Here is a 113,740-nt window from a genome sequence, read left to right on the forward strand (position 1 = left end):
CGCGAAACCCTTGCCCTGCTCGCCCGCGCGGGCCGCCTCGACGGCGGCGTTCAAGGCCAGGATGTTGGTCTGAAAGGCGATGCTATCCACCACGCCCACAATTTCACCGATGCGGCGCGCGCTGTCGGCAATGCCCTGCATGCTTTGCACGACCTCGTCCACCGCTCGCCCGCCGCGCTGGGCCAGTTGCGTGGCGCTTTCCGCCTGGCGGCTGGCCAGGTCGGCGTTGCCCGCCGTGAGCTGGACGGTGTGGGCCAACTGCGTCATGTTGGCGGCGGCTTCCTGCAAGGACCCGGCCTGGCGCGCGGTGCGGTCGGACATATCCGCCCCGCCTGCCGCGATCTCACCCGAGCCGGTGTGGATTTCCTCGACACCATGGCGCACCGACGCCACCGCCGCCGACAGCCCCGTTTGCATGCGGCGCATGGCCGAATACAGCACGCCGATTTCGTTATCGCCGCGCATGGCGATGGCGCCGGTCAGGTCGCCATCGGCAATGCGGTCGAAGTGCGCGCCGGCCTCGTTCAGCGGGCGCAGAATGCCGCGCCGAAACGCCAGCCGGATCAGCACGGCCAGCAACAGCACCACCGCCAGCACCACGCCGGCCACCATGATGACGCGCTCCAGGGTTTGGCTGGCGCTGGCAACGGCGGCCTGGCCCTGCTCGCGTGCGTAGGTCTGATAGGCGTCCGCCTGCTTAACATAGGCCGCGCCGCTGGCGGGCAGCACCTTGTCCACCAGCCGGTTCACTTCGATGCCGTTCCATCCTTGCGTCGCCTGCAGCATGGGGGCCAGGGTCTGGTCCGCGAAGGCGGTGTACGCGGCCAGCAACTGTTCAAACAACGGACCGCCTTGCGCGCTGGTATCCGGATTGCCGCGCAGCCGCGCAAGGCTCTCGCCCGCCTGCTTGAGCAGCGCCTCAGCCTGCGCCAGGGATTGGTTGCGCGCCTCTTCCAGCCCGCCTTCCATACTGGTCTTGGCGTCGGCCAGCGCGGCGCGCGCCTGGAACAACCGGCTGGTCATGTTGGCCAGGTCGCTGGCGCGTTCGATGCTGCCCCGGCCCAGGGCTTCGATGTCGGCGCGGTTGTCGCGCAATACCGCGATGCCCGCCGCCGCCGCTATCGCAAACAGCAACACGAACAACGCCAGAATGGCCGATACCGCCGTGGTGACCCTAAGATTTTTCCGCATATCCATCCGTTTAAAACCGGGCGCCGTGGGGCGCAGTGCCATGGATTATGGACAGGCAGTTTGGCAATTTCTTGACACAACTGCCGTGACGACTGACTAACGCCCGTCATGAAAGTGCGCTTTTGCGAACAGGAACCCCGTATTAAGGAATTGTGAATTGGCACGGCCGCGCCCATGCGGCACATTCGATGCTGTACCGATCCATTCTTTTGCCTTTCACAAGACCCACTACACCCCTATGCCCCACGCCTCACACGACTATCAGGACATCCGCGAAGCCGTGCGCGATCTTTGCGCGCAATTTCCTGGCGAGTATTTCCGCAAGGTTGATGAAGAACGCGGCTACCCCGAAGACTTCGTCCGCGCACTGACCGAGGCCGGCTGGCTGGCCGCGCTGATTCCCCAGGAATACGGCGGTTCAGGCCTGGGGCTGACCGAAGCGTCGGTCATCATGGAAGAGATCAACCGCAGCGGCGGCAATTCCGGCGCCTGCCACGGCCAGATGTACAACATGGGCACCTTGCTGCGCCACGGGTCAGAAGCGCAGAAGCGCGAGTATCTGCCGCGCATCGCCGCGGGCGAACTGCGGCTGCAGTCGATGGGCGTGACCGAGCCCACTACCGGCACCGACACCACCAAGATCAAGACCACCGCCGTGCGCCGTGGCGACCGCTACGTCATCAATGGCCAGAAGGTCTGGATTTCGCGCGTGCAGCATTCGGACTTGATGATCTTGCTGGCGCGCACCACGCCGCTGGACCAGGTCACGCGCAAGTCGGAAGGCATGTCGATCTTCCTGGTGGACCTGCACCACGCCGTCAAACACGGCATGACGATCCGCCCCATTCCCAACATGGTCAATCACGAGACCAATGAACTGTTTTTCGACAACCTGGAAATTCCCGTCGAAAACTTGATCGGTGAAGAAGGCAAAGGCTTCAAGTACATCCTGGATGGCCTGAACGCCGAACGCACGCTGATTGCCGCCGAGTGCATCGGCGACGGCTACTGGTTCGTGGACAAGGTCACCGCCTACGCAAAGGAACGCATGGTGTTCGGCCGCCCGATCGGCCAGAACCAGGGCGTGCAATTCCCGATCGCCCGCGCCCACATCAACGTGGAAGCCGCCAGCCTGATGCGCTATGAAGCCTGCCGGCTGTTCGACGCGCACCAACCCTGCGGCGCGCAGGCCAACATGGCCAAGCTGCTGGCCGCGGATGCGTCGTGGGAAGCCGCCAACGCCTGCCTGCAGTTCCACGGCGGGTTCGGCTTTGCCACCGAATACGACGTGGAACGCAAGTTCCGCGAGACGCGGCTGTATCAGGTGGCGCCCATCTCGACCAACCTGATTCTGTCTTACGTCGCCGAACACATCCTGGGCTTGCCCCGTTCCTTCTGACCCGACGCCAATGCCCATGACCGTGACCAAAGACACCCCCCACCTAAGCGCCGAACTGGCCGCCTTTGCCGCCAACCTGCGCTATGAAGACATCCCGGCGCCCGTATTGCGCCGCGCCGAAGATCTGTTGCTGGATTGCCTGGCGTCGATACTCGCCGGCGCGTCGGCGCGCGCTGTGTTGGCCATAGACCGCTATGCCGCTGCGATGGGGCCGACCGATGGCCCCAGCGAAGTGCTGATCAACCGCCGCCGCACCACGCCGCTGTTTGCCGCCATGGTGAACGCGGCGGCGGCCCACGTGGTGGAGCAGGACGACGTCCACAATGGCTCGGTGTTCCATCCAGCCGCCGTGGTGTTCCCGCCCGCGCTGGCGGTTGCGCAGGCGCTGGGCAGTTCGGGGCGTGACCTGTTGGTGGCGTCGGTTGCGGGCTATGAAGTGGGCATCCGGGTGGGTGAATTCCTGGGGCGCTCGCACTACAAGATTTTCCACACGACGGGCACGGCCGGCACCTTGGCCGCCGCCGTCACCACCGGTCGCCTGCTCAAGCTCACGCCCGAGCAGATGCTGCACGCCTTGGGTTCGGCCGGCACACAGGCGGCCGGTCTGTGGGAGTTTCTGCGTGATGCGGCCGACTCCAAGCAACTGCATACGGCCAAGGCCGCAGCCGATGGCATGACCGCCGCGTACCTGGCGCGCGAGGGCTTCACCGGCGCGCGCCACATCCTGGAAGGCCCGCAGGGCATGGCGGCGGGCATGTCCACGGATGCGGACCCTTCCAAGCTTTGCGACCGTCTGGGCGAACGCTGGGCCTTGGCCGAGACGTCATTCAAGTTCCATGCTTCGTGCCGTCACACGCACCCGGCGGCGGACGCCTTGCAACAGGCGCTGCGGGAAAACAAGCTGACGGAGACGGATGTGGAACGCGTGGTGGCGCATGTGCACCAGGGCGCGATCGATGTGCTGGGCCCGGTGGTCAACCCGCAAACGGTGCACCAGTCCAAGTTTTCAATGGGCACGGTGCTGGCGCTGATCGCCCGGCAAGGGCGTGCGGGGCTGGCGGAATTTGATGCGGGGCTGGATGACCCGGCGGTGGCGGCGTTCCGGGGGAAAGTGGAGATGGTGCTGGACGCCGAGGTCGACAATGCCTATCCGCAACGTTGGATCGGAAAAGTCACCGTCACCACACGCGACGGCCGCACGCTGCACGGCCGCGTCGACGAACCCAAGGGCGACCCCGGCAACACCCTGAGCCGCCCGGAAATCGAAGACAAGACGCTAAGCCTGGGCCGCTACGCCAACGCGGCGACGGAACAGGAGTTACGTAGCCTGATCGACAAAATCTGGGGTTTGGAAAAGGCAGCCAAGGTAGGCGCCCTATTACCCAAGTAGGATGGGTGCAGCGCGAGATTCCGATTCAATAGAAAACTGAATCCAAACGCACGAAACCCATCAAGCAGCGGTGAAGCAAAGGCCAATTCCCGCAAAAAAACAGCGGAGCCAGATATCACCGCCGAACGATGGGTTACGCGCGTTTCCCAGCCGAATTCTTGCCATCCGCCTCCCGCGCTTCACCCATCCTACGTTGCAAGCAGCCAAGCATTGCCCCGTAGGATGGGTGCAGCGCGAGATTCCGATTCAATAGAAAACTGAATTCAAACGCGCGAAGCCCATCAAGCAGCGGCGAAGCACAAGCCAATTCCGCAAAAAAACAGCGGAGCCAGATATCACCGCCGAACGATGGGTTACGCGCGTTCCCCAGCCGAATTCTTGCCATCCGCCTCCCGCGCTTCACCCATCCTACGTTGCAAGCAGCCAAGCATTGCCCCGTAGGATGGGTGCAGCGCGAGATTCCGATTCAATAGAAAACTGAATTCAAACGCGCGAAGCCCATCAAGCAGCGGCGAAGCACAAGCCAATTCCGCAAAAAAACAGCGGAGCCAGATATCACCGCCGAACGATGGGTTACGCGCGTTCCCCAGCCGAATTCTTGCCATCCGCCTCCCGCGCTGCACCCATCCTACGTTGCAAGCAGCCAAGCATTGCCCCGTAGGATGGGTGCAGCGCGAGATTCCGATTCAATAGAAAACTGAATCCAAACGCACGAAACCCATCAAGCAGCGGTGAAGCAAAGGCCAATTCCCGCAAAAAAACAGCGGAGCCAGATATCACCGCCGAACGATGGGTTACGCGCGTTTCCCAGCCGAATTCTTGCCATCCGCCTCCCGCGCTGCACCCATCCTACAAAGGTCGCGGCAGCGCAGCGCATAGGTCATACCAGCGCAGCCCGCTGCGCCCGGACCAGGCTCGCGATTCCGCCTTCCGCCAACACCAGCATGGTGTCCAACTCAGCGCGGGTGAAGGTTGCGCCTTCGCCGGTGCCTTGCACTTCCACGAACGCCCCGCTGCCCGTCATGATGACGTTGACGTCGGCGTCGCAGGCGGAATCTTCCTGGTAGTCCAGGTCCAGCACCGAACGCCCTTGCACCAAGCCCACGGACACGGCGGCGACGGCGTCGCGGATCGGGTTTACCGCCAGGTCGCCGCGCTTCATCAGCAAGGCCACAGCGTCGGCTGCCGCTACCCAGGCGCCGGTGATGCTGGCGCAGCGGGTGCCGCCGTCAGCCTGCAGCACATCGCAATCCAGATGCAAGGTGCGTTCGCCCAGTGCGCGCATGTCGAACACGGCGCGCAGGCTGCGGCCGATCAGGCGTTGGATTTCCTGCGTGCGGCCGCTTTGCTTGCCGCGCGCGGCTTCGCGGTCACCGCGCGTATGCGTCGCGCGCGGCAGCATGCCGTATTCTGCCGTGACCCAGCCTTCACCCTTGCCCTTCAAAAACGGCGGCACCTTTTCCAGCACGCTTGCCGTACACAGGACATGCGTGTCGCCCGCCTTCACCAGTACCGAGCCTTCGGCGTAGCGCGTGAAGCCGCGCTCCAGGCTGAACGGCCGCAATTCGTCGACGGCGCGGCCAGACGGACGGGCGATGGTGGGCGTAGTGGTCACAGGCAGACTCCAGACAGAAATAGGGTTCGCGGCATTGTACGGGCAGCCGCCGCAGGAAATCCCGGCTTGGAGTATCCTGCCGCGATATATCCGGTTCAATAAACAGACTCGCCCCCTTTACCAGGATGCCGCGGGTCCCGGCGCAACCGGCTCTTACCCCAAGCTTCACCAGGACACGCCCATGATTCGCAGCATGACCGCCTTCGGCAACGCCCGAGCAGACCTAGAACAAGGCACGCTTGCCATTGAACTGCGCAGCGTCAACAGTCGCTTCCTTGATTTGTATTTCCGTTTGCCCGACGAACTGCGGCACGTTGAAACGCCGCTGCGCGAGCTGTTGACGGCCAACCTGGCGCGCGGCAAGGTCGAGATCCGTGTGTCGTTCACCCGCAATGCCAGCACCGACCTGTCCAATCTCGATCCGGCCTGGCTGGAAAGCCTGGCCGAGCAGCTCCAGGCGGCCCGCCGCATTGTTCCCGATATCTCTCCCCCCCGGCTGGTGGAACTGTTCAACTGGCCCGGCCAACGCGGCAACGACGCGCTCGACCCGCAGATCTGGGGCGCCGCTTGTTTGCAAGCCGCGCAACAGGCCCTGACGCAATTGCAGGAAGGCCGCGCGCGCGAAGGCGAACGCCTGGCGGGCATGATGCGCGAGTGCGCCGATGGGGTCGCCCGTGTAGTCGACATCGTTCAGGCGCATCTGCCGCAGTTGCTGTCCGACCATCGCGACAAGCTGGCTGCCAAGCTGCGCGAAAGCGTGGAGTCGGCGTTTCCGGGCGGTTTCACGCACATCTCGGGCACGGAATTGTCCGAGCGCCTGTCGCAGGAAGCCAACCTGTTTGCGCTGCGTATTGATGTCGCGGAAGAACTGTCGCGGCTGCGTTCGCACCTTGAGGAATTGCGTCACCTGTTGACCGATGGCGGCGGCAAGGCGGCATCGGGCAAGAAGCACGCCGGCAGCGCCGGCAAGCGCCTGGATTTCCTGTTCCAGGAAATGAACCGCGAAGCCAACACCCTGGGTTCCAAGGCAGGCAGCATGGACGTGACGCGCGCCGCCATGGATCTGAAACTGCTGATCGAGCAAATGCGCGAACAGGCGCAAAACATCGAGTAACGCGACGCGCGTTGCCAATGCTTCAAGGCCGCGATAGCGCGGCCTTTTTGCATTTCAGACTTTTCCTATTCGGGCGCCCACGCGGGCATGTTGTCATGGCGGGTTTACTTTCAGGACGTACCGATTAGGAATCGCCATGTTCCGCAAGACCTTTCTGCCGCCCGTCGCCAACCTGCTGGCCTTCGAAGCAGTCGCCCGGCGCAACAGCGTGTCGCGCGCGGCGGATGAGCTCCACCTGACGCAAAGCGCGGTATCGCGCCAGATCCACCAGCTTGAAACGCAGTTGGGCGTCACGCTGTTCCATCGCGTGCGCCAACGGGTGGTGTTAAGCGATGCCGGCCGCGCCTATGCCTCGGAAGTGCGCATCCTGCTGCACCAATTGTCCGATGCCACGCGGCGCACCATGGCTTGCACCCGGCGCGACCAGCTCAACCTGGCGGTGCTACCCACGCTGGGCACGCGCTGGCTCATTCCCCGCCTGGGGGACTTCATGGCGCGCAAGCCCGAGGTCACCATCAACTTCACCTCGCGCACCCTGCCCTTCGAGTTTTCGCAAGAGCCGTTTGACGCAGCCATCCACTTTGGTGCGCCTTACTGGGCCGGCGCCGTGTGCGAATACCTGATGCCCGAAGAAGTGATTGCCGTGTGCAGCCCCGGCTATCAACGGCGCCATGGCATCCGGCATATCGCGGACCTGGACCAGGTGGTGTTGCTGCACCAGACCTCACGCCCCGCGCAGTGGGCCACGTGGTTCGACCAGCACGGCGCCAGTTCGGCGCGCGCCATGCAAGGCCCGCATTTCGAACAGGCGGCAATGCTGGCGCAAGCCGCCGCCTCAAGTCTGGGCACGGCGCTGCTTCCCCGCTTCCTGGTTGAACGCGAGATCGACTCGGGCGAACTGATCCAACTGTTCCCGCAAGTGCTAAGCAGCACCGACGCCTACTATTTCGTCTATCCCCAGGCGCAGGCGGACACGCCGCTGGTGCGCGAATTTGGCGCATGGATGCTTGAGCAGTGCCGGCCCATGGCCTGAACGCGGCCTGGCGCTGGCGGTGTGTCGCCCTTGGGGCGCGCGCCGGCGCCTGTTACGCCTAGCGCGCCTCACCCTTTGCGGGCTCTCCGCGCAAGGCTGAATCCAGATATTCACTACGCGCGCGCGGTTCCGGGAAGCGCATGTTCCGATAACTGATGAAACGCGACCCCCGCGCCAGGCGGTAGCCCAGCCAAATCAGCAGGAACAGCGGAATGCCGATATAGGTGGCCACCACGCCGCCCCAATCGATGCGGTCTTGCAGAAACGCCTGGTAGTTCTGGCCCAGCGTGATCACCAGGCACAGCACGAAGGCGAAGATCGGGCCGAAGGGAAAGAACGGCGACACATAAGGCAGGTCAGCCAGGCTATGGCCTTGCTTCACATACCCGCGTCGGAATCGATAGTGGCTGATGGCGATGCCCAGCCACGCGATAAAGCCGGTCATGCCAGACGTGTTCAGCAGCCAGATGTACACGGCGTTCGGGCTGAAGATAAAGGTGAAGAAGCACAAGGCTGCCACCACCGTCGTGGCCAGCAGCGCCCACAGCGGCACGCCATGGCGCGAAATTCGGCCAAAAATGCGCGGCGCCTTGCCTTCCCGCGCCAGGCTGTACAGCATGCGAGTGGCGGCGTACATGCCCGAATTGCCCGCCGACAACACCGACGTCAGCACCACGGCGTTCATCACGGAGGCCGCCCCCAACAGCCCGGCGCGTTCGAAGATCAGCGCAAACGGGCTGACGCTGATGTCTTCGACGTCGTTACGCAGCAGATGCGGGTCGGTGTACGGGATCAGCAGGCCGATCACCAGAATCGCCATGACGTAGAACAGCAGAATGCGCCAGAACACCTGGCGAACCGCGCGCGGCAGGTTGCGCGCCGGGTCCTTGGATTCGCCCGCGGCGATGCCGATAAGCTCGGTGCCCTGGAAAGAAAACCCCACTACCATCGCCACGCCGATCAAGGCGGCGAACCCGCCGGCGAAGGGCGCATCGCCCACCGTCCAGTTGGCCACGCCGCCGGTTTCGCCGCCCCGGATAATGCCCAACAGCATCATCACGCCCATGGCCACAAAGCCCAGCACGGCCACGACCTTGATCAGCGCAAACCAGAATTCCGCTTCACCGAAGCCGCGCGCCGACATCGCGTTCAGCCCGAAGGTAATCGCCAGGAACAAGGCGCTCCAGTAGAAGCCCGGCACGTCGGGAAACCAATAGGCCATGACGAGCTGCGCGGCCACCAGGTCCACCGCCACGGTTACCGCCCAGTTGTACCAATAGTTCCAACCCAGCGCGAAGCCGAAACCGTCTTCGACGTAGCGCGCGCCGTAAGTGGAAAACGAACCCGACACGGGCATGGCGGCAGCCAGTTCGCCCAGGCTGGTCATCAGGAAATAGACCATCACGCCGATCAGCACGTAGCCCAGCAACGCACCGCCCGGGCCCGCGGTGGCGATGGTCGCGCCCGAGGCCACGAACAGCCCCGTGCCAATGGAGCCACCTACCGCGATCATTGTCAGGTGGCGCGCGGACAAGGTGCGCCGCAGCTCCGAAGGCGCACTCGCCTTCGCCGCGCGCGTGCCGCCGGAGCGGCGTTCATCATGTTCCGAGGGGGCCAAAATGCATTCCTTCACGTCTTGAAAGCGTCCGCGCATTTGCCGCGCGAAAGCCTGGGGTTACCGAGCAACGCGCGAGAATAGCGCAAACCCGCCCGCCGCAAAAACGGCGAGCGGTTTGGGGACGGATCAGACCTACTGGAAGGCCGTTTCCATGAAGGTACGCAGCTTGCGCGAATGCAGGCGTTCAGGCGGCATGTCGCGCAGGCGCTCCAGCGCGCGGATGCCAATTTCCAGATGCTGGTTGACCTGCCGTCGATAGAACACGCTGGCCATGCCGGGCAGTTTCAATTCACCGTGCAGGGGCTTGTCGGATACACATAGCAACGTGCCATAAGGCACCCGAAAGCGAAAGCCGTTCGCGGCGATGGTGGCCGATTCCATGTCCAATGCAATGGCTCTGGACTGCGCAAAGCGCTCGACCAGTTCAACGTGGTCGCGCAGCTCCCAGTTGCGGTTGTCGATGGTGGCCACGGTGCCCGTGCGCATGATGCGTTTCAGGTCCCACCCCGACAGCCCGGCAACCTCTTCCACCGCCTGTTCCAAGGCCACCTGCACCTCGGCCAGGGCGGGCACCGGCACCCAGGTGGGCAGGTCATCGTCCAGGACGTGGTCTTCGCGCACATAGCCGTGCGCCAGCACGTAGTCGCCCAGGCGTTGGGAATCACGCAGGCCGGCGCAATGGCCCAGCATCAACCAGGCGTGCGGACGCAGCACGGCGATGTGGTCGGTAATGGTCTTGGCGTTGGACGGGCCCACGCCAATATTTACCAGCGTGATGCCGGAGTGGTCACTGCGCACCAGGTGATAGGCGGGCATTTGCGGCAGGCGCACGCCCTGGCCTTCGTCGCCCGGGCCGTTTTCGCCACGCCGCGTGATGCGGTTGCCCGGCTCGACCAGCATCTCGTAGTCTTCGTTGCCGCTGGCCATCAGTGCGCGAGCGCGCGCGCAGAATTCATCGACATAGAACTGGTAATTGGTGAACAGCACAAAATTCTGAAAATGCGCCGGCGCGGTGGACGTGTAGTGCTGCAAACGGTGCAGAGAATAGTCGACGCGTTGTGCAGTAAACGGCGCCAGCGGCTTGGGCTCACCCTCTTTGCCGCGCCAGGAACCGTTCACGATGGCGTCGTCGGTGACAGCCAGGTCAGGCACATCGAACAGGTCACGAAGCGGGCGCTTCAGCGCTTCCAGGTGTTCACCTTCGACATAGGCGCCTTCCGGAAAGGCGAAATGCAGCGGGATGGGGGAATCGGATTCGCCCACTTCCACCGCCACGCGGTGGTTCTGCAACAGTTGACCCACTTGTTCGATCAGGTAGTCGCGGAACAATTCGGGTTGGGTGATGGTGGTTTGGTAAATGCCGGGTTCGGCCACATGGCCGTAGGACAGCCGCGTGTCGATCGGGTCGTAGGTTTCAACCACGATACGGATTGCCGGGTAATACGCGCGGGCACGCTCGGGGCCGTTGCCGGGGCCTTTGAGCACTTCGCGGAAAGCGGCGCGCAGGAAAGCCGTGTTGCGCGCGTAGATTTCGGACAAGCGGTCGACGGCGGCCCGCGCATCCTGGAAAGGTTCGAAGGGCAAGGCGTCGGGCCGGTTCATGGAAGACAAAGGGTGTACTGCGTTCATCATTGAGCTCTACTCCGCTTCTTTTCTGTCTTATCGCTGTCTTATCGGGTATGTCGACGATTATGCCCGAGCCCTACGCGCCTGAAGTGACACATTCAGCCCTTTGGCGACTAGGCAGGCATCGCGCGCACGGACGAAACGATATATCATTCCGTACTTTATTTTTGCCCTAGACGGATGCGTTTTCAGCTTCCCCCACCCCGCAACACCCCACTGCGATTCACGCGGTGGGTGGTGCTCGGCTGGGTGTGCGCCTGCCTGCTGCTGGCGCCTGTCGGCAACCTTCGCCACGCGCTTACCCACCTGGGCGAGCCGCCCGCCGCAAGCCAAGACGACACCCATCCACAAGACAAGCCGGGCCATTGCGACCTGTGCGATCTCTGGGACCTGCTGGATGCGCCGCTGCCGTCGTCGTTTCATTGGAATGCGGCCCCTACCGCCACCTCCACGCCCGCGTTCGCAGCGCCAACCAGCGCCATCGCCATCAGCGGCACCTGGTTCCAATCCCGCGCCCCGCCCGTCCAGGGCTGAAATCCGCAAGCCTCCCCTTTTCTGATTTCATCCGCCGGCCCTTGCGCCGGCTCCTGGATTGCCACCATGAGTTTCCCGACCTATTCCGCCGGGGCGCGTGCCGCGCTGCGCGCTGTTGCCATGCGCCCGTTGACGCTTGCCTGCCTGGCTGCCTTGCCCTACGCCCTACCCGCCGCCGCGCAGGCGCAAACCCCGTCCGACGCCGCCACGCTGGCACCCGTCGTCATTACCGCCAATCCGCTGGGCAGCGACGCGCTGACCACGCCCGCCAGCGTGCTGGAAGGCCAAGGCCTGGCGTTGCGCCGCGCCTCGAATCTGGGTGAAACACTGAACGGGCTGCCCGGTGTGTCCACCACCAGTTACGGCCCCATGGTGGGCCGGCCGATCATCCGCGGGCTGGACGGCGACCGGATCCGCCTGTTGAACAACGGCGTCGGCATGCTGGATGCGTCGTCGCTGTCGTTCGACCACGCCGTGCCGCAGGACCCGTTGTCGATGAACCGGGTGGAGGTGCTGCGCGGCCCCGCCGCCCTGCTCTACGGCGGCAACGCCATCGGCGGCGTCGTCAACACCGTGGACAACCGCATTCCCACCGAAGCCATCGACGGCATCCATGGCGAGGTGGGCGGCAGCTACGGCGGCGCCAACAATGACCGCAACGGCGCCGTGCAACTGGAAGGCGGCGACGGCACCTTTGCCATCCACGCCGATGTGTTCGGGCGCAAGACCGACACGCTGCGCATTCCGGGCTATGCGCGCACGGCGCAGCAACGCGCGGCCGACGGGCCAGATACCGATCAACCCCGCGGCCGCCTGCCCAACAGCGACGGCGAGGCCAGCGGCGGCGCGTTGGGCATGTCATGGACAAGCGATCACGGTTACGCAGGCTTGTCCTACAGCGGTTACGACGCCAACTATGGTTCCGTCGCCGAAGAAGACGTGCGCATCAAGATGCACCAGGAACGCTTCGGCGCGGCCGGCGAGCTGCGTGACCTTGACGGGCCGTTCAAAAGCATCAAGCTCAACTTCGCCTACACGGACTACCAGCACAAGGAAGTGGAAGACGGCGAAACCGGCACGGTGTTCAAGAACCGGGGCTATGAGGCGCGAATCGAGGCGCGCCACGCCGACATCGGTCCGCTGCACGGCGTGCTGGGCCTGCAGTTCGGGCAGACTCGCTTTTCAGCGCTGGGCGACGAAGCGCTGGTGCCCACCACCGACACCGATTCCGCCGCGCTCTTTGCGCTGGAGGAATGGGACCTGACCGACCGCTTTACGCTGTCGGCCGGCGCTCGTATCGATCACACGCAGTTGACGCCGACGGCGGGCGGCAACGACCGTTTCGACGGATCCTCGCGCCGCGACTTCAACGCGGGCAGCTTTTCGGTGGGCGGCATCTACAAGCTGGACAGCCGCTGGTCGGTCGCCGCCAACGGCGCCTATACCGAGCGCGCGCCCACCTTCTACGAGCTCTACGCCAACGGCCCCCACGCCGCCACGGGCCAATACCTGGTCGGTGACCAGAACCTGGGCAAGGAACGCGCGTGGTCGGGCGACCTGTCGTTGCGCTACAAAAATGACACCGACCACGGCAGCATCGGGGTGTTCTACAGCAGCTTCTCCAACTATCTGGCGGAAACGAACACCGGACGCTATCGCAACGACGACGGCGACGTGGTCGCGGTGGGCGACGACGACGCATTGCCCGAGGCGCGCTACCAAGGCGTGCCCGCCCGCCTGTACGGCCTGGAAGCCGAAAACGTGACGCGGGTCTTGCAGCGTGATGGCCATACCCTGGACCTGGGCTTGTCTGGCGACTACACCCTCTCGCGCAACCGGGATACGGGCCGTTCGCTGCCGCGCATTCCGCCGCTGCGCCTGCGCGTGGCGCTGGACTACGGCTACGGGCCTTACAGCGCGGGGGTGAGCGTGTCCAAAGCCTTTGCCCAACACGACCACCCGGCCAACGACACCTCCACCGCCGGGTACTACAGCCTGGACGCCAACGCCGGCTACCGCTTCAAGACCATCGGCGTGCAGTGGGAGGCCTACGTGCGCGGCTTGAACCTGACCAATCAGGACATCCGCTACGCCACCTCGGTACTGCGCGACGTGGCGCCGGAAGGCGGACGCGCCGTCATGGTGGGCTTGCGCGGCAGCTTCTGAGGCGCGGCTTGTTGAACTGTGGGTGGCTGAACGGTGGCTGGCTGAAGGGCCGCTTATCAAAACCCAACTTTTCAAGCCACGAATGCTGCAACCGTTACGTCGTTTCCCTTGGCGAAGGTAACGGTTGCACCCAAATTTTGCTGCATTGCACTACAAATGTAATGAAACTTTATTCCACTATAATTCAACAGCTTCCGAGGCCTTTTGCGTCCCGAAGCCACCCCTTTCCGCCGGCTTGCCCCCTCTGGGCGAAGCCATGCCGCCTACTCCGATTTCTGAAGTGACGTAATGACGCCGCCTACGCGAAAAGTCCGAATTGCCAATTTCCGCATTCCCGTTTTTCTATCTGCCCCCCTTCTTGCTCTGACCCTCTCGTGGATACCAGGCGCTGCTCAGGCCTCCCTGCCCACCGAGCAAGCCCGCCCCACGCTCAGCGGCCTGCGCCTGGCGCAAGAGCCCACCGTGCCGACCTTGCGTGAACGTGTCGTGCAAGCGGGCCTGGACGCCATCGGCACTCCCTACAGTTGGGGTGGCGACGACGCCGAAGGCTTCGACTGCAGCGGCTTGGTGCTGTATGTCTTCCGCGAGATCGCAGGACTTGAACTTCCCCGTACCGCCCGCGCCCAGCGCAGCGAAGGGAAGTCCGTACCTAACAAGCAAGAACTGCGTCCGGGCGACCTGGTCTTCTTCGCCACCCGTGGCCGCGGCGTAACGTCGCACGTGGGCATCTACATCGGCCAGAACAAATTCGTCCATGCGCCTCGGCGCGGCACCAAGGTGCGCGTCGACGAAATGAAGAACCCCTACTGGACCAAGCGCTACGTTGGCGCGCGGCGCTATCTGGACACCACGCAGGGCCAGATGCTGGCGCAAGCCTCGCGCTAAGGAATCGCGTTCAGGCATTGGGGACGGCGAACCAGCGCAAAAAAAGGCGCCCGTTGGGCGCCTGGCATGTCAGGGATATCGAAGCCTGCCAGGCAATAGCCGGCAGGCTTCGTGCATTCAGCCCCGGCCCACGAAGGGCATGTTCGTAGCCATGATGGTCATGAACTGCACATTGGCATCCAGGGGCAGGCGCGCCATCGCGGCGACGGCTTGCGCCACGTGCGCCACATCCATGCGCGGCTCGACCTTGGTGCTGCCGTCGGCCTGCAGGATGCCGGCTGCCATGCGCTCGGTCATGTCAGTCGCGGCGTTGCCGATGTCGATCTGCCCGCAGGCAATGCCATAGGGGCGGCAATCCAGCGAGATGGATTTGGTCAAGCCGGTCACGGCGTGCTTGGTAGCCGTATAGGCAATGGAAAACGGGCGCGGCGCGTGGGCGGAAATAGACCCGTTATTGATGATCCGGCCGCCCTGCGGGGACTGCGCCTTCATCACACGGATGGCGGCTTGCGCGCACAGGAACATGCCGGTCAGGTTGGTGTCGACGACTTCGCGCCACACCGACACGGGCAGTTCTTCAATGGGCATGGCGGGCGCGCCACGGCCCGCGTTATTGAACAGCACGTCCAGGCGGCCATATTCACGCTGCGCCGTGTCGAATAGATCACGCACGGCGTGTTCGTCCGAGACATCGGTAGGCACCACCAGGGCGCGCACACCATCTTCGCCCGCTGCCGTGCGGGTGGCCTCGAGCGGATCGCGCCGACGGCCCGCCAGCACTACCCGATAGCCTTGGGCCAGAAATTCCAGCGCTACCGCACGTCCAATTCCTGTCCCTGCGCCGGTTACCAGGGCTACGCGCGGCGGTTCGATCTCGTTCGTATGCATCGAATTCTCCTTGTTATCAATCGGCGAGATGCTACCGCAATCATTCTTGCGAAGCTGCAAGCAAAGTTTCCAACGCGGACACAATGCGGCGCGACCGCTTGCAAGCAGAAGAAACGCGGGCGGCCGACATCAAGCTGCAAAAGGCGCGCGATCGGTCACAAGTCTTTATATAATTTGCGGGAATTAGCTTATTACCCAAAATCCAATAACGAGTTACGGAGCAGGCAACCATGACCCCACGGTCCCTACGCGCCACGCTGCTGGCAGGTCTGCTATGCGCGACGGTTGCGCATGCGCAGGGCGCGCCTGACGGCAAACAGATCAGCATGCAAGGCGCCAACGGCGCTCCCGCCTGTATTACCTGTCACGGCGCACGGGGCGAAGGCAACCCGGCCGCGGGCTTTCCGCAACTGGCGGGTATCGGCGCCAAGTATCTGGCGGAACAACTGGAAGCCATGGCCAACGGTTCGCGCGTGAGCCCCATCATGGCTGCGACCGCCAAGGCTCTGAACCCCGCGCAGCAAGAGGCCGTGGCCCGCTATTACGCAGGCTTGCCCTCCCCGCTCAATACCGACCGCCTGGCCGCGACGGCCATGCACCCGGTCAAGCCGGCCGACACCGGCGCGTGGCTGGCCACACGCGGCGCCTGGGACAAGAACGTGCCCGCCTGTAATCAGTGCCACGGGCCAGGAGGAATCGGCGTTGGCGAAAACTTCCCTAGCCTGGCGGGACAACCGGCCGCCTATATCGCCGGCCAGTTGCGCGCGTGGCAGCAAGGCCAGCGCCCGCCCGGCCCCTTGGGCTTGATGCCCGCCGTGGCCACCCGCCTGAGCGACGCGGAAATCGACGCCGTGTCGGCCTATTACGCCGGCCTGCCCGCCGCCGCGGATCAACTTGCCACGCAATCGCCCGCCAACCAAGGGAAGACGCAATGAAGCCCTGTTCGATCTTCCGCGCGGTGCGCAGGGCCGGGTTCACCGGCGCGCTGCTCGCCTCGCTGTCCACTCTATTTTTTGCGCCGTCCACCACGTTCGCGGCCGACACCCGCCCAACCTTCACGCCGCCTTCCGCGGCCTCGTTGCCGGACACCGACTTCGGCAAGATCGTGCGTCAAGGCGAACAGATCTTCCTGCATACCCCGCAAATGGCGGGCAAGTTCGTGGGCAATAACCTGAACTGCGTCAGTTGCCATCTGGATGCCGGACGCAGGCCCGATTCCGCGCCGATGTGGGCAGCCTACGTGCTCTACCCGGCCTACCGCGTGAAGAACGAACACGTCAACACGCTGGCCGAACGCCTGCAAGGCTGTTTTCGTTTCAGCATGAACGGCAAGGCCCCGGCGGCGGATGACCCGGTGCTGACCGCGTTGCAAAGCTATATGTTCTGGCTGGCCAGCAAGGCGCCCACGGGCGTAGTGTTGGAGGGCCAGGGCTACCGCAAACTGCCCGCGCCCGCGCAGAAGGCGGACTACGTGCGCGGCAGCGAGGTCTATGCGCAGTACTGCGCGGTATGCCACGGGGCCCAAGGACAGGGTCAGAAGAATGGCAAGCACTGGGTGTTTCCGGCGCTGTGGGGCGCCGACTCGTTCAATTGGGGCGCCGGCATGCACCAGATCGGCAACGCCGCCGGCTTCATCAAGGCCAACATGCCCTTGGGCCAGGCCGGCATGCTGAGCGATCAGGAAGCCTGGGACGTGGCCTACTTCATGAATGCGCACGAACGCCCGCAAGACCCGCGCTACAAAGAATCGGTTGCGGCAACGCGAGCCAAATACCATGACTCGGACGATTCCCTCTACGGCATCGAAGTCAATGGCCATCTGCTGGGTAGCGATGCCCCACCGCCGGGCGGCACGCTGATCCAGGCGAATGCCAAACCGGCGAGTTGAGTCGCGTCCACCCAAAGGACATGAAAAAACACGCGGCGCGGCATCGGGTTTTCCCCTGCCGCACCGCGTGATTTGCTAGACTTCCGGTCTTAGCATCACACGCCGGTCATATTCATGCACGCCAATCCCGGAAACGTCTTCATGGTCGTCGCGCCCAGCGGCGCGGGCAAGTCCAGCCTGGTCAAGGCATTGCTCCAGCAAGACCCTTCCATCGAACTTTCCATTTCCTGCACCACGCGCGCGCCTCGGCCCGGCGAAGAAGATGGCCGTGAATACCGCTTCGTGTCCGCGGAAGACTTCAGGCAGATGCGCGACGGGCAAAATTTGCTGGAATGGGCCGAAGTGCATGGCAATTTCTACGGCACCCCACGCGACCGCATCGACACCGCCACGCGCGAAGGGCGCGACGTCCTGCTTGAAATCGATTGGCAAGGCGCGCGCCAGGTAAAACAGCGTTTTCCGGGGGCAATCGGCATTTTCGTGCTGCCGCCGTCGATCGATGAACTGGAAAACCGCTTGAAGGCGCGCGGCCAGGACGCGCCGCAAGTGATCGCGCGCCGGCTGATGGCCGCGGGCGGTGAAATCGCCCACGCGCCAGAATGCGAATATGTTATTATTAATCAAGAATTTAGCGTAGCCTTGTCGGAACTGATACAAATAGTCAGCGCCGCGCGGCTGCGTTTTTCGTCTCAGGCCGCCCGGCACGCTCAGTTGTTCTCACAACTTGGCATTCCCGCCGAGCACTGAGCCGACTGCATTCTCCCCAATAATCCATCAGCACCAGGTGTCCTAATGGCTCGCATTACCGTCGAAGACTGTCTGAATCAAATCCCCAACCGTTTCAAGCTCACGCTGGCCGCGACGTACCGCGCCCGCGAGTTGGCGCAAGGCCATGCCCCGCGCCTGGACAGCAAAGACAAGCCCACGGTCACTGCACTGCGCGAAATCGCGGGCGGCCTAACCGGCGTGGAAATGCTGCGTAAAGTTCCCACCTGATACTCTCCGGGGGGCGGCAAGTATGGCTTTTCCCGGGCTGAAGTACGCTTCATCTGGTCTGCTTGCCGCGCTACGTGCCGGCTCCCGTCTTGGGCGCCGCACGGGTAAGAAAAGCAAGAACCTCGCTACGCCACCGTCTGTCGCTGCGCAAGAAGCGGCGGACGCAACCGCTTCGCCGGTTGCTTCGCTGGCACCGCTGACCGAAATCATCGGCAGCTATCTCGATCCCAAAGATGTAGAACGTGTGCGCGAAGCCTATCGCTTCGCAGATCAGGCGCACCTGGGCCAATTCCGCGCCAGCGGGTCGCCCTACATTTCGCACCCGATCGCCGTCACTGAAATCTGCGCAGGCTGGAAGCTCGACGTCAACGCGTTGTCGGCCGCCCTGCTGCATGACGTGATGGAAGACCAGGGCATCGCCAAGCACGAGCTTGCCGAACGCTTTGGCCCTGAAGTCGCCGAGCTGGTTGATGGCCTGTCCAAACTGGACCGCCTGGACTTCGCCACGAAGGCCGAACAACAAGCCGAAAGTTTCCGCAAGATGCTGCTAGCGATGGCGCGCGACGTGCGCGTCATTCTCATCAAGCTGGCCGACCGCTTGCACAACATGCGCACGCTGGACGCGGTCAACCCCGAGAAGCGCCGACGCATCGCCCGCGAGACGCTGGATATCTATGCGCCCATTGCGCATCGCCTGGGCCTGAACCTGCTGTTTCGCGAACTGCAGGACCTATGCTTCGCGGCCATGTACCCGAACCGCTATCAGGTGCTGTACAAGGCGGTGCTGGCCGCGCGCGGCAATCGCCGCGAAGTCATTACGAAGATTGCCGATTCAGTGCGGGCCTCGCTGCCCGCCGCCGGTATCGAAGCCGAAGTCACGGGCCGCGAGAAAACGCTTTATGGCATCTACCGCAAGATGGTGGACCAGAAGAAATCGTTTTCCGACGTACTCGACATCTATGGCTTTCGCGTCATCGTGCACACCCTGCCCGAGTGCTATCTGGCGCTGGGCACGCTGCACCAGCTCTATCGACCCGTTCCCGGCAAGTTCAAGGACTACATCGCCATCCCGAAGGTGAACGGCTATCAGTCCTTGCACACGACGCTGGTCGGCCCCTACGGCACGCCGGTGGAATTCCAGTTCCGCACGCGCGACATGCATCACGTGGCCGAAGAAGGCGTGGCGTCGCACTGGCTGTACAAGGGCGCCGACCTGACGCTGAACGACCTGCAAAAGCGCACCCATCAATGGCTGCAATCGCTGCTGGATATTCAAAGCCAGACGGGTGATTCCGGCGAATTCCTTGAACACGTCAAGGTGGATCTGTTCCCGGATGCGGTCTACGTGTTCACGCCGCGCGGCAAGATCATTTCGCTGCCACGCGGCGCTACGCCCGTGGACTTCGCCTACGCCATCCATACCGACATCGGCAACCAGGCCGTGGCGGCCAAGGTCAACGGCGAGTTCGTTCCGCTGCGCACCGAGCTCAACAGCGGCGACACGGTGGAAATCGTCACGTCACCCGCCTCGCGCCCCAATGCGCAGTGGCTCAATTACGTACGCACCGGCCGCGCTCGCTCTGAAATCCGGCACTACCTGCGCACCGTCAAGTACGAAGAATCGGTGGCGTTCGGCGAACGCTTGCTGAGCCAGGCCTTGCAAGAATTGCACATGCCGATGCCGGCCACCGATGACCCCGCGTGGCAGAAGTTGGCGCGCAGCACCGGCGCCAGTTCGCGCGAGGAAATCCTTGCCGATATCGGCCTGGGTAAGCGTCTGGCCGCCGTTGTCGCACGCCGGTTTGCGCCCGAACACCAATTGGTCGCCACCACTGCGGCGGCGGTGGACGAGCTGACTTCCGCGCGTAGCGCCCCCATCCTGATCCAAGGCAACGAAGGCCAGGCCGTGCAGTTGGCGCCGTGTTGCGGTCCGCTGCCGGGCGACCCGATTGTGGCGGGCATGCGCATGGGTCATGGGCTGGTGGTACACACCGCCGACTGCCCGGTGGCCATGCGCCAGCGCCTGCGCGAACCCGAACGTTGGATCAACGTCGCCTGGGACGCCCACACCGCGAAGCACCTGGCCACGCGCCTGGACATCATCACCCGCAACGAGCGCGGCGTATTGGGCCGGCTGGCGGCGGAAGTTACCGCGGCCGACGCCAACATCATGCACGTGACGATGCACGACGATGCGGTCTCCACGGTGTCGTTGCACCTGACCATTCAGGTCGACAGCCGCAAGCACCTGGCCCAGGTCATCCGCGCCATTCGGCACGTGCCGCAGGTGCAGAAGATCGTTCGGGTGAAAGGCTGACGCCATTTCGTCACGCCCCATCGCGGGGCACAAAAAAAACCAGCAGCATGCTGGTTTTTTTACGCCATGAGTGAATCGCGCCTCACTTCACGTGCTGCAGGAAATCCTTCAAACGCTGGCTGGGCGGGTTGCTCAGTAGTTCAGCCGGTGGCCCATCGTGCGCGATTTTTCCCGCGTCGATGAAGATAAGCCGGCTGCCGACCTTGCGCGCGAATTCCATTTCGTGGGTCACGACCACCATCGTCATGCCCTCCTCCGCCAGGTCCCGCATCACCTTCAGCACTTCGTGACGCAGTTCCGGGTCGAGCGCCGAGGTGGGCTCGTCGAACAACATCAGCTTGGGCTTGATGGCCAGGGCGCGGGCAATGGCCACGCGCTGTTGCTGACCACCGGACAGCTCCGCCGGGTAGTGATGCATGCGCTCAGCAAGGCCCACCTTGTCCAGCAATGCCTCGGCCAGCTCGCGTGCTTCGCCGCGCGGCTGGCCCCGCGTATGCACGGGGCCGAACATGACGTTTTCCAGCGCGGTCATCTGTGGGAACAGGTTGAACTGCTGGAACACCATGCCGGCCTCGCGGCGAATCTCGCGCACCTGCGCCGTATCGCCCTTGACGCTCAGGCCATCCACCAGCAAGTCACCGCCGTTGATGGTTTCCAGCACATTGATGCATCGCAGGAAAGTGGACTTGCCGGAACCCGACGGACCCACCACCACTACAACCTCACCCGCGTCGATGTTCAGCGATATGTCGTCCAGCACCATGGATTCGCCGAAGTGCTTGGTGACGTTATGGAATTCGACCATGCTCATAATATGCGCATCCTTCTTTCCACCAGGTGCAGGCTCAGCGCCATCAGCCCGGTCAGGATCAGGTAGACGATCGCGACAGCGGACCAGATTTCAACGGCGCGGAAGTTACTGGCCATGATCTCTTGGCCCTGGCGTGTCAGTTCGGCCACGCCGATCACGATGAACAGCGATGAATCCTTCAAGCTGATGATGCACTGGTTGCCCAGCGGCGGGATCATGCGGCGAAACGCCACGGGCCCGATGATGTGGAACAAGATCTTGTGGAACGGCAAGCCCATTGCCTGCCCGGCTTCCTTCAGCCCCTTGTGCACGGACAGCAGCGCACCCCGCACAATTTCAGAGATGTAGGCGCCCGAGTTGATGATCAGGGTGACGATGGCCGCCCATTCGGCATCTACCCGGATATCAGCCAACAGCGGCAAGGCGAAGTAGATGAACATCACCTGCACAACGATCGGCGTGCCGCGGATGACGGCCACATAGACCTGTGCGATCGCCGACAGGACCGGGTGGCCGTAAGCACGGGTCACGCCAGACAACGCCCCCAGCAGGAAACCGCCAACCAAGCCCCAGAACGTGATCTTGATGGTCATCAGCGTACCCTCAAGCAGATTGGGTATCGCGTCTTGAATTACTGCCCAGTCAAATTCCACGGTAGTCCCCCCAAGGCGCCGTCGCGCGCCGCATCATCGAAGCGCCGCCCGCAGACTTCATTGCGGACGGCGCCCAAAGCAATGCCATGCCCAGCGCTTACGGCTTCTTGCCGAACCACTTTTCATAGATGGCGTCGTACTGGCCGTTGGCTTTCAACGTGGCCAAGGCCTTGTTCACCTGCGGGACCAGATCGCTGCCCTTGGGGAAGGCGATGCCGTAGAAGTCACCGCTCTTGACGGAACCGATCACCTTCACGCGGCCCTTGCCTGCCGTGTTGGCGTAGTACTGAACATTCGGCGTGTCATGCACGGCGGCGTCCACGCGGCCCGTGGCCAGTTCAAGATAGGCGTTGTCGATGTTGGGGAACAGCTTGAGCTTGGCGTCCGGCACCTGGGCTTTCAGGAAGTCCACGGTGGCGGTGCCGGTCTTGACGGCAACGGTCTTGCCGGCGAGGGACTTGGCGTCCTTGATATCGGTGTTCTTGTCGCTGACCAGAATGGCCAGGCCGCTTTCATAGTAGGGATCCGAGAAGTCGATGACCTTCTTGCGGTCGTCTCGAATCGTGATGCCCGCGAGCGCGGCGTCGATGTTCTTCGTTTGCAGGCCCGGAATGATGCCGTTGAAATCCATCGGCTGAAGCTTGTACTTCAGGTTGAGTTCCTTGGCGATGGCGGCCCAGAGATCCACATCAAAGCCCACATAGGTATTACCCTGCTTGAACTCGAACGGCACGAAAGCGGTATCGGTGGCCACCACCAATTCCTTGCCCTGGGCTTGCGCGCCGGACACGGCGCCGAACATGGCCACGGACAGGCCGACCAAGGCGGCGGCGACTTTACGTTTGATCATGAAACTCTCCTCTTGGGGACCGTCGGCTCCCCGGGTTGTTGTAGGGGCATGATTCCTGGCTGCGCCGGGATCTCCGGCGCTGCTTATCGGCGATCTTAACGCATCCGTCCCCACCCGGCAGAGCTTAGAAAAATTACAATCCGCATGTCACCCCGGAGAATCCCCATGCCCTACAAGTATGTACGCATAGCCGGAAACCGGCGCGAAGTTGGCCAGGCGCTGGGCAAGTTGGCACGCCCGATGATGTCGGCGTACCTGAATCAAAGCAGCACTTGGGAAGCCCTGCGGCGCTGGCGTGACCACCCCTATGTGGATGAACTGGGCCAGCAGGCCCGGGCAGCGTTGCCGCAGATATGGGAAGAGATTGAAGGGCTGGCCGACGGCCTGCGCATGCCTGTGAAAGACGTGCTGCTATGGAATTGCCGTGGCGACTTGCTGCACAGCACCACCGACGGCTGCACGTCCGTCGCGCTGAAAGGCGCAGACGGCACCCGCTGGATCGGGCATAACGAAGACGGCGACCCCTACTTGTATGGGCGCTGCCCCCTGGTTGATGTGGCCCTGGACGACGCGCCCGGCTATGTCAGCTTCTACTACCCGGGTTCGTTGCCGGGGCATACCTTCGGCGCCAATCGGGCAGGCCTGGTGCAAACCATCAATAACCTGCGCACCCGATTGCGCCAACCGGGCGTGCCACGCATGTTTCTGGCCCGCGCGGTGCTGGACTGTTCCACGCTGGATGAGGCCGTCGCCCTGCTTCAAGACCTGCCGCATTCCGGCGGCTTTCACCATCTGCTGGGTAGCGCAACGGACCCCCGGCTGATCAGCGCCGAGGCGGCGCCGGGTCTGGTGTCCACCATGGATATCGGCACGCGCTACGGCCATGCCAACCATATGGTCCATGCCAAAGCGCGCGACCAGCCGCAAGTGATTACGGAATCATCGCGCGACCGGCAAAACCGGATCGAGGGGATCGTGGATGGCTGGTCACCTGAAACCGGCAGCGCGGACATGCTGGCCGCACTGCACGAGACGCTGGGCGCCCTGCCTATCTTGCGGACCGACGCGGCCGATCCGGATGGTGAAAATACCTTGGCAACCGCGATGTTTGAAATCCGCGACGACGAGGTCACGTTGCGAGTCTATGACCGCAGAAAGATGGCGGACATTGCGCTGGATGTAATGTCGGAACCGGACTAGCCGGGGGTGATGGGTAGGATGGGTAAAGCGCGCACCGTCCTGGAACAGGGAATGGATATTGAATGCGCGCAACCCATCAAGCGGTGGTGGGCTTGGGGCCAACTCAGCCACAGAGCCACCGTTGCACGATGGGTTGCGCGCGTTGTACGTCGGGTTCTTGCCCCCGGAGTTCGCGCGCTTCACCCATCCTACGACCTGCCTATTTTGTGCACCGAGGCGATACCATCACGCCTTCCCGTAACCCCCACCCCCCGGGGTTTCAACCACGAACACGTCGCCCGGCTGCAATTGGGCGCTGTCTTGCGGGCCGAGTTCCTCGATGGAGCCATCGACGCGCTCGATCGAGTTTCGGCCCATCGCGCCGGGCTGCCCGCCCGCCAGACCGAAGGGCGCGTAGCGGCGGTTGTTGGACAGGATGGCCGCCGTCATGTCTTCCAGGAACCGAATGCGGCGTACGCCACCCTCGCCGCCGGGATAGCGGCCCGCGCCGCCGGAACCCTTGCGGATTTCGTAGGACTCCAGGCGCACGGGGAAGCGGAACTCCAGCACCTCGGGGTCCGTCAAGCGCGAATTCGTCATGTGCGCCTGCACCACCGACGTGCCGGCGAAGCCCTCGTCGTGCGGACCCGCCGCGTCGATGCGTACCGGGCCTGCGCCCGTGCCGCCCGAGATGGTCTCGTAATACTGATGGCGTGCGTTGCCGAAGGTGAAGTTGTTCATCGTGCCCTGGCTGGCCGCCAATACACCCAGCGCGCCGTACAGCGCGTTGACGATGCACATGGACGTTTCCACGTTGCCCGCCACCACCGACGCCGGCGAATTTGGCCGCAGCATCGAGCCTTCCGGCAGAATGATGGACAGCGGCGCCAGGCAGCCGTCGTTCAGCGGGATATCGTCGTTGACCATGGTGCGGAACACATACAGCACCGCCGCCACGGCAATGGCCCCGGGCGCGTTGAAGTTGTTGTCCAACTGCGGTGACGTGCCGGTGAAATCGACCACCGCGCTACGCGCCTGCGTATCCACCGTCACCGCCACGCGTATCACCGCGCCGTTGTCCAACGGGTATTCGTAGCTGCCGTCCTTCAGCACCGAGATCACGCGGCGCACCGCTTCTTCGGCGTTGTCCTGCACGTGGCCCATGTAGGCGCGCACAACGTCCAGGCCGAAGTGGTCGCACATGCGCAGCAGCTCTTGTACGCCCTTCTCGTTGGCGGCGATCTGCGCGTGCATGTCGGCGATGTTCTGATCCGGATTGCGCGCGGGCCAGCGGCCCGAGCCCAGGATGTCGCGCGCGGCCTGCTCGCGGAATTCGCCGTTCTTCACCAACTGGAAGTTGGTGAAAAGCACGCCCTCGTCTTCGACCGTCTTGGAATCCGGCGGCATGGAACCCGGCGTCGTACCGCCGATATCCGCATGGTGCCCGCGCGAACCGACGTAGAACAGGATCTCGCGGCCGGCGTGATCGAACACCGGGGTAATGACCGTCACGTCGGGCAAGTGCGTGCCGCCGTGGTAAGGGTCGTTCACCACATAGGCGTCGCCCGGCATCATGCGGCCGGCGTTGGCGTTCATGACCGTGCGCACCGATTCGCCCATGGACCCCAGGTGCACCGGCATGTGCGGCGCGTTGGCGATCAGGCGGGCTTGCGCATCAAAAATGGCGCACGAGAAATCCAGGCGTTCCTTGATGTTGACGGAATACGCCGTGTTTTGCAGGCGGTAGCCCATCTGCTCGGCAATCGACATGAAGAGGTTGTTGAACACCTCCAGCATGACCGGATCCGCCTGCGTGCCGATGCGGCGCCGATCCGCACGCGCCTCGACACGCCGGATCACGAAATGGTCCTGCGATGTCAGTTCGGCCTGCCAGCCGGGTTCGACCACGGTCGTCTGATTGGGCTCGGAGATGATGGCGGGACCCGCCACCACGTCGCCACCCGCCATGTCTTCACGCACGTACAAAGGCGTGTCGCGCCATTCCCCCGCGCTGTACATGCTGACCACGCGGCGGGCCGACAAGGCGCCGTCCCGGGTGCGCGAGACCGATGCTTCGCCCACGCGCTCGCCGCCACCGGTGGCTTCCACCGAAATGGTTTCAACGACGAGTTCGCGATTGGGCATCAGGAAGGAATAGCGCTGTCGATACGCGGCTTCGAAATCGCCACGCGCCTGCTCCAGGGTGGAGAAGGCGACTTCCAGTGCCGTATCCGTGCCCCGGTATTTCAAATGCAGGCGACGTTGCACGCTGATGTCGCCATCCGGCACATGCTGGCGACGCAGCTCGCCCACCGCCTGGCCGGCCAGCACATCCAGCTCATCCTTCAACTCGCCCATCAGGTCGGCGTCCAGCACCTTTTCAACCGTCTTCTGGCGCATGTCGGTCTGATCGGCCAAGCCCATGCCATAGGCCGACAGCACGCCACCCAACGGGTGCGCGAACACCGTTGTCATACCCAGCGCATCGGCCACCAGGCAGGCATGCTGCCCGCCCGCGCCGCCGAATACCGTCAAGGCATATTCCGTCACGTCGTGGCCGCGCTGCACCGAGATGCGCTTGATGGCTTCCGCCATGTTGCCGACGGCAATCTCCAGGAAGCCTTCGGCCAGTTGTTCCGGCGTCATCTCGCGGCCGGTGGCAGCGCGCACCTCGTCCGACATGGCCGTGAAGCGCTCAACCACGGCGTCGCGGTCCAGGGCTTCGTTGGCATCGGGGCCGAAGACCTTGGGGAAAAAGTCCGGCTGAATCTTGCCCAACAGCACGTTGCAGTCGGTCACCGCCAGCGGGCCGCCACGGCGGTAGCAGGCGGGTCCGGGGTTAGCGCCCGCCGAATCGGGGCCGACGCGCAGGCGCGCGCCGTCGAAATGCAGGATCGAGCCGCCGCCCGCCGCCACGGTGTGGATGCTCATCATGGGTGCGCGCATGCGCACGCCCGCCACCTGGGTTTCGAATTCGCGTTCGAACTCGCCCGCGTAGTGCGACACGTCGGTAGAGGTGCCGCCCATGTCAAAGCCGATGACCTTGGGGAACCCCGCGATTTCGCTGGTGCGCACCATGCCGACGATACCGCCGGCCGGGCCGGACAGAATGGCGTCCTTGCCACGGAAACGGTGCGCGTCGGTCAAGCCACCGCTGGACTGCATGAACATCAGGCGGATGCCCGGCAGTTCGCCCGCCACTTGATCCACGTAACGCTTCAGGATCGGCGACAGATACGCATCAACCACCGTGGTGTCGCCCCGCGACACGAATTTGATCAACGGGCTGACTTCGTGCGAGGCCGACACTTGCGTGAAGCCCACTTCGCGGGCGATGCGGGCCGCGCGTTGTTCATGGCCGGTGGCGTGCCAGGCGTGCATGAACACGATGGCCACCACGCGGATGCCGCTGTCGTAGGCGGCCTGCATGCCCGCGCGCAGGCCGGCTTCGTCCAGGTCGCGAATGACTTCGCCGTCGGCGGCCACGCGCTCGTCGGCTTCGACGACGGATTCATAGAGCATTTCGGGCAGCACGACATTGCGATCGAACAGCCGGGGCCGGTTCTGATAGGCAATCCGCAGCGCATCGCGAAAGCCGCGCGTCGTGACGAGCAGCGTGCGTTCGCCCTTGCGTTCCAGCAAGGCGTTGGTGGCGACGGTGGTGCCCATCTTCACGCACTCAACCTGCTCGACCGGCACGGGCTGGCCAGGCGCCACGCCCAGCAGCTTGCGAATGCCGGCCACGGCCGCGTCGCGATACTGCTCGGGGTTTTCCGACAGCATCTTCGCCGTGGTGGTCGTGCCATCGGGGCGGCGCGCCACGATGTCGGTAAAGGTACCCCCACGATCGATCCAGAATTGCCACTTCTTCATGCGTGATCCTTGAAAACAAACGGCCACGGCGCGTGCCGCCGCGGTCGGGTTGCGGTGTGCCGGGCCATGCCCGAACAGATTCAGAGTGAGGTTGCCGCCCGCGCGGCCTGGTCGTACAGGCCCGATAGCGAGCGCAAGGCATGCGCCAATTGGCGGCTGAAATCCAGCCCGCCCCCGCCCGGCCCGTCCAGGCCGGCGGTAAGGCATTGCTCGCGGATATCGCCATAGCGCTTGAGGATGGCCGCGCCGTCCGGCGTGACGCTGTAGAACACTTCTTTGCTGCTGCGTTCGCCCTTGACCACGCCCAGGCGCTCCAGCTTCTTCAGCGCGTAGCTGACGATGTGGGTGTCTTCGACGTTGAGCGTGAAGCAGATGTCGGCAAGCTTCTTGGCGCGCTGCCGGTGGTAGACATGGTGGAACACCATCACGTCGGTAGGCGTCAGGTCGGGCAGCCCGGCCGCCGCCATGCAGCGCACGGTCCAGCGGTCAAAGGCATGGCTGGCGATCATCAGGCCGAATTCGACTTCGGACAGATCGGGCGCACTGCCGCCGGCAAGGTGGGCCGACGAGGCTATCAACGTGGAGCTCATGGAACGCTCGAACCAAGTTTATCTGGTCGAAATACTAATAATTTATGTGCATTTCATCCATAAAAAATAAGCACTGAACGGCCGAAAACGGCCGTTTCGAGGGAATACCCCTAGCGTTATACGAACCTGAATGCCCTTTGGAGCAGCGCGATGTCGCCTACGGCGCGGTCCATCCCATGGGCAGATTGGCGCGGATGAGCCAGCCCGCAATCGAAATGCGCGGCGCGATGTCGGGCATGGGGTCGTCCGGCCCGAACCAACGCGCATCGGCGATCTCGTCTTCCTGCACGCGGATATCGCCCGAGACGTAGTCGGCGGTGAACGCCACCATCAGCGAATGCGGGAACGGCCAGGGCTGGCTGCCGAAGTACTGCAGGTTGCCGACCTTCAGGCCGACTTCCTCGTAGACCTCGCGGTGCACGGTTTCTTCGATGCTCTCGCCCGGTTCCACAAAGCCCGCCAGCGCGGTGTAGCGGGACGTGGCGGTGGTGGTGTGCCGCGCCAGCAGAATGCTGTCGCCCTTGCGGATCAGCACCATCATGGCCGGCGAGATGCGCGGGTAGGCAGAAAAACCACAGGACGGGCAGCGCAGGCAGAATTCGTGCGCCACGCGCTCGGCAGGCGTCCCGCAGGCGCCACAGAACCGATGCGTGCGCGCCCATTCGGCGATCTGGTAGGCGCGGCCCGCCAGCGCCATGCGCTCGTCGTCCAGCACGCCGAACAGCGAGCGCAGCTTCTTGAAGGCATAGCCTTCGGGCGCCTCCAGCGTGGGGTCTACATGCATCGTCCGATACGGGGAATCGGGCGTGGTCCAGATCGGCTGCATGGCCGGCAGGGACAGGCCGATGCGTTCGCACAACGCCAGGTCCGGCAACAGGCTGGACGCTTCTTCAACCAGCAACTCATCTCGGCGGAAAACGAAATTCACAAGTGGCCTCTGCGGCGTGCATTCAACAGCCGCAATCTTAGAAGAAAAAACGGGGGGCTGAATGCCGGGTGTCCATGGGGTGCACAACGATTTAACCTTCAACGAATTGGCGCGTCCAAGCCTAGGATTAACCCGTAAAACCGCGAATATTCTGCGCGATGGTGCCGCGCAGCACCATAGAATGGCACGGCTTTCAAGCCGCGCACGATCCGCGCAGCAGTCTCTTTCAAGAATGCCTATCGGGCAAAACCCGTCTTCACCATTCGCACAGAAGGACCATCCATGTACAAGAAAATTTCAATGCTGGCCGGCAGCATCGTCCTGGCGTTCAGCGCCGGCGCACAGGCCCAAACCAAGTGGGATTTGCCCAGCGCCTACCCGGCCAGCAACTTCCACGTTGAGAACCTGACGAACTTCATCAAGGACGTGGATACGCTGTCGCAAGGCAAGCTGAAGATCCAGCTGCACAACAATGCCTCGTTGTACAAAGCGCCGGAAATCAAGCGCGCCGTGCAAGGCAACCAGGCGCAGATCGGCGAAATCCTGTTGACCAACTTCGCCAACGAAGACCCGATCTACGAACTGGACGGCCTGCCCTTCCTGGCCACGGGTTACGACGCTTCGTTCAAGCTGTACCAAGCGCAAAAGCCCTTCCTGGAAAAGAAGCTTGAGTCGCAAGGCATGATGCTGCTGTACGCCGTGGCGTGGCCGCCCCAAGGCATCTTCGCCAACAAGGAAATCAAGCAGATCAGCGATATGAAGGGTCTGAAGTGGCGCGCGTACAGCCCGGTCACGGCCAAGATCGCTGAACTGGTGGGCGCGCAGCCCGTCACGGTGCAGCAGGCTGAACTGGCGCAAGCGCTGGCCACCGGCGTGATCGATTCCTATATGTCGTCGGCTTCCACCGGCTACGACACCAAGACCTACGAGTACATCAAGAAGTTCTACGACACGCAGGCCTGGTTGCCCAAGAACGCCATCATCGTGAACAAGAAGGCCTTCGACGCCCTGGACCCCGCCACGCAGGACGCCTTGAAGAAGGCCGGCGCGCAAGCCGAGTCGCGCGGCTGGAAGCTGTCGCAAGAAAAGAACAAGTGGTATCAGGAACAGTTGGCCAAGAACGGCATGGAAACCGTGCAGCCCACCGTCGAGCTGAAGGAAGGCCTGTCGGTGATTGGCAAGCGCATGCTGGATGACTGGCTGAAGAAGGCTGGCGCCGATGGCAAAACCATGATCGACACCTACAAGAAGCAGTGATATTTCCATGCGCCGCTTTTTAGATGGTCTTTACGGCGCGGCCGGCCTGTTGGCCGGCTTGTGCACGATCGGCGTCCTGGTGTCGGTGCTGGCGGCGATCATCGCCCGCCAGCTCGGCTTGAACATTCCGGGTACCGATGCGTACGCAGGCTACTTCATGGCCGCGGCGGGTTTTCTGGCGTTGGCCAGCACGTTCAAGCACGGCGAACACATCCGTGTGACGCTGTTGCTGAATTCGCTGGCGCCGGCCGGCAGCCGCCGGCTGGATATTTTTGCATTGGCCGTGGGTTCGCTACTGGCTTCGGCCTTTGCCTTCTTCAGCATCAAGCTGACGTACGACTCCTGGCTGTACAACGACATCTCTACGTCCAACGACGCCACGCCGCTCTGGATTCCCCAGATCAGCATGGCGGTGGGCACGGTCTTGTTCCTGGTCGCCCTTGTCGACGAACTGGTCCGTCGTTCACGCGGCGTGGCCGCCGCTACCTCGCAGCAAACCCATGAATGAACTTCTTGTCATTACCCTATTGGTCGTTTCGATCTTCGTGCTCTTGGGTTGCGGGGTCTGGGTCGGCCTGACGCTGGCGGGTACGGCGTGGATCGGCATGGAGATCTTCTCCAGCCGCCCGGCGGGCGACGCCATGGCCGTCACCATCTGGGGTGCGTCGTCCAGTTGGACGCTGACCGCCCTGCCCTTGTTTCTGTGGATGGGCGAAATCCTGTTCCGCACCCGGCTGTCCGAAGACCTGTTCAAGGGATTGGCGCCGTGGCTGAACCGCTTGCCGGGAAGGCTGCTGCACACGAACGTGATCGGTTGCGCGATTTTTGCCGCCGTGTCGGGGTCGTCTGCCGCCACCTGCGCCACCGTCGGCAAGATGACCATTCCCGAACTGACGCGCCGTGGTTATCCCGAGGACAAGATCCTGGGCACGCTGTCGGGCGCGGGCACGCTGGGCCTGTTGATTCCACCGTCCATCATCATGATCGTGTACGGCGTGGCGGCCGACGTGTCGATCGCCAAGCTCTTCATCGCGGGCATCTTCCCCGGGGCGCTGTTGGCCTTGCTGTTCATGGGCTACATCGCTTTGTGGGCAATACGCAATCCCGGCCAAGTGCCGAAGGCGGATCCCGGCATGTCGTTCATGCAGAAGCTGTCGCAATCGCGGCATCTTATCCCCGTCATGGTGCTGATCGGGGCCGTGCTGGGCTCCATTTACAGCGGCATTGCCACCGCCACGGAAGCGGCGGCGGTGGGCGTGGTGGGCGCGTTGATCCTGTCGGCACTGCAAGGCTCGTTGAACCGGTCAACCTTCAAGCAATCGCTGCTGGGCGCCACCCGGCTGTACTGCATGATTGCGCTAATTCTGGCGGGCGCGCAGTTCCTGACGCTGGCGATGGGCTATATCGGCCTGCCGCGCGCGCTGGCCGAATGGATCGGCGGGCTGGGCTTGTCGCAATTCGGCCTGATCATGGCGCTGATGGTGTTCTTCGTGGTGCTGGGTTGCTTCCTGGACGGCATTTCGATCGTGGTGCTGACCATGGGCGTGCTGCTGCCCACGGTCCAGGCCGCGGGCATCGACCTGATCTGGTTCGGCATCTTCATCGTGTTCGTGGTGGAAATGGCACAGATCACGCCGCCGGTAGGCTTCAACCTGTTCGTGCTGTCCGGCATGAGCGGGCGCGAACTGCCCTACATTGCGCGGGCCTCGATGCCGATGTTCTTGCTGATGATCGTGGCGGTGCTGTTGCTGTATTTCGTCCCCGGCATCGCGACGTGGCTACCTCTGCACATGACGCTGTGACGCTGTGACGCCTTAGGGCTGCACGCAAAACCGGTCGCTTCAGGCGGCCGGTTTTTTTTTCGCCCGCGCGCTCCCTTTTCTGCTTTCCGCGTTCTGTAAACCAGGGAAAACGCCAAATCCAATTGGGCACTACAGCAGCGCCAATTTTCTTAGAATCCCCTGGCGTCAAACGGCTGCACCAAGTTGGCGCAGCCTTTTCGCCTACGCCATTGGGCCACTGCTCCGGACCCGCGCTGAATCCAAAGCGTCGGTGCAAGAGCCCAACGTCGGACGACCCTTCCGGCGCAACATCTCCGGCCACAAGCCGGACGCAATCAAAACAAATCAGCTACACAGGAGGAGTCTCAAATGAAACGCATCACCCTAACGCTGGCCGCAGCAGGCCTGGGCCTGGCCGCCGGCGCCGCTTCGGCGGAAACCAGCGTCACCCTGTACGGTATCGCTGACGTCAGCATCCGCTACCTGAGCACCAGCGCCGGCAGCGTTGGCCAGGACGGCAGCCGTGTGTCGATGGAAAACGGCGCCATCTCGAACAGCCGTTGGGGCCTGCGTGGTTCGGAAGACCTGGGCAATGGCAACCGCGCCTTCTTCCGCCTGGAAAACGGCTTCAACATGCAGAACGGCAATTCGTCGGCCACGGGCAAGACGTTTGGCCGCCTGGCCTACGTGGGCCTGGATGGCGGCAACATTGGCCAACTGACCTTGGGCTTGCAGAACACGCCGATGTTCGACCTGCTGGCCGACCACTTCGACCCGCTGACCGTGGGCAACTACGATCAAAACGCCTGGTTGCCCGCCGCGATGTCGCGCGTGCGCACCAACAACATGACCAAGTACTCAAACACCATTGGCGACCTGTCATTGGCGTTGTCGTGGGCCAACGGCGAAAGCTGGGAAGACCGCAAGGCCGGCCAGCAATACGGCGCCAGCCTGCGCTACATGGTCGGCAAGCTGGGCCTGGGCGCGGCGTATCAGCAGACCTACGACGGCCTGGATTCCGATCTGCGCCAACGCGTCTGGAACTTGAACGCGTCCTACCAGTTCGACAGCGCCAAGGTGTTCGTCGGCTACTTCAACGGCCGCGACGAAACCGGCTGGGTCAATGCCGTCATGGGCGGCGCCACCACCACCGCCGGCCTGGACCGCAAGGACAACGGCTACTTCGCCGGCGTCACCTGGCAAGCCACGCCGCGTTGGGCCATTACCGGCGCCGGCTACTACGACCAAAGCAAGAACGTGGTTGAAGACGGCGACAAGGGCAAGCGCTATGCGCTGGTGGCCGTGGCGGAATACGCGCTGTCCAAGCGTTCGCAGGTCTACGGCACCGTGGACTGGAACAAGGTCAGCAACGCCGCCACCAACGAAATTGCCGGCAAGAACCACCAGGTGGGCGCGGCCGTGGGCTTCCGCCACATTTTCTAAAACCTGGCGTTCCCCAAAAAAAGACCCATCGCGTTGTCGTGATGGGTCTTTTTTTTACAGCATGGCCATTCGGCTGTTGACCAGGTCGGTCACCAGCATATGCCCCGGCGCATGCGTGATGCAGAACTCCGGCCGCACCGACGACACCACCGACTGCGGCGTGACGCCGCAAGCCCAGAACACCGGCATTTCGCCGGGGCGGATCTCAACCGCGTCGCCGTAATCCGGCCGGTTGATGTCCGCGATGCCGATCAATGCGGGGTCGCCGATGTGCACCGGCGCGCCATGCACGGACGGAAAGCGCGACGTCACCTGGATGGCGCGGATGGCGTCAGCCGCCTTCAAAGGGCGCATGGACACCACCAAGGGGCCGCTGAACGAGCCGGCCGGATTCGTGGGGATGTTGGTGCGGTACATGGGCACGTTGCAGCCCTGCTCGATGTGGCGCACCGGCAAGCCGTTGTCCAACATGGCTTCTTCGAACGAAAACGAGCATCCGATCAGGAACGACACGAGATCATCGCGCCAGATATCACGCACGTCGGTGGGTTCGGCCACCAGCTCGCCGTTTTTCCAGACACGGTAGCGCGGGATATCGGTGCGGATGTCGATATCTGCCCCCAGTTCCGGCAACGCGGGGTTGCCGGGCTCGGACATGGCCAGCAAGGGGCAAGGCTTGGGGTTGCGCTGGCAGAAATGCAGGAACTCGGCGGCCAGCGCGCGCGGCAGGATGGCCAGGTTGGCCTGCACGTGCCCCGGCGCCAGGTTGGCCGTGGGGCCGGTCAGGCGCCCACTGCGGGCGTCCAGCCGGGCCTGGCGGGCCAGTTCGACACTATTGCGTACTACGTCGACGGGCGACATGACAATTCCTCTTGATGCGGGTTGTGAGCCGCTTGGCGATCAACGCCCTGCCAGCAGCGCTTCAACCGCCAGACCAACGGCCAGGATGCGGCGGTCGGCGCCATTGCTGCCGGAGATCATCAAGCCCACGGGCGCCATGCCCGGCGCATGGCACGGCAGGGACAGCGCGCAACCGTCCAGGAAGTTGATCAACGTGGGGTTGCGCAGGATCAGGCCGTTGGCCGCGTAATAGGCCTCGTCGGAAGCCACCAGGTCCGCCACCGCCGGCGCCACGATGGGCGTGGTGGGCATGATGAGCGCGTCGTAGCCGGCAATGCGGTGGTCCACGGCGGCCACCCAGGCTTCGCGCGCGTCCAGCAGGTCCAGGTAGTCGGCGGCGCTCATGTCCTGGCCGCGCATGATGCGCGACACCACGCGCGGGTCGTAGCGCTTGCCGGCGCGCGCGATAAGGTCGCGGTGCCAGGCCCAGGCTTCGGCCGCCGTGAAGCCGCCCTTGCTATTGATGTTGCCCAATTCGGCGAATTCGGGAATGGCAATTTCCTCGACCAGCGCGCCCGCTTCCTTCAGCTTGGCCACGGCAGCGGCAAAGCTGTCGGCCACGTGCTTTTCCATGGCGTCCAGCGCCAGCGTGGTCGGCACGGCCAGGCGCAGGCCGCGCAGCGCCATGGCCTCGGGCACCGGGCCGCCGTCGCCGGACAGGATGGCGTCCAGCTCGGCGCAGCAGCGCACGCTGCCCGCGATGGGGCCGATGGAATCCAGGTTGACCGACAGCGGCAGCACGCCCGTCATGGACACGCGCCACGCGCTGGGCTTGAAGCCCGTCAGGCCGCACAGCGCGGCCGGAATGCGTACCGAACCACCGGTGTCGGATCCAATGCCGGCAACCGCCATGCCGTCGGCAACCGACACCGCCGCGCCCGAGGAAGAACCGCCCGGAATGCGGCCGGTGCCACGGTCATACGGGTTCAACGGGGTGCCATAGTGCGGGTTAATGCCCAGGCCCGAATAGGCGAATTCGGTCATGTTGGTGCGGCCGATGATGACAGCACCGGCGGCGATCAGGCGCTGCACGACTTCGGCGTTGGCGTCGGCCGCGGGCTCGCCTTCGCGCGCGACGGAGCCGGCCATGGTGGTTTCGCCTTCGATGTCGAACAGGTCCTTGATGCTGATCGGCAGGCCTTCCACGGCCGAGCGCACGATGCCGGCTGCGCGCAGCGTGTCGGAAGCGCGGGCCTGGGCCAGCGCCGATTCGGCATACAGCTTGGTGAACACGCGCGCGCCCTCGCCCGCCGCATCCTGGGCGCGTGCCAGCGCCAGTTCGGTCAGGGCGACCGACGTGGTACGGCCTTCACCCAGGGCCAAGGTCAGTTCATTCAAGGTCGAAACCATCTTTGTCCTCGTGCCGACTTGCGGCGTAAAAGTGCGGACAGGCGCAACCTTGAGAAAAGGCGCGCCTGGCGTTCAATGCGATCCCATCACATCAGGAACCGGAATCAGGCCACCACGGGCAGCGATTCAACATGATAGCGGTGGCTGATCGTGCGCTGGCGGCGCGGGTCGAACAGTTCCATGGTGAAGTCGGCGGCGGCGCGGATGCCGCCGATGGCGCCCACCGTGCCGCAGGTCATGCCCGCGCCTTGCGGCAGCACGGCCGCGCCGCCGGTGTAGCCGGCGATCAGGTCCTGCGGCGTGCGCAGCGTGGACAGCGGGCCTTCCTGGTACAGCACCTTTTCGCCGTTTTCGACGATGTAAGAGCGGATGACCAGTTCGTCCCAGTAGTCCGCCACGTCGGCCAGGCGCCAGGCGACGGTCGCCACGGGCTTGACGCAGACCTGCTTGGACATGGCGACGCTGACGGTCTCCAGCTTGCGGTCGGTATGGTCGGACGCGATGCTGACGTACATCTCGCCATCCACGGCGAACACGAAGGTTTCCACTTCGCCCGACGAATCTTCGCCCACGGCCTGCACTTGCGTGGCCTGGGTCAGTTGGTTGTCGGCAATGCGGTAGTACAGCGGCACGCTGGTCGGGCGCGGCACGCCGATGGCGGCCAGCTCTTCGATGTGGTGCTCAATGGCGGCCATGTCGCGTCCGGCCCAGCCGGCCACGATCAGGGTGTTGAAGTCCACTTCCACCTGGCGGGGATTGGCGTCGTCGATGTTGAATACGGCTTTCATATCAGTCCTGCGGAAATAACGGGTGGAAAACGGTGCGGCCACCCACGGGCCGCACCCGGTTCAAACAAGCAATCAACCAAAGGCGCGCGGCAGCCACAGCGCGATGTCGGGCCAGAACGCCAGCAATGCCAGCATCACGAACATCGCGGCGACAAACGGCAGGCTGCCGACAATGACGGCACCCATGGAGCCACTCTTGCGCAGGCTTTGCACCACGAACAGGTTCAGGCCCACGGGCGGCGTGATCAGCGCGGCTTCGACCAGGATGATGATGACGATGCCCAGCCAGATCGGGTCGTATCCCAGCGCAATCATGATGGGCGCCACGATGGGGATGGTCGTGATCATCATGGACAGCGTTTCCATGAAGCAGCCCAGCACCAGGTAGAAGATCACCACAATCAGCAGCATCCAGCCGGGCGACAAGCCCAGGCCGGTGATCGACTTGGTCAATGCATCGGTCAGGCCGGTGGCCGACATGACGAAGTTCAGGAAGCTGGCCGCGATGACGATCAGCATGATCATCGCCGTGGACCGCATCGTGCCTTCCATCACTTCGCGCAGCATCGTCCAGCTCAGGCGGCGGAACCAGGCAGCCAGGATGAACGCGCCCAGCACGCCCAGCGCGGCGGCCTCCGTCGGCGTGGCCAGCCCCGCGTAGATGGAACCGACCACCAGGAAGAAGATGCCCATGGGCGGCGCCAGGTGCACCAGGCTGGCCAGGCGTTGGCCCCAGCTCGCGTGGATCTTCTTGCCGCCCCAGGACGGCTTGGCGACGCACGCAATGACAATCATCAGCATGAACAACGCGGCCATCGCGAAGCCGGGAATGATGCCGGCCAGATAAAGCTTGGGCACCGACGAATTCGTCAGCACGCCATAGATGACCAGGTTGATCGACGGCGGAATCAAGATGCCCAGCGTGCCGCCCGCGGCCAGACTGCCCAGGAACAGCGGCTCGTTGTAGCCGTACTTGCGAATCTGCGGAATGGCGACGGTACCCACGGTGGCCGCGGTGGCCACGCTGGAACCGGACGTGGCCGAGAACAAGGTGGAGGCGCCGATGTTGGCGTGCATCAAACCGCCCGGCAGCCACGACAACCACAGGCTCATCGCGCCGTACATGCGTTCGGCGAAACCCGCGCGCAGCAGCACTTCGCCCAGCATGATGAACAGCGGAATAGCCACCAGCAGGAACTCGTTGTTCGAGCTCCAGGAAATTTCACCGATGGCGCGCGACAGCGGCAGCATCGAGAACAGCGGGTCCAGGATCAGGCCCAGCACGCCAAGCGCCGCGCCCACCGGAATGGACAGGCCGATCAGCACCAGCAACAACGTCAATGCGGTGGAAATCATGCCGCTTCTCCCTTCACCATGCGCTCGCCGGCGGCGGCTTCTTCTTCGGCTTCTTCCTGCGCCGAACGAACGCCGCAGATCTGCTTGACCAGTTCGATATCGCCGGTGACCAGCGCGGCCGATGCGCGCGTCAGCATCAGTGCGACGGTGATGCACATCCAGGCCAGGCCCAGCAGCCACAAGCCCTGCGGGATCCACAAGGGCGTGGCCAGCGGCGTGTTGGCCGCGGATTTCTGCGCCCACGAGGTTTGCACCACGTCGTAGGCGTAGTACGTCAGGAACACCATGAAGACGGCCATCGCCACCATGGAAATCCAATCCAGCACGGCCGACAGGCGCACCGGCAAATATTGGTAGAGCACGTCAACGCGCACGTTGGCGCGCTGCAAGGTGGCGAAGGCCAAGGCCCAGGACGTGCTGATGGCGAAGGCGTAGCTGGAGAGCTCGTCGGCGCCACCGGTGGTAAAGCCCAGGAATTTGCGGGCCAGCACGTCGAAGGAGATCAGCAGCACGCTGGCCACCGTCAACGCGCCGCCGGCCCAGACGGCGACGCGCGACAAGCTCTCGGCGCGCCGCAACAGGCCGCCCAGCAGGCGGAAGTTTTCGGTTTGGGTCATGGATAGCACCTCTGCGGGCATGCGCCCGGTATGACTGGCGGGAAAACGCGCCGCCGCGCGATGCGGCGGCGCTGCCCAGCGCTTACTTGCTGGCGGTCAAGCCCAGCGTCTTGCCGATGGTGGCGTTGTAGTCCTTCACGCACTGTGCCGAGCAACGGGCGGCCCACTTGGGCAGCACGGCTTCCTGGGCAACCTTTTTCAGCAGCGCGCGGTCAGCGTCGGACGGCTGAACCAGAACCATCTTGCCCTTGACCGGGAACGGGCAGGCAGCGGCGCCCGTGTTGCAGTCGTAGCCTTCCTGCGTCTGGCGCGCGGCGGCGTCCCAGATGTTGTCGACCAGCGTCTTCACGTTGGTTTGCAGGAACGTACGAACGGCGGGGTCCAGCTTGTCCCAGGCCTTCTGGTTGACGGCGTGGATCTGCTGGTTCCAGTTGATCGGCAGCGCGACCAGGTGCGTGGACACTTCGTACCACTTGGCCGAGTAGCCCGACAGCGAACCGGTGATGGCGCAATCGACCACCTTGTTCTGCAGGGCCGGAACCACTTCACCGAACGCCATCGTCACGCTGGAACCGCCCAGCGCTTCGACGAATTCAGCCGTGGTGCGGCTGCTGGTGCGGACCTTCTTGCCCTTGATGTCGGCCAGGCCCTTGATCTCGGCGTTGCAGAACAGCACTTGCGCCGGATAGGTCGAAATGCCCAGCAGCTTGACGTTGTTGCCTTCGCCGTAGAGCTTGGCGTAGACGGGTTCGAAGGCGTCGGTCACGGCGCGGGCGGTCTTGACGTCAGGCGCCAGGCCGGCCAGGTCGATGGCTTCGTTGATGGGGTTGTCGCTGGCGAAGTACGACAGCGTGGCGGTGCCGAATTCAATCACGCCTTGCGACATCAAGCGCAGCAACTCGGGACCCTTCAGGCCCATTTCGTTGAAGCCCTTGATTTCGGCCGTGACCTGGCCCTTGGACAGCTCGGGAATGGTCTTCGTCCAGAACGGCTTTTCGTAGTCGTTATAGGCGGTCAGGTTGGACAGGCCTCCCACGACCTTCAACTGGGTTTTGGGCAGGTCCTGCGCGTGAACGGCGCCGGTCAGCAAACTGGCGGCGACGGCGGCGAAAACAAGAGACTTCTTCATGGACAAAACTCCTGGCTGGCGGGATGGTCTGCGCACGCGGGATCCCGTTACCCCGATCACGTGCGGTTTGGGTTCAGGTGGTCAGGCGCGATGAACGCGCGCTGCGCGTGGCCGAGGACGTGGCGCCAGGGTCTGCAATTGGATCGAGTGACTATTCATGCTTTTCCCCCGCACTGTGTATCCAGGCGTTGCATTTTTGATGTCTCGCCATTGCATCCGCCACGGCGGGAAGCGTCCAATCGTAAGTTGCGATGTGGGGGTATAAATATTTCTTGGGTCTCGCCCGACGGCGCGGACGGAATTCACGCAAATGACGGCCTGGCGCGGTGTTGCCGGCGGTGGCAGGCAAGGCTGCGCATAGCTGACGATACCCCTGGCCGCCCTGTGTCGGCCCCTGACCAGGGGAAAACACCTAGATAGGAATTCCGTTCCCGGCCTGCGCCGCGACCTTTTGCGCCATCTGCGCAATCACCCTGACCGCGTGGCTGTCCGGCCCCTGCACCCAGCTTGCGGTGAAGCTCAACTCGGGCAAGGGGTCGGCCTGCACGCGCAGGATGCGCAGCTCGCCGCGCGCCAGTTCCTTGCCCAGGAACACCGGCGCGATCACGCTGGTGCCGATGCCGTCCTGCGTCATCCGCACCACCATGGACATGGAGGCACTGCCATACATGCGCGGCGAGGCCACGCCGGCGCGCGTCAGCATGTCGCGCACCACACGGTACGGCGAGCTGTTGGACGGGTACGTGATGATGGGCAGCTTGCCGATGCGCTCAAGCGTCAGCGGCTCGGGGCCGAGGTCCAGCGTGGGGCTGGCCACCCAGGCAAGTGGATAGCTGCACAGCGCCAGGTTTTCAACACGGGCCTCAAGCACGGGCCCCATCAGGAAGGCCAGGTCGATCTGGCGCGACATCAGGTGTGGGCGCAGCACATGGGTGGTGTCCACCTCGATCTCCAGCACCAACGCCGGGTAGGTCGAATGGATCAGTTCGATCAGCGTGGGCAGCCAGGTCTGCACGATGGTCTCGGCCACGCCGATGCGCACGGTGCCGGTCATCACGTTCTGTTCGCGCGCGGCCTCGAACATATCGCGCCGCACTTGCAGCATGCGCTCGGCATGCGACAGCAGTTCGTGGCCCTTGGCGGTGAGCTTGACGCCGCGCGCGTCGCGCTCGAAGAGCCGCACCCCCAGGTCCGCCTCAAGCGAGGCGATGCGCTGCGACACGGCGGGCTGCGTGGTGTTGAGCTTGTCTGAGGCAGCGCGAAAGCTGCCCAGCGTGGCGACCCAAAAAAAAGTTTCGACGTTACGTAGTTCGATCATTGGCCTGTTCCCCCGGCGCGATGAGCGTATCATGGCAGCCGCCCATTTCCTCATCAGGAGCCCGTCCATGTCACCGGCCGATCCAGGTCGCCCACAAGCCCCCGCGCCCGCTTCGCGCGGCCCGCTCGTCGGCATCTTGCTGCTGGTGCTTTCGATGTGGACGCTTTCCTGTCTGGACGCCAGCGGAAAATGGGTCATGAATGCGGGGGTGCCGCTGCTGGTGCTGTCGTGGTTCCGTTATGTGGTGCACCTGATCCTGGTGCTGGCGCTGGTGTTGCCGACGCGCGGGCTTCGTGTGCTGCGCAGCAACAAGCCGCGCGAACAACTGATCCGCGGCGGCTCCATGTTCCTGGCCACGCTGATGTTCTTCACGACGCTCAGCTACATCCCGCAAGCCGAGGCCACGGCCATCAACTTCCTGGCGCCCTTGCTGGTGTTGTCGGTGGCGCCCTGGGTCCTGAAAGAGCCCGCCCGCATGTCGCGCTTCGTGGCGGCGGGCATTGCGTTTATCGGCGTCATCATCGTGATCCGCCCCGGCGGCGGCTTGCACCCGGTCGGCACCATTTTCGGGCTGCTGACGGCCTGTTGCTTTGCCGCGCAATTCATCGCCACGCGGCGGGTCGCGGGCGATGATCCGTTTACATCGCTGATCTGGAGCGGCGCGGTGGGCACCGCCTGCCTGACGGTAACGCTGCCCTTCGTGCTGCCCGCGGCGCTGCCGGTCTTGCAGGGGCTTTCCGGGTTCGATTGGCTCTTGCTGATCTCGACCGGCCTGACTGGCGGGGTGGGCCATCTGTTTCAGATCGCCGCGTACCGGCGAGCCCCGGCGTCCACGCTGGCGCCCTTCATTTATTTACAGATCATCAGCGCCACGTCCGTGGGCTGGCTGGTCTATGGCCATTTCCCGGACCCGCTGACCTGGCTGGGCATCGCCATCATCTGCGCCAGCGGCATCGGCATCGGCTTGATCGAATGGCGCCGCAGCCTGGCCATCAGTGCGGCAGCCGCCAGGGCTGCTGTCCGCTAGATCGACGGCGCAATCCGCATCTGAACCCACGGCGGGACGCGTACGCGGCGCGCGCGGAGCGGCTCCCGTACAATGCTGGTCGCTTTTTGCGCTTTCGCGCTTGAGCTTCCAGCATCCGGCATTTCCCCGAGCGAGGTCTTCATGGTCATCAAGCCCCGTGTGCGCGGCTTTATCTGCGTCACCACCCATCCCGTTGGCTGCGAAGCCAACGTCAACAAGCAGATCGACTACGTTCGGGCGCAAGGCCCCATCGCCGGGGGCCCGAAACGCGTGTTGGTGCTGGGCGCGTCAACCGGCTACGGCCTGGCCGCCCGCATCAGCGCGGCCTTCGGCTGTGGCGCGGAAACCTTGGGCGTGTTTTTCGAACGCCCCGCCGACGCCGCCAAGGCTGGCACGCCGGGCTGGTACAACACCGCCGCCTTCCACAAGGCGGCACAAGCCCAGGGCCTGACCGCCACCAGCATCAACGGCGACGCCTTCTCTGACGAGATCAAGCAAAAGACCATTGCCGCCATCAAGGCTGGCATGGGCCAGGTGGACCAGGTCATCTACAGCCTGGCCGCCCCGCGCCGCACCCACCCCAAGACGGGCCAGGTGTTCAACTCCACGCTCAAGCCCATCGGCAACGCGGTCAACCTGCGCGGCCTGGACACCGACCGCGAAGTGGTCAAGGAGTCCGTGCTGGAGCCGGCCACGCAAGCCGAGATCGACGCCACCGTGGCCGTCATGGGCGGTGAAGACTGGCAGATGTGGATCGACGCGCTGCTGGATGCCGGCGTGCTGGCTGAAGGCGCCACGACGACGGCCTTCACCTACCTGGGCGAAAAGATCACGCACGACATCTATTGGAACGGGTCGATCGGCGCGGCCAAGAAGGACCTGGACGAGAAGGTGCTGGACATTCGCACCAAGCTGGCCGCGCGCGGCGGCGACGCCCGCGTGTCGGTGCTGAAAGCCGTGGTCACCCAGGCCAGCTCGGCCATTCCGATGATGCCGCTGTACCTGTCGCTGCTGTTCAAGATCATGAAGGCGGAAGGCACGCACGAAGGCTGCATCGAGCAGGTGTACGGTCTGTACAAGGACAGCCTGTGCAGCGACACGCCCATCCTGGATGAGCAGGGCCGCCTGCGCGCCGACTACAAGGAACTGGATCCGAAGGTGCAGGCGCAGGTGCAGGCGCTATGGACCCAGGTCACCAGCGACAACATCTACCAACTGACCGACTTCGCGGGCTACAAACAGGAATTCCTGCGCCTGTTCGGGTTCGAGATCGATGGGGTGGATTACGACGCCGATGTGGATCCGGCCGTGGATATTCGCGGCCTCGTTTGATCGCGGGTTGATCGCGGTTTGATCGCCTCCTGCGGCCTGCGCGCCGGGCAAGCCCGGCCGCGCAGGGCGTCATAGATAATCCAACGTCACCAAACGATGCGGCACGGCCACGCCGCCAGGTCCGCCGGGCAAGGGCCGCAGCGCCTTCGTACTGACCTTGACGATACTTTCACTGGTTACCGGCTGCCTGCCGGGCGCGGGCGCACAACTGACCTGATGCGCGCCCTGCCCCGCAGTGGGAACGCGGCTGGCCTGGCAGCGAGCGGGTTCCACGATCGAGCCGGAAAACCGGATGATGCCGCCGGCGGCACTGACCGTCATCGGGGTCAGCAAGGCAGCTAGGGAAAGGACAAGCGCTGAACGACGAATAGTCATGGCGGCTCCAGAGCGTGGCAACGTCTGGCGCGCAGGCTTGCCCGCCAAACTGCATTCCCTCGACATCGCCGTGGCATCAGGGCGGCGTCAAAGCGCTGTTATGCAGGCGCCTTGGCGAATTCCATGTCTCGGTTGCTAATCAGACTACTCTGAAGCATTTATCGTATCAATCTGCATTAAGTCTAAAAACGCCGCTTATTTCGCGTTTATCGTCAAGATCAATTCCAAAAGCCTATCCAAGCCCCCCTCATCGATCACCACATTGACGGTTTGGCGCACGACCGCCTTGGCCCGATAGCCGACCGACAAGCCCGCGGCGCGCATCATTGGCAAGTCGTTCGCACCGTCACCCACGGCAATCGCCCGATCCAGCCCCACGCCGCGCTGCGCGCACACCTCTGCCAATTTGCGTCGCTTTTCCTCGCCGTCGCAAATATCGCCCCAAGGCTGCGGTACAAGCTTGCCCGTGAGGCGTCCGTCAAACACCTCCAGCACGTTGGCGCGCACGTCGTCCAGCCCCAGACGCTGACGCAGGCGGTCCGTAAAGCAGGTAAAGCCGCCCGTCACCAACAGGCAGGTCAGACCCGCCGCCTTGCAAGCGGCAATCAGGGTTTCGGCGCCGGGATTGATGCGCACACGTTCGTCATAGACCGTATCCAGCAAGGTTTCGGGCATGCCGGCCAATAACGCCACGCGGTCGCGCAGGCTTTGCTTGTAGTCGATGAGGTCACCGCGCATGGCGGCTTCCGTCAGCGCCGCCACTTCGGCTTTCTTGCCCATCAGATCGGCCATTTCATCCAGCGTCTCGATAGAGATCAGCGTCGAATCCATATCGAACGCAATGACCTTGTAGTCCGACAAGGCCAGCGGCGGCGTGATGCCGCGCCAGTGCAAGCCAGGAACTGTGGACGAATAAAGCATGGCAATCCTTGTCTAGGCGGGGATGGGCAAGCTGGAACGCTGTGCGCACAGCCAGTTGATGAACAATTGGGCGGATGCCGAGGCCGGGCCATCCTGCCGATACATCGCATGGATGCCGGCGTTGGGCAGGTGCGGGTGGGGAAACAAGGGGCGCAGGCGATCGGCGCGGATGTCGTCTTCCAGCAGGCACCAGGGCGCCAGCGCGATGCCGAGGTCGTTCATGGCCGCCTGCATGCACAGGAACTGGTGGTCGAACACGGGCCCGGGCAATTGCGCCGGCACGTCCACCTTGGCCAGCGCAAACCAGCGCGGCCAATGGTCCATGCCGCCAGAGATCTTCAAGAGCGGATGGCCCAGGCAGTCGGCGGGCGTGTTCAGCCGGTTGCGGTCGATGAAGCGCGGCGACGCGACGGGCACGTGGAAGTCGTCCAGGCAATGCACGCAAGCCAGGTCGGAATGCGCCATGAAGCCATGCCGGATCAGCACGTCGCTGCCGGGGTCGCCGCCCCGGTCCAGGAAGGGGCGCGCCTGCGTGCTCAGTTGCACGTCTACACCAGGATGCAGCGCCTGGAAGGTCGACAGGCGCGGGATCAGCCACTTCATGGTCAACGAGGGCGTGGCGCACACGCGCAGCACGCCGCCGTGGGCGGGTGATTTCAGCTTGGCCGTGGCGACGGCGATGCGTTCCAGGCTGGCCTGCACTTCGGGAAAATACGCCTGCGCGCAGGGCAGCAGCGCCACGCCACGCGCCTCGCGCGCAAACAGCGGCTGCCCCACATACTCTTCAAGAATGCGTATTTGCTGGCTGACCGCGCTGTGCGTGATGCTGAGTTCATCGGCGGCGGCCGTGAAGCTGCGCAAGCGCGCCGCGGCTTCGAACACGCGCAGCGCTTTCAACGGCGGCAGGCTCTGCCCGGCCATTTCAGCGGTCGCCCGCCCAGGCGCCGGCCAGGCGCAAGGCTGTGCTGCTCTTTCCCACGTTTACCCTTGTCGTCTAATTATTGGCGGCGCGGCCATGGCCACGCCTGCGCTGTTCTGCCGCATTCTAGGGGATAGTGGCGGCGGCGACCTCTTAGAAAATCTAACGCCATGCCTTAAAAAACACTGCTGGTCGCTAGCCGGGTGCGTTCCTATGATGCCGTGAACCCAAGCAGGAACGGACTATGGCATCGATCACGGTAGACGGCATCGCCAAGACTTTTGGCGGACAGCAGGTGTTGCGCAATTTGTCGCTGCACATTCCCGACGGCGCGTTCTACACGCTGCTGGGTCCCAGCGGCTGCGGCAAGACCACCTTGCTACGCTGTATAGCAGGCTTTTACGCGCCCGACGGCGGCCGGCTCCTGTTCGACCAGGACGACGTCACCCATGTTTCCGCGCACCGCCGCGACATCGGCATGGTGTTCCAGGACTATGCGCTGTTCCCCGACAAGAGCGCCTTCGACAACGTGGCCTATGGCCTGCGTGCGCGCGGCGTGGCTCGCGCAGAAACCACGCGGCGCGCCAACGAAGCGCTGGACAAGGTCGGGCTGCTCTCATTGGCCGACCGCTACCCCGCCCAGATGAGCGGCGGCCAACGCCAGCGCGTGGCCTTGGCCCGCGCGCTGGTGATTCGGCCGCGCGTGCTGCTGATGGATGAACCGCTCTCCAACCTGGACGCCAAGATGCGCTTGCAGATGCGCGACGTCATTCTGGATCTGGTGCGCGAGGCCGGCATCACGACCGTCTTCGTCACGCACGACCAGGAAGAAGCGCTGGCGATGTCGGACCGCATCGCGATCATGGACCACGGCAATATCGCGCAACTGGGCACGCCCGAGGAACTCTACGGCACGCCGGTCAACGCCTACGTGGCGGACTTCATCGGTTCGGCCAACGTGATCCCGGTGCCGGCGCAGACCGGCCTGGCGGGCGCGCCGGAAGGACACGTGCGCTACGAATTGTGTGGCCTGCGTTTTGACGGCGTACAGGGCAGCGCGCAACTGGACGCCAGCGGCGTGTTGATTGCCCGCCCGGAAGAGCTGGCGCTGATGGCGCCCGCGCCCTACGTTCCCAACACCCTGCCCGGCAAGGTGCTGCGCCGCCAGTACCTGGGCTTCAAGACCGCGTACCGCATCGCGCTGGACAACGGCACTGAGATCCGCGTCGAGCTGCACGCCGGCAATATGGTGGCGCAGTTCCAGCCCGGGCAAGCCGTGCAGGTGCTGATCCCCGCCGACAGCCGCGTCGTGAACGCCTGAGGACGCGCCCGCCATGAAAATCAAATGGTGGCCCTGGGGCATCCTGACCGCAATCTGCCTGGTCCTGCTGCTGTTCTTCGTGCTGTATCCGCTGGGCGTGCTGTTCGGCAACAGCGTCACGGGCCAGGACGGTGGCTTTTCCCTGGAAGGCTTCAAGGCCTTGCTGGCCGATTCCCAATACCTGGAGGCCTTCGGCAACACGCTCATCCTGGGCCTGGCGGTGACCACCTGCACCGTGCTGGTGGGCGTGCCGTTCGCCTATCTGGTGGCGCGCTACGACTTCCCCTTGAAGAACCTGGTGGCGATACTGCCGGTACTGACCATCGTGATTCCGGAAATCATCGTGGGCCAGTCCTGGCTGCTGCTGTTGGGCAACAACGGCCTGTTGACCAACCTGCTGGGCGACGTGGGCATCTCGCTGCCGTCCTTCTACGGCTGGACGGGCATGGTGTTTTCCATGACGCTCGTCTACTACACCTACATTTATCTTGGCGTGCTGGCCGCGCTGCGCGGCTTTGATGGCCAGTTGGAAGAAGCCGGACTCAGCCTGGGCACGCCGCCCTTGCTGACCCGCTTGCGCGTGCTGGTGCCGGTGCTGCTGCCGGCGGTGCTGGTGAACGCGCTGGTGGTGTTCACGCTGGTGGTCGGCAACTTTGCGCTGGCGATGCTGCTGGGCAGCCGCGTGCCGCTGCTGTCGGTCATGACGTACAACACCTTCGTCAGCGAAATGGGCGGCAGCCCCACGCTGCAAAGCGCCATGTCGGTGGTGTCGATCGCCATCGTCGCCATCGTGCTGTTCATTCAGAAGCGCGTTGTGGAACGCAAGGTCTACACGATGACGCAAGGCCGCGCCCCGGCCGCGGTGCGGGTGCGTTCGTGGACGGCGGTGTTGTATGCGGGTGGCGTGGGGCTGGTGATCCTGGTGTCGATGCTGCCGCTCATCATCGTCTTCATCGCCGCCTTCACCAAGACCAGCGGGCCCGTCATGCAATGGGGCCAGTGGTCGCTGGCCAGCATGCAACGCGCCGTGCATGGCGCGCCCGAACCCATTTTGAATTCACTGAAGTTCGCCTCGTTGGCCACCATGCTGGGCGTGGCCTTCGCGGTGCTGGTCAGTTATCTGACCATCAAGAAGCGCAACGCGTTCACGCAGGTGCTGGACTACATCGTCGTGCTGCCGCTGACCATTTCCGGCACGGTGCTGGGCATTGCGCTGGTGCAGACCTTCAACACGGGCTGGCTGGTGCTGGCGGGAACCTCCGGGATCATGGTGCTGTGCTACACGGTGCGCCGCCTGCCCTTCGCGGTGCGCAATGCATCGTCGGTGCTATTCAACATTCCGGACTCGATCGAGGAAGCGTCGATCAGCCTGGGCGTGTCGCCCCTGATGACGTTTTTCAAGGTGATCCTGCCCGCCATGAAGGCGTCGATCATCTCGGCCGCGATCCTGATGTGGCTGACGACGATATCCGAGCTGTCGGCCTCCATCGTGGCCTACAGCGGCGGCCTGGAAACCATGCCCATCGCCATCTTCCGTCAGGTTGACGGCGGCAGGCTGGGCATGGCGTCGGCCTATGGCGCGGCGCTGGTCACGGTGATCGTGCTGCCCATCATCGTGTCGGTCAAGACGTTCCGCATCAAGCTGTTCTCCGGCAAATAACCCCCTCGACCCAAAGGCTCTCCATGCAACTCAAGCACCTGATCCAGACCAGCGTTTTGGCCGCCTCCCTGGCCGCCGGCGCCGCGCACGCGCAAAACGTCGTGCTCTATTCGTCGAACAACACGGAAACCATCGAGACCGCGCTGGATGCCGTGAAGAAGGCGAACCCCAAGCTGAACGTGCAGCCCGTCACGGGCGGCACCGGCACGATGATGAAGCGCATCGAGGCCGAATCGCAGAATCCGCGCGGTGATCTTTTCTGGAGCGGCGGCTTTGGGACGCTGGGCGCCTACCGCCAGCAATTGCAGCCCTATCGCCCCGCCGACCTGGACAAGATTCCCGCCGAATTCCGTGGCCCCGACGACCTGTGGGTGGGCACGAACGTGCACGTGATGGTGATGATGGTCAACGAACGCCAGTTGAAGGGCCTGCCCGCGCCCGCCACCTGGTCGGACCTGATGCAGCCCCAATGGAAGAACAAGTTCGCCATTACCGATCCGTCCAAGAGCGGCACGGCGTACATGCTGGTGTACGGCCTGTACAAGCAATTCGGACAGGCCGGCCTGGACAAGATCGCGGCCAACGCCGTGGTCACCGCGTCGTCGGGCACCACCTACAAGGGCGTGGCCGCGGGGGAGTACGCCGTGGGCATGACGCTGGAATACGCCGCGCAGGAATATGTGGCCGGCGGGCAAAAGGAAATCAAGCTCGTCTATCCGACCGAAGGCAGCTACCTGGCGCCGGAAGGCATGTTCATCATCAAGGGCGCCAAGAACCTGGACGCGGCAAAAGCCCTGTACGACGGCCTCTTGAGCAAGGAATCGCAGGAAGCGCAGTTGGTGAAGAACTTTCGCCGGCCCACGCGCACCGACGTGGCCGTGGCCAGCCTGACCACCCTGCCCGACCTGAAGACCATCAAGATCTTCCCCGTCAGCCAGGAAGCGGCCGCCACCGACTATGAATCGGTGGTGGCGGCCTGGAACCAGGCGGTGGCCAAGGCGAAGTAAGAACGGGGCCGGGGCCGGCCGGCTCGGGGCGTATCAGTCGCCCTGCACCATCCGGCCCGCGGCCAGCACAAGCTGACGGCCGCATCGGGCCGCCAACTGCGGATCGTGGGTCACCAGCACCAGCGTGGTGCCGTGCTCGCGGTGCAGGTCGAACATCAGGTCGATGACGGTGACGCCGGTGGCGGCATCCAGGCTGCCGGTGGGCTCATCGGCGAACAACAGGTCGGGCTGCACCACAAAGGCGCGCGCCAGCGACACCCGCTGCTGCTCGCCGCCCGACAAGGTGCGGGGGTAATGATGCAGGCGCGCACCCAGTCCCACGCGCTCAAGCATGGCCTGCGCGGCCTCGCGCGCGGATTGCCCGGCCAGTTCCAGCGGCAGCATCACGTTTTCCAGCGCCGTCAGGTTGGGCAGCAACTGAAACGACTGGAACACGAAGCCCACATGATTGGCGCGCAAGCGCGCGCGGCCGTCTTCATCCAGGGCGAACAGGTCCTGCCCGGCCAGATGCACGCTGCCCACGCTGGGAACATCCAGCCCGGCCAATAGTCCCAACAACGTGGACTTGCCCGAACCGGAGCTTCCGGTGATGGCGACGGCGCTGCCGGCCTGCACCGTAAAATCAATTCCTTCCAGGATAGACAGCGTCCCGCCGGCATCGGCTACCCGCTTGCCCAGCCCTTTCACCTCGATCGAATTCTTGCTATCCATGCGCCTATTTTCCCTTCTGCATCTAACGTCCGCCTTGGCGATTGCCGTCGTGGCCCTTCCCGCCCACGCTCAGACCGCCCCGACGGCCGAGGGTTCCGCATCGCGCACCTTGCTGGTGGTGGGCGACAGCCTGTCCGCCGAATACGGCATCAAGCGCGGCACGGGTTGGGTGCCCTTGCTGTCCGCTCGGGTTTCCGAACAATACCCCAAGTACCAGGTCGTCAATGCCAGCATCAGCGGCGACACCACCAGCGGCGGCATAGCGCGCCTGCCGGCGCTGCTGCGCCAGCACGCACCCGCCGTGGTCGTGCTGGAACTGGGCGCCAATGATGCATTGCGCGGCTTGCCATTGTCGATGACCGAGCAAAACCTGCGCGCCATGACGCAGGCCGCCAAGCAGGCCAAGGCGGAAGTGCTGATCGTGGGCATGCAGATTCCGCCCAACTATGGCCGCGATTACTCGCAGCGCTTCGCCCAACTGTTTTCCACGGTCGCCAAAGACGAAAAAGCCCGGCTCGTGCCCTTCCTGATGGAAGGTATTGCAACGAACCGGGCGATGTTCCAGGCTGACGGCATCCATCCTAACGAGGATGCCCAGCCCCAACTGCTGGACAACGTATGGCCGACGCTGCGGCCATTGCTGAACTAGGGCGGGTCTAAGGGCAGGTCTAAGGGCGGATCAGCCCTCTGCCTGCGGCTGATCGCCGCGAATGACGTCAGCGGCGCCGGGCAGTACTTGCACCTTGTACTGTTCACGCAGCATCTTCAGCATTGCTTCGATTTCGGCCTGACCCAGGCCGCCCGACAACTGCTGCGCCAGGCGGGCCTTGGCAGCCTCGTCAACCGTACCGGCTTCAACCTTTTCCAGGCGAACCAGCGTGTAGTCGTCACCCGACTGAACACCGACATAGCCCGGCAACGGCGTCGAAGGCAGGCGCATCGCGGCGTCCACGACGGGTTGCGGCAGATCCTTGGGGTCCTGGCGCGAGACCACCACGGCGGGCGCGAAGCCTTCCGGTGCGGCGGACGGGTTGGCCTTGTCGGCCGCCAGCGCCGCTTCGCCGGCCTTCTTGGCGGCTTCTGCAGAACGCTCTTGGATCAAGCGCGAACGAATCGAATCGCTGACCTTGTCCAGGGGCGGCACATGGGCCGGTTCCAGATTGGCGACGCGCACGGCCATCATGACGGCGGGCGACAGCTCAATGACGCCGGAGTTCTGCTTTTCGCGCAGCACGTCGGGCGAGAACAGAATCTGGCGCACGCGCGGGTTGTCCAGCAGTTCGGCGTCGGGGCTGTCGGCGGCGGAACCCGGGCCTGCCTTGTCGGCGGGCAAGAGACCTTCGCGGGTCACGCCCGAGGCGGTACGCAGCTTCAGGCCCACGGCATCCGCGGCGGGTTGCAGGCTGTCGCGCTGGTCATAGACCTGCTTGTTCAACTGGCTGGCCATTTCCGAGAAATGCACGGCGGCAAGCTGCTTGCGCACTTCGCCGGTGATCTGGTCCTTGACCTCGGCCAGCGGCTTGATGGCAGCGGGCTGGATCTCGGTGACCTTGATGATGTGCAGGCCCGACGGGCTTTCGACAACACCCGACACCTGGTCCTTGGCTTGGCTGAAGATGGCCTTTTCCAGCGGACCGGTCAACATGCCCGGCGCCAGCCAGCCCAGATCACCGCCCTTGGCGGCCGAACCCGAGTCTTGCGAATTCTTGGTGGCCAGTTCGGCGAACTTGGCCGGGTCGGCAGCCGCCTGCTTGGCCAGGTCTTCGGCCTTGGCGCGAGCGGCCTTGCGGGCCTCTTCCGACGCGCCAGGGGCCAATTCAATCATGATGTGGCTGGCGCGGCGGCGCTCGGGTTGACCAAAGCGGTTCTTGTTTTGCTCGTAGTAGGACGCCAGGTCTTCGTCCTTGACCTGGATGCCCTGCGTGGCGGCGGCTTCATCCAGCACCAGGTATTGCACTTGAACCTGTTCGGGAATCTGCAGTTGCTGCTTGTTGGCGTCGTACCAGGACTGGATGTCGGCGGGCGACACGGTCACTTGCGAGCGATAGTCTTCAGCCGCGAAACGGCGCAGTTGCACGGTGCGCTGCTGCGTCAACGCCGTTTCCAGCGAGGCGACGACTTCGGCGGGCGCGCCGGCGGAACCGCCCACGGGGTCCAGCACGCGGCCAACGGCCAGGTCACGGCGCAAGCCAGCTTCAAACGAGGTCGGCGACATGCCTTGCGCCACCAGCACCTGGCGATAGCGTTCGGGCGAGAAGCGGCCGTTGTCCTGGAACTGGGGAATGGCGGCGATGGTGTTGCGCAGCGTTTCGTCGGACACCGTGAAGCGGTTGTCGACGGCAACGTTGGCCAGCAGTCGTTGGTTGATCAGCTGGTTCAGCAGGTTTTCGCGCAAGGCGGGCGTGTCAACGACGGCGGGGTCGAAGCGAGCGCCCTGGCGTTGCTGTATCTGCGCCAGTTGGTCGCGATGCGCCTGATCAAACTCGGCGCGCGAAATCGGCTGGCCGGCGACCGTCGCCAACTCAGGCTCTTGGCGCATGAAGCTGTCATAGCCTTGAATTCCGACGAGGAAGAAGGACGGCACAATCAGAAGCAGCAGGATGAGCTGCATCCAGCGCCGATGGCTGCGAATTAATTCGAACATGGAATCCCTGTTGCCGCGCTCCGGGGGTGTCCACCCGAAGCCGCACGAAAACGCAAAAAAAAGGGCGAACTGGATTCGCCCCATTCCCATACCGGTCAATACCGGATCAGCGGGCGGATTTTAGCATTTCTCACTCGCATGGGGCCTTTAGATTCTCTTCAGATTATTCCGGGTCGCCCGCCCCCTTGCGCCCCACCGGGCCAATCAGCCCTCTGCCGCGCGCCCAGGCTGCCAATTGCCCTGGGGCGGAGGCTGAAGCCCCGGGAATCGGCTGCCAAGAAGGAGTATCCTTGCAACCCTGTCCCCAAGAACCCCAAGCAACACCAAAATGACCGCAGAACTCCCCTCCTGGCCCTATTCCCGTTACATCGCGCACCGCGGCGGCGGTCGATTGGCGCCGGAGAACACCTTGGCCGCCATGCGCGTGGGCGCCGCGCACGGGTTCACGATGTTCGAATACGACGTGAAACTCAGCCGCGACAACGTGCTGGTGCTGATGCACGACGACAACGTCGACCGCACCTCCAACGGCACGGGCCCGGCGGCCGCCAAGCCCTACGCGGAACTGGCGCAACTGGACTTCGGGGCCTGGCACTCGGCCGCTTACGCCGGTGAACCGCTGCCCACCCTGGCCGCCGTGGCCCGTTACACGGTTGCCAACCACATCGCCAGCAACGTCGAGATCAAGCCCTGCCCCGGCCGCGAAGCCGAAACCGGCGCCGCCGTGGCGCTGGCCTGCAAGCAACTGTGGCAAGACGCCGGCACGCCTCCACTGCTGTCCTCATTTGCCGAAGAAGCCCTGCAAGCGGCGCTGGAAGCCGCCCCCGAATTGCCGCGCGCCCTGCTGGTGGAAAAGGTACCCGCCGACTGGTGCGAACGCCTTGCCAAGTACAAGTGCGTGGCGCTAAACATCAACCAACAAGACGCAACCCGCGAACTGATCGATGCCGTGCATGCCGCCGGCTATCGGATCGCGGCCTGGACCGTCAATGACCCCGAACGCGCCCGCTTGCTGCTGGACTGGGGCATCGACGGCATTTTCACCGACGAGCTGGCCGCCATCCGGCCCGCCGCCTGAGGCAGAACGCCCCGTGTTCAGTTACCGCCACGCCTTCCACGCCGGCAATCACGCCGACGTGCTCAAGCACGCCATCCTGGTCCACACCCTGGACTACTTCAACAAAAAAGACGCGCCCTATTGGGTCGTGGACACCCACGCCGGCGCCGGCCTCTACAACCTGGAGAGCGACTGGGCAAACAAGACGTCCGAATTCGAGGGCGGCATCGGCCGCCTGTGGGACGCCAAGGATCTGCCCCCGCTGTTGGCCGACTACGTTGCACGCATCCGCGACTACAACACCAATGGCCGCCTGAAGCGCTATCCCGGTTCGCCGTGGCTGGCGCTGGACGTGATGCGCCCGTCCGACCGCCTGCGCCTGTTCGAAATGCACCCGACCGAGATCGACACCCTGGTCGTCAACCTGGAACACCAGGGCCGCACGGCGCAGCGCCAGACCACTATCTACGGCGACGACGGCTTCGAGGGCGTGAAGGCCCTGCTGCCGCCGCCCACGCGCCGGGGCATGGTGCTGATCGACCCGTCGTACGAAGACAAGCACGACTATCGCCGCACGCTGATTACCGTCAAGGAATGCGTGAAGCGCTTCGCCACCGGCACCATCGCCATCTGGTACCCGCTGGTACAACGCCGCGAGGCCAGCGAAATGGCGCGCCATTTTGAAAACTTGAAGGTCAAGAGCTGGCTGCACGCCACGCTGACCGTCAAGAAGGCTACCATCGACGGCTACGGCCTGCACGGCAGCGGCATGTTCCTGATCAACCCGCCGTGGACCCTGCACGAAGGCTTGAAGCAAGCCATGCCCTACCTCGCCCGCGAACTGGGCGAGGACGAACGCGCCGGCTTCACTCTGCAATACCGCGAAAACCCATTCCCGGTGCCGAAGAAGCAGTCGGACGACTAAGGGCGCCACGCATCAAAGACAATGGCCCGATCCTGATGGATCGGGCCATTTTTTATCGGGGCGCCGCAGCCGCCTAGGCAGCCGAATCTAAGCGGTTGAGCGCCGCTTTTCCGCCTGACGGGCGATCTCGACGGCGTCCGCAATATTCATTTCCAGTGGACGAACGTTGCCCACAAAACCGGGCAAGGCGTCGCGCGCGCGCGCTTCGATGGCGGCAGCCGTCGTCAAGCCGTGCTCGACAAGCGCAGCGATATCGCCCCGATCATTGGCAGAAAGCCGCGATATCTTGCTGACTGCCAGGTCAACCGGGGACAGAATGTAGATGTCGAAATAATCGACGCCAAGCGGAACCCGTACCGCATCATCCAGGTAGTCCTCGTGCATGAGGGCAAAGGTTGAGTTGTATTGCGCGTCGAAGTGCAACCACAGAGGACGCCCCCCCGGGCCCGGCACCTCAATGCCCAGATCCTGGGGCAGATAAAGGCGCGCGCCGAATTCGGCATCGACGTCCATCGTGACCCGTTGCGCGGTGTATAGATGCACGGCAATGCCGCCGGCAATCGTGGCCTTGATCGGCTTGTCCCGCAGTTCCAATCGCGCCTGAAGCTCGACAAAAAGAGCTTTAAGACCCTTGGCAAGATCAGTATCCGTATGGAATTTCAAGCGGGACGCGGGCGCGTTCAAAGCGCTTCTCGTTGCAGTTGGACGGCGAGCATATCGCGTAGCCGATTGATCGTCAGGATATGACCCTTGCCCATTAATTCAGCCAAGGTCGCTGGGGCTTGGGTATGCGTCGTGAAATAACGCTCGCTGGCAGACCACAGTGAATTCGCGCCCGAGGGGTTAGCAGATTCCAGCGACATCGCGGCGAAGCGGAAAACACTAGCCTCGGCGCGGGTACGCGCCACCCGCGCGCGGCCTTTGACAACGCGGGCGCAACGGTCAAGCATTTTTTGTTCCCGATCGCGAGGGTCCATGGCCGGCTCCTGTGAATGGCGGGGTCATTTTACCGTCCAGATACCCTCCATGTTCGCCGCGCCTTCGAATTCGGACGAAGTCCCGCCTGGGTGCGGGGGGCCAGCGCCCCCCTTGCCCGCGTTAAACCGTCTCTTTTTCCGACGTCTCGTTGCGCAGCGATTCGCGGGCGGCGGCGAGTTTCGCGGCCGCGTCGCGCAGCGCCGTGCGCAGCCCCTCTTCGATGACGGGGTGGTAGAACGGCATTTCCAGCATGCGCGCCACAGTCAGCTCCTGCTGTACGGCCCAGGCCAGCAAGTGGCCGATGTGCTCGGCGCTGGGGCCGACCATTTCGGCGCCCAGGAAACGGCCCGACGCGATGTCGGCGTACACGTGCAGCATGCCCTTGTTCTTCAGCATGACCCGCGAACGGCCCTGGTCGCTGAAGTCCACTTCGCCCACCACAAAGGTGCCGGGAATCAGGCGGCCGTAGCCCTGGCCCGCCAAGGCAATCTGCGGGTCGGAGAACACCACGGCCAACGGCGCGCGGCGCAGGCCCTTGCGCAGTTCGGGAAAGCGCGCGGCGTTTTCGCCGGCGATGCGGCCTTCGTCCGCGGCTTCGTGCAGCAAGGGTGCGTCGGCGTTGGCGTCTCCGGCGATGAAGATGGCGGAATCGCCGGCTTGCATCGTTTCGCGATCGAACACCGGCACGCCGTGCACGTTCAGTTCCAGCGACGTGTTTTCCAGGCCCAGGCCGTCCACGTTGGCGCGGCGGCCGGTCGCGACCAGCGCGTAGTCGAAGCGTTCGATGCGCTCGCTGTTGTCCAGCGTGATATAGCGCACTTCCACCTCGTCACCCACCCGCGTGGTTTCCAGCACGCGAGCGTCCGGATCCAGGTAGAACTCGCGCTGGAAGATCTTGCGGGCGCTATGCCGCACTTGCGGGTCGCTGATGCCACCCAGGCTGCCGCTGACCCCGAAGACCCGCACCTCAACGCCCAAACGCGCCAGTGCCTGGCCCAGTTCCAGCCCGATCACGCCAGGCCCGAACACCGCCACGCGGCGGGGCAAGTCGTCCCAGGCGAAGACGTCGTCATTCACCACCAGGCGATCGCCCAGCGCACGAAACGGCGGCGGCACCGAGGGCCGTGAACCCGTGGCGATGACCACGCGCGAGGCATGCACTTCCGTGTGCTCGTCCACCCGCAACACCGTATCCGAGATAAAGCGCGCATAGCCGCGCAGCTTGTCTTCAGCGGGAATATTCTCGACGCCTTCAAGCACGAAGCCCACGAAGCGGTCGCGTTCGCGCTTGACGCGGTCCATCACCTCGACGCCATCCACCGAGATATCGCCCCCGACGTGTACGCCGAAGGCTTCGGTATGCGCCGCGTTGTGGGCGGCTTCGGCGGCGGCGATCAGCAGCTTGGACGGCATGCAGCCAACACGGGCGCAAGTGGTGCCATAGGGGCCGCCTTCAATAATCAGAGCGCGCTTGCCCGCGGCTTTCGCGGCGCGATAAGCGGCCAGACCGGCAGTGCCGGCGCCGATGACAGCGATATCGGTATGCAGAGTTTTCATGATTGGGGTCCCCTGTTGCGGGTAGCAAAAAGAATTCAAAGGCGAGTTCCGCCTTGTTGCGCATCCTCGGGACGAACACCGTCCGGCGGCGCCGGTCACGGGCCGCATAAGGCATGCATTAAGGGTGCGTAAAAAGGGAAGCTCGTGCCGGGAAAAACCAGGCGGTCAACGCGCAACCGCCTGACTCCACCGGCCGGACGCGGGGATTGCCCCTGCCCGGCCGCCAGCCAATAACCTTTAGGCGAAGTGAGCCTTCAGGTCTTCCAGGCCGCCGATCAGCGCGCCGTTGATGAACACCTGGGGAGCAGTGCCCTTGCCGGACACAGCACCGATCACTCGGCCACGAACCTTGTTTTCCAGCGGGATTTCGATCGGGGCATAGCCCTTTTCATCCAGCAGCGCCTTGGCTTCCACGCAGAACGGGCAGCCCGGCTTGGAGAACACGACCACTTGGTCAGGCTTCTTGGCCGTCGGCGCAATGTGCGCCAGCATCGTGTCGGCGTCCGACACTTCAAACGGGTCGCCTTCCTTTTCCGGTTCGATGAACATCTTCTGCACGACGCCGTCCTTCACCAGCATCGCATAGCGCCAGCTACGCTTGCCGAAGCCCAGGTCGCTCTTGTCGACGAGCATGCCCATGCCTTCCGTGAAGGCGCCGTTACCGTCGGGCAACAACGTGATGTTGGCCGATTCCTGGTCCTTTGCCCATTCGTTCATGACGAAGGTGTCGTTGACCGACACGCAGACAATGCTGTCAACGCCGGCGGCGAAGAACGCGGGAGCCAGTTCGTTGTAGCGCGGCAGGTGCGTGGACGAGCAGGTCGGCGTGAAAGCGCCGGGAAGCGAGAAGACGACAACCGTCTTGTTCTTGAACAGATCGTCGGTTGTGACCTTCTTCCACGTGTTGTCCTCACGGACGGGGAACGTTACGTTCGGAACACGTTGGCCTTCGCGGTTTTGCAGCATTCAAATCTCTCCTTGGGTAGCGGGGTTTGTTTAACCACCATGGAAAGAATCATAAACGCTGGCTATCGATAAAACAAATTTAATAAACTAAATTGATTGATAGCATTTAACAATGAAGGAATAGATTTCGGAAAGCGGCATCTATCATAGCCGCCTTCCAACGTTCCGATGTGGCTTACACCCGGGCCGGCTCGTAACCTGCTTCGCGGATGGCGGCTTCGACCTTATCGGCCTGATCCGTGCCCGTCACCGTGACGCGGTGCGACGCCACGTCGGCAGCGACCGTGGCGCCGGGAACGGCCTGGCTTACCGCGCTGGTGATGCTCTTGACGCAGTGGCCGCAGGTCATGTCGGGGACTTGAAATTCGATGCTCATGGTTGTTTCCTCAAGATCAGCGTTGGCGGATGCAGAATTTGACCCGCCATGACACCAGCTTAAACATTCCCATCATGTCAAGGTCAAGCGTAAAATTGCACCTTGACCTTCCCACTATGGGAAGGATGAAACTGCAAGCTCACCCCTCAACACGAGAATCGCCATGAGCGTTGCCAGCCCCTCGACCACCCAGTTGGAACTCGCCATTGAAGGCATGACGTGCGCGTCGTGCGTGAAGCGCGTGGAAAAGGCCTTGATCCATGTTCCGGGCGTGGCCCAGGCCCAGGTCAACCTGGCCACCGAGCGCGCGCTGGTGTCCTACGACCCGGATGCCGCCCAACCCCAAGCCCTGGTGGATGCCGTGGTCAAGATGGGCTACGAGGCCCGCCCCATTGCCGCGCAAGACGACCACGCCGAACGCCAGTCACAAGCGCGCGACGCCGAAGCGCAGCGCCTGCAACGGGCGTTCACCGTGGCGCTGGTGCTGACCTTGCCCGTGTTTGTGCTGGAAATGGGATCGCACCTGATTCCGGCCCTGCACCATTGGGTGCTGGGTACGGTTGGCCAGCAGAACAGTTGGCTGCTTCAATTCGTGCTGACCACCGCCGTCCTGGTCTGGCCCGGCCGCCAATTCTTCACCAAGGGGCTGACCGCGCTATGGCGGCGCGCGCCCGAGATGAATTCGTTGGTGGCCTTGGGCGCGGGCGCCGCCTGGGGGTATTCGGTAGTGGCCACCTTTGCGCCCGCCTGGCTGCCCGAGGCCGCGCGCAACGTCTACTTTGAAGCCGCCGCCGTTATCGTGACCTTGATCTTGCTGGGGCGCACATTGGAAGCGCGCGCCAAGGGCAAGACCGGCGCGGCCATCAAGCGCCTGATCGGCTTGCAGCCGCGCACGGCGCGCGTCATGCGCGACGGCCAGGCCGTGGATGTCGAGATCGAAAAGGTCAACACGGGCGATATCGTGCTGGTGCGCCCCGGCGAAAAGATCCCGCTGGACGGCGACGTCATCGAAGGCAGTTCGTATGTCGACGAGTCCATGCTGACAGGCGAACCCGTGCCGGTTGAAAAACAGCCCGGCATGCAAGCCACTGGCGGCACCCTGAACACCTCGGGCAGCTTCACGCTGCGCGTCACTCATACCGGCGCCGACACGATGCTGGCCCGCATCATCCGCATGGTGGAATCGGCCCAAGGCGCGCGCTTGCCCATCCAGGCGCTGGTGGACCAGGTCACCGCCTGGTTCGTGCCCGCCGTGATGGCGGCGGCCCTGCTCACGTTTGGGGTCTGGCTCTTCTTTGGCCCCTCGCCCGCGCTGTCGCACGCGCTGGTCAATGCGGTGGCCGTGCTGATCATCGCCTGCCCTTGCGCCATGGGGCTGGCTACGCCCACGTCCATCATGGTGGGCACGGGCCGCGCGGCTGAAATGGGCGTGCTGTTCCGCCAGGGCGATGCCCTGCAAACCTTGCGCGACGTCAACGTCGTGGCCTTCGACAAGACCGGCACCCTGACACTCGGCAAGCCCACGCTGACCGAACTGGAACCCGCCGCCGGCCATGACGGCCCGCAGGTGCTGCAATGGGTCGCTTCGGTACAAGCGCGGTCCGAGCATCCCATTGCGCTGGCCATCGTGGCCGCCGCCGAAGAGCGCAAGCTCGCGCTGTTGCCGGCCGAGGGCTTTGCCGCCATCACGGGCGCGGGTGTTGAAGCCCGCGTGGCGGGTCGCAGCGTGTTGGCGGGAGCCGCGCGGTTGATGGCTGAACGCGGCGTCGACGTCAGCGCATTCGGCGCGCGCGCCACCGACTGGGGCAACGAAGGCAAGACCCCCATCTTTGTTGCCATCGACGGCCAGGCCGCCGCCATGATGGCGGTGACGGACCCGATCAAGCCGTCCGCCGTTTCCGCCATCGCCGCGCTGCATGCGCAGGGCCTGAAGACGGCCATGATCACCGGTGACAACCGCTACACGGCGGCAGCCGTCGCACGCCAATTGGGTATCGACGAAGTGCGCGCGGAAGTGTTGCCGGACGGCAAGGTGCAAGCCATCAGCACGCTGCGCGAAGGCGGCCGCAAGGTGGCGTTTGTGGGCGATGGCATCAACGACGCGCCCGCGCTTGCCGCCGCCGACACCGGCATTGCGATCGGTACCGGCACGGACGTTGCGATTGAAGCAGCCTCGGTGGTGCTGATGGCTGACGACCTGCACGGCGTGCCCAACGCCATCGCGCTCAGCCGCGCGACGCTGGCAAACATCCGCCAGAACCTATTCTGGGCGTTTGCCTACAACGCTGCGCTGATACCGCTGGCGGCTGGCGCCTTGTATCCCGCGTTTGGCCTGTCGCTTTCGCCCATTTTCGCGGCGGGCGCGATGGCCCTGTCCAGCGTCTTCGTGCTGGGCAATGCGCTGCGTTTGAAAGCGTTCCGGCCCCATGCCGGCCGCGCTTGATCCGGGAGTTCCAATATGAATATCGGCGAAGCAGCAAAAAGCTCCGGCATTTCCGCCAAGATGATCCGCTACTACGAAAGCATCGGCCTGATCGGCCCCGCGACGCGCACGGACTCGGGCTATCGCGTTTACACCGACCAGGACCTGCACACGCTGCGCTTCGTGCGGCGCGCGCGGGATCTGGGGTTTTCGGTGGAGCAGATGAACGAATTGCTGGCCCTGTGGAAGGATCGCAGCCGCGCCAGCGCCGACGTCAAGCGCATTGCGCTGGAGCATGTAGAGGAACTGGAGCGCAAGGCAGAAGCCCTGCGCGACATGGCCGCGACGCTCAAGCATCTGGCGCAGCACTGCCATGGCGATGACCGGCCCAACTGCCCAATCCTGGAAAACCTGGGCCGGTCGCACTGAGGCCTGGGTAATGGCCTGGGCAAGGGCCCGCGCCAGGACAACGTTACGGCGTCTCTGCGGCCTCGCCTGCCTCTGCCGCCTCGGCTGCGACGCGTGCATGGTAGGCATCCGTGGCGGCCTGCTTGGCAGCCGCCTTTTCAGCGGCGGCGGCCGCCTTGGCTTCTTCCGCCGCGATGGCGTCGGCTTCGGCCTGGATGGCGCGCTGGCGAGCCCGTTCCTTTACCTCAGCCACGCCGGCGGCATCCAGCGATTCAAACACGGCGATGGATTCCACATGGCCCGTGTGCGGAAACATGTTGATCACGCCCGCGCTCTTCAGCACGTAGCCGCCTTCGTGCACCAGGATGGCGGCATCGCGCGCCAGCGTTGCCGGGTTACAGGACACGTAGACGATGCGGCGCGGCCGCTCTTGCGCGCTCAGTTCAGACAGCGCTTGCGACACCGCGTGTGCGCCTTCGCGCGGCGGGTCGATCAGCATGCGGTCGAAGTAACCCAGGCTGCGCAGCCAATGTGCGTCAACCTCGAACAGGTTCAGCGTGGCGAAGCTGGTGCGTTCGCCCAGGCCATGGCGCGACGCCGCGTCGAAGGCGCGGTCGGTCAAGGCCTTGCTGCCCTCTACGCCTACCGCTTCGCGGCCTTGCGTGGCCAGCGGCAAGGTGAAATTGCCCAGGCCACAGAACAGATCGGCCACGCGGTCGGTGGGCTGCACGTCCAGCAGCTTCAACGCGCGCGACACCATCGAACGGTTGATGGCGTGGTTGACCTGCGTGAAATCGGTGGGCCGATACGGCATGCGCAGCCCGAATTCCGGCATCGTGTACGACAGCGCATCGGCGTGCTCGGGCTCTAGCGGATGCACGGTTTCCGGGCCCTTCGACTGCAACCACCACTGCACGTTGTGCTCGGCGGCGAAGGCGCGCAGGATGGCGATGTCGCCATCGGTCAAGGGCAGCAGATGGCGCAGCACCAGGGCGGTGACGCCGTCGCCCAGCGACACTTCAATCTGCGGCATGCGGTCGGGCGCCGACATGGCCCCGATCATGGCGCGCAGCGGCATCAGCAGGTCGCTGACGTGGCGCGGCAGCACGTGGCATTCACGCATGTCGGCCACATAGCTGCTCTTGCGCTCGTGAAAGCCCACCAGCACCCCGCCCTTCTTCGGCACCACACGCACCGACAGGCGGGCACGGTAGCGGTAGCCCCAGGTCGGGCCCTGCAACGGCGGCAGCACCAGCGCCGGACGCAGCTTGCCGACGTGCCAGAAGGTGTCTTCCAGCGAACGTTGCTTGATGGCCACCTGCGTGCTGGGTTCCAGGTGCTGCATGGCACAGCCCCCACAGACACCAAAGTGCGGGCAGCGCGGCACGACGCGCTGCGACGAGGGGCGCAGCACCTCATCCACGCGCGCAATCTCGTAAGACGGCTTGCGGCGCAGCGTGACGGTGGTGACCCGTTCGCCCGGCAAGGCGCCTTCCACGAATACCACTTTCCCGTCGCGGCGGGCGATTCCCCTGGCTTCCAGATCCAGGGACTCGATACTCAAAACGTCTGACATCTCACGCAGTCCAGAATTACACGCAACCCATGATTGTAGAAGGACTCCGCCCGTTCCCGGAAATGGTCTTTGACGGGGCCGGACCGCTCCGCCTCCCCGCCCGCCGGCAAGCCCGGGTTATGCAGCCTGCCTGCGGCGCAAGCGCAACGATTGCAGGCACAGCGCCCCCATTGCGGCCAGCGCGGCGGCGGCGCCCACCAGCGGCAGCGCCGATAAACCCAACCACGCGATCGTCAGGCTGCCCAAGCCGCCCCCCACTGCCGTGCCCAGGTTGAACGAGGCAATGTTCAGCCCCGCGGCCACCGCTGTGGCAGTCGGCACGTGGTGTTGCGCCAGTTTCAGCAAGCGCAGCGTCAACACCGTCACGATGCAGAAGAACACCAGTCCCAGCACGCCCGCCAGCGCCAGCACGGCCCAGCCCGAGGCGCGGCACTGGTAAAGGCCCAGCAGCGTCGCAAAGAGCCCCGTCAACGCCAACAATGCGGCGCGGTCGGGGTCCATCTTGTCGACCAGGTAGCCGCCCAGCAGGTTGCCGCCGATGGAAAACAGCCCGAACAGCAGCATCGCCGTGCTGAGCCGCTGCACGCCCACGCCGGTCACCTGCAACAAATAGGGCGAAATAAAGGTGAAAAAGCAGAAGGTCGCCACGCTGACCAAGGCCCCCACCCCTGCCGTCATCAGCATTTGCGGGTGGGCGATGGCACGCAGCGCGGCCAGGGCGCCAGGCCTGTCTTGCGCCGCCATAGCGGGACCCGCATCGCGCGGCATGCAGTACAGCAAGCCGGCCAGGCCCAGCACGGCCAACGCGCCGATTGCCAGGAACACCGCGCGCCATGACCAGACGCTGCCCAGGAACGTGCCCAGCGGGACGCCCAGCGCCAACGCCAGGGTCAGGCCGATCCACACCACCGCCACGGCGCGTCCGGCGCGCGCCTCGTCCACCAGCCGGGTGGCGGCGTCGGACGCCACAGCCATGAACACGCCATGCGCCAGCCCGACGGTAAACCGCAGGCCCAGCAGCATCGGCAGCGTGCCCGACAGGCTCATCAGGCAGCTACCCACTGCCAGTATCCCCATGGCCCACGCCAGAATGCGCCGGTCGCGCCAGTGCGCAACCAGGGCGGTCAACAGGGGCGCACCGATGGCCGCGCCGAAGGCATAGGCGGCGATTGCCGTGCCGACCGCCTCAATCTTGGCGTGCAGGCCATCGGCCATGGCCGAGACCAAACCGGCCACCACGAATTCAGAAAGGCCGAATGCAAAGGTGCAGACGGAGAAAAGATAGACAGCGATAGGCATGGCGTTCAAAGGTCGACAGAGACAATCGCCGAGCTTAGAAGGGCCACAGTGCGCCGTAAAATAGCTTATTTATCGCTAATTAAGACTTCTGAAGTCTTATTTGACCAGCCGAACGGCGTCGAGCAAGCGATCCCGCACGGGCGAGGCCTGCTCTGCGTTCCACGCCATCAGCAATTCCACATGCCGCAGCGCCTCGGGCGCATCGGCGGCAATCGGGCGGAACACGACGTCGTCGCCCCCGGCCCGGGCCAGCGACGCGGGCAGCAAGGCCACGCCGAAGCCCGCCGCCACCAAGGCCGCCACCGTCTGCAATTGGCGGGCCTCCTGCGCCACTTTGGGCACGAAGCCCGCCGCTTGGCAGAGCTGGGTCAGTTGATCGTGAAAGCCTTGCCCCAAACGCCGGGGCGAACCCACGAACGGTTCGTCTTTCAACGCGGCCAAGTCCACCACCGCTTCGCCCTCCAGGCGATGCCCGGCCGGCAAGGCAACCTGGACAGGCTCATGCAACAGGCGTTCGAATTGCAGGCTGGGTGTGGTGGCGCCCGGTGTGCGCATGAAACCTATGTCGGCGCGCCCTGCTTCCAGCGCCTGCACTTGCTCGTGCGTGGTCGCCTCTTGCAAGGTGAAGGCGACCGCCGGATTCGCATCGCGAAAACCGCGCAGCGCACGCAGCAGCGGCGCATAAGGCGCGATGTTGATGAACGTCAGCGTCAGGTGGCCGTCCATGCCTTGCGCCACGCGCCGCGTATGCGTCACGCTGTCTTCGAGTTCACGCAGAATGCGGCGCGCGGACTGCAGAAATGCCGCGCCCGCCGCCGTCAGGGCCACGCTGCGATTGGTGCGCTCAAACAACTGCGCGCCAATGTCGGCTTCAAGCCGTCGGATGGCCTGGCTGAGCGGCGGCTGCGCCATGTGCAGGCGCTGCGCCGCGCGATTGAAATGCAGGGTTTCCGCCACGGCGACAAACTGCCGCAACAACCGGGTTTCGATCATTGCAACGCGATCAGTCCAGCTCAGCCCGGGAAAACAGGTCCTGAATCAGCTTCCTGTCTTCGCAAGCGGCCTTGAACGCCAACGCGAAGGTCTTGAGCGCTTCGCTATCCGACGAATAGGCGCAGAACGTATCGGCTTCCGGATCGAAATCGATCAACTCATCGAGTTCGGGCGTTTTCTCGTTCAGAAAAACCAGCGCCAACGACGTCCAGTCATAGCCCGTGCCCAGAAACCCCTCTTCCCTTCTGCGGCGAAAAACCTCTTCCTTGTATTCCCCAACAATGAGGCTTACCGAGAAGTTGCCTTCGTACTCCATCCAGGAAAACGGCTTGATTGTTTCTTCGAAATCGATAGTCACTGCGCTCAAAGCTCCTTGAATCGCCGGCCGCCGACAGTAGCGGCCAGGCTGATGCGCGGAAAGTCCCCCGCCGCATCTTGTGCGCGCCCATTAGAGGCAATTATTGCGATGTGCGCAACGCGGTTCGTAGTGAAGCCCCGTTGCCCGGGGGCTTTGCCACCCATTGCAGGATAAAAAAAGGGGAATTGAAGGGGACTGTCCCATCAGGCAGTCTCCTTCAATTCCCCAAACGTCGGCGCCTGTTACAGCGCCGCCACGGATTTCAAATCAGAATGCACGCGCCACGGAAAACACCGCGCCTATCCGGCCGGACGGATGGCCGTATTTGGTGGGCAACCAGTTGTCCTTGGTGGCGCCCACCGCGGCCAGCCCCAGCACCCAGCCCTTCAGGTCCTTGGTGACGCCAACCTTGTAGTCGACGTAATGGCCGATGGAATCGCCGTCCATATTGGATTGGTTTTTCAGCTTTTGATAACCCAGGTGCCCCAACAAGCCCCATCCGTCGCCCAGGTCGAACGTGGCCGTACCGTCCAGGTACCAGGTGCCTTTGCTGTCCGGGGTGCTGAAGAAGTCGCTGGGCGTGTAGGAGTACTTCAACGAGTAATTGCCGTAGGACGCGCCCAGGTACAGGTCGGTGTTGTTGTAGTTGCCGCCCTTGGGAGAGCTGGAACCCGGGTAGTAGTAATGCAGCACACCGGCGTCCAGGGTGAATCCGCCGCCTACGTCGCCTTTCCAGCCGCCGTAGAAATCCATTTCGAGGTTGCCGTCGGTGAATACGAAGTCCGAGACGTTGGAGTTCCAGTTGCCCAGATAGAAGCCGGAACTATGGGCCAGGTCGAAGCCCACCTGCACGGCGGGACGGAAATCGGTTTGTGAATAGCCGCGGAAGCGATAGTCGCTGACGATGGCCGCGTTACCGCTTAGCGAAAAACCGGCTCCCAGGTCGGTGGGTTCGGCCTGGGCCGTCGAGGCGAAACAAGCAGCAAGCGCAAAGGGCAAGGCTAGCAACGTCTTCTTCATGGTGCGGAGTCCTGATCGGATTTAACGAGGAGGAGGACGGCCTGTGGCGCATCCCTTTGACCGGTTTTGCAGCGGTTAATACCGGTTCATGCTTCCTGAAGCAATGTCCGTGCCAGGTTTCTGCGGCGTAACAAGCGGGTATCGCGCGAGGTGATGACAGAGTGACAAGCAGTAATTCCGACACAGGACGCGGGGATGCACGCACCAAAATCGGGCGCGCCGCGCCATGCCAGCGTCAGGTCGTGCATCACCATGGGGAATTTGCGCCAAACTGGTTCAACGCGCGGGCTGATGTGGGCAACCGGGGCAAACAAAAACCCCGGCACGCGGGGAACGCGTCCGGGGTTGTCGACAAGGCGCCCGCCCCATGATGGCGGCGGACGATGGCCGGCGTAGTTGGCCCGCGTAGTTGACCGGTTTAGTTGACCGGTTTAGTTGGCCAAAGGCGGCGGAGGAGGAGCATCGGCACCTTCAGGCGGCGGCATGCCGCCCTTGCCCTTGCCATGGCGGGCTTCCATCTTGGCGTGGCGTTCCTGCATCTTGGCTTCGCGCTCCTTGACGATCTTCGTCACTTGCCCGCGTTGCGTATCGTTCAGGCTATCCCACACTGCCAGCCACTGGTCGCGAACCTGCTTGGCCTGGCCGCCGAACTGATCGCGTGATTGCTCCGACTGCGCCATCAGCGCGCGCGGGTCGAGTTTGCCGCTGTCGAGCTGCGTCTTCAACAGGTCATGGCGCTTGCCACCAGCCTCGCGCATGGCCTTGTGCAGGTCGCGCTGGCCTTCCTGCGCGGTCTTGAACAGCGCCTGCTGTTTCTCGTCCAGCTTCAGTTGATCAACCTGCGCCTTGGACACGGGGCCCAGGCCGGGGATGAACAGGCCGTCGCGCTTGCCCTTGTGGAACTCACCACCGCGCGGGCCGTGGTGCTGCATGGAAGCCGGGCCGCCATCGGCGGGAGCCGCAGGCGCGGCCACGGCGGAGCCAGCCATCAAGCCGCCCGTCGCGGCGACAAATGCAAGAGCGGCCAAATTGGAGCGAAGTGCGAATCGGGACATAAGTGTCTCCTGAAAGTGAAGAAAGCGAGGCCATTGTGCGGTTGGCCTGGTTTCAACCGGGTTTCGCGCCCGCGGTCCATGTTTCAGTCGATTGCGCCTGCGCCAGACGTGAAAACGGGGCCTTGCGGGGCCCCGTCGTATCCTGGCCTGCGCCAGCGCAATGCAGGCGTCAGGGGGCGTCCCACGCCGCCATGTATTCCTTCCAGTGCGGCGCGTCGCTGGCCGACAGCGTGTCGCGCACCAGGGATACTTCGGCGTCGTAGCCGGTGCGGTCCAGCTCGCCACGCAGGAAGCGGAAGCGGCAGTACACCAGCCACGTGTTGACGACGTCGGTTTCGCAGTAGGCGCGGACTTCGTCGGCGCGGCCCGTATTCCAGGCTTCCCAAACCTTGCTGCCGTCCATCCCCAGCTTGCCGGGAAAGCCGCACAGCTTGGCCAGGTCGTCCAGGGGCGCGTTGGCGCGGCCGTTGTACTTGGCCAGCACGTCCATCAGGTCCACATGGCGCGTGTGGTAGCGCGCAATGTAGTTGTTGAACTTGAAGTCGCGGTCTTCTTCGCCCATGTCCCAATAGCGGGGCGCGGGTACGCCCAGGATCAGGCTGCGGTAATGCAGAACCGGCAGGTCGAAACCCGACCCGTTCCAGCTCACCAGCTTGGGCGTGTAGCGTTCGATGGTCTTGAAGAAGCCGGCCAGCAACGCGGCTTCGGGGTCGTCGGGTTGCCCCAGCGTCTTGACGCGAAAGCCCTGATCGTCGCGGAACACGCAGCCCACCACCGCGACCTTGTGCAGGTGCAGGGGCAGGAAATCATGGCCTACGGCCTCGCGCCGCGCGGCCAGCGCACGTTCGACGACGTCCTGGTCCGAAACATCCGCCCCCCAGCCGTTGAGCTTGCGCAGCCCATTGGCATCGGGGATGGTTTCCAGGTCGAATACCAGGGTGGGCGTCATTTTGCGGGCAGGTACTGCATGGGATCGACCGGCGTGCCCTGGCGGCGAATTTCAAAGTGCAGGCGCGGCGACGTAGTGTCGCTTTGGCCAAGTTCGGCGATCTTGGCGCCGCGCTTGACGTTCTGCCCCGTCTTCACAAGCAAGGAGCGGTTATGCGCGTAGGCCGTGATGAAACCGTTCTGATGTTCAACGATGATCAGGTTGCCCAAGCCGCGCACGCCATTGCCGCTGTACTTGACCAAGCCATCCGCGGCGGCGGTGATCGGGTCGCCCAGGGCACCGGAAATGTCGATGCCCTTGCTGCTGGCGTTGAAGGTCTGCACGATGGGGCCGTTGGCCGGCCATGCCCAATTGATGACGCTGGCATCCGCCGCGCGCGGCGTGGGCTTGACGTCGACCGGCGCCGGGGCGGGCGTGGCGTCCGGAGGCGGGTTGGTGGCGACGGGGGTTTCTGGCTGGTCCAGCGGGCGCGGCTGCGGCTTGGCGCTGGCGATGGGCGCGGGTTGCGCGCCCGTGCTGGCGCCACCCGACATCTTCAGCACCTGGCCGACCGAGATCTGGTTGGGATCGCTGAGGTTGTTCCAGCGCTTGACGCTTTCGATATCCACGTTGTTGGCGCGGGCGATCTTGTAAAGCGTGTCGCCCGGCTTGACCACATAGCTGCCACCGGGCTGGCCCGTTGACGCTGGCTGTCCGTTGGTCATGTCGACCACCGGCGCGCGAGTTCCTTTTGATGCGCAGCCGGCCAGAATAGCCAGGCTGAGTGCCCCCGCGACGAAGAGCGGGCGGCGCAGGCGCGTCATGGACGCGCCCATAGTCATATCGGTCAGTTGCGACTGCCCGTTGAGCATACGTTTCTCCTGTTTGCTCAAGATTGTATTCCGGCGCGTAGCGGCACAAAGCGCACGGCCTCTAATTCAGTGCGTTTCCAGCTGGCCGCGCCGGTGCGTTCGATCAACACCAGGCGCTGGTTGGTGCCCCCTTCGGGGGCGATCAGGCGTCCGCCAGGCGCAAGCTGCGTGAGCAGCGCTTGCGGAATGGCCAAGCCAGCGGCAGCCACAACGATAGCATCGAACGGCGCCACGCCGGGCAGGCCCAAAGTGCCATCGCCATAGATCAGGCGGATGCGCGTGGTCAGCCGCAAGGCGCGCAGATGCTCGCGCGCCAGCTCGTAAAGACCACGGATACGTTCGATGGAATGCACTTCACGCACAAACTGCGCCAGCACCGCCGCCTGGTAGCCGCAGCCCGCTCCGACTTCCAGCACGCGCGTCGGCGTCCGGTCCTCGCACGCTGCCGCGATCATGCGCGCAACCACCCAAGGCTGCGAGATGGTTTGTGAATGCCCGATGGGAAGCGCCGCATCTTCGTAGGCACGGCTGGCCAGGGCTTCATCCACGAACAAGTGGCGTGGCACGGCGGCCATGGCGTTCAGCACGCGCTCGTCGCTGATGCCCTGCCCTCGCAGCCGCTGCACCATGGCCTGGCGCAAACGGTCGGAGTTCAGCCCAAGATTGTTGCCCGAGGCCGGCGCGGGAGCCTGCGCCTGGCGAGGCAAAGTGGCCGCGGAAATGCGGGTGTTGCTGTTGGTGGCGGTAACGCCGGGGCTGAGCCGGCCTGAGTCGTAGCGGACCGGGCTGGGACGCCCGGGCACCGCCTGCGACACATCGGGTTGACTTACGCGTTTGCGCATAACGGTTCTGCCCAAGTTCGGATTTCGTCCAGTTGACTGTGCTGGGTCAGGTCCAGCCGCAAGGGCGTCACCGATACCGAGCCCTGCTCCACCGCATGGAAATCCGTACCCGGCGTGGCATCGGCGGCCAAGCCTACCGGGCCGATCCAATACACCGTGTCGCCATAGGGAGTGGTGGTGCGCACGACGGGCTGCGACGGATGGCGCTTGCCGAGCCGCGTGACGGCAAAGCCGTGCAGGTCTTCAAAGCGTCGGTTGGGAATGTTCACGTTCAGCAGCACCGGCGCGGCCAGGGGTTGCGCCAGATGGCGTTCCACCACCAGCCGGGCAGCGCGCGCAGCGGAATCGATGTGCTCCCAGCCCTTCTCGGCCAAGGAAAAGGCAATGGCCGGGATGCCGAACAGATAGCCTTCGCTGGCTGCCGCGACGGTGCCCGAATACAGCGTGTCGTCGCCCATGTTGGCGCCGTTGTTGATGCCGGACACGACCAGGTCCGGCCGGGCGTCCATCAAGCCCGTGAGCGCCACGTGTACGCAATCGGAGGGGGTGCCGTTGACGGCGATGAAGCCATTCGAGGCGGTGCGAACCGTCAAGGGGCGGTTCAGCGTCAGGGAATTGGAGGCGCCGCTGTGGTTGGTCTCGGGCGCGACGACGGTGAGATCGCCCAAGCCTTGCAGCGCCGCGACAAGCGCTTCCAGCCCGGGGGCCGAGTAACCATCATCGTTCGAAACCAGAATTCGCATTGTGCATCCGAAAGAAAATAAAACGTGCGTGGACGTGTCGGATTGTACCGTCCGCCGCCGCGCCCCGTATGACCGCGTATGCCGCTGGGGCGGGAACGCCACGCTCGATAACCCGTACCCAGGGGCCTCGCGCGGCGCGGTAGAATCCGCAGCCATTACGACAACAACCGACAACAACGGACTCCCTACCCCATGGCGATTACCGAACCCTCCCTGGCGTTCACTGCTGCGCTCGTCCTGCTGGCCTACCTGATCGGCTCCGTGCCCTTTGCCGTGGTCGTCAGCAAGCTGATGGGGCTGCAGGACCCCCGTAGCTACGGGTCCAAGAACCCCGGCGCCACCAACGTGCTGCGCACCGGCAACAAGACTGCCGCCGCGCTGACCTTGCTGGGCGACGCCGCCAAGGGATGGTTCGCGATCTGGCTGGCCGAACGACTGGCCCCGGGCATCGCCCCAGCCGGCTTGGCGCTGGTGGCGCTGGCCGCTTTCGTCGGCCATCTGTACCCGGTTTTCCTGCGCTTCAAGGGCGGCAAGGGCGTGGCGACCGCGCTGGGCGTACTGGTGGCGATCCAGCCTTGGCTGGCCGTGGCCACCGCCGCCACCTGGCTGATCATCGCCGTGTTTTTCCGCTATTCGTCCCTGGCATCGCTGGTGGCGGCGTTCTTTGCGCCGGTCTACTACGTCTTTGGCTCGGGGCTGGCGTGGCACGCAAAGCCGGCGCTGGGCGTGGCCCTGGCGGTGATCGGCGTGCTGCTGTTCTACCGTCACCGCGCCAACATCGCGCGCCTGGTGCAAGGCACGGAAAGCAAGATCGGCGGCGGCAAGAAGAAATAATTCCGTCTTGCCGGCAGGTGGAGCGAGAAACGGGAACGGATCAGGCAATATCCGCCAGATCCCAACGCGGTTTCACCGTAAAGCTGTGCGCATCCGCGTCCAGCGTCACCAGCCCCGCCTTGACGCGCTCGGCCGCCGCGAAGGCGATCATCGCGCCGTTATCGGTACATAGCTCCAGCGGCGGAAAATAAGCCTGCGCGCGCAATGGCTTGAGCGCCGCGGCCAGCTTGGCGCGCAGCAACTGGTTGGCGCCCACGCCACCCGCCACCACCAGACGGCGCAGCCCGGTCTGCTTGAGCGCCTTGATGGCCTTGGCCGCCAACACATCGACGATTGCCCCTTGCGTGGCCGCCGCCAGGTCCGCGCGGGTCTGATCGTCCAGCCCGCCTTCCTTTTCAGCCGCCTTGACGCGCGTCAGCACGGCGGTCTTCAGGCCGCTGAAGCTGAAATCCAGGTCGCCGCTATGCAGCATGGGGCGCGGCAAATCAAAACGGGTCGCGTCGCCCTGCCCCGCCAGCTTGGCCAGCGCCGGGCCGCCGGGATAACCCAGCCCCATCAGCTTGGCCGACTTGTCGAAGGCTTCACCCGCGGCGTCATCCAGCGTTTCGCCCAGCAGTTCGTAGCGGCCCACGCCATCCACGCGCATCAGTTGCGTGTGGCCGCCTGACACCAGCAGCGCCACGAACGGGAAGTCGGGGCGCGGGTCCGCCAGCATCGGCGACAGCAGATGGCCTTCCAGGTGATGGATGCCTATGGCGGGCAGATGGCGCGACCACGCAAACGACTGCGCGACGCTGGCGCCCACCAGCAAGGCGCCTGCCAAACCGGGCCCCGCTGTGTAGGCAACGGCGCCAATGTCCGACATTTGCAGGCCGGCGTCTTGCAGCACCTGGCGGGTCAAGGGCACGACGCGGCGGATATGGTCGCGCGACGCGAGTTCCGGCACCACGCCACCATATTCCTGGTGCATGGCGATTTGGGTGTGCAGCGCGTGCGCCAGCAGACCACGTTCCGTACAGACGGCTGCGACACCGGTTTCGTCGCAGGAGCTTTCAAAGCCGAGGATAATCATGGCGGCAGAGTTTACAACTGATGCGAAAATACGCCTGTTTTGAAATCGCGCGGCGCCCATCGGCCACCGCCTACAACAACCTACAAGCCTGCAAACACACTGGGGACTGGAATGCTGGAGAAGTTATTCAAGCTGCGTGAACACGGCACCACGGCGCGCACCGAAATCGTGGCTGGCCTGACGACGTTCCTGACGATGTCATACATCATCTTCGTCAACCCGGACATTCTTTCGTCCACCGGCATGGACCGCGACGCCGTCTTCGTGGCCACCTGCCTGGCGGCCGCGCTGGGCTCGCTGGTGATGGCGCTGGTGGCCAACTGGCCGATCGGCATGGCGCCCGGCATGGGCCTGAATGCGTTCTTCGCCTTCACCGTCGTCAAGACCATGGGCTACACCTGGGAGCAGGCGCTGGGCGCCGTGTTCATCTCGGGCGTGATCTTCTTGATATTGACGATATCGGGCATCCGCGTGTGGCTCGTCAAAGGCATACCGCATTCCCTGCGCAGCGCCATCGCGGCGGGCATCGGGCTGTTCCTGGCCATTATCGCGCTGTCCAGCGCGGGCATCGTGGTTGCCCATCCGGCCACCAAGGTTTCCCTGGGCGACCTGACCACCCATGGCCCGTTGTTCGCCATCCTGGGCTTTTTCATCATCGCCTCGCTGGACGCATTGCGGGTGCGCGGCGCCATCCTGATCGGCATCATCGTCGTCACCGTGTTGTCGATGGCGCTGGGCTACAACGAATTCAAGGGCATTTTTTCGGCCCCGCCCAGCCTGGCCCCCACCTTCCTGAAGCTGGACATCCTGGGCGCGCTGCACAGCGGTTTCGTGCATGTGATCCTGGTGTTCGTGCTGGTTGAAGTGTTCGACGCCACCGGCACGCTGGTCGGCGTGGCCAAGCGCGCCGGCCTGGTACCGGAAGGCCGCCCCAACCGCCTGGGTCGCGCGCTGTTCGCCGACAGCACGGCCATCGTCGCAGGTTCCGCGCTGGGCACCAGCAGCACCACGGCGTTCGTGGAAAGCGCCTCGGGCGTGCAGGCCGGCGGGCGCACCGGCATGACCGCCCTGGTGGTGGCGCTGCTGTTCCTGGCCGCACTGTTCATCTCGCCCTTGGCCGGCGCCGTGCCCGCCTACGCCACCGCCCCGGCCCTGCTCTATGTGGCCGGCCTGATGATGCGCGAACTGATCGACATCGACTGGAACGAAGTCACCGAGGCCACGCCGGCCGCGCTGACGGCGCTGGTCATGCCCTTCACGTATTCCATCGCCAACGGCATCGCCTTCGGCTTCATCAGCTACGTGGTGTTGAAAACCGCCACCGGCAAGGTCCGGGACGTGCATCCGGCCACCTGGCTGGTCGCCGTGCTGTTCGTGATCCGGTACGCATTTTTCCCTGAATAGCCTGGGGTAGAAGTCAGCATTCAGTCAGCCGCCCGGCGTTGCCGTGGCGGCTTTTTCAATTGCCGCCACGCGCAGCGCCCAGTTCCTTTCGCGTTCGGTCCACCACGGCGTAGAGCAATACAGCGGCTGCGAGCACTGCCGCAACGACATTGCCGATCAGCAAGCCCTTGAACACGGGCTGAATCGCCAATGGATCAAACCAGCCTATGGATAAAGGGACACCCACCACAATCAGCGCAAGCCGGAGCAATGGCGGACCCGCCCTCCAATCAAGCAATCTGAGCAACGTAATGAACAACATTGCCAATCCGTCGAACGCCACCACCCAGATCGCAAGAAGAAAAATGCTGAGCAATTCCAGCGAAACCTGCCCCAGATAAAGCCAGGAAAGCAGAGGAGACGCGACATACAGGATTGCCCCGCTTGCGACGACATAAGAAAGGCCAAAAACCGCGAGGCCCTTCAAATCAGTGAGGATCCGATGCGGTAGCGCAGAGGCGACATTGGCCACGGCGCGCGTCATCCCGATATAGATGACAGAGGCAATGTTCAAGAAATTTATCCCGATAGCGAGCAGCGCCACCAAGCCTTCGTTGCCCCGTGCACTGGCGTACGCAAACAAAAACGACATGCCGCCGGTAAAAATCAGCCCCACAAGCGCCTCGGATCGACCGTAGCTGAACAGGTCCTTCCATTCAATCCGGTCGAAAACCGGGGCAATGGAAATTCGATAGGTCGCCACACAGCCGTAGATCACACATGCCACCAGCAGTAGTCTGACCACCGTTGTAGCAACGGCCACCGCCACGGCTGGAGAAAACAGGCCAACGTTGATCAAAAGCAGGTCAAGCACCGCGTTCGCAACGGCTGCCCCGACAGTCAACCTGAACACCCAGCCCGCCCCTCCTGACGCTTCGATCATCGCGCATAGCGCCATGTAGATCGTGGTGGGGGCGATACCTACCGCCAGCGCGTAATAACTATCGCGTGCGTTCTCCGACATCTCCACAAAAAAAGCCATGGCGATCGACATCAGGAAAAGCAAGACGCCCGCGAGCAGCGCATAGCCAACAATCGACCCCCCGATGGTTTTCGAGTGCGGCTTTCGCAAATTAAAAGCAATGTTCACGCCCACCGTCAGGCCTAGCGCAAGCACGATATAGATCTGCGAAAACTGGACCGCCAACGCAAAGTCGGCCGTCTCGCTTAAAGAAAACCTGCCCAGGATCATTAGATCCAGCGACACCATCGAAAGAGCGACCAAACGGGATCCCGAGATAGTCACGGATTGGCGGATAACCTCCCAATAGTTCACTCCTGCTCCTTGCAAATCGGCGTCAAAGGGCCAGCCTGCCTCGCCTGCCAAGAAACCTAGCACAAGGGTCAAACGAACAATGGGCCGTTCCGAAAATTCTGATTTTTACGATTGAGCTCACCCAATTTGGGTGCAAATAGCCGCCGAGCCGCCGCCCCGGTTACAACCCGCCCGGCCATAAGGTTGCTGCCTGCCCCGGTTGAATTCGCCGATACACTCCCCATGTATCCCGTATGGAGTTCACCTTGCGCCTTACTCGCCTTATCCCCGCGTTGCCGTCCTGTCCTGCCTTGAACGAGGGGATGTCCGCATGAGCGCCCTTGCCCGCATTCCGTTTTCCGTCCTGGACCTGGCCCCGATTGTTCAGGGCCGCGATGCCGCCGACGCTTTCCGCAATACCGTGGCGGTCGCCCAGCATGTTGAACGGCTTGGCTACAAGCGCTTCTGGCTGGCTGAGCACCACAACATCAATGGCGTGGCGTCCAGTGCCACCGCCGTGTTGATCGGCCACGTGGCCAGCCAGACACGCACGCTGCGCGTGGGCTCAGGCGGCATCATGTTGCCGAACCATGCGCCGCTGATCATCGCCGAGCAATTTGGCACGCTGGAAACCCTGTACCCCGGCCGTATCGACCTGGGCCTGGGCCGTGCGCCTGGCAGCGATGGCGCAACGCAGCACGCGCTGCGCCGGGGCCCGCGCAGTGGGCTGGAGTTTCCGGCGCTGGTTGAAGAATTGCGTGGTTTCCTGGCGGCTTCCCGGCCGGGCCAGCCCGTGCGCGCCATCCCCGGCGAGGGGCTGGACATTCCGATCTGGCTGTTGGGATCCAGCGATTTCAGCGCGCGCCTGGCCGCGGAACTGGGCCTGCCGTTTTCTTTCGCGGGGCATTTCTCGCCGGAAGGCATGGCCGCGATGCGGCTGTACCGGCACTTGTTCAAACCGTCGGAGACGCTGTCGCGCCCTTACGCGATGATCGGCGTGCCGGTGGTGGCGGCCGAATCCGACGAAGCCGCCCAGCGCCAATCGACCACGCAGCAGCTGAAATTCCTGTCGCTGGTGCGGGGCCACCGCCTGCAATTGCAGCCGCCGGTGGACAACATGGACGGCTTATGGAACGAATGGGAGCGTGAGGCGGTCAATCAAAGACTGAGCGCTTCCATCGTGGGCGGGCCAGACACCGTGAAGCGGCGGCTGGAAGCCCTGGTGGCCGAAACCGAGGCCGATGAAGTCATGATCGTGTCCGACTTTTTCGACATCGCCGATCGCCTGCGCTCTTTTGAGATCGTCGCGTCCTTGAAGAACGATGCGGGTGTCTCTACAAAAACCGCGGTCTAAGCACCGCTGACTGCGCTCTCCACAGCGCCAACCATTGCGACGTGGCCATTGCCCGCTCTACTATTGCCCCAGAGCGCGTGGCACATGAAGCGTCGCCTAATCAGGCCGGGGCTGGCACACCCCGGGTCCCCGATACCGCCTTTTTGCGCCGCGCTCCGCGGCAAGGATCCAAAATGAGTATTGTTGAACTCACCAAAGAAAGCTTCCAGGAAGCCATTACGCCTGACGGTACCCTGATCGTTGACTTCTGGGCTCCGTGGTGCGGCCCGTGCCGTGGCTTTGCTCCCGTTTTTGAGCAAGCCGCGACCGAGCACACCGACGTCACGTTCGCCAAGGTGAACACCGACGTCGAGCAGGAATTGGCCGGCGCGCTGGGAATTCGTTCGATTCCCACGCTGATGGTCTTCCGTGAGAAGGTCCTGCTGTTCTCGCAACCCGGCGCGCTGTCGGGCGGGCAGTTGAATGAGCTGCTTGCCAAGATCAAGGAAGTGGACATGGAAAAGGTCCACCAGGAAATCGCAGCGGCGCAAGACAGCCAGAACGCGTAAGTGCGTAAACAGACAAGGGCCCGGTTCGCTAAGATCCGGGCCCTTTTTCAATGCAGATGTGGGGCCGTGTTCGTAATCGACCATGCCGCCACCGCCCCTATCGTCGGCCCGGCGCCCTCGCCGTGGCCGTCACCATCATCACGTACGCTATGACAGCACTTCCCAGGCCGAGCGCCCGCGTGTGATGTTGGCGACGGTGACCTCCAGGTCACTGACCACGGTGCGCGGCGCCACGAAACAGAGCGCCACGCCGTCTTCGTTGAAGTCTTCCTGCTGCACCACCGCGCCCGCCTGCGCCAAGCGCGACTTCAGCAGCGCAAGTTCCGCAAAACCGCAGGTGCAGCGGACGGTGGCCAGGTCCACGATTTCGCTGCGCTGGCCCAGCCGCAGGCAATTCGCCGCGCAGCCGCCATACGCCCGCACCAAGCCGCCCGCGCCCAATTTGATGCCGCCATACCAGCGCACCACCAGCACGGCCACGCGGTCCATGTCCTGGCCCTCGATCGCTTGCAGGATCGGTCGGCCAGCCGTACCGCCGGGCTCGCCATCGTCGTTGAATCGGTATTCCTGCCCGATGCGATAGGCCCAGCAGTTGTGGGTGGCTTCGGGGTCACCGCGCTCGGCGAAGAATCGCATCGCCTCGTCCACGGTGGCAACCGGGGCGGCATGCGCAACAAAGCGGCTTTTCTTGATGTCTTCCTGATACGAGCAAGGAGCGGTCAACGTGTGCGTCATGCCCGGCATTGTAAGTGCTGGGCCGCACCCACCCCTAGCCGTGGCAGTCAGGCACTTCCTGGTCCAGGTAGACGTCGAAGGCCACGTCGCGCGCCCACTTCGCCGTCATTGCCTTCCAGGCGCCGGACTGGTTCCACGCCTTCATTTCGCTTGCCAGCCACGCGCGGCCAGCGGTGTCCGCGGCCGGCAACAGCCATACGCGCTCGCGCGGCGCGCCGTCTGGTTCAAGCGTGGCGGAGAACTTCTTCCATTCGGGAAAGCGCACCAGCGGCTCCCAGACGGCGTCGTCCACCAGGCCGACATCGCAAGCGCCTTCTCGCACCGCGACCAATGCATCGGACGGCACGCGATAGGTGCGCACCACGGCGCCCCAGCTTTCGGCCAGCGCGCGGGTGTCGCTTGCGGCCTCGGCCATGCAGACGCTGCGGCCGCGCACATCAGCCGGTTTGCGCAGGGTGGTGTCGCTGCGGATCACGGCTTTGGGGCGTGTACGGTAGCCGGTGGGCTGCACCGCCACCCCAGATGGCGGGGCGCTGGCTTGGTCCGCCAGCACCACATCCACCTCGCCCGCAGCCAAGCGGGCCCCGGCCTCGTCCGCCGGCACCTGCTGCAAACGTACCGGCAAGCCCAGGCTCAGACCAAGCTTTTCGGCCATGTTGGCGTCCAGCCCGTGGGGGGTGCGTATCTTTGCCCCCGCAACGGGCAGCGGCGCCAGATACGGCACGCCCACCACCAATTCGCCGCGCGCCTTCGCGGCTGCAAAACCCGTGGGTTGCTGCGCGTGCGCGGCACCCGCGCCGGCAAGCAGCAGGCCAGCAGTCAAAGCGAACAGAAGGGTCAGGCGCCGGGTCATGGCCATGGGCTTATACGTACTGGTAGCGCAACAAGCGATGCTTGAGGTTTTCAAGCACGAACTGGTCGATCAAGGCGGCCAGCACGGCGATGACGAGGATGTTGGTCATCACGCCCGTCATGTCCGCGATCTCGCCCGAATACGCCAGAGACCGGCCCAGCCCTTTGCCGAAGCCGATCAGCATCTCGGCGGAGATCAGCGCGCGCCAGGCGTTGCCGAAGGCAAGCTGTGCGCCCGTGATCAGTTCGGGCATGACGGCGGGCAGGTACACGCGCTTGACCAGGCCCCATCGCGTGGCACCCATGACGCGCGCCGCCGACACGTGCACGCGCTGCACGGATTCGGTGGCGTTCATGACACTGAGCGCGGCCGGGAAGAACGCCGACAGCGCCACCACCACGATGATGGGCGTATTGCCAAAGCCCATCACGATCAGGAACAGCGGCACCCAGGCGATGGATGGAATCGACTGCAGGATGACGATGGCGCTGCGCAGCACTTCGCGAAAGAAGAACAGCACCGCCGCCACCAGCCCAAAACCGATGCCCGCCAACAGCGCCAGGCTGTAACCCGCCCCCAGCCGGCCCAAGGTACCCATCAGGCTTTGATGGAACGATTGCTTGCCCAGGTCCTCGAACAGGCGTTCGACCACCGCCGGCACGCCCGGCATCAGGAAATCAGGCAGGACAAACGCCGCCGATTGCCACAACAGAAGAATGAAAAGGACACCCAAAACGCCCGCAAGATGCTTGCGGGCGCCGGTCACACGGGTAGACGAGCTCAAAGTTTGCGCGCCTCTTGCCAGGACAGATCAACGATGCTGGACACGTCGTACGGCTTGCCGTCGCGGGTCTTCAGCGAACCTTGGGCTTGCAGGATGTCAGCGATTTCCTGCATGCGAGCCGTGTCCTTTTCCGTCAGCTTGGGCGTGAACACCTGCGTGCTGATGGCTTCGGCAATCACCGTTTCGCGCGGCAGTTCGCCGCGCTTGAGCGTCTTCAAGGTGGGCTCGGCGATGAAGTAGGAGGCGATCAGCTTGGACGCTTGCGCGGGTTCTTTCTGCAGCAGCGTGATGGCCTGGTTTTGCGCGTCCAGCGCTTTCCAGACATCGTCCTTGCGCTTGGCCAGGGTTTCACCCGAGGTGATCACGACCATGCACGGAAACGGCCAGGCCTGGCCCACTTCATAGATCTGTTTGACCGGCGCCACCAACTGGGCGATGCGGTCATAGGGCTCGAACAGAAAGGCCGCGTCCACGCGCTTGCCCACCAGCGACTGCACGGCAACGGCCGGGCTCACGCCCATGACGTTGACGTCATCCGGGTTCAGCTTGCCTTGCTTGAGCACCACGCCCTTCAACACCACGTCCGCGGTGCTGCCTTCGGCTTGCGAGGCCAGCGTCTTGCCCTTCAGGCCGGCGATGTCCTGGATGCCGGAATCGTCACGCACGACCAGCGAGTGATAGCCCTGCTGCGCGCCGCCCACCACTTTCAGGTCCGCGCCCTTGGACGCCCACGCCACGGCGTTGGTGAAGCCCAGCACGCCGATGTCCAACTGACCGCCGACAATCGCCTTGATCAGGTCGGTGCCGGACTTGAATTCGATCAACTCAGAATCCAGGCCGGCCTTTTGGTAGTAGCCGCCCTCTTGCGCCACGATCGCTTGCGCGTCGTCCATCACCCGCAGATAGCCCACGCGGAACTTTTCGGCGGCCATTGCAGGGGCCGCAGCCAGCAGCGCGGCCGCCAGCGGCAGGGAAAGCCATTGCTTGAATTTCATCAGAGGAACTCCAGGGAATGCAGGTTGGCGATGCGCGAGCGCCGCCACGAATGGGGAATAAGGGGAATGGGGTCAGGCAGCCAGGGCCATGTCGGCGTGGGCTTGCGAGCCGTCCACCGCAATGCCCAACAGGCGCAGGATCTCGCGCTTTTCAGCGGCCAAATCGGAGAGATCGTGTGTCTTTGCGCGATGCGCCAGGTTGAATTCGCGCAGCACGCGCGCCGGGCGGGGGCTGAAGACAACGATGCGGTCGGCCAGGAACAGGGCCTCGTCCACATCGTGCGTCACGAGCAGCACCGTGGGCTTTTCCTGGGCGATCAGTTGGCGCAGCACGTCTTGAAGGCTCAGACGCGTCAGCGCGTCGAGTGCGCCAAAGGGCTCGTCCATCAGCATCGTCTGGGGCTGCGCGATGAACGCGCGCGCCAGCGCGGCGCGTTGCCGCATGCCGCCGGACACCTGATGCGGATAGTAGTGTTCAAAGCCGGCCAGGCTGACACGCGCCAGCCATTCGCGGGCTGACTCGCGGGCGCGCTTCTTGGCGACGTTCTGGAATTCCAGCGCCAGCGCCACGTTGTCTTCCAGCGTCAGCCAGGGGTACAGCGCATGTTCCTGGAACACCAGCGTGCGGCTGGGGTGCGGGCCCGCCACCGGTTTGCCATCGGCCAGCACGCTGCCTTGCGTGGGCATTTCCAACCCGGCCGCCAAATGCAGCAGCGTGGACTTGCCGCAGCCCGACGGGCCGACCAAGGCGACGAGCTCGCCAGCCTTGATTTCGCTGGTGAAACCATCGACGACGGGCAGGTCGCCGAAGTGCTTGTGGACGTGATCGAAGTTCAGGTTCATAGGACGAATCTTGGGCGCGCGTGAAAACGAGCCTCAAATCTAACAATTCGTTATATGAATTCAAACGATCGATATTGAATGTCTTTACAGCTAACAGTTATATAAGACCCAAGTGGAAGCCCCACGCCGTAACCCCTGCCCTGCCAGATATCGGCCAAGCCGAAAGCAACACGGCGCGCCCCGAAGGACGCGCCGTGCTTGACCATTAGCTACCGATGGTGCGTCAGGCTTCGATGCCGCGCGATTCCAGATAGTCTTCGTAGCCGCCGCGGTAGTCGATGATCTCGCCCGACGGCAGGATTTCGATCACGCGGGTGGCCAGGCCGGACACGAATTCGCGGTCGTGCGACACGAACACCAGCGTGCCTTCGTACTTTTCCAAGGCGAACTGAAGCGATTCGATCGATTCCATGTCCAGGTGGTTGGTGGGCTCGTCAAGCAGCATGACGTTGTGCCGGCCCAGCATCAGGCGGCCGAAGGTCATGCGGTTCTTTTCGCCGCCGGACAGCACCTTGGGCGCCTTGGGCAGGTCATCCGCCGAGAACAGCAGGCGGCCCAGCACCGAACGGATCGACTGGTCGTCATCGCCCGGCTGACGGTGGTCGCCCATCCAGTCCAGCAGGTTGATATCGGTTTGCAGGAATTGGTCGGACACGTCCTGGGCCATATAGCCCAGGTCGGCGTTGTCGGACCATTTCACCGAGCCCGAATCCGGCTGCAGTTCGGTCGCCAGCAGGCGCAGCAAGGTGGTCTTGCCCACGCCGTTGGCGCCGATGATGGCGATCTTTTCGCCGGCATCGACCATGGCCGAGAACTTGGTGATGACGGGCGCGTCGTAAGCTTTGGTCAGGTTTTCGACCGTGACCGCCAGGCGGTGCATGACCTTGTTCTGTTCAAAGCGGATGTACGGGTTCTGGCGCGACGACGGCTTGACCACGACCTGGTCGGCCTTGATGCGGTCGATCTGCTTCAGGCGCGAGGTGGCCTGGCGCGACTTCGACTTGTTGGCGGCGAAGCGGCGCACGAAGTCTTGCAGCTCGGCAACACGTTCCTTGGCCTTGGCGTTGTTGGACACCAGACGTTCGCGGGCCTGGGTGGAGGCCAGCATGTAGTCGTCGTAGTTACCCGCGTAGACGCGGATTTCACCGTAGTCCACGTCGGCCATGTGCGTGCACACCTGATTCAGGAAGTGGCGATCGTGGCTGATGATGATCATCGTGCTCTGGTAGCTGTTCAGCACGTTTTCCAACCAGCGGATGGTGTTGATATCCAGGTTGTTGGTGGGCTCGTCCAGCAGCAGGACGTCGGGGTTCGAGAACAGCGCTTGCGCCAGCAGCACGCGCAGCTTCCAGCCCGGGGCCACTTCGCGCATGGGCAGGTTGTGCTGGTCCACGGCGATTTCCAGGCCCAGCAGCAGTTCGCCGGCGCGCGCTTCGGCGGTATAGCCGTCGTACTCGGCAAACTTGGCTTCCAGGTCAGCCGCGCGCATGTAGTCGTCTTCGGTGGCTTCCGGGTTGGCGTAGATGGCGTCGCGTTCGGACATGGCGGCCCACATTTCGGTGTGGCCCATCATGACGACGTCCAGCACGCGCAGGTCTTCAAACGCGAACTGGTCCTGGCGCAGCTTGCCCAGGCGCACGCCCGGTTCCAGGGAAACGTTGCCGCCGGAGGCTTCGAGGTCGCCGCCGATGATCTTCATGAACGTAGACTTACCGGACCCATTGGCCCCGATCAGCCCGTACCGGTTGCCTTCCCCGAACTTGACGCTAACGTTCTCGAAAAGGGGCTTGGGACCGAACTGGATGGTGAGATTGGCTGTGGATATCACGGTATTTTTGAGTCTGAAGGCGCCCGAAGACGCATGCGAGGAAACCCAGTAGTGTAGCAAATGGGTTTTTCCCGCCTGCGCTCCACGCGCCTCAGGCTTAGGCGCCGTGCGTACCCGATCAGTGGTGGTGCTCGTCCAGCACCAGATGGGCCAGACCCTTCTCGGTGGCGATGCCCACTTTTTGCCCGATGGGCAGCGTGGCTTTCGTTGCCACATGGCCATAGGGCAAGCCGGTGATGACCGGCACCTTGACCGTCTTGCGCAGCCACGCCACGACTTCGTGCAGGTCGTAGCCCTTGTCGTGCGGGGCCAGCTTGTAGTCGGTGAAACGGCCCAGGACAATGGCCTTCTGCTTGGCCAGGATGCCGGCCTGCCACAGCTGGATCAGCATGCGTTCAACGCGGTACGGATGTTCGGCCACGTCTTCCAGGAACAGGATGCCGCCGCGCACCTTGGGCATGTACGGCGTGCCGATCAGGGATGCCACCATGGCCAGGTTGCCGCCCCAAAGGATGCCGCGGGCGTCGACCGGGTCGGCGTCTTGCGTCTCGAAACTCAGGATTTCAAGTTCGCCGCGCATGACTTCGCCGAACAGCGCTTCGGTCAGGTCGTCGACCTTTTTGCCGCCGAAGTCCGCCACCGCGGTCGCGCCCGTGTAGCTGACCGCGCCCGTCTTTGCCAGCAGCGCCAAGTTGAACGCGGTGAAGTCGCTCATGCCCACGAAGCGCTTGCCGCTGTCGGCCATGGCCTTCCAGTCGATCTGGTCCAGCAGCCGGCCCATGCCATAGCCGCCACGCGTCACCATGACGATGGGCAGCTTTTGCTTGATGGCGCGCGCCAGGCTGGCCGCGCGCTGGGCGTCGGTGCCGGCAAAGCGTTGATGCTCGGCCAAAGCCGTGCGATCCAGGGCCGTCTTGAACCCTTGCTGCTGCAAGCGCGCAAGGGCCAGTTCAACCGTGGCGGGGTCGCGCACGGCAGACGACGGCGAAATCAGATAGATGCCGCGGGCGTCCGGCATGACCTGCCCTTCGGCGTGATGGTGACTGTGGTCGTGGCCGCAGTCTTCGTCGCAGGCGAGCCCGTGAGCGGGGTCGTGGGCGGCGGTAGCCGTAGTGGCTACCTTTTTAGCCGCCTTGTTGGCCGCCTTGTTGGCCGCCTTGTTGGCCGCCTTGCTGGCAGGCCGGACCGCCTTGTTGGAGGCGGGTTTGGCGGGTTTGCGGGTGCTCATGCGATGGATTCCTTGGCGCGGCGTTCACGGAAGAACCGGCGCAGCAGATCGCCGCAAGGTTCCGCCAGCACGCCGCCGGTGACTGAAGTGTGATGATTGAGTTTGGGCACGGAACCGACGTCGAGCACGCTGCCGCAGGCACCGGTCTTGGGGTCGTAGGCGCCGAACACCACGCGGGCCAGCCGCGCGTGCAGCATGGCGCCGATGCACATCACGCAGGGTTCCAGCGTGACGTACACAGTAATGCCGGGCAGGCGATAGTTTTCCAGGTGCCGCGCCGCGCTGCGCAAGGCGACGATTTCGGCGTGGGCGGTGGGGTCGTGGTCGATGATGGTGCGGTTGTAGCCGCGGCCCAGGATCTCGCCCTGCGCGGAGACGACCAGGGCACCCACCGGCACCTCGCCGATGGCATAGGCGGCCTGGGCTTCTTCCAGGGCCAGCCCGATGTAGCGTTCGTCTTCGGTGGTCCAGGGCGCAACCGCAGCAATCGCCGCCAAGGGGCCGGCCTCAACCACGGTACACCCGGGATTTCAGGGCGATACGGCCGGCCAGGCTGGTCACGGCCTCTTCCAGCCATTGGTACAGCTCGGCCTGTTCGTCGTAACGCGCCTGGTTCAGGTTCGACACGCGCCCTTCTTCGATGAAGCCCCAGGCGCGGCTGCGCTTGTCGCGGTGCTTGGGGTCCCAGACGCCAAAGGCGAAGCCGCCGGCGCGGCGGATCAACGAAAAACACGGGATGTCGGTGTAGCCGTCGCCCACGAACACCATCTGGTCGAACGGCACGCGCAAGCGGTCTTCGGGCACCTTGCGGTTGACCTCGAAGGGCTTGTTGCGGAAGTCGCGCCCGATGATGCCTTTCTGGATGTGGAACAGATAGCGGGTTTTGTCGGTAAAGCTGACGATGCGGCGCGGAAACGCAATGCCGCCGTCGTCGCCATAAACGAATTCCGAGGCCCAGATTTCGGTGAACTCGTGCGCAATGGGCGTGGACCGCACCACATCGCCGATGCCGCTGGATATCAGGTAGAACTCAAGCTGCACTTGCGGCTGTTCGGCTCGCACGGCGGCGCGCAGCCGCTGGAACAGCGTCGGCACGCCGTCGTGCAAATCCAGGCGCGCGCCCCAATCTTTCAGGCGCTGCTGCGTGATCAGGCCATTCGTGCCCGCCTGCGACAGTTGGATCATCTTGTACAGATAGGCGGGAACGGGGTCCCAATCCTGCTGGGACAGCAGCGGGTCTACCTCGTCCTTCCAGAACGAGGCCGTATCCACGCCGATGCTTTCCAGGAAACCGGACGTGCTGTCCGAGGCCAGCGTGTCGTCGAAATCGAAAATCAGGGCGATGACGTCGGACATGGGGATGCGTAAATGGTGGTGTGACAAGCGCGTAAGCGCGCAACAGCCGCCATTTTGCCTGAATGTGACGGCCGCTGCGCCGTCACCCGTCGCAAAACGGCGCCGCAACCCTTGCGGGCGGCGGCGCCGTTGTCCTATCCCTTCAATGCCACGCCGGTTATTGGCGCATCGGGGCGCCTGTCGTGGCGGGCGGGGGAACCATGCCCGGGGCCGGCGTGGCCGGCGGCATGGTGCTGCTGGGCGGCACCGTGCCCGCAGGCACCTGGATCACCGTTTCACGCAGCACCCCACCGCCCTGCACGCTGCCGCGCACGTTCGTGGGCGAGGTCATCTGCGTCAGGCAATCCTGGCGCGACGCGCCCGGCAGGCGGTTGCAGCGGTCGACCATATTCTGCTGGTGCTGGTCGGGGGAGCCTTCCTTCAGATTCTGACGATTGGCTTCCTGGCGTGCCGCGCCAGCTTCCTGCATGCAAGTGGCGCGGTCCTGGTTGGACTTGCCGCTCTTGCAATTCGCCACGTCCTGTTCGTACTGGGACTGGATGGCGGCGCGGCCAATCGCATCAGCCGCGTGGACCGCTCCCGCCGCCAGCATCAAGCCCGCCGCGCAAAGGGATGCCGCAAGGCGTTTGGTATGCATGGGTCGTACGTTCATGGCCAGCTCCTTTCAAGAATTGAACCGTAGGCGGCGTGGACCTGACAGCGGTCCCGCCGCCTGCTTGTAACCACTATCCCACGATGCTGCGCCAGGCACATGACGAGCAACGTGAATTCGTAAGGTTACGTATCAAGCGCCAGAGGCACGACGAAGACCACGCAGGCAAAAAAACAGGGGCGGTTGCCCCCGTCTGCGTGAAATACCGCACTGCGACATGGCTGCTTACGTTCACATGCCGTGTCGCTTGTTACGAGCCTTAGCGTGCGTCCAGGTCCGCGTCTGCCTTGGTCAGGCGGTTGCGATACGTGGCCGCGCGCATCAGCAGCATGGCGGTTACCGGCGACGAAACGACCAACAGCAAGATGATGATCACTTCATGGAACACCGGCCGCGCCGACCACGCCGAAAACACCAGGATGGACGACAGCAACACGCAGGCGCAGCCCAGCGTGTTGCCCAGCGTGGGCGCGTGGATGCGGGAATAAAAGCTGCGAAAGCGCAGCAGGCCGGCGGACCCGGTCAATGCCAGCAAGCCGCCCAGCACCAGCAGGATGCAGGCGGGAATTCCGGCCCAGAGAGGAATGGCGGCGTCCATCATGGCTCGATCACCTCGCCGCGCAGCAGGAAGCGCGCCATGGCCGTGGACCCGACAAAGCCGAACAGCGCGATCAGCAAGGCAATGTCGAAATACAGCGACGAGCCCGAGCGGATGCCGAACACCAGCATCATCAACATGCCGTTGATATACAGCGTGTCCAGCGCCAGCACGCGGTCTTGCGCGGTGGGGCCGCGCAGCAGGCGGACGGCGGCAAACACCATGCCCAGGGCAAAACACACCATGGCAAAGGACGCCGCCCAATACAGTGCGGTGTTCATCGTCATTCAAATATCTCCATCAAGGGGCGCTCGTAGCGCTGCTGCACCAGATCGACCCAGTGTTGCTCATTCTGGAGGTCGAGCACGTGCAGCTTCAAACTGTGGTCCGGCGTCAGGTCCACCCAGACGGTGCCAGGCGTGTACGTGACGATGCAGGCCAGCATCGCCAGGCCGTGCGGGTCACGCATAGTCAACGGTATGTGGATGAAACCGGGCGAAAAATCATTGCGGCGCGGGTTGAGGATCAACTTGGCCACCGCGATGTTGGACCTGAAGATGTCCAACGCGACATGCAGGAACAGCGGCACTGCTTTCCACAGATGCCGTGGCCGCGCGTGCAGCGGACGCAAGCGCGATGCCGCCCAGGTGAACCACAGCGCCAGCACCGCGCCCAGCGCAATCTGGCCGGCCGACAGGCTTTCATTCAGCACCAGCCACAGGACAAACAGGAACACCGGCAGGAACAGGAAGTAAACGCGACGCATCAGCTTCCTCCCTTGACGCCGCGCACGGTCTGCGCGGACATGACGGCATCAATATAGGACTTGGGCTGGTCCAGTGACCGCGCCGCGTCGTCCAGGTAGGCCGATACCGGCCCTGCCCCCGCCGCCAGCCCCACGCACAGCAGCAGCAGCACCGCGACCGGACCCGCTTCAATCACGCGCAGGCGCGGCGTGCTGCGGTCGTCGCTGGCCCAGAACACGCGGATGCCCGTGCGGCCCAGCCCGATCAGGCCAGCCAGGCCGGACACCAGCACGGCGGCCACCAGAATCCACGCATCCATGGGCGGCGCGGACTCGGTGGCGGCCGAAACGGCGGCCGACAGCAGCGAGAACTTGGCCACGAAACCCGACAGCGGCGGCAAACCCGTCACCAGCAACGCGCAGCAGATGAAGGCCAGGCCCAGGAAGGCCATGGCGGCAGGAATAGCCACGCCGACCACGTCGTCAGACCGATTCACCGACGCCGGGTCATCCAGGTCAAAAGCGTCCAGCGTCACCGCCAGCACGTTGGCGCCGAAGCTGCGGGTGCGTTCGATCAATTCGGCCAGCAGGAAGAACGCGCCGGTCGTCAGCACCGAACTGATCAGATAGAACAGCGCGGGGCCGGTCAGCGTGACCCCGGGCATGCCCAGGGCCGTCAACAAGGTGCCTGCCGACACGATCACGCAGTAGCCAACCATCTTCTCCAGCTGCTGCGTGGCCAACAGGCCGAACGCGCCGAACAGCAGCGTGGCAAGCCCTGCCGCGAACATCCAGTCCAGGCTGAAGGCCGCGGGCGCGCCGGTGGGCAGCAGCAGCGAACCAATGCGCAACAAGGCATAGATGCCCACCTTGGTCATGATGGAGAACATGGCGGCAATGGGCGCGCTGGCCGAGCCATAACCCTTGACCAGCCAGAAATTCAGGGGCCAGGCGCCGGCTTTCACCAAAAACGCCACGCCCAGGATGGCCGCGCCGGCTTCGAACAGCATGCGTTCGGCACCGGTCAGGTGGCCCGCGCGCAAGGCCAGGTCGGCCATGTTCAGGGTGCCGGTCACGCCGTAGATCAGCGCAATACTGATCAGCAGCAGGAACGAGGCGACCAGATTGACGGCAATGTATTGCAGGCCGGCGCTGACGCGCGCCACGCCCGAGCCATGCAGCAGCAGGCCATAGGACGCCGCCAGCAGCACTTCAAAGAACACGAACAGGTTGAAAAGGTCGCCGGTCAGGAAGGCGCCGTTCAGGCCCATCAGCAGGAACTGGAACAGCGAATGGAAGTGCACACCGGCGCGGTCCCAACGGGCCAGCGCATAGGTCAGCGTGGCCAGGCCCAGCACGGCGGTCAAGGTCAGCATGACGGCGGCCAATCGGTCCACGACCAGCACGATGCCAAAGGGCGCGGGCCAGTCGCCTACCAGATACACGCCCACCCCCTGGGGCCAGACGCCGGGTACGCCGCCGCCCGCCACCACCAGCAAGGCGATGGCGGCAGCCAGTTGGCCCAGCGTGGCGATGACGGAAATGGTGCCGCGCGCATAACGGCTGGTATCAGCCAACAGCAACATCGCCGCGCCCGCAAGCAGCGGCACGATGATGGGCAATACAGGAAGGTGTTGCAGCCAAAAATTCAAGATTGGGACTCCCGTCCATCAACGTGGTCGGTACCCGTCAGCCCGCGCGAAGCCAGCAGCACCACCAGGAACAGCGCGGTGGTGGCGAAGCCGATCACGATGGCGGTCAGCACCAGCGCCTGCGGCAGCGGGTCGGCATACCAGGACGGGTCGTGCGCCATGTCCGGGGCTATCACGGGCGGACGGCCCGACGTCAGCCGGCCCATGCCGAAGATGAAGAGGTTGACCGCATAGGAAACCAGCGACAGGCCCATGATGAACTGGAAGGTGCGAGGCCGCAGCAGCAGCCAGACCCCAGAGCCCGCCAGCACGCCAATCGCGACGGCATAAATCAATTCCATCAGGCTTCCCCTGTTTGTACGGCGGCCGCTTGCATGTCGGCGGCGGCCTTGCGTTGCGCGCGCAGCGATTGGTGAGCCAGCGCCACCAGCACCAGCACGGTGGACCCCACGACCAGCATGTACACGCCCAGATCGAACAGCAGCACACTGGACAGGTGCACATGGCCGATCAGCGGCAGCGCCACGTCCCATGCCAGCGCGGCCAGCAAGGGCTTATAGGCGAGCCATGCGGACACGGCGGCGATGCCCGCCGCCAGCAGACCGATACCGATCCAGTTTTGCGGGTTCAAGCGGCTGCGCGATTCCACCCAATACACACCACCCACCATGTACTGCAGGATGACGGCGGTGGCGAAAATAAGGCCGCCCACGAAACCGCCGCCGGGCTGGTTGTGGCCGCGCAGCAGGAAGTACACCGAAATCAGCGCGGCGGTGGGCAGCAGCAGGCGCACCAGCACCGTCGGCACCATCATCGAACCGCTGGGCACCAGAGATTTGATGTCGGGCGCGGCCGGCACGCCGCCGTCCTGTTCCTTTTGCTGACGCGGCAGGTCGGCGCTTTCCGTGGCGGGACGGAAGCGGCGCAGCAGCGCGTAGACCGTCAGCGCCACGATGCCCAGCACCGTGATTTCGCCGAACGTATCGAAGCCCCGGAAGTCCACCAGGATGACGTTCACCACGTTGGTGCCGCCGCCGTCCGGCAACGCGCGGTCAACAAAATAGGATGAAATCGTGTCGCCTTGCGGGCGCATCAGCACCGCGTAGGCCAGCGCCGCCATGCCGGTGCCGGCGGCCGTGGCCATCAACAGATCGCGAAAGCGGCGGCCACGGGCCAGCAACGTTGCTTTGAGTGTTTCTTCGTCGTCTTGTTCGATACGGCGCGGCAGCCAGCGCAAGCCCAGCAGCAACAGCACCACGGTGACGACTTCCACGGACAGTTGGGTCAACGCCAGATCGGGGGCCGAAAACCAGACGAACGTCAGGCAGGTGATGAGCCCCGCGCCGCCAGCCAGCGCCAGGGACGCCAGGCGGTGATATTTGGCCTGGTAGGCTGCCGCCACCGCGCAGACGCCGCCCACCAGCCACAACAGGGCAAAGGCCGGGTCCAGCGGGGTCATGCGGCCCGTGCCTTCCAGCCAACCGCCCCCGCGCAGGGGCAGCCAGGCCACGAACAAGGTGCCCAGCACAATCAACAGCATCTGCACTTGCAGCCGCGACGATCCCACCCAACGCAGCAGCCAGGCCGCGGCCACGCTGGAGCCATCCAGCAAGGCTTCAAACGTGCGCCGGCCGTCCAGACGGTAAATAAAGGGAACGCGGCCCGGGTTGGCGCGCTGGTGGGCACGCAGAACCAGGTAAAGCAGCACGCCCGCCGTGGTGGCCACCATGCTCATCACCAGGGGCAGATTCACGCCATGCCAGACGGCCAGGCTGTATTCGGGCATGTTGTCGCCCAGGATGCTTTGCGCGGCGGTCGCCAGGAACGGGCCGACCGTCAGGCCCGGCGCGACGCCCACCAGCAGGCACATCAACACCAGCAAGGCGCTGGGAAACAGCATCCAGCGCGGCGGCTCATGCGGCGCGCGCGGCAGGTCGGTGGCCGGGGGGCCGAAGAACACCTGCAGGATGAAGCGCAAGGAATACGCCACGCTGAACGCGCCGGCAATGGTCGCCAACAACGGCAAGCCGATCTGCGTGTAGCGGTCGCCGCTGACGAAGGTGGTCTCGGCGAAGAACATTTCCTTGGACAAAAAGCCGTTCAACAGCGGCACGCCCGCCATCGACGCCGCCGCCACCATGGCCAGCGTGGCGGTGATCGGCATGGCTTTGTACAGCCCGGACAAGCGGCTCAGGTCGCGCGTGCCGGTTTCGTGGTCGACCACCCCCGCCGCCATGAACAACGACGCCTTGAACGTGGCGTGGTTGATCATGTGGAAGATGGCGGCCACCAGCGCCAGTTCGCTGTTCAGGCCCAGCAGCAGCGTGATCAGGCCCAGGTGGCTGATGGTGGAATACGCCAGCACCCCTTTCATGTCCTGCTGGAAGATGGCGGCATAGGCGCCCAGCACCAGCGTGATCAGCCCTGCCCCGCCGATGATCCAGAACCACTGGTCAGTACCGGCCAGCACCGGCCAGAAGCGCGCCAGCAGAAACACCCCTGCCTTCACCATCGTGGCCGAATGCAGGTAGGCGGACACCGGCGTGGGCGCCGCCATGGCGTTGGGCAACCAGAAGTGGAACGGAAACTGGGCGCTCTTGGTCAGCGCACCCAGCGCCACCAGCACCAGCACGGCGGGGTACCAGGGGTCGGCGCGGACCAGATCGCCCGCCGCCAGCACGCGGTCCATGTCGTAACTGCCGACAATGTGGCCCAGGATGAGCACCCCGGCCAGCAGGCACAGCCCGCCCGCGCCGGTTACCGTCAAGGCCATGCGCGCGCCGCGACGGGCATCCAGGCGGTGATGCCAGTAGGCGATCAGCATGAAGGACGCCAGGCTGGTCATTTCCCAGAACATGACCAGTTGGATCAGGTTGCCCGAGAGCACCACGCCCAGCATGGCGGCCATGAAGGCCAGGAAAAACGAGAAGAAGCGCGGCACCGGGTCTTCCGGCGACATGTAATAGCGCGCGTACAGGACAACCAGCGCAGCCATGCCGGAAACAATCAGCGCGAACAGCCAGGCGTAGCCGTCCATCCGCAGGGTGAATTGCAGGCCCAGGGCGGGCGCCCAGGGCATGTCGAACCGAATCACGCCGCCGTTGGCGACTTCCGGGTACAAGCTGGCGATCAGAGCCACACAGACCAGGGCGATAAGGCCTGCCAACCACGCCTCGGCATTGCGGGCGTTGGAAGGCAGCAGCGCGGCGCACAGGCTGCCGGCAAACGGCAGAGCGAGGATCAGGATCAGCGACATGGCGTTCCGAGAATGTCCGGGCCCCCTCCCGCCAGCACATGGCAGCGAAAGACGAAACAGACCGGGGATTGAATAACGGACGGAACCCTGGCCCGGTACGTCGCTGCACTACACGTTGCCCCGCGGGGACGTAACTACCGCCCCATTGAACGCCGCAGATTGAAACAAACGCAATAGCTGTCTTGCAAGACCGGCCAAGAATCTCATCCGAAAAATATCAGATTCTTGTAAGTTATGCAGCAATTTATGCGCGTAACGAGCTGATGACGGCAAGATGACTGCGCAATGATTGCGCATTGAAAGGCGATCTCGACAAGTTCATGTGGTTGTCATACATGAGTTTTTTGCCTATCTGACGTCAATTTCGCGCAACACCCAACACCCGAAAAATATTTTCATGACTAGCAGGGAGAAATCCCGAGTTGACCCTAGGGGGATTCCTGTGTGGAATTGCGCCCACGAAGCCGCGACCAAGCCCGTACCCGAGGCAAAGCGCGCTTTACCGACGCCGGCCCAAGAAGCCGGTCGGCTCGGAACAACAATATGGAGAAGACTCTTGACCGTGCTGTCACATGCCAAGGCCATTCTGGCCGCCGCCATCGCAGGCGTCTGCTTTAGTTCCGCGGCCCAGGCCGCCGACCCCTACCCCAACAAACCCATCCGCCTGATCGTTCCCTTTGCCGCCGGCGGCACCACCGACATCGTTGCCCGCATCGTGTCCGAAGGTCTGGGCCGCGAGCTTGGCCAAGCCGTCGTAGTGGAAAACCGTGGCGGCGGCGGCGGGTCCATCGGCGCGGACGCTGTCGCGCGCGCCACCCCTGACGGTTACACGCTGGGCGTCGCCACCGTCAGCACCATGGCCACCAACCCGGCGACCAACCCCAAGAACCCCTACGACTCTCTCAAGGACTTCGTGCCCATCACCAACCTGGTGAACGTGCCGAACGTGTTGACGGTAAACCCGTCGGTGCCGGCCAAGAACCTGGCGGAATTCATCGCCTTGCTGAAGGCGAACCCGGGCAAGTACGCCTATGCCTCATCCGGCGCGGGCGGCATCGGCCACCTGGACGGCGAACTCTTCAAGTCCCTGACCAAGACGGACATGGTGCACGTGCCGTATCGCGGCTCGGGTCCGGCGCTCAATGATGTGATCGCGGGTCAGGTGAACGCCCAGTTCGACAACCTGCCGTCTTCCATGCCGCACATTCAGGCCGGCAAGCTGCGCGCCCTGGCCGTGGCCGCCCCCAAGCGCCTGCCCACCCTGCCGGATGTGCCGACGTTCAAGGAAGCCGGCTTGCCGGAGATGGACAACATGGCCTGGTACGGGCTGGTGGCCCCGGCCGGCACGCCGAAAGCGGTGATTGACCGCGTGTATGAGGCGGCCGTCAAGACGCTGAAGGACCCGAAGGTTGTCCAGCGCCTTGCCGACGGCGGCTCGCTGGTGGACGGCAACACGCCCGCCCAGTACGCCGAACAGATCAAGCGCGAACTGGAGCTGCGCCAACGCATCGCCAAGGAACGCAATATCGTGTCGACGAACTGATTGCATTGCCATGCATGGCTGTCCCCGAAACGGGGACAGCTTGCCGACTTGACTAGTGATGCCCGGGTGTTAGCATCTGCCCCCGTGCGATCCCATTTTTCTCCCCTCCTCCCCGCTGCTTGCGTTCTCTGCGCCCTGCGCTCGACCCTGTTGAGCTCGCAGGAAGTCGCCGCGCGTTCCGCTTACGCGCGCTCCAAGCCCGGCTGATCGCCCGGCTTTCCCGCTTCCCCAATTTCTGATTCCGGCCTGCTGCCGGCGGCCTGAGCACATCCGTGCTTGCCCGCCGCACCTGACCGGCGAACGCCCTGCCGCGTGGCCGGGTACGTCCGTCGATACCCCTTTGAATCTTTGCCGCTTGCCCGAGGGCCGGCGGCTTGGCCACGCACTGATCTTCATTCCAGCGCCATGCAACTTACCAAGAAATTCGTCAAAGCCAAGAACCCCTGCGCGGGCGGCTACAAATGGTTCATCCGCGATCACAACGGACAGGGGGACTACCAAGCCGTGCTGGATGCCCTGGTCGCCGACGGCCGCGTCGGCGACGCCAACTGGCTGCTGGATCAGTTTGGTCCGACCGACGCGGTGCTCAGGCTGGACTCGCTTGACGCCAATGCCATCGTCTTCGCGGGCACGCTGGAAATTCGCATGGGTATCAACGTGGACACGGTGGTGCGCGCCGGGCGCAGCATCATCACGGGCGGCGGCATCCGCGCCGGCGAAACCATCATGGCGGGTGAAAACATCACGGCCGCCGCCAACATCGCGAGTGGCGGGGAAATACACGCGGGCGGCGACATCAGCGCGGACTGGGGCATCGAGTCCGCCTCGCGCCTGGAGTGCCGCGGCAACGTGCGCGCCAAATGGGACATCTGCGCGGGCCAGGACCTGGCCGTCACCGGCCACCTGCACGCGGGCCAGGACGTGCGGGCGCAAGGCGCCATCCAATGCGGCCAAGGTATCAAGGCGGGCGGCGATGTGCGCGCGGACAATGCCATCAGCGCCACCTCCGGCATTCAGGCAGGCGGAGCAATCCAATGCGGCGACCACCTGGCTTCGGGCTGGGGCATGATCGCCGGAGGCGACATCCGCGCCGACGGCTCCATTCGCGCCGGTGAAGGCGTGAAAGCGGACGGCGTGATCCAGGCCGGCGACGGCCACGGCGTCTACGCCGGACTGAGCGTCAGGCTGGACGCCTGGTCCGTTTGCGCCCGGGTCGTTGCGCGATCGCGGCCCGCCCAGTTGGTCAGCGGGCACTGGGCTGGACCCAGCGCCGTGGCCGACGGCGACGTGGATGCTGACGGCGAGGTTGATGCTGACGGCGACGACGATGCAGGCGGCAACGTTGTTGCAGGCAGCACCGCCGAAGCAGGCAGCGCCCGCCAGGCGTGGACCCTGCCGGTCAGCCCCGCCTTGGCGTAACCCCAGGGGCTTGATGCCGCAGCACCAGCATCAAGCCCAGCAAGATCGCGCCCATGCCGGCCAGGCTAAGCCCCGACAGCCGGTTGCCCAGCACCAGGTAATCCAGGGCCGCGGTGCCGGCCGGCACCAGATAGAACAGGCTGGTGACATTGACCAGGTTGCCCGCCTGGATCATGCGATAGAACAGCAGCGTGGCGCCGATGGAAATCACCAGCCCCATCCAGACCAGGGGCAAGATCAGGCCCAGGCTCCATTGCGCTGCTATCGGCTGGAACGGCGCCAGCAACAGGCACAGCGCCAGGCTTGCCGCGTACTGCAAGGGCATGACATCCAGCGGCGCCTGGGTGACGCGCTTTTGCAGGATGGCACCCGCCGTCATGCTGGCCAGCGCCGCAAACGCGAACGCCATACCGGCTACTGAGAAGCGCGCCATGCCGATGCTTTGATACACCACCATGACTAACCCCGCCAACGCCAGCAGCAAGCCGGTGATGCGCGCCGGTTCATAGCGCCGTTCCATTAGCGCCAAGGTCAGGATGGGCTGAGCGCCCAGCAAGGTGGCCAGCACGCCCGGCGTAATGCCGTGGTCCAGCGCCAGCAGGTAGCAGATGGAATAGACGCCAATCAGCAGCACGCCGGTTGCCGCGACCATCAAGCGCGTGCCCGGCGCGGGCAACCAACGTTTGCGGTGGACGCAAATCAGCAACAGCACCGACAACGCCAGAAGGAAACGCAGCAGCAAGAAGCCAAAGGCCGACGCATGCGACAGCCCCCATTTGGCGAAGATTGCGCCGCCGCTCCACAGCAGCACGAACAAGGTTGTGGACCCGTAAGCGGCCCACGAGATGCGATTCGAAAACATGAGATTTCACCTGTCAGGGTAAGCACAGGCTCCAGACCGGTCGTCAGTGGCAGATGGCCGATGACTGCTCGCGCGTGGCCGAATCGGCGATGCGACTCAGCCGTGACGGGCGCCTAGACGGCGCCTCCTGGCGCTACATGGCACACACAGGGCGCGCGCGTCTACGCACTGATGGACTGACGATGACTGGGAGCTGGAGCCGGGAATGGTGGGTCGGCGATCAGCCGATCACGACCACGGCGGGCGGGTTCGCGCCACGGACCCCGCCGATGGGCGGCGAGACGGGCGGCGACATCACCGCAAAGAGGACAGGAGAAACGACAGGAGATACGGCAGAACAAATGCCGGCAGAAAACACGGGAGAAAGCGCACTGCCCGTCACTTGCGCGAAGCCTCGGTGCGTGCAGACCGCCGCAACGGCGGCTGCGGCGGCGGCAAGGCTGGCGAGGGGCGTGAAATCGGGCATCCGCAAAGACTACCGACCGCCCCTTTTCCCGTCAAGAACCTTAAGCGCCGATACGCCGCTGTTCTACACCCATGTCGCGCCAGGCGTCGCCATGGCAGGTGAACATCAGGATCTGGTGGCGCGTTGCCGCGTCGAACAAGGCACGCTTCATGAAGTCGCGACGGGCGTCGTCAGTGTGCACCAGTGCGTCGTCCAGCAACAGCAAGGTAGGCCGCCCGGCCTCGCGCAGCAGATCCGCATACGCAAAACGAGCCAGGATGCCGAGTTGCTCGCGCGTCCCGAAACTGAGCGCATCCAGCAAGTCTTCGCCCTCGGCGCGGCGCAGCGCGGTGGGCAGCAAGGCCTCGTCCAGCCGCAGCGCGGCGTCGGGAAACAGCAATGCCAGGTAGTGGTTCAAGCGGCGCGCCAACGGCGCCTGCAAGCGTTGCGTGGCGGCGGCGCGCTTGTCGGTCAGCAGCTTTTGCAGCAAGTCCAGCGCGGCCGCGCGGCGCGATAGCTCATCACGGCGACGCGCCAGCCGTTCGCATGCCGCGGTGGCTTCCGACAGGCGTTCGCCCAAGCCCTGCGCGCCGGCTTGATCCAGCTTGCCCTGCAATTGAAGGATGTCGCCATGCCGCTTGTGTTGCGCCTCGCGCTCGATCGACGCCGACTTTTCATAGCGTTGGACATCTTGCTCGGCCAGTTCGGGCCGGTGTTCCGCCAGCGCGGCTTGCGCCTCGCGCACCCGGCGGTCCAGGTCGTCATGCGCGCTGCGCACTTCGGCCAGGCGGCCCGCGCGTGCCTGCCGCTGCGTGGCGCGTTCGGCGGATTGCATATCCGCCGCGCGTGCCGCCGCCTGCCCTTCCAGCAATTGCGCACGCGCCAAGTCCGCATCCAGCGCACGCTGGGTGGCCGCCAAGGATGCGTCGGCCTGCGCGGCCACCGCCGTGGCTTCGCGCAAGGCTTGGGTGGCTGCGGGCAGATCGTCTTCACCCGCCAGCCCCGCGGCGGGCAGCTTGGCCAGCCGCTCTTGCAGCGGCACGCGGCGGGCCAGGGCCTCGTCGCGCTGCCCGCGCAATACATCCAGCCCTTTGGGCGCATGGATGGCCAGCGTCTTGCGCATGCCGTCAAGCTCGCGCTGTAACGCCGTATAGCGCGCATGGCGCTGCTCGGCATCGGCCAGCGTTGCCACGCCCAGCCTTTCCAGCAAGGCGGCCCACACCGTTTGCAGGCCGCCTAACTCGCGCTGAAGCGCGGGTAGATCCTGACCGCCCGGCTCAATCCGAAACCGGCCCACACCGGGCAGTTCCAGGTTGGCGGCGGATGTCAGCAACACCTGGTCGGCGTCGGTCAGCGTCCGACCATCCAGCGTTGCCTGGTGCCCAGGCTCAAGTTCGTACGACAAGCGTGTCGCGATGGCTTGCTGGCGCAACTGCAAATTGGCCAGTTCACGCTCGGCCTTGCGCAGCGCGTCGATGTCGGCATCGGCGATTTCAATGCGCAGCGCCTCGGTCTTCAGCGTTGAGCCCTGTTCGATCAGTACGGTGACGGCTTTGAGCGCGTCGTCCAGCCGTTCGACTTCGGCGTTCAACTGGGCCAGTTGGTGCTCGAGGTCGCGGCGGTCGGTTACGGCCTGCACGGCGGCCACCCGCAAGCGGGCTGCGTCGACCGCGGCGGCATGCGTCTGCTGTTGTTGCTGCGCGCGAGCCAACGGCGCTTGAGCCGCGTCCACGCGAGCGCGTGCGCCCTGCGCTTCCTGCACCAGCGCCTGGTAATCGGCTTCGTCTTGTTGATCGCGACGCACCTGGTCTTGCAGCAAGGCCAGCGTTTGCGCGGCTTGCGCCTGTTCGCGGCGCAAGCCGTCAAGCGCCTCGCGTTGTTTCGCTACCGCCGCCAGCCGCGCGCGCGCGTCAGCGGCCTTGGCCTCGAAGTCTTTCCAGGGTTCGTCGGCCTGGGCGCGTTCGTGGTCGCGGCGCAGTTCGGCCAGGCGGTCCACGTCGGCGTTCAACTGCGCCATGGCTTGCGCGCAATCGTCGCGTTCGGTGGTGGCGCGCGTCAGGGCGTCTTCGGCGTCTTTATAGATGCCCTTGGGGCGGCCGTTGCGCGCATCCAGCAAGGCGGCGCGTTCGGCTGACACGCGCTCAAACAGCCGGTCGCCGTCGCTTGAGGCCAGCTCGCCGGACAACTGCGTCAGCGCATCGCGCAAATGCGTGCCGGCGTAAGACGCCGCCGCTTGGAGGTTGTGGCCGTCGCCTTGCTGAATCCACAACAAGCCCGGGATGCCAGCCAAGTCCGGCTTGCTTTGCCCACGGCCCGGCAGTTCAAAGCCCAGCAAGGCGGCCAGCGCGTTCTCGGCCTCTTCGCCATCCAGGCGCTGCGCGCCGTCGTCGATCAGCAATTCGCAGCGCGCGCGCGACAGGAATTGCTTTTTCAGCACATAGGTATGGCCGGCATGCGCGAACGACAACTCGACGCTGGGCCGCGCGCCGGACTCGCCGTGCGGCGCCAGGTCCGCGACCTTGCTGGTGCTGTAGCGTTCAAGAAAGGCCGCGCGTATGGCGGCGGCAACGGTACTCTTTCCGGCCTCGTTCGCGCCCACGAACAGGTTCAAGCCGTCTTGCAGGCCGTCCAGCACCAAGGGTTGGCGAAACTTGCGGAACTCTTCAAGCGCAATCTTTGACAGCTTCATTTGGCGGCCCCCATGGCGCTTTCGCGCTGGAACCGCAATAACAAGCGCAAGGCTTCACCGGCAACCGCGGCCTGCTCGCCGTCGCCTTGCATGCTTTGCAACTGCGCGGCCACGTCGCCCACGTAGCCGCTGGCGCCCAGTTCGGCCAGGTCGGCCTGGTCGGGTTCCAGAAGCAAGCCGGACAGGTCGGGCAGCAAGGCACGCACCTGCGCGGCGGCCTGATCCACGGCGCGTTGCAGCGCGTCCCAGGTTTCCATATTGACGTGGCCCTGCACGTCCAACCGCAACACATCGTCAGCGCGCAAGGCCGCCAGGCGCTCGGCCAGCGCCTGCGCGTCGGTGGGCAGGCTGATGGTTTCCATCCAGGCCGACCAGCGGTACTTGCCGATGGCGATGCGTTCGACCACGGGCGTGGCCCCCGGCGCATCGATGTGCACGTCAAGCACGTAGCCGGGCTCGTTACCGCGAAAGCGATCCTGCTCCGGCGTGCCGGCGTACCAGGTGTGCGCGTCAATGGACAGGCAGCCGTGCCAATCACCCAGCGCCAGGTAATCCAGGCGGGCACGGGCGGCGCGCTCGGGCGCGATGGGGTTGGTGGCGTCGATGGTGTCCGGCAAACGACCCGCCACGCTGCCGTGAGCCAGGCCCACGCGCACGCGGCCGGCTTCGGTGTCCAGCGTGTCGAAGGACTGCGTCACGTCGTCGTAGGTATGGCGTTGGGTCAGCGGCGCGGCCAGCACGGCAAGATTGATGGCGGGCAGGTCCACCACGCCGATGCGCGTAGGCACGTGTACGTTGGCGGGAATGCAGTCCAACTGCGCGGCGCGGCTCCAGACGCTGTCGGCCAAGGCGGCGTCGTGATTGCCGGCGATCATGACCCAAGGGCCGGCATAGGCGGCCATGGCGGCGAAGAGCCGGCGGATGGTGCGGTCGGAAACGCCTTGCGTATCAAAGACATCGCCCGCGACCAACACGGCATCCACGCGGCGTTCGGCGGCAAGCGCCGCGATACGCGCCACGACGTCAAAGCGCGCTTCGGCCAGGATGGCGGCGTCGTCGGTTTCAAACTGGCCGTATTGACGGCCGATCTGCCAGTCGGCGGTATGCAGGAAATGAGTCATGCGCCGATTTTGGCATAAGCCGGCACCCGCCAAAGCAGCAGAGTGCCGAATCGGTCACGCCGACTCAGCGCCCGCTCAAGCGCCCTTGCCGTCCAACACCAGGGACGGGCTTGACGCCGCGCCGCGCTCGTAGCGCGAGATGCCCAGGCCGTCGGTGCGAATGGCGGGCCGCTGCCCCATCACCTGATCGGCCACCAGCTTGCCGGAGCCGCAAGCCATGGTCCAACCCAGCGTACCGTGGCCGGTATTCAGGAACAGGTTGCCGTAACGAGTCGGCCCGACGATGGGCGTGCTGTCCGGCGTCATCGGGCGCAGGCCGGTCCAGAATTCAGCCTGGGCCACATGGCCGCTGTCTGGGAACAGGTCGTTGACGACCAGTTCCAGGGTCTTGCGGCGGGCGTCCTTCAAGCGCAGGTCGAAACCGGATAGTTCGGCCATGCCGCCCACGCGAATGCGGTCGTCAAAGCGGGTGACGGCAATCTTGTAGGTTTCGTCGAGGATGGTGGAGACGGGGGCTGCGGCCTCGTCTTTCATGGGGATGGTCAGTGAGTAGCCCTTGACCGGGTAGACCGGCAGATCCAGGCCCAGCGGCTCAAGCAAGCCGCGCGTGTAGCTGCCGAAGGCGGCGACGTAGCGGTCGGCCGTCAGGACCTCGTTGCCCACGCGCACGCCGGTGATCTGACCGCCGGCGATGTTCAAGCCGGACACGGTCTGGTTGTAGCGGAAGTCCACGCCCAGTGCGGCGGCCATCTCGGCCAGCCGTGTGGTGAACAGGCGGCAGTCGCCGGTTTCGTCGTTGGGCAGGCGCAGGCCGCCGGCCAGCTTGTGGATCGAGCGCGCCAGGGCGGGTTCGGCCGTGATCAGGCGGTTGCGGTCCAGCAGTTCGTAGGGCACGCCCACTTCTTCCAGCACGGCGATGTCGCGCCGGGCGGCTTCCAACTGGGCGTCGGTGCGGAACAACTGCAAGGTGCCGCGCGTGCGCTCTTCATAATGAATGCCGGTGGACGCGCGCAGTTCGCGCAGGCAATCGCGGCTGTATTCGGCCAGGCGCAGCATGCGCTCTTTATTGACCGAATAGCGGTCGGCCGAACAGTTGGCCAGCATGGCGGCCATCCACTTCAATTGGTACAGGCTGCCGTCCAGGCGTATCGCCAAGGGCGCATGTTTCTTGAACAGCCACTTGATGGCTTTCAGCGGAATGCCGGGCGCGGCCCAGGGCGTGGAATAGCCCGGCGAGACCTGGCCGGCATTGGCATAGCTGGTTTCCTGGGCTGCGGCGGGCTGGCGGTCCAGGACCGTCACGCGGGCACCCTGACGGGCGAGATAATACGCGGTCGTGGTGCCGATAACGCCGCTGCCTAGGACGATTACATGCATGATTCTTTCCGTATTTGGATTTACTCAGTTATTTCGGTAGTCTATGACCCAAATCGCAGTGAAAAGCACTGATTATTTTCCTTTAGCAGCGCTTTTTCTGGGGCACCTTCTGTTTTCCGATCGGCAAAAGTGAAATGCGCGACCTAGACCGAATTGACCTGAAAATCCTGGAAATCCTGCAGCGCGAAGGCCGCATTTCCGTTACTGATCTGGCCGAGCGCGTCAGCTTGTCGGCCACCCCCTGTTCGGACCGGGTCAAACGGATGGAACGCGAAGGCGTCATCACGGGTTACCATGCGCGCGTCAATCCGGCGGCGTTGGGCAAAAACCTTCTGGTTTTTCTAGAGATCAAGCTGTCGGCGAAATCCGGCGACGTGTTTGACAAGGTCAAGAAAGAGCTGCTGTACGTGCCCGAAGTGATGGAATGCCATCTGGTCTCTGGCGATTTCGATTACCTCGTCAAGGCCCGCCTGACGGAGATGAACGAATACCGCCGCCTGTTGGGGGAAATCCTGAAGCGCTTGCCGGCGTCGGCGGAGTCCCGCAGTTACATCGTCATGGAAGAAATCAAGGAAACGCTGTATCTGCCGGTGGATCGGTAGTTGGCACCTTGACCCTGGGCAAATGCCCCACTGGATACGCGGTTTGTTACGGGCGCGCGCGCCCGCGGCTGCTATGCTGGCGGCCCTCTGACCTGTGCCGCCCAACCCTGGTCCGACCCCAATTCTTTAGTCCCTGCCTATGAATCGCCTCTATAAATATTTCTTCCGCGGCCTCATTACCGTGCTGCCGCTGGCCCTGACCATTTACCTGCTTTACATCTTTCTGGCGTGGACGGAAGCCGTGGCGCTGACGTTCCTGCGCCCCTTCATCGGCGGCTTCTACGTGCCGGGCATGGGGCTGGCGCTGGGCATCCTGGGCATTCTGGCCATCGGCTATCTGGTATCCAAGCAACGGGTGCAGAAGTTTCTGACCGTCGTGGAAATGCCCTTCACCAACCTGCCGGTGGTTAAAAGCATTTATTCATCGCTGAAGAGCTTTGCCGATTATTTTTCGCCCAGTTCCAAGAACACGGCCCAACAGGTCGTTGTCCTGCGCGTACCGGGCCAGCAGTTGGAACTGGTGGGCCTGGTGACCCGCCGCAGCATGGAAGGCTTGCCCGAAGGGTTTACGCAAGGCGACCGCGTGGCCGTCTATTTGCCCATGGGCTACATGATTGGCGGCTACACCGTGTTTGTGCCGCAAGACTGGGTGCAGCCCATCCAGATGTCTGTCGAGGAAGCCATGCGTTCGTCGCTGATCGCCTGGATGGCGCGCGCCGAGAACACCAGCCGCCCCACGGCCCCGCCCGTGCCGGAGACGCCCGTGGCGCCCCCGCCGCCCCCGCCCGCCAACACGAATAGCGGCGACCCGGCCTGACCGGCTTTTCATCTATCCCTTTCCGCGCAACCCATGCCCATTATTGAATTCACGCTTGCCGAAGGCAGCCCCTATATTGAGATCAACCAGCTCTTGAAAGCCACCGGCGTCTGCGACAGCGGCGGCGCGGGCAAGATGATGGTGGCCGACGGCCAGGTCAGCGTGGGCGGCGTCATCGAAACCCGCAAGACCGCGAAAATCCGCGACGGCCAGATCGTCACTTGCGGCGACATCCGCATCGTTGTGCGAGCCCCGCAATGAAACTCAAGATGGCCAAGAATTCCATCTTCGCCGTGCTGCTGCGCTCGCCGTGGTGGATGAGCGCGGGCGTGGCCGTACTGCTTAGCGCCGGCGGGTTTGCCGCGCTGCCGCTGGAGTACGCGGCGATGGGCGTATTCGCGGCGGTGCCGTTCGCGGTCATTGCCATCATGGCGGCTTACAAGCAGTTGCGGGCACCGTCGGAAACGCGCGTGCAAGCCGTCGCAGAAGCCACCGCGGCCATGTCCTGGGCCGACTTCGCCAACACCGTTGAAGCCGGTTTCAAGCGCGATGGCTGCGAGGTCGAACGCCTGCAAACGCCCGGCGCCGACTTCGCCTTGAGCAAAGACGGCCACGTGGCGATCGTCAGCGCCAAGCGCTGGAAGGCCGCGCGCGTTGGCGTGGAGCCGCTGCGCGAACTGCAAGCCGTGCGTGAAAAGCGTGGCGCGCGCGAAGCCATCTACATCGCCCTGGGCGACGTGTCGGACAACGCCTGGAAATATGCCAAGGCACAAGGCGTGTCGCTGATGACGGCGCCGGAACTGGCCAAGCTGCTGCGCGATCTGAAGGTCTGAGCCAGTCTGCCCGTCGTACCCTTGCGTTCCCTCCGGATACTCCAATGACTTACCGCATCCTTGCCGACCTGGTGCTTGTCGTGCACGGGCTTTTTGTTGCCTTCGTGGTGTTCGGCGGGCTGCTGGCGCTGTGGCGACCGCGCATGGCCTACTGGCACTTGCCGGCGCTGGTGTGGGGCGCGGTGGTGGTCGGCATGGGCTGGATCTGCCCCCTGACCCCGCTGGAAGTGTCGCTGCGCCAACAAGCGGGGCAGCAAGGCTACGCGGGCGGCTTCATCGAACATTATTTGCTGGGCATCATCTACCCCGACGGCATCACCCGGACCACGCAGATGGTGCTGGCCGCGCTGTTGATTGTCGGCAATATCGTGGTGTATGCCCTGTGGGCGCGCCGACGCCGGCGTGCGGGGTCGCAACGCCGACAAGGCGACTAGGCAAGGTTTGAAATCCAAGCCTGGGGATGGGGTTTGCGAATCTGGGACTTGTGAATCCGGGGTTTGCAAATCCGGGCTTGCAAAGCTGGCGCTTAGAGACCCTTGGCTTGCAAATCCGCGGATTACACGCGATGCGGATTACAAACCCCGCGCGATCACCAGCCGCTGGATGTCGCTGGTGCCTTCGTAGATCTGGCACACGCGCACGTCGCGGTAAATGCGTTCGACCGGGAAGTCTTTCAGATAGCCGTATCCGCCCAAGGTCTGAATGGCGGCCGAACACACTTTCTCGGCCATTTCGGATGCGAACAGCTTGGCCATGGACGCTTCCATCAGCGCCGGTTTGCCGGCTTCGCGCAGCGCCGCCGCATGCAGCACCATCTGGCGCGCGGCATGGATCTGCGTCGCCATGTCGGCCAGGCGGAACGCCACGGCCTGATGTTCCATGATGGGCTTGCCGAATGCCTGGCGATCGCGGGCATAATCGCGCGCGCATTCAAAGGCGGCCCGCGCCATGCCCACCGATTGCGACGCGATACCGATGCGCCCGCCCTCCAGGTTGGCCAACGCGATCTTGTAGCCCTGCCCTTCGTCGCCCAGCCGGTACGCGGCGGGAATGCGCATGTCTTCAAAGGCGATCTGGCAGGTGTCCGACGCATGCTGGCCCAGCTTGTCCTCCACCCGCAGCACTTGATAGCCCGGGGTGTCGGTCGGCACGATGAAGGCCGAGATACCGCGCTTGCCGGCGTCGGGGTCGGTGACCGCGAACACGATCACGGTCTGGCCGCTCTTGCCCGACGTGATGAATTGCTTGGCGCCGTTCAAGACGTAGTCGTCGCCGTCGCGGCGGGCGCGCGTGCGCAGGCTGCTGGCGTCCGAGCCCGCTTGCGGCTCGGTCAAGGCAAAGCCGCCGATGTGCTCGCCGCTTGCGAGCGGCCGCAGGAATTGCTCTTTCTGCGCGTCGTTGCCGAACTTCAGGATGGGCATGCAGGCGACCGAATTGTGCACGCTCATGATGGTGGAGCATGCGCCGCTGCCGGCGGCGATTTCCTCCAGCGCCACGGCGTACGACACGTAGCCGCTGTCGTTGCCGTCCCATTCCTCGGGCACCAGCATGCCGAAGAAACCTAATTGCGCCATTTCTTGAATGGCGTCGGCGGGATAGTGGTGGTCACGGTCCCAGCGCTCGGCGTTGGGCGCCAGGCGTTCCGTGGCGAAACGGCGCGCCATCTCTTGGATACTGAGTTGCTCTTCGGTCAACAGCATGTTTTGTCTCCTGGGGTTGCCGGGGCTGGCGCCGGATGGGCGCCGCCCGCCTTGTTCTGTCGTGTCGCGTCGGGGGGTGGACGCGGCACGGAAGTCGAGAATACACCGTCGACTACGGGTGCGCGGCAAGGCTCTTCGCATCAAGAACTTTTGATGTTGCGTGAAAATCGACAATCGAATTATCATGCAACTTATTAAGTATCTTGATGAGCAATGGAAAGGAGTTTGCGCATGAATTACGACGTGATCATTGTGGGCGGCAGCTTTGCCGGCCTGTCGGCCGCCATGCAACTGGCTCGCGCCAGAAGGCGCATCGCGCTGATCGATGGCGGCCAGCCCCGCAACCGTTACGCCGCCCACTCGCACGGCTTCCTGGGTCAGGACGGCAAGACGCCGCACGACATCGTGCAGCAGGCCCGCGAGCAATTGGCCCACTATCCCACCGTGACATTCCTGGATGGCGATGCGGTGACGGCCGGCGGTTCAATCGGCCGCTTTGAAGTAACGATGCGGGACGGGCAGCAGGTGCAAGGCAAGCGGCTGATTTTGGCCACCGGGCTGCGCGACGAACTCCCCGCCCTGCCCGGTTTGAACGAGCGATGGGGCAAGACGGTCTTGCACTGCCCCTACTGCCATGGCTATGAAGTGGCCGGCAGCCCGCTGGGCGTGATGGCGGCGCATCCGCTGTCGGCGCACCAGGCCATGCTGCTGCCGGACTGGGGACCCACCACGTATTTCACGCAGGGCGAATTTGAACCGGATGAGGAACAGGCTGCCTTGATGGCCAAGCGCGGCGTGCGTATCGAACGCAGCCCTATCGTTGAACTGATGGGCACGACGCCCGGGTTGGACGCGGTCAAGCTGGCCGACGGGCGGCGCATGGCAGTCCACGCGCTGTTCGTGGCCAGCAAGACGCACATGGCCAGCCCGCTGGCCGCGCAATTGGGATGCGCGTTCAACGACGGCCCCCTGGGTCCGTTGATTCGCGTGGATGATCTGCGGCAGACAAGCGTCGAAGGCGTCTTCGCCGCCGGCGACGCCGCCATTCCCATGAGCAACGCCACGCTAGCCAGCGCATCCGGGGTGATGGCGGGCGTGTGCGCGCATCGTTCGCTGGTGATGGAATGTTCGTAGGATGGGTGTAGCGCGCGATACGTGGCGCAAGAACCCAACCGAAGATCGCGCGATACCCGTCGCAAGAACCCAACCGAAGATCGCGCGATACCCATCGCGTGGACGTTGCTGATGGGTTACGCGCGGCAGGCACCGGTTTTCGCGGGCAGGCGGTGCCGCGCTTCACCCATCCTACGCATCAGACGCCGCCCCCCGCCCGTAGGATGGGTGTAGCGCGCGATACCCGTTGCAAGAACCCAACCGAAGATCGCGCGCAACCCATCGCGTGGACGTTGCTGATGGGTTACGCGCGGCGGGCGCCAGTTTTCGCGGGCAGCCGGTGCCGCGCTTCACCCATCCTACGCATCAAGGTCAGGAGGCCGGGCCGGTCACCGGTTGGCGGGATCACGGGCCGCGTCGCCGGGCGTCGGCGTCGTCGGGTTTACGGTTTTGCTGACGTGCGCCTTGAAGAACGCCGCCATGCGGGCGTTCCAGGCTTGATGGAATTGGCTGCGGTCGAAGCCGGGCGCGTCTTGGCAGATGTCGGCTTGAGCCTGGTCGGGCGGGCAAGGCGCCAGGAATGCATAGTGGGCCGCTCCTGCCACCCTCTGATAGTCCGGGCCGTGGCCCGCACCCTGGCCCTGGCTTTGAGGTTGAGCCTTATCCTGACCCTGGCCCCCACCCAAACCCAGCCCCTGCCCCACCGCCTCCACACTGGCTGGCGTAACACCGTCTCCGCCCAGCGCCGACGCCCAAAGCTGTACGGGGATCTTCACCGCCCGCAAGGCATCGCCCGGAAAAACATTCAGCGGATCTGCAATGACCACCGCCTTGATGCGCGCATCCTGCACATAGGGCTGCTGAGGAATTTTCCCGGATGCGATATCGCGGCACATGGGTAGCGTCGGCGCGTCCTTGCAAACCGCCAGGCCCGCCTGAAAATCGGGCTTGGCGCCGGCCAGCACCAAAACTGTGTACGCGCCGCGAGAAAAGCCGAAGGCGCCGATCTTGGTGGCGTCCACCCGCGCCTGCTGCGGCCAGGCGGTAGTCATGTAGTCGATTACGCGCCGTATCTCACGCGGGCGCGTCGAGAAGATAGACAGGTACCCCCGCCGCGAGCGGTCCTGTGCGTTGTCTCCTACATGATTGATCGCGACCACCACGAAGCCCGCATCCGCCAGCGCCGCGGCGGTGTCATGATGGCTCAGGAACGAACCGGCCGACCCGTGCGACATCACGATCAAGGGGTGCCGGCCGTCGGGCACGGCGCAGTTCAAGACGCCAGGGATGGTGGTGCCGCCCAGCTTGATCTCAGTCGCGGGCGCGGTGCAAGGCGTCCAGATGCCGCCCGTAAGCGCCGGGCCGTTCATGTCCATGGGTATCGTCAGACGCTGGAAGCCGGCAGCCTGGGCAGCGTTCGACGTCAGGGCGCCGGCAAGGCCCAGGGCAAGGACGGAAAAAACAGCGGCGGCAGTGGCGGACGCGGTCGTGCAGCGCGCGCGCTCGAAGGGAAAAAAAGTCATGGTCGAACCGAACAAGGAAAAGGACGACGGGCAAGCCGCGCACCCATACCGGCGCAGCGGGTATCGACAATACCGGATTCGAACATGTCTTGTAGCGGCAACGGCGCGACTCAACCATGCGCTCGTGCGTCAAACAACGGGATGGTTGCGAATGCCGTAGCGCCACGGCCCACGCGGCGGCGCTACGGCTATCCGTGGCATTGCCCCCCCTACCGCACCTTGCCTTCCTTCCAGGCGGCCAGCAGTTGCTCGTAGGGAATGGTCTCGCCCTTGGGCTTTTCGTTGGCCAGCTTCTTCCACGGCGCGTGCTGGTCCGACAGCCACTTGCTGGGGTTGCTCTTCGGGTTCAGCTTGGGCGCGCATTGCGCCATGCCTGCGCGCTCCAGCCGCGCCATCACCTGGTCCATTTCATTGGCCAGGCTGTCCATGGCGGCCTGCGGCGTCTTTTCACCAGTGACTGCCGTGGCCACGTTCTTCCACCACAACTGCGCCAGCTTCGGGTAATCCGGCACGTTGTTGCCCGTGGGCGTCCAGGCCACGCGGGCGGGGCTGCGGTAGAACTCGATCAGCCCGCCGTAGTTGGCGGCGTTCTTGGTGAAGAACTCGCTGTTGATGTCGCTGTCGCGAATGAAGGTCAGGCCGGTGATGGATTTTTTCAGCGATACCGACTTCGACGTGACGAACTGCGCATACAGCCAGGCCGCGGCCATCTTGTCGGGGTTGGTGGACTTGAAGAACGTCCACGAGCCCACGTCCTGGTAGCCGTTCTGCATGCCGTCCTTCCAGTACGGACCGTAGGGCGACGGGGCCATGCGCCATTTTGGCGTGCCATCGTCGTTGACGACCGGCAGGCCCTTCTTGGTCATGTCGGCGGTGAAGGCCGTGTACCAGAAGATCTGCTGGGCGATCTGGCCTTGGGCGGGCACCGGGCCGGATTCCGAAAACGTCATGCCCATGGCCTGCTGCGGCGAGTACTTTTTCATCCAGTCGATGTACTTCGTCAGCGCATAAACGGCGGCCGGGCTGTTGGTGGCGCCGCCGCGCGACACCGACGCGCCCACCGGCGTGCACTTGTCATCCGCCACGCGAATGCCCCATTCGTCCACCGGCATACCGTTAGGCAGGCCCTTGTCGGCCGCGCCGGCCATGGACAGCCACGCATCGGTGAAGCGCCAGCCCAGCGACGGGTCCTTCTTGCCGTAGTCCATGTGGCCATAGACCTTCTTGCCGTCGATTTCCTTGACGTCGTTGGAGAAGAAGTCGGCAATGTCTTCGTAGGCGGACCAATTGGTGGGCACGCCGAGGTCATAGCCGTACTTGGCCTTGAACTTGTCTTTCAGGTCTTGCCGGGCGAACCAGTCGGCGCGGAACCAATACACGTTGGCAAACTGCTGGTCGGGCAACTGGTACAGCTTGCCGTCGGGTGCGGTGGTGAACTTGGTGCCGATGAAGTCCTTGATGTCCAGGTTGGGGTTGGTCCATTCCTTGCCCGCGCCGGCCATGTAGTCCGACAGCGGCAAAATGGCGCCGTAGCGGTAGTGGGTGCCGATGAGGTCGGAGTCCGAAATCCAGCCGTCGTAGATCGATTTGCCCGACTGCATCGACGTTTGCAGTTTCTCGACCACGTCACCTTCCTGGATCAGGTCGTGATTGACCTTGATGCCGGTGATTTCACTGAACGCCTTGGCCAGCGTCTTGGATTCGTACTCGTGCGTGGTGATGGTTTCCGACACGACGTTGATTTCGTTGACGCCCTTGGCCTTCAACTTGGCCGCGGCGTCCATGAACCACTTCATCTCGGCCATCTGCTGGTCCTTGGACAGCGTGGAAGGCTGGAACTCGGAATCCACCCACTTCTTCGCCTCCGGCTCGCCGGCCCAAGCCCCTGATGTGCCGATCAGGGCGATAGCGGCCGCCATGGCGTGCATGCGCAATTTCATGACCTGTCTCCTCGAATACCCTTCCCCTTCTGTTCTGCTGCGGACCTCTGGCCGGGGAAGATGCGGGCCGCAGTCCTTCAAAACCATCCATCCCAACCTGCCCGGGGTCGACTCGCCCCTTCAGCCTTTTCTTATGATGAAAGCCAGCAACAGCATGGACGCCACGAAGCTGATCCATACCGATGGCGGCTCATCCAGTGACAGCCACTCCATCACCTTTTCGCCAAACCCCAGAAACGCCAGGTTGAGCCAGGCCGCGGCCATCAATCCAATAAACAACCTGTCACCGCGCGTGGTGCGCAGCGGCAGAAAGCCCTTGCGTTCGACCGTGGGCGACTTCAATTCCCACACGGTCATGCCAATCAGCATCAACACGATGCAGGTGAAAAACACGGCAACCGGCGTGGTCCATACCATCCAACTGAACATGTCGGCCCCCTTCTACACGCGGCCCATCGCGAAACCCTTCGCGATGTAGTGGCGCACGAACCAGATGACGATGCCGCCGGGCACGATGGTCAACACACCGGCCGCCGCCAGCACGCCCCAGTCCATGCCGGACGCCGACACGGTCCGGGTCATGGTGGCCACGATGGGCTTGGCGTTAACCGACGTCAGCGTGCGCGCCAGCAGCAGTTCCACCCAGCTGAACATGAAGCAGAAGAACGCCGCCACGCCCACGCCCGACTTGATCAGCGGCAGGAAGATCGTCAGGAAAAACCGGGGAAAGGAATAGCCGTCCACGTAGGCGGTTTCGTCGATTTCGCGCGGCACGCCGGACATGAAGCCTTCCAGGATCCACACGGCCAGCGGCACGTTGAACACCAGATGCGCCAGCGCCACGGCCAGGTGCGTGTCCATCAGCCCGAACGAACTGTAGAGCTGGAAGAACGGCAGCAGGAACACGGCGGGCGGCGTCATGCGGTTGGTCAGCAGCCAGAAGAACACGTGCTTGTCGCCGATGAAGCGGTAGCGCGAAAACGCATAGGCCGCTGGCAGCGCCACCGCCAGCGAGATCACCGTGTTGATGACGACGTAGATCAGGGAATTGATGTAGCCCGAATACCAGGCGGGGTCGGTGAAGATGGTGCGGTAATGCTCGAAGGTGAAGTCGCGCGGCCACAGCGTCAGCGTGCTGACGATTTCGGTATTGGTCTTGAACGACATGTTCAACATCCAGTACAGCGGCAGCATCGCGAACACCAGGTACAGGATCAGGAAGGCGGAACGCCACCAGGTGGATTGGTCACGCATGGGGATGCTCCTCGTCGACGCCGCCGGTCGTGCCCGCGCGCTGCATCCAGTTGTAGAGGATGAAGCACAGCAGCAGGATGATCAGGAAGTAAATGATGGAGAACGCCGCGGCGGGACCCAGGTCGAACTGGCCCACGGCCTTTTGCGTCAGGTACTGCGAGAGGAACGTCGTGGCGTTACCCGGCCCGCCGCCCGTCAGCACGAAGGGCTCGGTGTAGATCATGAAGCTGTCCATGAAGCGCAGCAGCACGGCAATCATCAACACGCCGCGCATCTTGGGCAGTTGGATATAGCGGAACACCGCCAGGCGCGACGCGCCGTCGATGCGCGCCGCCTGGTAGTAGGCGTCGGGAATGGCGCGCAGGCCCGCATAGCACAGCAGCGCCACCAGCGGCGTCCAGTGCCACACGTCCATGACCAGCACGGTCACCCAGGCGTCCACGTCGTTGCCGGTGTAGTTGTAGTCCACCCCCAGCCACGACAAGGTCGCGCCCAACAGGCCGATGTCGGTACGGCCGAACACCTGCCAGATGGTGCCCACCACGTTCCACGGAATCAGCAAGGACAGCGCAATGATCACCAGCACGGCCGACGCGCGCCAACCGCTGGCGGGCATGGACAGGGCAAGCAAGATGCCCAGCGGAATCTCAATGGCCAGCACCGCCAGCGAAAAGCCGATCTGGCGGAACAAGGCGC

The 113,740-nt window shown here is 64.1% G+C and carries 104 protein-coding genes and 1 pseudogene (2 of these 105 only partly in view); 39 read left to right on the plus strand and 66 right to left on the minus strand.

All coding sequences use genetic code 11. The features are described from left to right. Nucleotides 1–1,233: pseudogene (locus CVS48_RS19500) on the minus strand (methyl-accepting chemotaxis protein); its annotated part reaches 243 nt to the left of the window's first position; the annotation flags it as partial. A gap of 196 nt (nucleotides 1,234–1,429) precedes the next feature. Here CVS48_RS19500 and CVS48_RS19505 point away from each other — a divergent pair. Beyond that, nucleotides 1,430–2,590 carry an acyl-CoA dehydrogenase family protein gene (locus CVS48_RS19505; RefSeq protein WP_050446881.1) on the plus strand — a complete coding sequence of 387 codons (1,161 nt, stop codon included), beginning with the start codon at nucleotides 1,430–1,432 and terminating at the stop codon, nucleotides 2,588–2,590. Between the two features lie 16 nt (nucleotides 2,591–2,606). Beyond that, complete coding sequence (locus CVS48_RS19510; protein WP_100855882.1) at nucleotides 2,607–3,980, plus strand: MmgE/PrpD family protein; 1,374 nt, start codon at nucleotides 2,607–2,609, stop codon at nucleotides 3,978–3,980. An 880-nt stretch (nucleotides 3,981–4,860) separates the two neighbouring features. On the opposite strand, the gene rph is transcribed toward CVS48_RS19510, so the two are convergent. Further along, nucleotides 4,861–5,595, minus strand: coding sequence for a ribonuclease PH (rph, locus tag CVS48_RS19515; protein WP_050730275.1), 735 nt, complete (start codon nucleotides 5,593–5,595; stop codon nucleotides 4,861–4,863). A 181-nt stretch (nucleotides 5,596–5,776) separates the two neighbouring features. Between rph and CVS48_RS19520 the strand changes: the two genes are divergently transcribed. Together CVS48_RS19520 and CVS48_RS19525 are read left to right on the plus strand one after the other, a co-directional pair. Continuing rightward, the gene (locus CVS48_RS19520; protein WP_100855883.1) at nucleotides 5,777–6,709 is read left to right on the plus strand and encodes a YicC/YloC family endoribonuclease; all 933 of its coding nucleotides are present in this window, start codon (nucleotides 5,777–5,779) and stop codon (nucleotides 6,707–6,709) included. Between the two features lie 136 nt (nucleotides 6,710–6,845). After that, on the plus strand, nucleotides 6,846–7,742 hold the full coding sequence (locus CVS48_RS19525; RefSeq protein ID WP_100855884.1) for a LysR family transcriptional regulator: 897 nt from the start codon (nucleotides 6,846–6,848) through the stop codon (nucleotides 7,740–7,742). A 58-nt stretch (nucleotides 7,743–7,800) separates the two neighbouring features. Here the strand turns inward: CVS48_RS19525 and CVS48_RS19530 are convergent, their stop codons facing one another. Further along, entirely contained in the window at nucleotides 7,801–9,360 is a 1,560-nt protein-coding gene (locus tag CVS48_RS19530; protein WP_100857757.1) for an amino acid permease, read from the minus strand. Between the two features lie 132 nt (nucleotides 9,361–9,492). After that, complete coding sequence (locus CVS48_RS19535; RefSeq protein ID WP_391433012.1) at nucleotides 9,493–10,992, minus strand: AMP nucleosidase; 1,500 nt, start codon at nucleotides 10,990–10,992, stop codon at nucleotides 9,493–9,495. A 174-nt stretch (nucleotides 10,993–11,166) separates the two neighbouring features. Here CVS48_RS19535 and CVS48_RS19540 point away from each other — a divergent pair, with 174 nt between their 5' ends. From CVS48_RS19540 to CVS48_RS19550, 3 genes are all read left to right on the plus strand, one after another. After that, on the plus strand, nucleotides 11,167–11,520 hold the full coding sequence (locus CVS48_RS19540) for a hypothetical protein (RefSeq protein ID WP_100855885.1): 354 nt from the start codon (nucleotides 11,167–11,169) through the stop codon (nucleotides 11,518–11,520). Between the two features lie 66 nt (nucleotides 11,521–11,586). Next, the gene (locus CVS48_RS19545; protein WP_100855886.1) at nucleotides 11,587–13,686 is read left to right on the plus strand and encodes a TonB-dependent receptor; all 2,100 of its coding nucleotides are present in this window, start codon (nucleotides 11,587–11,589) and stop codon (nucleotides 13,684–13,686) included. A gap of 288 nt (nucleotides 13,687–13,974) precedes the next feature. Beyond that, nucleotides 13,975–14,571 (plus strand): C40 family peptidase, encoded by a 597-nt coding sequence (locus CVS48_RS19550; RefSeq protein ID WP_100855887.1) that lies wholly within the window; start codon nucleotides 13,975–13,977, stop codon nucleotides 14,569–14,571. Between the two features lie 117 nt (nucleotides 14,572–14,688). On the opposite strand, the gene CVS48_RS19555 is transcribed toward CVS48_RS19550, so the two are convergent. Then, entirely contained in the window at nucleotides 14,689–15,459 is a 771-nt protein-coding gene (locus CVS48_RS19555) for an SDR family oxidoreductase (protein WP_100855888.1), read from the minus strand. Between the two features lie 230 nt (nucleotides 15,460–15,689). On the opposite strand from CVS48_RS19555, the gene CVS48_RS19560 reads away from it, so the two are divergent. From CVS48_RS19560 to CVS48_RS19580, 5 genes are all read left to right on the plus strand, one after another. Next, complete coding sequence (locus tag CVS48_RS19560) at nucleotides 15,690–16,394, plus strand: c-type cytochrome (protein WP_100855889.1); 705 nt, start codon at nucleotides 15,690–15,692, stop codon at nucleotides 16,392–16,394. Further along, nucleotides 16,391–17,347 (plus strand): c-type cytochrome, encoded by a 957-nt coding sequence (locus CVS48_RS19565; RefSeq protein ID WP_100855890.1) that lies wholly within the window; start codon nucleotides 16,391–16,393, stop codon nucleotides 17,345–17,347. Before CVS48_RS19560 ends, CVS48_RS19565 begins: the two co-directional genes overlap by 4 nt. Before the next feature lie 114 nt (nucleotides 17,348–17,461). Beyond that, on the plus strand, nucleotides 17,462–18,094 hold the full coding sequence (gene gmk, locus CVS48_RS19570) for a guanylate kinase (protein ID WP_100855891.1): 633 nt from the start codon (nucleotides 17,462–17,464) through the stop codon (nucleotides 18,092–18,094). 45 nt (nucleotides 18,095–18,139) lie between these two features. After that, on the plus strand, nucleotides 18,140–18,343 hold the full coding sequence (gene rpoZ, locus CVS48_RS19575) for a DNA-directed RNA polymerase subunit omega (protein ID WP_006219679.1): 204 nt from the start codon (nucleotides 18,140–18,142) through the stop codon (nucleotides 18,341–18,343). Between the two features lie 22 nt (nucleotides 18,344–18,365). Continuing rightward, nucleotides 18,366–20,660: a RelA/SpoT family protein gene (locus CVS48_RS19580; protein ID WP_100855892.1), complete on the plus strand. Its 2,295-nt coding sequence runs from the start codon at nucleotides 18,366–18,368 to the stop codon at nucleotides 20,658–20,660. An 82-nt stretch (nucleotides 20,661–20,742) separates the two neighbouring features. Here CVS48_RS19580 and glnQ read toward each other — a convergent pair whose 3' ends face one another. The 3 genes from glnQ to glnH form a co-directional block, all read right to left on the minus strand. Continuing rightward, on the minus strand, nucleotides 20,743–21,471 hold the full coding sequence (gene glnQ, locus CVS48_RS19585) for a glutamine ABC transporter ATP-binding protein GlnQ (protein ID WP_100855893.1): 729 nt from the start codon (nucleotides 21,469–21,471) through the stop codon (nucleotides 20,743–20,745). Further along, the gene (gene glnP / locus CVS48_RS19590) at nucleotides 21,468–22,124 is read right to left on the minus strand and encodes a glutamine ABC transporter permease GlnP (RefSeq protein WP_100855894.1); all 657 of its coding nucleotides are present in this window, start codon (nucleotides 22,122–22,124) and stop codon (nucleotides 21,468–21,470) included. Before glnP ends, glnQ begins: the two co-directional genes overlap by 4 nt. Nucleotides 22,125–22,221: 97 nt before the next feature. Continuing rightward, nucleotides 22,222–22,974 carry a glutamine ABC transporter substrate-binding protein GlnH gene (gene glnH / locus CVS48_RS19595; RefSeq protein ID WP_100855895.1) on the minus strand — a complete coding sequence of 251 codons (753 nt, stop codon included), beginning with the start codon at nucleotides 22,972–22,974 and terminating at the stop codon, nucleotides 22,222–22,224. A gap of 165 nt (nucleotides 22,975–23,139) precedes the next feature. Between glnH and CVS48_RS19600 the strand changes: the two genes are divergently transcribed. After that, the gene (locus CVS48_RS19600; protein WP_100855896.1) at nucleotides 23,140–24,174 is read left to right on the plus strand and encodes a C45 family autoproteolytic acyltransferase/hydrolase; all 1,035 of its coding nucleotides are present in this window, start codon (nucleotides 23,140–23,142) and stop codon (nucleotides 24,172–24,174) included. 225 nt (nucleotides 24,175–24,399) lie between these two features. Here CVS48_RS19600 and CVS48_RS19605 read toward each other — a convergent pair whose 3' ends face one another. The 3 genes from CVS48_RS19605 to nudC form a co-directional block, all read right to left on the minus strand. Then, nucleotides 24,400–28,026, minus strand: a complete 3,627-nt coding sequence (locus tag CVS48_RS19605) for a hydantoinase B/oxoprolinase family protein (RefSeq protein ID WP_100855897.1) — start codon at nucleotides 28,024–28,026, stop codon at nucleotides 24,400–24,402. Between the two features lie 80 nt (nucleotides 28,027–28,106). Next, nucleotides 28,107–28,616 (minus strand): winged helix DNA-binding protein, encoded by a 510-nt coding sequence (locus tag CVS48_RS19610; RefSeq protein WP_100855898.1) that lies wholly within the window; start codon nucleotides 28,614–28,616, stop codon nucleotides 28,107–28,109. A gap of 157 nt (nucleotides 28,617–28,773) precedes the next feature. Next, nucleotides 28,774–29,544 (minus strand): NAD(+) diphosphatase, encoded by a 771-nt coding sequence (nudC, locus tag CVS48_RS19615; RefSeq protein ID WP_100855899.1) that lies wholly within the window; start codon nucleotides 29,542–29,544, stop codon nucleotides 28,774–28,776. A gap of 282 nt (nucleotides 29,545–29,826) precedes the next feature. On the opposite strand from nudC, the gene CVS48_RS19620 reads away from it, so the two are divergent. The 4 genes from CVS48_RS19620 (at nucleotide 29,827) to CVS48_RS19635 (ending at nucleotide 34,025) form a co-directional block, all read left to right on the plus strand. Then, nucleotides 29,827–30,801, plus strand: a complete 975-nt coding sequence (locus CVS48_RS19620) for a TRAP transporter substrate-binding protein (RefSeq protein WP_100855900.1) — start codon at nucleotides 29,827–29,829, stop codon at nucleotides 30,799–30,801. Between the two features lie 7 nt (nucleotides 30,802–30,808). Then, entirely contained in the window at nucleotides 30,809–31,309 is a 501-nt protein-coding gene (locus CVS48_RS19625) for a TRAP transporter small permease (RefSeq protein ID WP_100855901.1), read from the plus strand. After that, the gene (locus CVS48_RS19630; RefSeq protein WP_100855902.1) at nucleotides 31,302–32,603 is read left to right on the plus strand and encodes a TRAP transporter large permease; all 1,302 of its coding nucleotides are present in this window, start codon (nucleotides 31,302–31,304) and stop codon (nucleotides 32,601–32,603) included. The genes CVS48_RS19625 and CVS48_RS19630 overlap by 8 nt, the downstream gene beginning before the upstream one ends. Before the next feature lie 348 nt (nucleotides 32,604–32,951). Continuing rightward, complete coding sequence (locus CVS48_RS19635) at nucleotides 32,952–34,025, plus strand: porin (protein WP_100855903.1); 1,074 nt, start codon at nucleotides 32,952–32,954, stop codon at nucleotides 34,023–34,025. A gap of 54 nt (nucleotides 34,026–34,079) precedes the next feature. Here the strand turns inward: CVS48_RS19635 and CVS48_RS19640 are convergent, their stop codons facing one another. The 7 genes from CVS48_RS19640 to CVS48_RS19670 all read right to left on the minus strand — a co-directional run bounded on the left by CVS48_RS19640 (nucleotide 34,080) and on the right by CVS48_RS19670 (nucleotide 41,483). Beyond that, nucleotides 34,080–34,886 (minus strand): putative hydro-lyase, encoded by an 807-nt coding sequence (locus CVS48_RS19640; RefSeq protein ID WP_100855904.1) that lies wholly within the window; start codon nucleotides 34,884–34,886, stop codon nucleotides 34,080–34,082. 39 nt (nucleotides 34,887–34,925) lie between these two features. After that, the gene (locus CVS48_RS19645) at nucleotides 34,926–36,275 is read right to left on the minus strand and encodes an amidase (RefSeq protein ID WP_100855905.1); all 1,350 of its coding nucleotides are present in this window, start codon (nucleotides 36,273–36,275) and stop codon (nucleotides 34,926–34,928) included. 104 nt (nucleotides 36,276–36,379) lie between these two features. Next, nucleotides 36,380–37,063, minus strand: a complete 684-nt coding sequence (locus CVS48_RS19650) for a DUF2848 domain-containing protein (RefSeq protein WP_100855906.1) — start codon at nucleotides 37,061–37,063, stop codon at nucleotides 36,380–36,382. 72 nt (nucleotides 37,064–37,135) lie between these two features. Continuing rightward, nucleotides 37,136–38,419 (minus strand): TRAP transporter large permease, encoded by a 1,284-nt coding sequence (locus CVS48_RS19655; protein ID WP_100855907.1) that lies wholly within the window; start codon nucleotides 38,417–38,419, stop codon nucleotides 37,136–37,138. Then, a complete protein-coding gene (locus CVS48_RS19660; RefSeq protein ID WP_100855908.1) occupies nucleotides 38,416–39,036 on the minus strand; it encodes a TRAP transporter small permease subunit in 621 nt (206 codons plus the stop codon). Before CVS48_RS19660 ends, CVS48_RS19655 begins: the two co-directional genes overlap by 4 nt. An 82-nt stretch (nucleotides 39,037–39,118) precedes the next feature. After that, nucleotides 39,119–40,165 carry a TRAP transporter substrate-binding protein gene (locus tag CVS48_RS19665; protein WP_100855909.1) on the minus strand — a complete coding sequence of 349 codons (1,047 nt, stop codon included), beginning with the start codon at nucleotides 40,163–40,165 and terminating at the stop codon, nucleotides 39,119–39,121. 412 nt (nucleotides 40,166–40,577) lie between these two features. After that, entirely contained in the window at nucleotides 40,578–41,483 is a 906-nt protein-coding gene (locus CVS48_RS19670) for a LysR family transcriptional regulator (protein WP_100855910.1), read from the minus strand. 67 nt (nucleotides 41,484–41,550) lie between these two features. Here CVS48_RS19670 and CVS48_RS19675 point away from each other — a divergent pair, with 67 nt between their 5' ends. After that, on the plus strand, nucleotides 41,551–42,510 hold the full coding sequence (locus tag CVS48_RS19675; RefSeq protein WP_100855911.1) for a DMT family transporter: 960 nt from the start codon (nucleotides 41,551–41,553) through the stop codon (nucleotides 42,508–42,510). Between the two features lie 141 nt (nucleotides 42,511–42,651). Next, nucleotides 42,652–43,842: an enoyl-ACP reductase FabV gene (gene fabV, locus CVS48_RS19680; protein WP_100855912.1), complete on the plus strand. Its 1,191-nt coding sequence runs from the start codon at nucleotides 42,652–42,654 to the stop codon at nucleotides 43,840–43,842. 69 nt (nucleotides 43,843–43,911) lie between these two features. On the opposite strand, the gene CVS48_RS19685 is transcribed toward fabV, so the two are convergent. The 3 genes from CVS48_RS19685 to CVS48_RS19695 all read right to left on the minus strand — a co-directional run bounded on the left by CVS48_RS19685 (nucleotide 43,912) and on the right by CVS48_RS19695 (nucleotide 46,059). Further along, nucleotides 43,912–44,217 carry a hypothetical protein gene (locus CVS48_RS19685; protein ID WP_126376321.1) on the minus strand — a complete coding sequence of 102 codons (306 nt, stop codon included), beginning with the start codon at nucleotides 44,215–44,217 and terminating at the stop codon, nucleotides 43,912–43,914. Between the two features lie 195 nt (nucleotides 44,218–44,412). Further along, nucleotides 44,413–45,138: a phosphoserine phosphatase SerB gene (gene serB, locus CVS48_RS19690; RefSeq protein ID WP_100855914.1), complete on the minus strand. Its 726-nt coding sequence runs from the start codon at nucleotides 45,136–45,138 to the stop codon at nucleotides 44,413–44,415. A 12-nt stretch (nucleotides 45,139–45,150) separates the two neighbouring features. Further along, nucleotides 45,151–46,059, minus strand: coding sequence for a LysR substrate-binding domain-containing protein (locus CVS48_RS19695; protein WP_100855915.1), 909 nt, complete (start codon nucleotides 46,057–46,059; stop codon nucleotides 45,151–45,153). Nucleotides 46,060–46,301: 242 nt separating this feature from the next. Here CVS48_RS19695 and CVS48_RS19700 point away from each other — a divergent pair, with 242 nt between their 5' ends. The 3 genes from CVS48_RS19700 to CVS48_RS19710 are packed head-to-tail and all read left to right on the plus strand — an operon-like array spanning nucleotide 46,302 to nucleotide 50,045. Further along, nucleotides 46,302–47,378 (plus strand): ABC transporter ATP-binding protein, encoded by a 1,077-nt coding sequence (locus tag CVS48_RS19700; protein WP_100855916.1) that lies wholly within the window; start codon nucleotides 46,302–46,304, stop codon nucleotides 47,376–47,378. Nucleotides 47,379–47,391: 13 nt separating this feature from the next. Continuing rightward, the gene (locus CVS48_RS19705; RefSeq protein WP_100855917.1) at nucleotides 47,392–49,038 is read left to right on the plus strand and encodes an ABC transporter permease; all 1,647 of its coding nucleotides are present in this window, start codon (nucleotides 47,392–47,394) and stop codon (nucleotides 49,036–49,038) included. Between the two features lie 23 nt (nucleotides 49,039–49,061). Beyond that, nucleotides 49,062–50,045, plus strand: a complete 984-nt coding sequence (locus CVS48_RS19710) for an ABC transporter substrate-binding protein (RefSeq protein ID WP_100855918.1) — start codon at nucleotides 49,062–49,064, stop codon at nucleotides 50,043–50,045. A 33-nt stretch (nucleotides 50,046–50,078) separates the two neighbouring features. On the opposite strand, the gene CVS48_RS19715 is transcribed toward CVS48_RS19710, so the two are convergent. Then, on the minus strand, nucleotides 50,079–50,756 hold the full coding sequence (locus tag CVS48_RS19715; protein WP_050446919.1) for an ABC transporter ATP-binding protein: 678 nt from the start codon (nucleotides 50,754–50,756) through the stop codon (nucleotides 50,079–50,081). Between CVS48_RS19715 and CVS48_RS19720 the strand changes: the two genes are divergently transcribed. Beyond that, entirely contained in the window at nucleotides 50,755–51,405 is a 651-nt protein-coding gene (locus tag CVS48_RS19720; RefSeq protein WP_167401024.1) for an arylesterase, read from the plus strand. The genes CVS48_RS19715 and CVS48_RS19720 overlap by 2 nt on opposite strands. A gap of 30 nt (nucleotides 51,406–51,435) precedes the next feature. Here the strand turns inward: CVS48_RS19720 and CVS48_RS19725 are convergent, their stop codons facing one another. Further along, a complete protein-coding gene (locus CVS48_RS19725) occupies nucleotides 51,436–53,400 on the minus strand; it encodes a SurA N-terminal domain-containing protein (RefSeq protein ID WP_100855919.1) in 1,965 nt (654 codons plus the stop codon). 328 nt (nucleotides 53,401–53,728) lie between these two features. On the opposite strand from CVS48_RS19725, the gene ugpQ reads away from it, so the two are divergent. After that, on the plus strand, nucleotides 53,729–54,478 hold the full coding sequence (gene ugpQ, locus CVS48_RS19730; RefSeq protein ID WP_100855920.1) for a glycerophosphodiester phosphodiesterase: 750 nt from the start codon (nucleotides 53,729–53,731) through the stop codon (nucleotides 54,476–54,478). Between the two features lie 13 nt (nucleotides 54,479–54,491). Beyond that, nucleotides 54,492–55,382 (plus strand): 23S rRNA (adenine(2030)-N(6))-methyltransferase RlmJ, encoded by an 891-nt coding sequence (locus CVS48_RS19735; RefSeq protein WP_100855921.1) that lies wholly within the window; start codon nucleotides 54,492–54,494, stop codon nucleotides 55,380–55,382. A gap of 87 nt (nucleotides 55,383–55,469) precedes the next feature. On the opposite strand, the gene CVS48_RS19740 is transcribed toward CVS48_RS19735, so the two are convergent. The 5 genes from CVS48_RS19740 to CVS48_RS19760 form a co-directional block, all read right to left on the minus strand. Further along, the gene (locus tag CVS48_RS19740; protein ID WP_242001213.1) at nucleotides 55,470–56,066 is read right to left on the minus strand and encodes a DUF6036 family nucleotidyltransferase; all 597 of its coding nucleotides are present in this window, start codon (nucleotides 56,064–56,066) and stop codon (nucleotides 55,470–55,472) included. Continuing rightward, on the minus strand, nucleotides 56,063–56,359 hold the full coding sequence (locus CVS48_RS19745) for a hypothetical protein (protein ID WP_100855922.1): 297 nt from the start codon (nucleotides 56,357–56,359) through the stop codon (nucleotides 56,063–56,065). The genes CVS48_RS19740 and CVS48_RS19745 overlap by 4 nt, the downstream gene beginning before the upstream one ends. A gap of 121 nt (nucleotides 56,360–56,480) precedes the next feature. Then, on the minus strand, nucleotides 56,481–57,917 hold the full coding sequence (locus CVS48_RS19750) for a dihydrolipoyl dehydrogenase (RefSeq protein ID WP_100855923.1): 1,437 nt from the start codon (nucleotides 57,915–57,917) through the stop codon (nucleotides 56,481–56,483). A 237-nt stretch (nucleotides 57,918–58,154) separates the two neighbouring features. Continuing rightward, nucleotides 58,155–58,883: a glutathione peroxidase gene (locus CVS48_RS19755; RefSeq protein WP_100855924.1), complete on the minus strand. Its 729-nt coding sequence runs from the start codon at nucleotides 58,881–58,883 to the stop codon at nucleotides 58,155–58,157. Nucleotides 58,884–59,058: 175 nt separating this feature from the next. After that, on the minus strand, nucleotides 59,059–59,259 hold the full coding sequence (locus tag CVS48_RS19760) for a heavy-metal-associated domain-containing protein (protein ID WP_100855925.1): 201 nt from the start codon (nucleotides 59,257–59,259) through the stop codon (nucleotides 59,059–59,061). A 163-nt stretch (nucleotides 59,260–59,422) separates the two neighbouring features. On the opposite strand from CVS48_RS19760, the gene CVS48_RS19765 reads away from it, so the two are divergent. Then, the gene (locus tag CVS48_RS19765) at nucleotides 59,423–61,702 is read left to right on the plus strand and encodes a heavy metal translocating P-type ATPase (RefSeq protein WP_100855926.1); all 2,280 of its coding nucleotides are present in this window, start codon (nucleotides 59,423–59,425) and stop codon (nucleotides 61,700–61,702) included. 15 nt (nucleotides 61,703–61,717) lie between these two features. Continuing rightward, a complete protein-coding gene (gene cueR, locus CVS48_RS19770; RefSeq protein WP_100855927.1) occupies nucleotides 61,718–62,110 on the plus strand; it encodes a Cu(I)-responsive transcriptional regulator in 393 nt (130 codons plus the stop codon). Between the two features lie 43 nt (nucleotides 62,111–62,153). Here cueR and rlmD read toward each other — a convergent pair whose 3' ends face one another. From rlmD to surE, 10 genes are all read right to left on the minus strand, one after another. Beyond that, the gene (gene rlmD, locus CVS48_RS19775) at nucleotides 62,154–63,665 is read right to left on the minus strand and encodes a 23S rRNA (uracil(1939)-C(5))-methyltransferase RlmD (RefSeq protein ID WP_100855928.1); all 1,512 of its coding nucleotides are present in this window, start codon (nucleotides 63,663–63,665) and stop codon (nucleotides 62,154–62,156) included. A gap of 117 nt (nucleotides 63,666–63,782) precedes the next feature. After that, nucleotides 63,783–64,964, minus strand: a complete 1,182-nt coding sequence (locus CVS48_RS19780; protein WP_100855929.1) for an MFS transporter — start codon at nucleotides 64,962–64,964, stop codon at nucleotides 63,783–63,785. A gap of 96 nt (nucleotides 64,965–65,060) precedes the next feature. Further along, nucleotides 65,061–65,957, minus strand: a complete 897-nt coding sequence (locus tag CVS48_RS19785) for a LysR substrate-binding domain-containing protein (protein WP_100855930.1) — start codon at nucleotides 65,955–65,957, stop codon at nucleotides 65,061–65,063. 10 nt (nucleotides 65,958–65,967) lie between these two features. Beyond that, entirely contained in the window at nucleotides 65,968–66,315 is a 348-nt protein-coding gene (locus tag CVS48_RS19790) for an Imm51 family immunity protein (protein ID WP_242001212.1), read from the minus strand. A 267-nt stretch (nucleotides 66,316–66,582) separates the two neighbouring features. Then, the gene (locus CVS48_RS19795) at nucleotides 66,583–67,335 is read right to left on the minus strand and encodes a TorF family putative porin (protein ID WP_050446935.1); all 753 of its coding nucleotides are present in this window, start codon (nucleotides 67,333–67,335) and stop codon (nucleotides 66,583–66,585) included. A 431-nt stretch (nucleotides 67,336–67,766) separates the two neighbouring features. After that, the gene (locus CVS48_RS19800; RefSeq protein ID WP_100855931.1) at nucleotides 67,767–68,390 is read right to left on the minus strand and encodes a hypothetical protein; all 624 of its coding nucleotides are present in this window, start codon (nucleotides 68,388–68,390) and stop codon (nucleotides 67,767–67,769) included. Nucleotides 68,391–68,559: 169 nt separating this feature from the next. Beyond that, entirely contained in the window at nucleotides 68,560–69,339 is a 780-nt protein-coding gene (locus CVS48_RS19805; protein WP_100855932.1) for a 3'-5' exonuclease, read from the minus strand. After that, nucleotides 69,336–70,190, minus strand: a complete 855-nt coding sequence (locus CVS48_RS19810; protein ID WP_100855933.1) for a peptidoglycan DD-metalloendopeptidase family protein — start codon at nucleotides 70,188–70,190, stop codon at nucleotides 69,336–69,338. Before CVS48_RS19810 ends, CVS48_RS19805 begins: the two co-directional genes overlap by 4 nt. Nucleotides 70,191–70,207: 17 nt before the next feature. Beyond that, the gene (locus CVS48_RS19815; RefSeq protein ID WP_167401025.1) at nucleotides 70,208–71,032 is read right to left on the minus strand and encodes a protein-L-isoaspartate(D-aspartate) O-methyltransferase; all 825 of its coding nucleotides are present in this window, start codon (nucleotides 71,030–71,032) and stop codon (nucleotides 70,208–70,210) included. Beyond that, the gene (surE, locus tag CVS48_RS19820) at nucleotides 71,017–71,775 is read right to left on the minus strand and encodes a 5'/3'-nucleotidase SurE (protein WP_100855934.1); all 759 of its coding nucleotides are present in this window, start codon (nucleotides 71,773–71,775) and stop codon (nucleotides 71,017–71,019) included. The genes CVS48_RS19815 and surE overlap by 16 nt, the downstream gene beginning before the upstream one ends. A gap of 192 nt (nucleotides 71,776–71,967) precedes the next feature. Here surE and plsY point away from each other — a divergent pair, with 192 nt between their 5' ends. Next, complete coding sequence (gene plsY / locus CVS48_RS19825; RefSeq protein ID WP_100855935.1) at nucleotides 71,968–72,609, plus strand: glycerol-3-phosphate 1-O-acyltransferase PlsY; 642 nt, start codon at nucleotides 71,968–71,970, stop codon at nucleotides 72,607–72,609. A 40-nt stretch (nucleotides 72,610–72,649) separates the two neighbouring features. On the opposite strand, the gene tsaD is transcribed toward plsY, so the two are convergent. After that, nucleotides 72,650–73,681 carry a tRNA (adenosine(37)-N6)-threonylcarbamoyltransferase complex transferase subunit TsaD gene (gene tsaD, locus CVS48_RS19830; RefSeq protein WP_050446942.1) on the minus strand — a complete coding sequence of 344 codons (1,032 nt, stop codon included), beginning with the start codon at nucleotides 73,679–73,681 and terminating at the stop codon, nucleotides 72,650–72,652. Between the two features lie 111 nt (nucleotides 73,682–73,792). Between tsaD and CVS48_RS19835 the strand changes: the two genes are divergently transcribed. Then, nucleotides 73,793–75,085, plus strand: coding sequence for an NCS2 family permease (locus tag CVS48_RS19835; protein ID WP_100855936.1), 1,293 nt, complete (start codon nucleotides 73,793–73,795; stop codon nucleotides 75,083–75,085). Between the two features lie 55 nt (nucleotides 75,086–75,140). Here CVS48_RS19835 and CVS48_RS19840 read toward each other — a convergent pair whose 3' ends face one another. After that, the gene (locus CVS48_RS19840) at nucleotides 75,141–76,400 is read right to left on the minus strand and encodes a hypothetical protein (RefSeq protein WP_100855937.1); all 1,260 of its coding nucleotides are present in this window, start codon (nucleotides 76,398–76,400) and stop codon (nucleotides 75,141–75,143) included. 310 nt (nucleotides 76,401–76,710) lie between these two features. Between CVS48_RS19840 and CVS48_RS19845 the strand changes: the two genes are divergently transcribed. Together CVS48_RS19845 and trxA are read left to right on the plus strand one after the other, a co-directional pair. Further along, nucleotides 76,711–77,733, plus strand: coding sequence for an LLM class flavin-dependent oxidoreductase (locus CVS48_RS19845; RefSeq protein WP_100855938.1), 1,023 nt, complete (start codon nucleotides 76,711–76,713; stop codon nucleotides 77,731–77,733). Between the two features lie 173 nt (nucleotides 77,734–77,906). Then, nucleotides 77,907–78,281 (plus strand): thioredoxin, encoded by a 375-nt coding sequence (gene trxA, locus CVS48_RS19850; protein WP_050446945.1) that lies wholly within the window; start codon nucleotides 77,907–77,909, stop codon nucleotides 78,279–78,281. A gap of 147 nt (nucleotides 78,282–78,428) precedes the next feature. Here trxA and CVS48_RS19855 read toward each other — a convergent pair whose 3' ends face one another. The 16 genes from CVS48_RS19855 to CVS48_RS19930 all read right to left on the minus strand — a co-directional run bounded on the left by CVS48_RS19855 (nucleotide 78,429) and on the right by CVS48_RS19930 (nucleotide 93,806). Continuing rightward, a complete protein-coding gene (locus tag CVS48_RS19855; RefSeq protein ID WP_100857763.1) occupies nucleotides 78,429–79,016 on the minus strand; it encodes an IMPACT family protein in 588 nt (195 codons plus the stop codon). Between the two features lie 34 nt (nucleotides 79,017–79,050). Then, entirely contained in the window at nucleotides 79,051–79,875 is an 825-nt protein-coding gene (locus CVS48_RS19860; protein WP_419191436.1) for a transporter substrate-binding domain-containing protein, read from the minus strand. Nucleotides 79,876–79,879: 4 nt separating this feature from the next. Then, a complete protein-coding gene (locus CVS48_RS19865) occupies nucleotides 79,880–80,653 on the minus strand; it encodes an ABC transporter permease (RefSeq protein ID WP_050446946.1) in 774 nt (257 codons plus the stop codon). Continuing rightward, nucleotides 80,650–81,648 carry an ABC transporter substrate-binding protein gene (locus CVS48_RS19870; protein ID WP_100855939.1) on the minus strand — a complete coding sequence of 333 codons (999 nt, stop codon included), beginning with the start codon at nucleotides 81,646–81,648 and terminating at the stop codon, nucleotides 80,650–80,652. Before CVS48_RS19870 ends, CVS48_RS19865 begins: the two co-directional genes overlap by 4 nt. Before the next feature lie 72 nt (nucleotides 81,649–81,720). Then, a complete protein-coding gene (locus CVS48_RS19875; protein WP_100855940.1) occupies nucleotides 81,721–82,491 on the minus strand; it encodes an ABC transporter ATP-binding protein in 771 nt (256 codons plus the stop codon). Nucleotides 82,492–82,714: 223 nt separating this feature from the next. Next, nucleotides 82,715–84,319: an ABC-F family ATPase gene (locus CVS48_RS19880; protein WP_167401026.1), complete on the minus strand. Its 1,605-nt coding sequence runs from the start codon at nucleotides 84,317–84,319 to the stop codon at nucleotides 82,715–82,717. Nucleotides 84,320–84,437: 118 nt separating this feature from the next. After that, nucleotides 84,438–85,547 (minus strand): LD-carboxypeptidase, encoded by a 1,110-nt coding sequence (locus tag CVS48_RS19885; protein ID WP_100855942.1) that lies wholly within the window; start codon nucleotides 85,545–85,547, stop codon nucleotides 84,438–84,440. Beyond that, entirely contained in the window at nucleotides 85,544–86,035 is a 492-nt protein-coding gene (gene tadA, locus CVS48_RS19890; RefSeq protein ID WP_100857765.1) for a tRNA adenosine(34) deaminase TadA, read from the minus strand. Before tadA ends, CVS48_RS19885 begins: the two co-directional genes overlap by 4 nt. Before the next feature lie 19 nt (nucleotides 86,036–86,054). Beyond that, a complete protein-coding gene (locus tag CVS48_RS19895; protein WP_100855943.1) occupies nucleotides 86,055–86,903 on the minus strand; it encodes an HAD family hydrolase in 849 nt (282 codons plus the stop codon). 157 nt (nucleotides 86,904–87,060) lie between these two features. Further along, complete coding sequence (locus tag CVS48_RS19900) at nucleotides 87,061–87,555, minus strand: hypothetical protein (protein ID WP_242001211.1); 495 nt, start codon at nucleotides 87,553–87,555, stop codon at nucleotides 87,061–87,063. Between the two features lie 259 nt (nucleotides 87,556–87,814). Then, nucleotides 87,815–88,156 carry a monovalent cation/H(+) antiporter subunit G gene (mnhG, locus tag CVS48_RS19905; protein ID WP_100855945.1) on the minus strand — a complete coding sequence of 114 codons (342 nt, stop codon included), beginning with the start codon at nucleotides 88,154–88,156 and terminating at the stop codon, nucleotides 87,815–87,817. After that, nucleotides 88,153–88,434 (minus strand): K+/H+ antiporter subunit F, encoded by a 282-nt coding sequence (locus tag CVS48_RS19910; protein WP_100857766.1) that lies wholly within the window; start codon nucleotides 88,432–88,434, stop codon nucleotides 88,153–88,155. Before CVS48_RS19910 ends, mnhG begins: the two co-directional genes overlap by 4 nt. A gap of 2 nt (nucleotides 88,435–88,436) precedes the next feature. Beyond that, nucleotides 88,437–88,919 (minus strand): Na+/H+ antiporter subunit E, encoded by a 483-nt coding sequence (locus tag CVS48_RS19915; protein WP_100855946.1) that lies wholly within the window; start codon nucleotides 88,917–88,919, stop codon nucleotides 88,437–88,439. Next, nucleotides 88,919–90,550, minus strand: coding sequence for a monovalent cation/H+ antiporter subunit D (locus CVS48_RS19920; RefSeq protein ID WP_100855947.1), 1,632 nt, complete (start codon nucleotides 90,548–90,550; stop codon nucleotides 88,919–88,921). Before CVS48_RS19920 ends, CVS48_RS19915 begins: the two co-directional genes overlap by 1 nt. After that, complete coding sequence (locus tag CVS48_RS19925; protein ID WP_100855948.1) at nucleotides 90,547–90,891, minus strand: Na+/H+ antiporter subunit C; 345 nt, start codon at nucleotides 90,889–90,891, stop codon at nucleotides 90,547–90,549. The genes CVS48_RS19920 and CVS48_RS19925 overlap by 4 nt, the downstream gene beginning before the upstream one ends. Continuing rightward, entirely contained in the window at nucleotides 90,891–93,806 is a 2,916-nt protein-coding gene (locus tag CVS48_RS19930) for a monovalent cation/H+ antiporter subunit A (RefSeq protein WP_100855949.1), read from the minus strand. Before CVS48_RS19930 ends, CVS48_RS19925 begins: the two co-directional genes overlap by 1 nt. 556 nt (nucleotides 93,807–94,362) lie before the next feature. Between CVS48_RS19930 and CVS48_RS19935 the strand changes: the two genes are divergently transcribed. Together CVS48_RS19935 and CVS48_RS19940 are read left to right on the plus strand one after the other, a co-directional pair. Then, the gene (locus tag CVS48_RS19935) at nucleotides 94,363–95,349 is read left to right on the plus strand and encodes a Bug family tripartite tricarboxylate transporter substrate binding protein (RefSeq protein ID WP_100855950.1); all 987 of its coding nucleotides are present in this window, start codon (nucleotides 94,363–94,365) and stop codon (nucleotides 95,347–95,349) included. A gap of 405 nt (nucleotides 95,350–95,754) precedes the next feature. After that, on the plus strand, nucleotides 95,755–96,768 hold the full coding sequence (locus CVS48_RS19940) for a FapA family protein (protein WP_242001210.1): 1,014 nt from the start codon (nucleotides 95,755–95,757) through the stop codon (nucleotides 96,766–96,768). Here CVS48_RS19940 and CVS48_RS19945 read toward each other — a convergent pair. The 4 genes from CVS48_RS19945 to CVS48_RS19960 all read right to left on the minus strand — a co-directional run bounded on the left by CVS48_RS19945 (nucleotide 96,749) and on the right by CVS48_RS19960 (nucleotide 103,262). Beyond that, nucleotides 96,749–97,630, minus strand: coding sequence for a DMT family transporter (locus CVS48_RS19945; RefSeq protein WP_100855951.1), 882 nt, complete (start codon nucleotides 97,628–97,630; stop codon nucleotides 96,749–96,751). The two genes, CVS48_RS19940 and CVS48_RS19945, sit on opposite strands and share 20 nt — an antisense overlap. Before the next feature lie 506 nt (nucleotides 97,631–98,136). Continuing rightward, a complete protein-coding gene (locus CVS48_RS19950; protein ID WP_100855952.1) occupies nucleotides 98,137–100,764 on the minus strand; it encodes an AAA family ATPase in 2,628 nt (875 codons plus the stop codon). Continuing rightward, nucleotides 100,761–101,885: a metallophosphoesterase family protein gene (locus CVS48_RS19955; RefSeq protein WP_100855953.1), complete on the minus strand. Its 1,125-nt coding sequence runs from the start codon at nucleotides 101,883–101,885 to the stop codon at nucleotides 100,761–100,763. The genes CVS48_RS19950 and CVS48_RS19955 overlap by 4 nt, the downstream gene beginning before the upstream one ends. A 75-nt stretch (nucleotides 101,886–101,960) precedes the next feature. Further along, nucleotides 101,961–103,262, minus strand: coding sequence for a D-amino acid dehydrogenase (locus CVS48_RS19960; protein ID WP_100855954.1), 1,302 nt, complete (start codon nucleotides 103,260–103,262; stop codon nucleotides 101,961–101,963). Nucleotides 103,263–103,396: 134 nt separating this feature from the next. Here CVS48_RS19960 and CVS48_RS19965 point away from each other — a divergent pair, with 134 nt between their 5' ends. From CVS48_RS19965 to CVS48_RS19985, 5 genes are all read left to right on the plus strand, one after another. Next, entirely contained in the window at nucleotides 103,397–103,864 is a 468-nt protein-coding gene (locus tag CVS48_RS19965; protein WP_050446963.1) for a winged helix-turn-helix transcriptional regulator, read from the plus strand. A 139-nt stretch (nucleotides 103,865–104,003) separates the two neighbouring features. Further along, nucleotides 104,004–104,681 carry a DUF502 domain-containing protein gene (locus CVS48_RS19970; protein WP_100855955.1) on the plus strand — a complete coding sequence of 226 codons (678 nt, stop codon included), beginning with the start codon at nucleotides 104,004–104,006 and terminating at the stop codon, nucleotides 104,679–104,681. A 33-nt stretch (nucleotides 104,682–104,714) separates the two neighbouring features. Then, nucleotides 104,715–104,942 (plus strand): RNA-binding S4 domain-containing protein, encoded by a 228-nt coding sequence (locus CVS48_RS19975; protein ID WP_100855956.1) that lies wholly within the window; start codon nucleotides 104,715–104,717, stop codon nucleotides 104,940–104,942. Then, nucleotides 104,939–105,514 carry a restriction endonuclease gene (locus tag CVS48_RS19980; RefSeq protein ID WP_100855957.1) on the plus strand — a complete coding sequence of 192 codons (576 nt, stop codon included), beginning with the start codon at nucleotides 104,939–104,941 and terminating at the stop codon, nucleotides 105,512–105,514. Before CVS48_RS19975 ends, CVS48_RS19980 begins: the two co-directional genes overlap by 4 nt. A 44-nt stretch (nucleotides 105,515–105,558) precedes the next feature. Next, nucleotides 105,559–105,948 carry a DUF2784 domain-containing protein gene (locus tag CVS48_RS19985; RefSeq protein ID WP_100855958.1) on the plus strand — a complete coding sequence of 130 codons (390 nt, stop codon included), beginning with the start codon at nucleotides 105,559–105,561 and terminating at the stop codon, nucleotides 105,946–105,948. 138 nt (nucleotides 105,949–106,086) lie between these two features. Here the strand turns inward: CVS48_RS19985 and CVS48_RS19990 are convergent, their stop codons facing one another. Further along, the gene (locus CVS48_RS19990; RefSeq protein ID WP_100855959.1) at nucleotides 106,087–107,214 is read right to left on the minus strand and encodes an acyl-CoA dehydrogenase family protein; all 1,128 of its coding nucleotides are present in this window, start codon (nucleotides 107,212–107,214) and stop codon (nucleotides 106,087–106,089) included. A gap of 231 nt (nucleotides 107,215–107,445) precedes the next feature. On the opposite strand from CVS48_RS19990, the gene CVS48_RS19995 reads away from it, so the two are divergent. After that, nucleotides 107,446–108,348 (plus strand): NAD(P)/FAD-dependent oxidoreductase, encoded by a 903-nt coding sequence (locus CVS48_RS19995; RefSeq protein WP_100855960.1) that lies wholly within the window; start codon nucleotides 107,446–107,448, stop codon nucleotides 108,346–108,348. Between the two features lie 368 nt (nucleotides 108,349–108,716). Here the strand turns inward: CVS48_RS19995 and CVS48_RS20000 are convergent, their stop codons facing one another. The 5 genes from CVS48_RS20000 to CVS48_RS20020 all read right to left on the minus strand — a co-directional run. Beyond that, nucleotides 108,717–109,850 (minus strand): alpha/beta hydrolase family protein, encoded by a 1,134-nt coding sequence (locus tag CVS48_RS20000; protein WP_318269937.1) that lies wholly within the window; start codon nucleotides 109,848–109,850, stop codon nucleotides 108,717–108,719. A 209-nt stretch (nucleotides 109,851–110,059) separates the two neighbouring features. Continuing rightward, nucleotides 110,060–111,790: an ABC transporter substrate-binding protein gene (locus CVS48_RS20005; protein ID WP_100855961.1), complete on the minus strand. Its 1,731-nt coding sequence runs from the start codon at nucleotides 111,788–111,790 to the stop codon at nucleotides 110,060–110,062. A 120-nt stretch (nucleotides 111,791–111,910) separates the two neighbouring features. Beyond that, nucleotides 111,911–112,219, minus strand: a complete 309-nt coding sequence (locus tag CVS48_RS20010; protein WP_100855962.1) for a DUF2160 domain-containing protein — start codon at nucleotides 112,217–112,219, stop codon at nucleotides 111,911–111,913. A 12-nt stretch (nucleotides 112,220–112,231) separates the two neighbouring features. Then, a complete protein-coding gene (locus CVS48_RS20015; RefSeq protein WP_100855963.1) occupies nucleotides 112,232–113,044 on the minus strand; it encodes a carbohydrate ABC transporter permease in 813 nt (270 codons plus the stop codon). Beyond that, nucleotides 113,037–113,740 carry the 3' portion of a carbohydrate ABC transporter permease gene (locus CVS48_RS20020; RefSeq protein ID WP_050446975.1) on the minus strand. Its footprint extends 187 nt past the window's final position, so 704 of the gene's 891 nt are visible here — the last part of the coding sequence; the start codon falls outside the window, past its right edge — the gene reads right to left on this strand; the stop codon is at nucleotides 113,037–113,039. Before CVS48_RS20020 ends, CVS48_RS20015 begins: the two co-directional genes overlap by 8 nt.

The organism is Achromobacter spanius, assembly GCF_002812705.1.
GTDB classification, from domain to species: domain Bacteria; phylum Pseudomonadota; class Gammaproteobacteria; order Burkholderiales; family Burkholderiaceae_B; genus Achromobacter; species Achromobacter spanius.

Coding starts and splice junctions, on each gene's coding strand:
- CVS48_RS19505 (WP_050446881.1), top strand. CDS start 1,430: ATGCCCCACGCCTCACACGACTATCAGGACATCCGCGAAGCCGTGCGC.
- CVS48_RS19510 (WP_100855882.1), top strand. CDS start 2,607: ATGACCGTGACCAAAGACACCCCCCACCTAAGCGCCGAACTGGCCGCC.
- CVS48_RS19520 (WP_100855883.1), top strand. CDS start 5,777: ATGATTCGCAGCATGACCGCCTTCGGCAACGCCCGAGCAGACCTAGAA.
- CVS48_RS19525 (WP_100855884.1), top strand. CDS start 6,846: ATGTTCCGCAAGACCTTTCTGCCGCCCGTCGCCAACCTGCTGGCCTTC.
- CVS48_RS19535 (WP_391433012.1), bottom strand. CDS start 10,992: ATGATGAACGCAGTACACCCTTTGTCTTCCATGAACCGGCCCGACGCC.
- CVS48_RS19540 (WP_100855885.1), top strand. CDS start 11,167: ATGCGTTTTCAGCTTCCCCCACCCCGCAACACCCCACTGCGATTCACG.
- CVS48_RS19545 (WP_100855886.1), top strand. CDS start 11,587: ATGAGTTTCCCGACCTATTCCGCCGGGGCGCGTGCCGCGCTGCGCGCT.
- CVS48_RS19550 (WP_100855887.1), top strand. CDS start 13,975: ATGACGCCGCCTACGCGAAAAGTCCGAATTGCCAATTTCCGCATTCCC.
- CVS48_RS19555 (WP_100855888.1), bottom strand. CDS start 15,459: ATGCATACGAACGAGATCGAACCGCCGCGCGTAGCCCTGGTAACCGGC.
- CVS48_RS19560 (WP_100855889.1), top strand. CDS start 15,690: ATGACCCCACGGTCCCTACGCGCCACGCTGCTGGCAGGTCTGCTATGC.
- CVS48_RS19565 (WP_100855890.1), top strand. CDS start 16,391: ATGAAGCCCTGTTCGATCTTCCGCGCGGTGCGCAGGGCCGGGTTCACC.
- gmk (WP_100855891.1), top strand. CDS start 17,462: ATGCACGCCAATCCCGGAAACGTCTTCATGGTCGTCGCGCCCAGCGGC.
- rpoZ (WP_006219679.1), top strand. CDS start 18,140: ATGGCTCGCATTACCGTCGAAGACTGTCTGAATCAAATCCCCAACCGT.
- CVS48_RS19580 (WP_100855892.1), top strand. CDS start 18,366: ATGGCTTTTCCCGGGCTGAAGTACGCTTCATCTGGTCTGCTTGCCGCG.
- glnQ (WP_100855893.1), bottom strand. CDS start 21,471: ATGAGCATGGTCGAATTCCATAACGTCACCAAGCACTTCGGCGAATCC.
- glnH (WP_100855895.1), bottom strand. CDS start 22,974: ATGATCAAACGTAAAGTCGCCGCCGCCTTGGTCGGCCTGTCCGTGGCC.
- CVS48_RS19600 (WP_100855896.1), top strand. CDS start 23,140: ATGCCCTACAAGTATGTACGCATAGCCGGAAACCGGCGCGAAGTTGGC.
- CVS48_RS19605 (WP_100855897.1), bottom strand. CDS start 28,026: ATGAAGAAGTGGCAATTCTGGATCGATCGTGGGGGTACCTTTACCGAC.
- CVS48_RS19610 (WP_100855898.1), bottom strand. CDS start 28,616: ATGAGCTCCACGTTGATAGCCTCGTCGGCCCACCTTGCCGGCGGCAGT.
- CVS48_RS19620 (WP_100855900.1), top strand. CDS start 29,827: ATGTACAAGAAAATTTCAATGCTGGCCGGCAGCATCGTCCTGGCGTTC.
- CVS48_RS19625 (WP_100855901.1), top strand. CDS start 30,809: ATGCGCCGCTTTTTAGATGGTCTTTACGGCGCGGCCGGCCTGTTGGCC.
- CVS48_RS19630 (WP_100855902.1), top strand. CDS start 31,302: ATGAATGAACTTCTTGTCATTACCCTATTGGTCGTTTCGATCTTCGTG.
- CVS48_RS19635 (WP_100855903.1), top strand. CDS start 32,952: ATGAAACGCATCACCCTAACGCTGGCCGCAGCAGGCCTGGGCCTGGCC.
- CVS48_RS19640 (WP_100855904.1), bottom strand. CDS start 34,886: ATGTCGCCCGTCGACGTAGTACGCAATAGTGTCGAACTGGCCCGCCAG.
- CVS48_RS19645 (WP_100855905.1), bottom strand. CDS start 36,275: ATGGTTTCGACCTTGAATGAACTGACCTTGGCCCTGGGTGAAGGCCGT.
- CVS48_RS19650 (WP_100855906.1), bottom strand. CDS start 37,063: ATGAAAGCCGTATTCAACATCGACGACGCCAATCCCCGCCAGGTGGAA.
- CVS48_RS19655 (WP_100855907.1), bottom strand. CDS start 38,419: ATGATTTCCACCGCATTGACGTTGTTGCTGGTGCTGATCGGCCTGTCC.
- CVS48_RS19660 (WP_100855908.1), bottom strand. CDS start 39,036: ATGACCCAAACCGAAAACTTCCGCCTGCTGGGCGGCCTGTTGCGGCGC.
- CVS48_RS19665 (WP_100855909.1), bottom strand. CDS start 40,165: ATGAAGAAGTCTCTTGTTTTCGCCGCCGTCGCCGCCAGTTTGCTGACC.
- CVS48_RS19670 (WP_100855910.1), bottom strand. CDS start 41,483: ATGATCGAACTACGTAACGTCGAAACTTTTTTTTGGGTCGCCACGCTG.
- CVS48_RS19675 (WP_100855911.1), top strand. CDS start 41,551: ATGTCACCGGCCGATCCAGGTCGCCCACAAGCCCCCGCGCCCGCTTCG.
- fabV (WP_100855912.1), top strand. CDS start 42,652: ATGGTCATCAAGCCCCGTGTGCGCGGCTTTATCTGCGTCACCACCCAT.
- CVS48_RS19685 (WP_126376321.1), bottom strand. CDS start 44,217: ATGACTATTCGTCGTTCAGCGCTTGTCCTTTCCCTAGCTGCCTTGCTG.
- serB (WP_100855914.1), bottom strand. CDS start 45,138: ATGCTTTATTCGTCCACAGTTCCTGGCTTGCACTGGCGCGGCATCACG.
- CVS48_RS19695 (WP_100855915.1), bottom strand. CDS start 46,059: ATGGCCGGGCAGAGCCTGCCGCCGTTGAAAGCGCTGCGCGTGTTCGAA.
- CVS48_RS19700 (WP_100855916.1), top strand. CDS start 46,302: ATGGCATCGATCACGGTAGACGGCATCGCCAAGACTTTTGGCGGACAG.
- CVS48_RS19705 (WP_100855917.1), top strand. CDS start 47,392: ATGAAAATCAAATGGTGGCCCTGGGGCATCCTGACCGCAATCTGCCTG.
- CVS48_RS19710 (WP_100855918.1), top strand. CDS start 49,062: ATGCAACTCAAGCACCTGATCCAGACCAGCGTTTTGGCCGCCTCCCTG.
- CVS48_RS19720 (WP_167401024.1), top strand. CDS start 50,755: ATGCGCCTATTTTCCCTTCTGCATCTAACGTCCGCCTTGGCGATTGCC.
- CVS48_RS19715 (WP_050446919.1), bottom strand. CDS start 50,756: ATGGATAGCAAGAATTCGATCGAGGTGAAAGGGCTGGGCAAGCGGGTA.
- CVS48_RS19725 (WP_100855919.1), bottom strand. CDS start 53,400: ATGTTCGAATTAATTCGCAGCCATCGGCGCTGGATGCAGCTCATCCTG.
- ugpQ (WP_100855920.1), top strand. CDS start 53,729: ATGACCGCAGAACTCCCCTCCTGGCCCTATTCCCGTTACATCGCGCAC.
- CVS48_RS19745 (WP_100855922.1), bottom strand. CDS start 56,359: ATGGACCCTCGCGATCGGGAACAAAAAATGCTTGACCGTTGCGCCCGC.
- CVS48_RS19750 (WP_100855923.1), bottom strand. CDS start 57,917: ATGAAAACTCTGCATACCGATATCGCTGTCATCGGCGCCGGCACTGCC.
- CVS48_RS19755 (WP_100855924.1), bottom strand. CDS start 58,883: ATGCTGCAAAACCGCGAAGGCCAACGTGTTCCGAACGTAACGTTCCCC.
- CVS48_RS19760 (WP_100855925.1), bottom strand. CDS start 59,259: ATGAGCATCGAATTTCAAGTCCCCGACATGACCTGCGGCCACTGCGTC.
- CVS48_RS19765 (WP_100855926.1), top strand. CDS start 59,423: ATGAGCGTTGCCAGCCCCTCGACCACCCAGTTGGAACTCGCCATTGAA.
- cueR (WP_100855927.1), top strand. CDS start 61,718: ATGAATATCGGCGAAGCAGCAAAAAGCTCCGGCATTTCCGCCAAGATG.
- rlmD (WP_100855928.1), bottom strand. CDS start 63,665: ATGTCAGACGTTTTGAGTATCGAGTCCCTGGATCTGGAAGCCAGGGGA.
- CVS48_RS19780 (WP_100855929.1), bottom strand. CDS start 64,964: ATGCCTATCGCTGTCTATCTTTTCTCCGTCTGCACCTTTGCATTCGGC.
- CVS48_RS19785 (WP_100855930.1), bottom strand. CDS start 65,957: ATGATCGAAACCCGGTTGTTGCGGCAGTTTGTCGCCGTGGCGGAAACC.
- CVS48_RS19795 (WP_050446935.1), bottom strand. CDS start 67,335: ATGAAGAAGACGTTGCTAGCCTTGCCCTTTGCGCTTGCTGCTTGTTTC.
- CVS48_RS19800 (WP_100855931.1), bottom strand. CDS start 68,390: ATGTCCCGATTCGCACTTCGCTCCAATTTGGCCGCTCTTGCATTTGTC.
- CVS48_RS19805 (WP_100855932.1), bottom strand. CDS start 69,339: ATGACGCCCACCCTGGTATTCGACCTGGAAACCATCCCCGATGCCAAT.
- CVS48_RS19810 (WP_100855933.1), bottom strand. CDS start 70,190: ATGCTCAACGGGCAGTCGCAACTGACCGATATGACTATGGGCGCGTCC.
- CVS48_RS19815 (WP_167401025.1), bottom strand. CDS start 71,032: ATGCGCAAACGCGTAAGTCAACCCGATGTGTCGCAGGCGGTGCCCGGG.
- surE (WP_100855934.1), bottom strand. CDS start 71,775: ATGCGAATTCTGGTTTCGAACGATGATGGTTACTCGGCCCCCGGGCTG.
- plsY (WP_100855935.1), top strand. CDS start 71,968: ATGGCGATTACCGAACCCTCCCTGGCGTTCACTGCTGCGCTCGTCCTG.
- tsaD (WP_050446942.1), bottom strand. CDS start 73,681: ATGATTATCCTCGGCTTTGAAAGCTCCTGCGACGAAACCGGTGTCGCA.
- CVS48_RS19835 (WP_100855936.1), top strand. CDS start 73,793: ATGCTGGAGAAGTTATTCAAGCTGCGTGAACACGGCACCACGGCGCGC.
- CVS48_RS19845 (WP_100855938.1), top strand. CDS start 76,711: ATGAGCGCCCTTGCCCGCATTCCGTTTTCCGTCCTGGACCTGGCCCCG.
- trxA (WP_050446945.1), top strand. CDS start 77,907: ATGAGTATTGTTGAACTCACCAAAGAAAGCTTCCAGGAAGCCATTACG.
- CVS48_RS19855 (WP_100857763.1), bottom strand. CDS start 79,016: ATGACGCACACGTTGACCGCTCCTTGCTCGTATCAGGAAGACATCAAG.
- CVS48_RS19860 (WP_419191436.1), bottom strand. CDS start 79,875: ATGGCCATGACCCGGCGCCTGACCCTTCTGTTCGCTTTGACTGCTGGC.
- CVS48_RS19870 (WP_100855939.1), bottom strand. CDS start 81,648: ATGAAATTCAAGCAATGGCTTTCCCTGCCGCTGGCGGCCGCGCTGCTG.
- CVS48_RS19875 (WP_100855940.1), bottom strand. CDS start 82,491: ATGAACCTGAACTTCGATCACGTCCACAAGCACTTCGGCGACCTGCCC.
- CVS48_RS19885 (WP_100855942.1), bottom strand. CDS start 85,547: ATGAGCACCCGCAAACCCGCCAAACCCGCCTCCAACAAGGCGGTCCGG.
- CVS48_RS19895 (WP_100855943.1), bottom strand. CDS start 86,903: ATGTCCGACGTCATCGCCCTGATTTTCGATTTCGACGACACGCTGGCC.
- CVS48_RS19900 (WP_242001211.1), bottom strand. CDS start 87,555: ATGAACGTACGACCCATGCATACCAAACGCCTTGCGGCATCCCTTTGC.
- mnhG (WP_100855945.1), bottom strand. CDS start 88,156: ATGATGGACGCCGCCATTCCTCTCTGGGCCGGAATTCCCGCCTGCATC.
- CVS48_RS19910 (WP_100857766.1), bottom strand. CDS start 88,434: ATGAACACCGCACTGTATTGGGCGGCGTCCTTTGCCATGGTGTGTTTT.
- CVS48_RS19915 (WP_100855946.1), bottom strand. CDS start 88,919: ATGCGTCGCGTTTACTTCCTGTTCCTGCCGGTGTTCCTGTTTGTCCTG.
- CVS48_RS19925 (WP_100855948.1), bottom strand. CDS start 90,891: ATGGAATTGATTTATGCCGTCGCGATTGGCGTGCTGGCGGGCTCTGGG.
- CVS48_RS19930 (WP_100855949.1), bottom strand. CDS start 93,806: ATGTCGCTGATCCTGATCCTCGCTCTGCCGTTTGCCGGCAGCCTGTGC.
- CVS48_RS19940 (WP_242001210.1), top strand. CDS start 95,755: ATGCAACTTACCAAGAAATTCGTCAAAGCCAAGAACCCCTGCGCGGGC.
- CVS48_RS19945 (WP_100855951.1), bottom strand. CDS start 97,630: ATGTTTTCGAATCGCATCTCGTGGGCCGCTTACGGGTCCACAACCTTG.
- CVS48_RS19950 (WP_100855952.1), bottom strand. CDS start 100,764: ATGAAGCTGTCAAAGATTGCGCTTGAAGAGTTCCGCAAGTTTCGCCAA.
- CVS48_RS19955 (WP_100855953.1), bottom strand. CDS start 101,885: ATGACTCATTTCCTGCATACCGCCGACTGGCAGATCGGCCGTCAATAC.
- CVS48_RS19960 (WP_100855954.1), bottom strand. CDS start 103,262: ATGCATGTAATCGTCCTAGGCAGCGGCGTTATCGGCACCACGACCGCG.
- CVS48_RS19965 (WP_050446963.1), top strand. CDS start 103,397: ATGCGCGACCTAGACCGAATTGACCTGAAAATCCTGGAAATCCTGCAG.
- CVS48_RS19970 (WP_100855955.1), top strand. CDS start 104,004: ATGAATCGCCTCTATAAATATTTCTTCCGCGGCCTCATTACCGTGCTG.
- CVS48_RS19975 (WP_100855956.1), top strand. CDS start 104,715: ATGCCCATTATTGAATTCACGCTTGCCGAAGGCAGCCCCTATATTGAG.
- CVS48_RS19980 (WP_100855957.1), top strand. CDS start 104,939: ATGAAACTCAAGATGGCCAAGAATTCCATCTTCGCCGTGCTGCTGCGC.
- CVS48_RS19985 (WP_100855958.1), top strand. CDS start 105,559: ATGACTTACCGCATCCTTGCCGACCTGGTGCTTGTCGTGCACGGGCTT.
- CVS48_RS19990 (WP_100855959.1), bottom strand. CDS start 107,214: ATGCTGTTGACCGAAGAGCAACTCAGTATCCAAGAGATGGCGCGCCGT.
- CVS48_RS19995 (WP_100855960.1), top strand. CDS start 107,446: ATGAATTACGACGTGATCATTGTGGGCGGCAGCTTTGCCGGCCTGTCG.
- CVS48_RS20000 (WP_318269937.1), bottom strand. CDS start 109,850: ATGACTTTTTTTCCCTTCGAGCGCGCGCGCTGCACGACCGCGTCCGCC.
- CVS48_RS20005 (WP_100855961.1), bottom strand. CDS start 111,790: ATGAAATTGCGCATGCACGCCATGGCGGCCGCTATCGCCCTGATCGGC.
- CVS48_RS20010 (WP_100855962.1), bottom strand. CDS start 112,219: ATGTTCAGTTGGATGGTATGGACCACGCCGGTTGCCGTGTTTTTCACC.
- CVS48_RS20015 (WP_100855963.1), bottom strand. CDS start 113,044: ATGCGTGACCAATCCACCTGGTGGCGTTCCGCCTTCCTGATCCTGTAC.